Source organism: Streptomyces sp. NPDC048290, assembly GCF_040652095.1.
Taxonomy (GTDB): domain Bacteria; phylum Actinomycetota; class Actinomycetes; order Streptomycetales; family Streptomycetaceae; genus Streptomyces.
Window position 1 is genome coordinate 19596 of the sequence record NZ_JBEZLM010000006.1, and the last position, 109992, is coordinate 129587.

General features: G+C 72.2%; 110 protein-coding genes, 1 tRNA gene and 4 pseudogenes (1 of these 115 cut by a window edge). 61 read left to right on the forward strand and 54 right to left on the reverse strand.

The window, feature by feature from the left end; genetic code table 11:
- Positions 1-344 precede the first annotated feature (344 nt).
- Positions 345-1343 (reverse strand): inorganic phosphate transporter, encoded by a 999-nt coding sequence (locus tag AB0D49_RS11515; protein WP_362754667.1) that lies wholly within the window; start codon positions 1341-1343, stop codon positions 345-347.
- 8 nt (positions 1344-1351) lie between these two features.
- The gene (locus AB0D49_RS11520) at positions 1352-1972 is read right to left on the reverse strand and encodes a DUF47 family protein (RefSeq protein WP_030183796.1); all 621 of its coding nucleotides are present in this window, start codon (positions 1970-1972) and stop codon (positions 1352-1354) included.
- A 242-nt stretch (positions 1973-2214) separates the two neighbouring features.
- On the opposite strand from AB0D49_RS11520, the gene AB0D49_RS11525 reads away from it, so the two are divergent.
- Positions 2215-2583, forward strand: a complete 369-nt coding sequence (locus AB0D49_RS11525) for a metal-sensitive transcriptional regulator (protein WP_362754671.1) — start codon at positions 2215-2217, stop codon at positions 2581-2583.
- Positions 2584-2676: 93 nt separating this feature from the next.
- On the opposite strand, the gene AB0D49_RS11530 is transcribed toward AB0D49_RS11525, so the two are convergent.
- Together AB0D49_RS11530 and AB0D49_RS11535 are read right to left on the reverse strand one after the other, a co-directional pair.
- Positions 2677-2856 carry a hypothetical protein gene (locus tag AB0D49_RS11530; RefSeq protein WP_362754674.1) on the reverse strand — a complete coding sequence of 60 codons (180 nt, stop codon included), beginning with the start codon at positions 2854-2856 and terminating at the stop codon, positions 2677-2679.
- Positions 2857-3118: 262 nt separating this feature from the next.
- A complete protein-coding gene (locus tag AB0D49_RS11535; RefSeq protein ID WP_362754677.1) occupies positions 3119-3997 on the reverse strand; it encodes a hypothetical protein in 879 nt (292 codons plus the stop codon).
- A 204-nt stretch (positions 3998-4201) separates the two neighbouring features.
- Between AB0D49_RS11535 and AB0D49_RS11540 the strand changes: the two genes are divergently transcribed.
- Positions 4202-4375, forward strand: coding sequence for a hypothetical protein (locus AB0D49_RS11540; RefSeq protein ID WP_362755832.1), 174 nt, complete (start codon positions 4202-4204; stop codon positions 4373-4375).
- Positions 4376-4449: 74 nt separating this feature from the next.
- Here the strand turns inward: AB0D49_RS11540 and AB0D49_RS11545 are convergent, their stop codons facing one another.
- Genes AB0D49_RS11545 through AB0D49_RS11555 form a run of 3 tightly spaced genes read right to left on the reverse strand, consistent with a single transcriptional unit; the run spans position 4450 to position 8332 of the window.
- Entirely contained in the window at positions 4450-4863 is a 414-nt protein-coding gene (locus AB0D49_RS11545) for an NUDIX hydrolase (RefSeq protein WP_362754680.1), read from the reverse strand.
- A gap of 36 nt (positions 4864-4899) precedes the next feature.
- Entirely contained in the window at positions 4900-6120 is a 1221-nt protein-coding gene (locus tag AB0D49_RS11550; RefSeq protein WP_362754683.1) for a CHAD domain-containing protein, read from the reverse strand.
- Positions 6101-8332 (reverse strand): RNA degradosome polyphosphate kinase, encoded by a 2232-nt coding sequence (locus AB0D49_RS11555; protein ID WP_362754686.1) that lies wholly within the window; start codon positions 8330-8332, stop codon positions 6101-6103. The genes AB0D49_RS11550 and AB0D49_RS11555 overlap by 20 nt, the downstream gene beginning before the upstream one ends.
- A 652-nt stretch (positions 8333-8984) precedes the next feature.
- On the opposite strand from AB0D49_RS11555, the gene AB0D49_RS11560 reads away from it, so the two are divergent.
- The 4 genes from AB0D49_RS11560 to AB0D49_RS11575 all read left to right on the forward strand — a co-directional run bounded on the left by AB0D49_RS11560 (position 8985) and on the right by AB0D49_RS11575 (position 12799).
- Positions 8985-10190, forward strand: coding sequence for a trypsin-like peptidase domain-containing protein (locus tag AB0D49_RS11560; protein ID WP_362754689.1), 1206 nt, complete (start codon positions 8985-8987; stop codon positions 10188-10190).
- A gap of 55 nt (positions 10191-10245) precedes the next feature.
- Entirely contained in the window at positions 10246-10479 is a 234-nt protein-coding gene (locus AB0D49_RS11565; protein WP_362754692.1) for a hypothetical protein, read from the forward strand.
- 137 nt (positions 10480-10616) lie between these two features.
- The gene (locus AB0D49_RS11570; protein ID WP_362754695.1) at positions 10617-11348 is read left to right on the forward strand and encodes a response regulator transcription factor; all 732 of its coding nucleotides are present in this window, start codon (positions 10617-10619) and stop codon (positions 11346-11348) included.
- Positions 11345-12799 (forward strand): HAMP domain-containing sensor histidine kinase, encoded by a 1455-nt coding sequence (locus AB0D49_RS11575; protein WP_362754697.1) that lies wholly within the window; start codon positions 11345-11347, stop codon positions 12797-12799. The genes AB0D49_RS11570 and AB0D49_RS11575 overlap by 4 nt, the downstream gene beginning before the upstream one ends.
- Before the next feature lie 77 nt (positions 12800-12876).
- On the opposite strand, the gene AB0D49_RS11580 is transcribed toward AB0D49_RS11575, so the two are convergent.
- Positions 12877-14697: a bifunctional metallophosphatase/5'-nucleotidase gene (locus tag AB0D49_RS11580; protein ID WP_362754700.1), complete on the reverse strand. Its 1821-nt coding sequence runs from the start codon at positions 14695-14697 to the stop codon at positions 12877-12879.
- A 181-nt stretch (positions 14698-14878) separates the two neighbouring features.
- On the opposite strand from AB0D49_RS11580, the gene mshD reads away from it, so the two are divergent.
- The gene (mshD, locus tag AB0D49_RS11585; protein ID WP_362754703.1) at positions 14879-15814 is read left to right on the forward strand and encodes a mycothiol synthase; all 936 of its coding nucleotides are present in this window, start codon (positions 14879-14881) and stop codon (positions 15812-15814) included.
- Between the two features lie 40 nt (positions 15815-15854).
- On the opposite strand, the gene AB0D49_RS11590 is transcribed toward mshD, so the two are convergent.
- From AB0D49_RS11590 to AB0D49_RS11600, 3 genes are all read right to left on the reverse strand, one after another.
- On the reverse strand, positions 15855-16514 hold the full coding sequence (locus AB0D49_RS11590; RefSeq protein ID WP_362754706.1) for a hypothetical protein: 660 nt from the start codon (positions 16512-16514) through the stop codon (positions 15855-15857).
- A 49-nt stretch (positions 16515-16563) separates the two neighbouring features.
- Positions 16564-17586 (reverse strand): LacI family DNA-binding transcriptional regulator, encoded by a 1023-nt coding sequence (locus tag AB0D49_RS11595; protein WP_362754709.1) that lies wholly within the window; start codon positions 17584-17586, stop codon positions 16564-16566.
- Positions 17587-17735: 149 nt separating this feature from the next.
- Positions 17736-18566 (reverse strand): response regulator transcription factor, encoded by an 831-nt coding sequence (locus tag AB0D49_RS11600; protein ID WP_362754712.1) that lies wholly within the window; start codon positions 18564-18566, stop codon positions 17736-17738.
- A gap of 228 nt (positions 18567-18794) precedes the next feature.
- On the opposite strand from AB0D49_RS11600, the gene AB0D49_RS11605 reads away from it, so the two are divergent.
- The 9 genes from AB0D49_RS11605 to AB0D49_RS11645 all read left to right on the forward strand — a co-directional run bounded on the left by AB0D49_RS11605 (position 18795) and on the right by AB0D49_RS11645 (position 24435).
- Positions 18795-19646 (forward strand): alpha/beta fold hydrolase, encoded by an 852-nt coding sequence (locus AB0D49_RS11605; protein WP_362754715.1) that lies wholly within the window; start codon positions 18795-18797, stop codon positions 19644-19646.
- Between the two features lie 43 nt (positions 19647-19689).
- Positions 19690-19944 (forward strand): MoaD/ThiS family protein, encoded by a 255-nt coding sequence (locus AB0D49_RS11610; RefSeq protein WP_362754718.1) that lies wholly within the window; start codon positions 19690-19692, stop codon positions 19942-19944.
- Between the two features lie 3 nt (positions 19945-19947).
- A complete protein-coding gene (locus tag AB0D49_RS11615; RefSeq protein ID WP_362754721.1) occupies positions 19948-21150 on the forward strand; it encodes a hypothetical protein in 1203 nt (400 codons plus the stop codon).
- 142 nt (positions 21151-21292) lie between these two features.
- Complete coding sequence (locus tag AB0D49_RS11620; RefSeq protein ID WP_362754724.1) at positions 21293-22024, forward strand: DUF2993 domain-containing protein; 732 nt, start codon at positions 21293-21295, stop codon at positions 22022-22024.
- Between the two features lie 253 nt (positions 22025-22277).
- The gene (locus AB0D49_RS11625) at positions 22278-22358 is read left to right on the forward strand and encodes an Ms5788A family Cys-rich leader peptide (RefSeq protein WP_350751515.1); all 81 of its coding nucleotides are present in this window, start codon (positions 22278-22280) and stop codon (positions 22356-22358) included.
- A gap of 148 nt (positions 22359-22506) precedes the next feature.
- A complete protein-coding gene (locus AB0D49_RS11630; protein ID WP_362754727.1) occupies positions 22507-23352 on the forward strand; it encodes a sulfurtransferase in 846 nt (281 codons plus the stop codon).
- 39 nt (positions 23353-23391) lie between these two features.
- Positions 23392-23679: a DUF1416 domain-containing protein gene (locus tag AB0D49_RS11635; RefSeq protein WP_007382995.1), complete on the forward strand. Its 288-nt coding sequence runs from the start codon at positions 23392-23394 to the stop codon at positions 23677-23679.
- Positions 23680-23769: 90 nt separating this feature from the next.
- The gene (locus tag AB0D49_RS11640; protein ID WP_362754731.1) at positions 23770-24030 is read left to right on the forward strand and encodes a DUF3099 domain-containing protein; all 261 of its coding nucleotides are present in this window, start codon (positions 23770-23772) and stop codon (positions 24028-24030) included.
- 9 nt (positions 24031-24039) lie between these two features.
- Entirely contained in the window at positions 24040-24435 is a 396-nt protein-coding gene (locus tag AB0D49_RS11645) for a VOC family protein (protein ID WP_362754733.1), read from the forward strand.
- Here the strand turns inward: AB0D49_RS11645 and AB0D49_RS11650 are convergent.
- Positions 24429-24791 carry a DsrE family protein gene (locus AB0D49_RS11650; protein ID WP_362754736.1) on the reverse strand — a complete coding sequence of 121 codons (363 nt, stop codon included), beginning with the start codon at positions 24789-24791 and terminating at the stop codon, positions 24429-24431. The two genes, AB0D49_RS11645 and AB0D49_RS11650, sit on opposite strands and share 7 nt — an antisense overlap.
- Positions 24792-24960: 169 nt before the next feature.
- On the opposite strand from AB0D49_RS11650, the gene AB0D49_RS11655 reads away from it, so the two are divergent.
- The 6 genes from AB0D49_RS11655 to AB0D49_RS11680 all read left to right on the forward strand — a co-directional run bounded on the left by AB0D49_RS11655 (position 24961) and on the right by AB0D49_RS11680 (position 29649).
- Positions 24961-25680, forward strand: a complete 720-nt coding sequence (locus AB0D49_RS11655; RefSeq protein WP_362754739.1) for a hypothetical protein — start codon at positions 24961-24963, stop codon at positions 25678-25680.
- Entirely contained in the window at positions 25677-26465 is a 789-nt protein-coding gene (locus tag AB0D49_RS11660; protein ID WP_362754742.1) for a hypothetical protein, read from the forward strand. The genes AB0D49_RS11655 and AB0D49_RS11660 overlap by 4 nt, the downstream gene beginning before the upstream one ends.
- The gene (locus AB0D49_RS11665) at positions 26462-27322 is read left to right on the forward strand and encodes a hypothetical protein (protein WP_362754745.1); all 861 of its coding nucleotides are present in this window, start codon (positions 26462-26464) and stop codon (positions 27320-27322) included. Before AB0D49_RS11660 ends, AB0D49_RS11665 begins: the two co-directional genes overlap by 4 nt.
- A gap of 265 nt (positions 27323-27587) precedes the next feature.
- Positions 27588-28163, forward strand: a complete 576-nt coding sequence (locus AB0D49_RS11670) for an FABP family protein (RefSeq protein WP_362754748.1) — start codon at positions 27588-27590, stop codon at positions 28161-28163.
- Between the two features lie 54 nt (positions 28164-28217).
- Positions 28218-28667, forward strand: coding sequence for a transcriptional repressor (locus tag AB0D49_RS11675; RefSeq protein ID WP_362754751.1), 450 nt, complete (start codon positions 28218-28220; stop codon positions 28665-28667).
- A gap of 10 nt (positions 28668-28677) precedes the next feature.
- Entirely contained in the window at positions 28678-29649 is a 972-nt protein-coding gene (locus tag AB0D49_RS11680; protein WP_362754754.1) for a folate-binding protein, read from the forward strand.
- A gap of 138 nt (positions 29650-29787) precedes the next feature.
- On the opposite strand, the gene dtd is transcribed toward AB0D49_RS11680, so the two are convergent.
- Positions 29788-30213, reverse strand: a complete 426-nt coding sequence (gene dtd / locus AB0D49_RS11685) for a D-aminoacyl-tRNA deacylase (RefSeq protein ID WP_362754757.1) — start codon at positions 30211-30213, stop codon at positions 29788-29790.
- A gap of 137 nt (positions 30214-30350) precedes the next feature.
- Here dtd and AB0D49_RS11690 point away from each other — a divergent pair, with 137 nt between their 5' ends.
- The 3 genes from AB0D49_RS11690 to AB0D49_RS11700 all read left to right on the forward strand — a co-directional run bounded on the left by AB0D49_RS11690 (position 30351) and on the right by AB0D49_RS11700 (position 33652).
- On the forward strand, positions 30351-30971 hold the full coding sequence (locus tag AB0D49_RS11690) for an aerial mycelium formation protein (protein ID WP_362754760.1): 621 nt from the start codon (positions 30351-30353) through the stop codon (positions 30969-30971).
- A gap of 66 nt (positions 30972-31037) precedes the next feature.
- A complete protein-coding gene (locus AB0D49_RS11695; RefSeq protein WP_362754763.1) occupies positions 31038-32297 on the forward strand; it encodes a GNAT family N-acetyltransferase in 1260 nt (419 codons plus the stop codon).
- A 416-nt stretch (positions 32298-32713) separates the two neighbouring features.
- Positions 32714-33652 (forward strand): winged helix-turn-helix domain-containing protein, encoded by a 939-nt coding sequence (locus AB0D49_RS11700; RefSeq protein WP_362754766.1) that lies wholly within the window; start codon positions 32714-32716, stop codon positions 33650-33652.
- Between the two features lie 78 nt (positions 33653-33730).
- Here AB0D49_RS11700 and AB0D49_RS11705 read toward each other — a convergent pair whose 3' ends face one another.
- Complete coding sequence (locus AB0D49_RS11705) at positions 33731-33919, reverse strand: hypothetical protein (protein ID WP_362754769.1); 189 nt, start codon at positions 33917-33919, stop codon at positions 33731-33733.
- Positions 33920-34148: 229 nt separating this feature from the next.
- On the opposite strand from AB0D49_RS11705, the gene AB0D49_RS11710 reads away from it, so the two are divergent.
- Genes AB0D49_RS11710 through AB0D49_RS11720 form a run of 3 tightly spaced genes read left to right on the forward strand, consistent with a single transcriptional unit; the run spans position 34149 to position 36732 of the window.
- Positions 34149-35021 (forward strand): GntR family transcriptional regulator, encoded by an 873-nt coding sequence (locus tag AB0D49_RS11710; RefSeq protein ID WP_362754772.1) that lies wholly within the window; start codon positions 34149-34151, stop codon positions 35019-35021.
- 35 nt (positions 35022-35056) lie between these two features.
- Positions 35057-35971 (forward strand): winged helix-turn-helix domain-containing protein, encoded by a 915-nt coding sequence (locus AB0D49_RS11715; protein WP_362754775.1) that lies wholly within the window; start codon positions 35057-35059, stop codon positions 35969-35971.
- A 20-nt stretch (positions 35972-35991) separates the two neighbouring features.
- Entirely contained in the window at positions 35992-36732 is a 741-nt protein-coding gene (locus AB0D49_RS11720; protein WP_362754778.1) for an HAD hydrolase-like protein, read from the forward strand.
- Positions 36733-36748: 16 nt separating this feature from the next.
- Here the strand turns inward: AB0D49_RS11720 and AB0D49_RS11725 are convergent, their stop codons facing one another.
- Positions 36749-37480, reverse strand: a complete 732-nt coding sequence (locus tag AB0D49_RS11725; protein ID WP_362754781.1) for an HAD family hydrolase — start codon at positions 37478-37480, stop codon at positions 36749-36751.
- 391 nt (positions 37481-37871) lie between these two features.
- On the opposite strand from AB0D49_RS11725, the gene AB0D49_RS11730 reads away from it, so the two are divergent.
- Complete coding sequence (locus AB0D49_RS11730; protein WP_362754784.1) at positions 37872-38909, forward strand: phosphotransferase; 1038 nt, start codon at positions 37872-37874, stop codon at positions 38907-38909.
- A gap of 82 nt (positions 38910-38991) precedes the next feature.
- Here the strand turns inward: AB0D49_RS11730 and AB0D49_RS11735 are convergent, their stop codons facing one another.
- On the reverse strand, positions 38992-39846 hold the full coding sequence (locus tag AB0D49_RS11735) for a nitroreductase/quinone reductase family protein (RefSeq protein ID WP_362754788.1): 855 nt from the start codon (positions 39844-39846) through the stop codon (positions 38992-38994).
- 186 nt (positions 39847-40032) lie between these two features.
- On the opposite strand from AB0D49_RS11735, the gene AB0D49_RS11740 reads away from it, so the two are divergent.
- Positions 40033-40569 (forward strand): HAD domain-containing protein, encoded by a 537-nt coding sequence (locus AB0D49_RS11740; RefSeq protein ID WP_362754791.1) that lies wholly within the window; start codon positions 40033-40035, stop codon positions 40567-40569.
- Between the two features lie 87 nt (positions 40570-40656).
- Here the strand turns inward: AB0D49_RS11740 and AB0D49_RS11745 are convergent, their stop codons facing one another.
- Complete coding sequence (locus tag AB0D49_RS11745; RefSeq protein ID WP_362754794.1) at positions 40657-41589, reverse strand: NAD(P)-binding domain-containing protein; 933 nt, start codon at positions 41587-41589, stop codon at positions 40657-40659.
- Between the two features lie 56 nt (positions 41590-41645).
- Between AB0D49_RS11745 and AB0D49_RS11750 the strand changes: the two genes are divergently transcribed.
- On the forward strand, positions 41646-41984 hold the full coding sequence (locus tag AB0D49_RS11750) for a helix-turn-helix domain-containing protein (RefSeq protein ID WP_362754797.1): 339 nt from the start codon (positions 41646-41648) through the stop codon (positions 41982-41984).
- Positions 41985-42099: 115 nt separating this feature from the next.
- On the opposite strand, the gene AB0D49_RS11755 is transcribed toward AB0D49_RS11750, so the two are convergent.
- The 5 genes and pseudogenes from AB0D49_RS11755 to AB0D49_RS11775 form a co-directional block, all read right to left on the reverse strand.
- Complete coding sequence (locus tag AB0D49_RS11755; RefSeq protein ID WP_362754800.1) at positions 42100-42699, reverse strand: DinB family protein; 600 nt, start codon at positions 42697-42699, stop codon at positions 42100-42102.
- A 22-nt stretch (positions 42700-42721) separates the two neighbouring features.
- On the reverse strand, positions 42722-44035 hold the full coding sequence (locus AB0D49_RS11760) for an FAD-dependent oxidoreductase (protein ID WP_362754803.1): 1314 nt from the start codon (positions 44033-44035) through the stop codon (positions 42722-42724).
- A 169-nt stretch (positions 44036-44204) separates the two neighbouring features.
- Positions 44205-44675: pseudogene (locus tag AB0D49_RS11765) on the reverse strand (FAD-dependent monooxygenase); the annotation flags it as partial.
- A gap of 62 nt (positions 44676-44737) precedes the next feature.
- Positions 44738-44971, reverse strand: a pseudogene (locus AB0D49_RS11770) (hypothetical protein); the annotation flags it as partial.
- Positions 44886-45830, reverse strand: a complete 945-nt coding sequence (locus AB0D49_RS11775; protein ID WP_362754806.1) for a phosphotransferase — start codon at positions 45828-45830, stop codon at positions 44886-44888. The pseudogene AB0D49_RS11770 and the gene AB0D49_RS11775, both read right to left, overlap by 86 nt.
- Before the next feature lie 125 nt (positions 45831-45955).
- Here AB0D49_RS11775 and AB0D49_RS11780 point away from each other — a divergent pair, with 125 nt between their 5' ends.
- From AB0D49_RS11780 to AB0D49_RS11790, 3 genes are all read left to right on the forward strand, one after another.
- Positions 45956-46447, forward strand: a complete 492-nt coding sequence (locus tag AB0D49_RS11780; RefSeq protein WP_362754809.1) for a helix-turn-helix transcriptional regulator — start codon at positions 45956-45958, stop codon at positions 46445-46447.
- A 98-nt stretch (positions 46448-46545) separates the two neighbouring features.
- Entirely contained in the window at positions 46546-47253 is a 708-nt protein-coding gene (locus tag AB0D49_RS11785; RefSeq protein ID WP_362754812.1) for a hypothetical protein, read from the forward strand.
- A 128-nt stretch (positions 47254-47381) separates the two neighbouring features.
- The gene (locus AB0D49_RS11790) at positions 47382-47714 is read left to right on the forward strand and encodes a DUF2516 family protein (RefSeq protein ID WP_362755773.1); all 333 of its coding nucleotides are present in this window, start codon (positions 47382-47384) and stop codon (positions 47712-47714) included.
- Between the two features lie 161 nt (positions 47715-47875).
- On the opposite strand, the gene AB0D49_RS11795 is transcribed toward AB0D49_RS11790, so the two are convergent.
- The 3 genes from AB0D49_RS11795 to AB0D49_RS11805 all read right to left on the reverse strand — a co-directional run bounded on the left by AB0D49_RS11795 (position 47876) and on the right by AB0D49_RS11805 (position 52049).
- Positions 47876-49432: a fused response regulator/phosphatase gene (locus AB0D49_RS11795; RefSeq protein ID WP_362754815.1), complete on the reverse strand. Its 1557-nt coding sequence runs from the start codon at positions 49430-49432 to the stop codon at positions 47876-47878.
- A gap of 447 nt (positions 49433-49879) precedes the next feature.
- Positions 49880-50998: an NlpC/P60 family protein gene (locus AB0D49_RS11800; protein ID WP_362755776.1), complete on the reverse strand. Its 1119-nt coding sequence runs from the start codon at positions 50996-50998 to the stop codon at positions 49880-49882.
- 253 nt (positions 50999-51251) lie between these two features.
- Complete coding sequence (locus tag AB0D49_RS11805) at positions 51252-52049, reverse strand: class I SAM-dependent methyltransferase (protein WP_362754818.1); 798 nt, start codon at positions 52047-52049, stop codon at positions 51252-51254.
- A 286-nt stretch (positions 52050-52335) separates the two neighbouring features.
- Here AB0D49_RS11805 and mshA point away from each other — a divergent pair, with 286 nt between their 5' ends.
- The 3 genes from mshA (at position 52336) to AB0D49_RS11820 (ending at position 56111) form a co-directional block, all read left to right on the forward strand.
- Positions 52336-53685, forward strand: a complete 1350-nt coding sequence (gene mshA / locus AB0D49_RS11810; protein ID WP_362754821.1) for a D-inositol-3-phosphate glycosyltransferase — start codon at positions 52336-52338, stop codon at positions 53683-53685.
- Between the two features lie 36 nt (positions 53686-53721).
- The gene (locus AB0D49_RS11815; protein WP_362754823.1) at positions 53722-54225 is read left to right on the forward strand and encodes a YbjN domain-containing protein; all 504 of its coding nucleotides are present in this window, start codon (positions 53722-53724) and stop codon (positions 54223-54225) included.
- A gap of 143 nt (positions 54226-54368) precedes the next feature.
- Entirely contained in the window at positions 54369-56111 is a 1743-nt protein-coding gene (locus AB0D49_RS11820) for a glycosyl hydrolase family 28-related protein (protein WP_362754826.1), read from the forward strand.
- On the opposite strand, the gene AB0D49_RS11825 is transcribed toward AB0D49_RS11820, so the two are convergent.
- On the reverse strand, positions 56108-56917 hold the full coding sequence (locus AB0D49_RS11825) for an AraC family transcriptional regulator (protein WP_362754829.1): 810 nt from the start codon (positions 56915-56917) through the stop codon (positions 56108-56110). The genes AB0D49_RS11820 and AB0D49_RS11825 overlap by 4 nt on opposite strands.
- Before the next feature lie 50 nt (positions 56918-56967).
- Between AB0D49_RS11825 and AB0D49_RS11830 the strand changes: the two genes are divergently transcribed.
- Entirely contained in the window at positions 56968-57414 is a 447-nt protein-coding gene (locus AB0D49_RS11830; RefSeq protein WP_362754832.1) for a DUF2000 domain-containing protein, read from the forward strand.
- Between the two features lie 43 nt (positions 57415-57457).
- On the opposite strand, the gene AB0D49_RS11835 is transcribed toward AB0D49_RS11830, so the two are convergent.
- Positions 57458-58798, reverse strand: a complete 1341-nt coding sequence (locus tag AB0D49_RS11835) for an MFS transporter (RefSeq protein WP_362754834.1) — start codon at positions 58796-58798, stop codon at positions 57458-57460.
- A 231-nt stretch (positions 58799-59029) separates the two neighbouring features.
- Here AB0D49_RS11835 and AB0D49_RS11840 point away from each other — a divergent pair, with 231 nt between their 5' ends.
- Positions 59030-59791 (forward strand): phosphoglyceromutase, encoded by a 762-nt coding sequence (locus AB0D49_RS11840; protein WP_362754837.1) that lies wholly within the window; start codon positions 59030-59032, stop codon positions 59789-59791.
- 60 nt (positions 59792-59851) lie between these two features.
- Here the strand turns inward: AB0D49_RS11840 and AB0D49_RS11845 are convergent, their stop codons facing one another.
- The 3 genes from AB0D49_RS11845 to phoU all read right to left on the reverse strand — a co-directional run bounded on the left by AB0D49_RS11845 (position 59852) and on the right by phoU (position 61273).
- Positions 59852-60100, reverse strand: a complete 249-nt coding sequence (locus tag AB0D49_RS11845; RefSeq protein ID WP_362754840.1) for an SCO4226 family nickel-binding protein — start codon at positions 60098-60100, stop codon at positions 59852-59854.
- Positions 60101-60237: 137 nt separating this feature from the next.
- The gene (locus tag AB0D49_RS11850) at positions 60238-60393 is read right to left on the reverse strand and encodes a hypothetical protein (RefSeq protein WP_362754843.1); all 156 of its coding nucleotides are present in this window, start codon (positions 60391-60393) and stop codon (positions 60238-60240) included.
- A 190-nt stretch (positions 60394-60583) separates the two neighbouring features.
- Positions 60584-61273: a phosphate signaling complex protein PhoU gene (gene phoU, locus AB0D49_RS11855; protein WP_355734123.1), complete on the reverse strand. Its 690-nt coding sequence runs from the start codon at positions 61271-61273 to the stop codon at positions 60584-60586.
- Positions 61274-61556: 283 nt separating this feature from the next.
- Here phoU and AB0D49_RS11860 point away from each other — a divergent pair, with 283 nt between their 5' ends.
- Positions 61557-62855: an ATP-binding protein gene (locus tag AB0D49_RS11860; RefSeq protein WP_362754847.1), complete on the forward strand. Its 1299-nt coding sequence runs from the start codon at positions 61557-61559 to the stop codon at positions 62853-62855.
- The gene (locus AB0D49_RS11865) at positions 62852-63532 is read left to right on the forward strand and encodes a response regulator transcription factor (protein ID WP_362754850.1); all 681 of its coding nucleotides are present in this window, start codon (positions 62852-62854) and stop codon (positions 63530-63532) included. The genes AB0D49_RS11860 and AB0D49_RS11865 overlap by 4 nt, the downstream gene beginning before the upstream one ends.
- Before the next feature lie 85 nt (positions 63533-63617).
- Here AB0D49_RS11865 and AB0D49_RS11870 read toward each other — a convergent pair whose 3' ends face one another.
- Complete coding sequence (locus AB0D49_RS11870; RefSeq protein ID WP_362754853.1) at positions 63618-64328, reverse strand: DUF461 domain-containing protein; 711 nt, start codon at positions 64326-64328, stop codon at positions 63618-63620.
- 759 nt (positions 64329-65087) lie between these two features.
- Here AB0D49_RS11870 and AB0D49_RS11875 point away from each other — a divergent pair.
- The 6 genes from AB0D49_RS11875 to AB0D49_RS11900 all read left to right on the forward strand — a co-directional run bounded on the left by AB0D49_RS11875 (position 65088) and on the right by AB0D49_RS11900 (position 71569).
- On the forward strand, positions 65088-65570 hold the full coding sequence (locus AB0D49_RS11875; RefSeq protein WP_003953493.1) for a CarD family transcriptional regulator: 483 nt from the start codon (positions 65088-65090) through the stop codon (positions 65568-65570).
- Between the two features lie 353 nt (positions 65571-65923).
- A complete protein-coding gene (ispD, locus tag AB0D49_RS11880) occupies positions 65924-66676 on the forward strand; it encodes a 2-C-methyl-D-erythritol 4-phosphate cytidylyltransferase (RefSeq protein ID WP_362754856.1) in 753 nt (250 codons plus the stop codon).
- Entirely contained in the window at positions 66666-67169 is a 504-nt protein-coding gene (gene ispF / locus AB0D49_RS11885) for a 2-C-methyl-D-erythritol 2,4-cyclodiphosphate synthase (protein WP_362754859.1), read from the forward strand. The genes ispD and ispF overlap by 11 nt, the downstream gene beginning before the upstream one ends.
- 64 nt (positions 67170-67233) lie before the next feature.
- Positions 67234-68634, forward strand: coding sequence for a cysteine--tRNA ligase (gene cysS, locus AB0D49_RS11890; protein ID WP_362754862.1), 1401 nt, complete (start codon positions 67234-67236; stop codon positions 68632-68634).
- A gap of 86 nt (positions 68635-68720) precedes the next feature.
- Positions 68721-69662, forward strand: a complete 942-nt coding sequence (gene rlmB / locus AB0D49_RS11895; protein WP_362754865.1) for a 23S rRNA (guanosine(2251)-2'-O)-methyltransferase RlmB — start codon at positions 68721-68723, stop codon at positions 69660-69662.
- A gap of 164 nt (positions 69663-69826) precedes the next feature.
- Entirely contained in the window at positions 69827-71569 is a 1743-nt protein-coding gene (locus AB0D49_RS11900; protein ID WP_362754868.1) for a DoxX family membrane protein, read from the forward strand.
- A 252-nt stretch (positions 71570-71821) separates the two neighbouring features.
- Here AB0D49_RS11900 and AB0D49_RS11905 read toward each other — a convergent pair whose 3' ends face one another.
- The 3 genes from AB0D49_RS11905 to ugpC form a co-directional block, all read right to left on the reverse strand.
- Positions 71822-72559, reverse strand: coding sequence for a nucleotidyltransferase family protein (locus tag AB0D49_RS11905; protein WP_362754871.1), 738 nt, complete (start codon positions 72557-72559; stop codon positions 71822-71824).
- Positions 72560-72690: 131 nt separating this feature from the next.
- Positions 72691-73146 (reverse strand): hypothetical protein, encoded by a 456-nt coding sequence (locus AB0D49_RS11910; RefSeq protein WP_362755780.1) that lies wholly within the window; start codon positions 73144-73146, stop codon positions 72691-72693.
- A gap of 278 nt (positions 73147-73424) precedes the next feature.
- Positions 73425-74513 (reverse strand): sn-glycerol-3-phosphate ABC transporter ATP-binding protein UgpC, encoded by a 1089-nt coding sequence (gene ugpC / locus AB0D49_RS11915; RefSeq protein WP_362754874.1) that lies wholly within the window; start codon positions 74511-74513, stop codon positions 73425-73427.
- A gap of 223 nt (positions 74514-74736) precedes the next feature.
- Between ugpC and AB0D49_RS11920 the strand changes: the two genes are divergently transcribed.
- Positions 74737-74810 (forward strand) — tRNA-Thr (locus AB0D49_RS11920).
- Between the two features lie 105 nt (positions 74811-74915).
- Here AB0D49_RS11920 and AB0D49_RS11925 read toward each other — a convergent pair.
- The 5 genes from AB0D49_RS11925 to AB0D49_RS11945 all read right to left on the reverse strand — a co-directional run bounded on the left by AB0D49_RS11925 (position 74916) and on the right by AB0D49_RS11945 (position 79643).
- Complete coding sequence (locus tag AB0D49_RS11925; RefSeq protein WP_362754877.1) at positions 74916-75500, reverse strand: hypothetical protein; 585 nt, start codon at positions 75498-75500, stop codon at positions 74916-74918.
- Entirely contained in the window at positions 75497-75871 is a 375-nt protein-coding gene (locus tag AB0D49_RS11930) for a PadR family transcriptional regulator (RefSeq protein ID WP_362754880.1), read from the reverse strand. Before AB0D49_RS11930 ends, AB0D49_RS11925 begins: the two co-directional genes overlap by 4 nt.
- A 47-nt stretch (positions 75872-75918) precedes the next feature.
- Entirely contained in the window at positions 75919-77451 is a 1533-nt protein-coding gene (locus AB0D49_RS11935; RefSeq protein WP_362754883.1) for a carboxylesterase family protein, read from the reverse strand.
- A 35-nt stretch (positions 77452-77486) separates the two neighbouring features.
- Positions 77487-78224, reverse strand: coding sequence for a response regulator transcription factor (locus AB0D49_RS11940; protein WP_362754886.1), 738 nt, complete (start codon positions 78222-78224; stop codon positions 77487-77489).
- Positions 78225-78389: 165 nt separating this feature from the next.
- On the reverse strand, positions 78390-79643 hold the full coding sequence (locus AB0D49_RS11945) for a sensor histidine kinase (RefSeq protein ID WP_362754889.1): 1254 nt from the start codon (positions 79641-79643) through the stop codon (positions 78390-78392).
- Positions 79644-80010: 367 nt separating this feature from the next.
- Between AB0D49_RS11945 and AB0D49_RS11950 the strand changes: the two genes are divergently transcribed.
- Both AB0D49_RS11950 and AB0D49_RS11955 read left to right on the forward strand, forming a co-directional pair.
- Entirely contained in the window at positions 80011-81099 is a 1089-nt protein-coding gene (locus AB0D49_RS11950) for an ABC transporter permease (protein WP_362754892.1), read from the forward strand.
- Positions 81096-81770, forward strand: a complete 675-nt coding sequence (locus AB0D49_RS11955) for an ABC transporter ATP-binding protein (protein WP_362754895.1) — start codon at positions 81096-81098, stop codon at positions 81768-81770. The genes AB0D49_RS11950 and AB0D49_RS11955 overlap by 4 nt, the downstream gene beginning before the upstream one ends.
- Positions 81771-81782: 12 nt before the next feature.
- Here AB0D49_RS11955 and AB0D49_RS11960 read toward each other — a convergent pair whose 3' ends face one another.
- Positions 81783-82730: an aminoglycoside phosphotransferase family protein gene (locus AB0D49_RS11960; protein ID WP_362755783.1), complete on the reverse strand. Its 948-nt coding sequence runs from the start codon at positions 82728-82730 to the stop codon at positions 81783-81785.
- Between the two features lie 129 nt (positions 82731-82859).
- On the opposite strand from AB0D49_RS11960, the gene AB0D49_RS11965 reads away from it, so the two are divergent.
- On the forward strand, positions 82860-84269 hold the full coding sequence (locus tag AB0D49_RS11965) for an FAD-dependent oxidoreductase (protein ID WP_362754898.1): 1410 nt from the start codon (positions 82860-82862) through the stop codon (positions 84267-84269).
- A gap of 27 nt (positions 84270-84296) precedes the next feature.
- Here AB0D49_RS11965 and AB0D49_RS11970 read toward each other — a convergent pair whose 3' ends face one another.
- The 4 genes from AB0D49_RS11970 to AB0D49_RS11985 form a co-directional block, all read right to left on the reverse strand.
- Complete coding sequence (locus AB0D49_RS11970) at positions 84297-84503, reverse strand: hypothetical protein (RefSeq protein ID WP_362754901.1); 207 nt, start codon at positions 84501-84503, stop codon at positions 84297-84299.
- Positions 84500-84916 (reverse strand): hypothetical protein, encoded by a 417-nt coding sequence (locus tag AB0D49_RS11975; RefSeq protein ID WP_362754903.1) that lies wholly within the window; start codon positions 84914-84916, stop codon positions 84500-84502. Before AB0D49_RS11975 ends, AB0D49_RS11970 begins: the two co-directional genes overlap by 4 nt.
- A 41-nt stretch (positions 84917-84957) precedes the next feature.
- Positions 84958-85209 (reverse strand): hypothetical protein, encoded by a 252-nt coding sequence (locus AB0D49_RS11980; protein WP_362754906.1) that lies wholly within the window; start codon positions 85207-85209, stop codon positions 84958-84960.
- A gap of 308 nt (positions 85210-85517) precedes the next feature.
- Positions 85518-86723, reverse strand: coding sequence for a helix-turn-helix transcriptional regulator (locus tag AB0D49_RS11985; RefSeq protein WP_362754909.1), 1206 nt, complete (start codon positions 86721-86723; stop codon positions 85518-85520).
- Between the two features lie 257 nt (positions 86724-86980).
- On the opposite strand from AB0D49_RS11985, the pseudogene AB0D49_RS11990 reads away from it, so the two are divergent.
- Both AB0D49_RS11990 and AB0D49_RS11995 read left to right on the forward strand, forming a co-directional pair.
- Positions 86981-87199: pseudogene (locus AB0D49_RS11990) on the forward strand (FAD-dependent oxidoreductase); the annotation flags it as partial.
- A 110-nt stretch (positions 87200-87309) separates the two neighbouring features.
- Complete coding sequence (locus AB0D49_RS11995; RefSeq protein WP_362754912.1) at positions 87310-90597, forward strand: Tat pathway signal protein; 3288 nt, start codon at positions 87310-87312, stop codon at positions 90595-90597.
- A 122-nt stretch (positions 90598-90719) separates the two neighbouring features.
- Here AB0D49_RS11995 and AB0D49_RS12000 read toward each other — a convergent pair whose 3' ends face one another.
- From AB0D49_RS12000 to AB0D49_RS12010, 3 genes and pseudogenes are all read right to left on the reverse strand, one after another.
- On the reverse strand, positions 90720-92216 hold the full coding sequence (locus AB0D49_RS12000) for an MFS transporter (protein ID WP_362754915.1): 1497 nt from the start codon (positions 92214-92216) through the stop codon (positions 90720-90722).
- Between the two features lie 155 nt (positions 92217-92371).
- Positions 92372-93352, reverse strand: coding sequence for a zinc-binding dehydrogenase (locus tag AB0D49_RS12005; RefSeq protein WP_362754918.1), 981 nt, complete (start codon positions 93350-93352; stop codon positions 92372-92374).
- Between the two features lie 207 nt (positions 93353-93559).
- Positions 93560-94693 (reverse strand): annotated as a pseudogene (locus AB0D49_RS12010) (FAD-dependent oxidoreductase); the annotation flags it as partial.
- 186 nt (positions 94694-94879) lie between these two features.
- Here AB0D49_RS12010 and AB0D49_RS12015 point away from each other — a divergent pair.
- Positions 94880-95632 carry a pentapeptide repeat-containing protein gene (locus AB0D49_RS12015; protein ID WP_362754921.1) on the forward strand — a complete coding sequence of 251 codons (753 nt, stop codon included), beginning with the start codon at positions 94880-94882 and terminating at the stop codon, positions 95630-95632.
- 111 nt (positions 95633-95743) lie between these two features.
- On the opposite strand, the gene AB0D49_RS12020 is transcribed toward AB0D49_RS12015, so the two are convergent.
- Entirely contained in the window at positions 95744-96244 is a 501-nt protein-coding gene (locus AB0D49_RS12020) for a hypothetical protein (protein WP_362754924.1), read from the reverse strand.
- A 65-nt stretch (positions 96245-96309) separates the two neighbouring features.
- Between AB0D49_RS12020 and AB0D49_RS12025 the strand changes: the two genes are divergently transcribed.
- Positions 96310-97686 carry a M1 family metallopeptidase gene (locus AB0D49_RS12025; RefSeq protein WP_362755786.1) on the forward strand — a complete coding sequence of 459 codons (1377 nt, stop codon included), beginning with the start codon at positions 96310-96312 and terminating at the stop codon, positions 97684-97686.
- A 251-nt stretch (positions 97687-97937) separates the two neighbouring features.
- Here the strand turns inward: AB0D49_RS12025 and AB0D49_RS12030 are convergent, their stop codons facing one another.
- On the reverse strand, positions 97938-98513 hold the full coding sequence (locus AB0D49_RS12030) for a TerD family protein (RefSeq protein WP_362754927.1): 576 nt from the start codon (positions 98511-98513) through the stop codon (positions 97938-97940).
- Positions 98514-98741: 228 nt separating this feature from the next.
- On the opposite strand from AB0D49_RS12030, the gene arfB reads away from it, so the two are divergent.
- Positions 98742-99179 carry an alternative ribosome rescue aminoacyl-tRNA hydrolase ArfB gene (gene arfB / locus AB0D49_RS12035; RefSeq protein WP_362754930.1) on the forward strand — a complete coding sequence of 146 codons (438 nt, stop codon included), beginning with the start codon at positions 98742-98744 and terminating at the stop codon, positions 99177-99179.
- A 289-nt stretch (positions 99180-99468) separates the two neighbouring features.
- Here the strand turns inward: arfB and AB0D49_RS12040 are convergent, their stop codons facing one another.
- On the reverse strand, positions 99469-99987 hold the full coding sequence (locus tag AB0D49_RS12040; RefSeq protein WP_362755788.1) for a flavin reductase family protein: 519 nt from the start codon (positions 99985-99987) through the stop codon (positions 99469-99471).
- A 514-nt stretch (positions 99988-100501) separates the two neighbouring features.
- Between AB0D49_RS12040 and cdgB the strand changes: the two genes are divergently transcribed.
- Both cdgB and AB0D49_RS12050 read left to right on the forward strand, forming a co-directional pair.
- Positions 100502-102178 (forward strand): diguanylate cyclase CdgB, encoded by a 1677-nt coding sequence (gene cdgB, locus AB0D49_RS12045; protein WP_362754933.1) that lies wholly within the window; start codon positions 100502-100504, stop codon positions 102176-102178.
- Positions 102179-102307: 129 nt separating this feature from the next.
- Positions 102308-103255, forward strand: a complete 948-nt coding sequence (locus tag AB0D49_RS12050; RefSeq protein ID WP_362754936.1) for a carbohydrate-binding protein — start codon at positions 102308-102310, stop codon at positions 103253-103255.
- A gap of 4 nt (positions 103256-103259) precedes the next feature.
- On the opposite strand, the gene AB0D49_RS12055 is transcribed toward AB0D49_RS12050, so the two are convergent.
- The 3 genes from AB0D49_RS12055 to AB0D49_RS12065 all read right to left on the reverse strand — a co-directional run bounded on the left by AB0D49_RS12055 (position 103260) and on the right by AB0D49_RS12065 (position 106548).
- A complete protein-coding gene (locus AB0D49_RS12055; RefSeq protein WP_362754939.1) occupies positions 103260-104189 on the reverse strand; it encodes a 1-phosphofructokinase family hexose kinase in 930 nt (309 codons plus the stop codon).
- Positions 104190-104308: 119 nt separating this feature from the next.
- Positions 104309-105532 carry an N-acetylglucosamine-6-phosphate deacetylase gene (gene nagA, locus AB0D49_RS12060; RefSeq protein ID WP_362754942.1) on the reverse strand — a complete coding sequence of 408 codons (1224 nt, stop codon included), beginning with the start codon at positions 105530-105532 and terminating at the stop codon, positions 104309-104311.
- Positions 105532-106548, reverse strand: a complete 1017-nt coding sequence (locus AB0D49_RS12065) for an ROK family protein (RefSeq protein WP_362754946.1) — start codon at positions 106546-106548, stop codon at positions 105532-105534. The genes nagA and AB0D49_RS12065 overlap by 1 nt, the downstream gene beginning before the upstream one ends.
- A gap of 133 nt (positions 106549-106681) precedes the next feature.
- Here AB0D49_RS12065 and AB0D49_RS12070 point away from each other — a divergent pair, with 133 nt between their 5' ends.
- The 3 genes from AB0D49_RS12070 to otsB all read left to right on the forward strand — a co-directional run bounded on the left by AB0D49_RS12070 (position 106682) and on the right by otsB (position 109197).
- Positions 106682-107923, forward strand: coding sequence for an extracellular solute-binding protein (locus tag AB0D49_RS12070; protein WP_362755791.1), 1242 nt, complete (start codon positions 106682-106684; stop codon positions 107921-107923).
- A gap of 167 nt (positions 107924-108090) precedes the next feature.
- Positions 108091-108318, forward strand: coding sequence for a DUF3263 domain-containing protein (locus AB0D49_RS12075; protein WP_362754949.1), 228 nt, complete (start codon positions 108091-108093; stop codon positions 108316-108318).
- An 18-nt stretch (positions 108319-108336) separates the two neighbouring features.
- Positions 108337-109197, forward strand: coding sequence for a trehalose-phosphatase (otsB, locus tag AB0D49_RS12080; protein WP_362754952.1), 861 nt, complete (start codon positions 108337-108339; stop codon positions 109195-109197).
- Positions 109198-109569: 372 nt separating this feature from the next.
- On the opposite strand, the gene AB0D49_RS12085 is transcribed toward otsB, so the two are convergent.
- A protein-coding gene (locus AB0D49_RS12085; RefSeq protein WP_362754955.1) for a trehalose-6-phosphate synthase crosses the window boundary here: on the reverse strand, positions 109570-109992 show its 3' portion. The gene runs 975 nt beyond the window's last position; 423 of the gene's 1398 nt are visible here — the last part of the coding sequence; its start codon lies off the right edge, out of view; the stop codon is at positions 109570-109572.

The following is a 109992-nucleotide window of genomic DNA, read 5'->3' on the forward strand; positions in this document are numbered from 1 at the left end:
CTAGCCACGGATTAGCTGCACGTAACATCGCGCCGTCACCACATCCCCCCTAGGGGCGCGGGGAACTGCGCGACTAGCCACGGATTAGCTGCACGTAACATCGCGCCGTCACCACATCCCCCCTAGGGGCGCGGGGAACTGCGCGACTAGCCACGGATTAGCTGCACGCAACATCGCGCCGGTACCACGTATCCCCCCCCAGGGGCGCGGGGAACTGCGCGACTGGCCATGGATTTGCTGTACGCAACATCGTGCCCTCGCCACATTCCCCCTCAGGGGCGCGGGGAACTGCGCGAGAAACCACAACGAACCCGCACCGGAATCGCGGATGGGTCAGGGGCCTGCTACAAGAACGCCAGTCGTACGATTCCGAACGCCGCCGCCGCGACCAACGCCGCCGCAGGCATCGTGATGAACCAGCCGAGGACGATGTTCTTGGCCACCCCCCACCGCACCGCGTTCACCCGCTTCGTCGCCCCCACCCCCATGATCGCCGAGGTGATGACATGCGTCGTGGAGATCGGCGCCTTGAACAGGAACGCCGTGGTGAACATGATCGCCGCCCCCGTGGTCTCCGCGGCGAAACCTTGCGGCGGATCCAGCTCGATGATCTTCCGACCCAGCGTCCGCATGATCCGCCAGCCACCCGCGTACGTCCCCAGCGACAGCATCACCGCGCAGACGATCTTCACCCAGATCGGGATCGGGTCCCCGTAGTCCTCCACGTCCGCGATGACCAGCGCCATCACCACGATGCCCATGGTCTTCTGCGCGTCCTGGAGGCCGTGTCCGAGGGCCATCGCCGCCGCCGAGACGGTCTGCGCTATCCGGAAACCCCGCTTCGCCTTGTGCGGATTCGTACGGCGGAAGATCCACATGATCGCGGTCATCACCAGATACCCCGCGATCAGCCCCACCACCGGCGACACGAACATCGGGATGATGATCTTGTCGACCACCCCGTTCCAGTACACCTGCGTCCCGCCCGCGAGCGCCGCTCCCACCAGACCGCCGAACAGGGCGTGGGAGGAGGAGGACGGCAGTCCGAAGTACCAGGTGATCAGGTTCCAGGTGATCGCGCCCAGCAGGGCCGCGAAGAGGATGCCCATGCCCGTGGAGCCCTCGGGCGTCTCGATCAGCCCCTCGGAGACGGTCTTGGCGATACCGGAGCCGAGGAACGCGCCCGCCAGATTCATCACCGCCGCCATCAGCAGCGCGGCCTTGGGGGTCAGCGCCCGGGTGGAGACGGATGTGGCGATGGCGTTCGCCGAGTCGTGGAAGCCGTTGGTATAGGTGAAGAACAGCGCGACCAGAATGGTCACGACCAGGGCAAAGGTGTCCATGGCCGGGCTCAGGACTCCTTGACGGCGATGGTCTCCACCGTGTTCGCCACATGCTCGAAGGCGTCGGCGGCCTCTTCCAGCACATCCACGATCTGCTTCAGCTTCAGCACCTCGATGGCGTCGTACTTGCCGTTGAAGAGGTGGGCGAGCAGTTTGCGGTGGATCTGGTCGGCCTGGTTCTCCAGCCGGTTGACCTCGATCCAGTACTCGGTGAGGTTCTCCATCGTGCGCAGATGCGGCATCGCCTCGGCGGTGAGTTCGGCGGCCCGCGCCAGCACCTCGATCTGCTGCTCGACGCCCTTCGGCAGCTCCTCGATGTTGTAGAGGACGACCAGGTCGACGGCCTCCTCCATGAAGTCCATGATGTCGTCGAGGGACGACGCGAGAGAGTAGATGTCCTCGCGGTCGAAGGGCGTGATGAAGGAGGAGTTCAGCTGGTGGAAGATCGCGTGTGTGGCATCGTCACCGGCGTGTTCCGCTGCCCTCATGCGCTCCGCGATCTCGGCTCGGGCGGACGCGTCGGCCCCGAGCAGTTCCATCAGGAGTTTCGAGCCCGTGACGATGTTGTCCGCGGACGCGGCGAACATGTCGTAGAAGCTCGTCTCCCTGGGGGTCAGACGAAAGCGCACGTGGGGTCCTCTAGGGGCATCGGTTTCGGTCAGAGTGATGCTAGGCGCATCATCCGGCCACGGCTAATGGGCCGTCCCCCAGTGTCGCCCATAAAGCAGACTTGTCTTCACGGGGGCGGTACGGGAAGTTGGCCCGGCCTTGCCATGCGATCTTCCGTACGGCATTGGCCAAGGGCCCTATACCCAGGAGAATTCGGTACCATATACCCACTAGGGGTATGTGTCTGGAGCGGGAGGACGCGATGACGACCACAGAGGCCGGCGCGGGAGCGCCCTCCGTACCTGTCACGGGGGACGTGGAGGACGTGGTCACGGACCACGACCGCGGGGTGCACGGCTACCACAAGCAGAAGGACGAGCACCTCAAGCGGCTGCGCCGGATCGAGGGCCAGATCCGCGGGCTGCAACGCATGGTCGACGAGGATGTGTACTGCATCGACATACTGACCCAGGTCTCCGCCTCCACCAAGGCGTTGCAGTCCTTCGCGCTCCAGTTGCTGGAGGAGCATCTGCGCCACTGTGTCGCCGACGCCGCGGTCAAGGGCGGCGACGAGATCGACGCGAAGGTCGAGGAGGCGACGAAGGCGATCGGACGGCTGCTGCGGACCTGACCTCACGCCCTCCGCTGGCTGAAAACAAGCGGTAGCGCAAGCGCCAGCAGGGGGCACCAGGGGGCACCCGGGACACCGGGCGGACCGGTCGGCTCAGTCCCGCCGCTCCGCCCGCTCCTCCGCCACCCGCAGCACCTCGTCGATGCAGTCCAGGCTGAGCCGCTCCTCGTCGGCCGTCGAGGCCGCGATGATCAGCTCGCCGCACAGCTCGATCTCGGCGAGCGCAACGTGGTCCTGAACTGCCGTACCGCCGACCGGAGCCACGTGCGTCACCTCGTCTCTGCCGTCACCGACTTCCTAGAGTAGGGACAGGTCTACACAACGCGCATGGCACGGAAGGGCTAGTTCTTGCGCCCCCGTGCGCCTCTTACGCCCGGGGTGCGCGTGTGCGTACCCCCCCGTGTGCCCCACCGCTCACACCCCCGCGCATACCGGCGCGCAGGCCCGCGCCCACCCGCCCCACCAGCTCACTTCCCCAGTACTGTTCCCGCCCGTTCCCGCCTGCTCCCGCCCGTTCCCGCCCGTTCCCGCCCGCTCACTCCCCGGCGATCCGCCCCGCGTAGATGTCCTCCCGGTCCGGCAGCCGTACGTCCACGCGCGCGCCGAAGTCGTACAGCACCGTCGTCGAGGTCACCGCCACGGTGCCCGTCTCCCGGCCGCCGTCGTAGCTGAACCGGTGCCGGACCGTGCGGATGCGGCCCGCGTCGTCCAGGAACACCTCGAACGGCACCTCGGCGGTGGCGAACCCTTTCGCCGCCGCGTCCAGCGCGCCCCGGCCGCCCTCGGACGCGGTCCGCGCGGCCAGCGCCAGATCGGCGGTGCCCCGGTAGTGCCGTACCGCCGTGCCGTCGATCTCGCTCCGGCCGACGAAGCGGGCGCTGCGGGTGCCGCGCAGCACCTCGGCGGCGGCGAACGGGTCGGTGGCGCCGCCGGTGACCAGATTGCCGTCGGGCAGGCTCGCGGTCTCCACCCGGACCCATTTGTCGGCGGGCACCCCGGCGCCCCGGTTCTTCATGAAGAGCGCGCCCGGCGCGAGGAGTTCGGTGATCGGGCGGCGCTCGTCGTGGCCCGCGGGGTCCTGCGGCAGCCGGACCAGCAGTTCGCCCAGGCCGCGGGTGAAGTCGTAGCCGCCCTCGCCGCGGATGGTGACCCGGGTGCCGCCGGTGGCCATCTCCATCGCCGTACGGGCCTTGGAGCTGCCCGCGTCGATCAGGGCGTCGGCCGCCGCGCGCAGCGCCGGGACGGGGTCGGCGGCGGGGTCGGCGGCGGGGCGGGCGTCCTGGGCGGGGGCGTCGGGCGGACGGGACGCGGAGCAGCAGGTGGCGGCCAGCCCTGTCGCGGTGAGACAGACACCGGCCAGGATGCCCGCGACGACCGCCCCGCCCTTCCCGCCGTGCCGCTGCCGCCGCTCCATCCCGCTACCCCCAGCCGTCCGCCGGACCCGGTTCCTGTCGTCCCGGTCGATCGATCCGGTTAACGACCGGTAGCTAGGGGCCGTCACGCCCGGCGCCGCGGGGTGGGCGCGTGCGCCGGGGCGCGCCGGGGCATACCACCGTCTCCCCACTGCCTTGACGCCCGCCCTGCGCGTCCTTGACCCCGGGTCGGTACGGTGGGCGGCGTGACCTCTCAGGACCGGTCCATAGCCCCCCAGGACGATCCGGAACACCGCATCAGCATGGTCGAGCAGGGCCCGTTCTGTGTGGCCCGGTGCAGCTGTGGCTGGCGCAGTCCGGCCCGGCGGGCGCGCAGCCTGGCCCGGAGCGACGCGGCCACCCACCAGGGCGGCGGGTAGAGGGACGGGGGCCGGTCGGTGGGCAACGGGCAGCGGACCGGGAGCCGGTCCCTCAGGCGTCCCCCGGGCGTACCTCAGGCCCGTTCCAGGGTCCGTACGAGGGCGTCCACCAGGTCGGCGTCGCGGGGCTGGGTCAGCCGGGTGCGGGCCTCGTCGGGGGTGAGCCACAGGATGCGGTCGACCTCCCGGTTGGGCACGAAACCGCCGGTGAGCGCCTCGGCGGCCCAGTAGCGGACCTCCTTGGGGCGGTCCCCCACCTGATAGCGCAGGGTGGTCAGCTCGGTGCCGGGCACCGCGCGGTACCCGGTCTCCTCCACCACCTCCCGCAGAGCACCGGTCAGGGCGTCCTCGTGCCGCTTGAGCTTGCCTTTCGGATGGGACCAATCATCGTATTTCGGACGGTGGACGAGGCAGATCCGCAGGGTGTCGTCCGACGGCGAGACGCGCCACAGGACGCAGCCCGCCGCGAGGACCAGGGTGTCGTGCATCGTCGTCACTCTCCCGTCGCGCTCCCGATGACCGGTTCAGGGTGTTACTACCGTTTCCTTCTGCCACGTCTGCTGGAAGGCGAACCGTGCCGCCTCGACTTCATGACGCTGATCGGCGTGCAGCACCCCGAGGGCGTACGCCGTGGCCGGGGCGATGCGCGGGGTGCGCGCCGCCTGGGCGGCGGCTGCGGCGGCCTCGGAGGCGTCGCGGTGCCGGTCGAGCGCCTGCCCGGCATCCAGCAGCCGCACGTCCACCGGGGTGTCCGCCGGGTCGCACAGCACCTCCAGGGCGTAGCGGTGCAGCCGCAGCAGCAGCCGTACCTGGTGCCAGGGGGCGTCCTGGGGATGCGGGGAGGGGTCGGGGGAGAGGCCGTGGACGAGCGCCTCGGCGTTGTAGGGGTGGCCCGCGGTGCGCAGCGGCAGGGCGGCTACGGCGTCGGTGAGCCGCTCCTGGGCGGCCCCGGCGAGCGGGTGCAGGTCCGTGGTGACGGCGGTCGGGGTGAGCGGCACCTCGCTGGCCAGCACGGCGACCTTGTCGGCGACCGCGTGGAAGCGGCTGCTGCCGAGCGCCTGGAGGGCGGTGGAGTGGGCCCGGGTCCGGGCCAGGGTGAGCTGGCGGTCGAGCAGGGCGCCGGACTTGGCGGCGCCGACGGTGAGGTTGCCGCGGTCGGCGGGGGCCGGGGACACCGGGGCGGTGCCGGGCGCCTCCGCCCCGGCGGGCCTCGTCCGCGCCCGGCCCGGCTCGCGCGGCGGCGCCCCCGGCGTGCCCGCCGAGCCCGCGGTGGCGCGCCCGCCCGCGGCCAGGGCGGGCGTCCGGCTGGAGCCGCCCGCGCCGCCGCCCGCCGGGTCTCCCGCCCCCGCCGCCACCGGATGCGGCTGGCTGGGGACCGGGACGGAGCCGGAGAGCCGGTGCAGGGCGTTCAGGAGCCGGGTCAGCCGGGAGGCGTAGGCGTGTTCCAGGGCGAGGGTGCCGGAGAGCCAGGCCAGTTCGGGGCGCATACCCTCCGACCAGTCGGGGTCGAGGAGCGGGCGGAAGGTGTGCAGGCTGCCGCTGATGCGGCGGGCCGAGCGGCGCAGGGCGCGCGCCGCGTCGACGGACTCCTCCGTGCCGCCGGTGTGCGCCCCGCCGCCGGTCTCCCGGTGCTGCCGCAGGGCACGGAGGAACTCCATGGCCTGGGCGCGCAGATAGCCCGCGAGGGCCTCCCCGGTCACCGCCCCGGCCATCGGGTCCGTCGGATCAAGGTGTTGCTGTGCCACGCCGGCGCCTCCGGGCGTCTATGAGCATCTCCTGGATGTTCCGCAGGGGCCCGCCGTCGGCGTCGGTCGCGTGCCGGGTCCACTCGCCGTCCGGGCCCAGGTGCCAGGAGGAGGTGGTGTCGGACATGCCCGTCTCCAGCAGCCGGTTGAGCGCGGCGCGGTGGGCCGGGTCGACGACCCGCACGAGGGCCTCGATGCGGCGGTCGAGGTTGCGGTGCATCATGTCGGCGCTGCCCAGCCACACCTCGGGTTCGCCGCCGTTGCCGAAGGCGAAGACCCGGGAGTGTTCCAGGAAGCGGCCGAGGATCGAGCGGACCCTGATGTTCTCCGACAGGCCCGTGACGCCGGGGCGCAGCGCGCAGATGCCGCGCACCCAGACATCGATGGGGACGCCTGCCTGGGACGCCCGGTACAGGGCGTCGATCAGGGCCTCGTCGACGATCGAGTTGACCTTGATCCGGACGTACGCGGGACGTCCGGCACGGTGGTGCTGGACCTCCTTGTTGACGCGCGAGATCAGGCCGTCCCGCAGGGAGCGGGGGGCGACCAGCAGCCGCCGGTAGGTCTCCCGGCGGGAGTAGCCGGAGAGCCGGTTGAACAGGTCGGACAGATCGGCGCCGACCTGGGGGTCCGCCGTGAGCAGCCCGAGGTCCTCGTAGAGCCGGGCGGTCTTGGGGTGGTAGTTGCCGGTGCCGACATGGCAGTAGCGGCGCAGGGTCTCGCCCTCCTGGCGGACCACCAGGGAGAGCTTGCAGTGCGTCTTGAGGCCGACCAGGCCGTAGACGACATGGCAGCCCGCCTCCTCCAGCTTGCGCGCCCACTCGATGTTGGCGTGCTCGTCGAAGCGGGCCTTGATCTCCACCAGGACCAGCACCTGCTTGCCCGCCTCGGCGGCCTCTATCAACGCGTCCACGATCGGGGAGTCGCCGGAGGTGCGGTACAGGGTCTGCTTGATGGCGAGGACGTCCGGGTCGGTGGCCGCCTGCTCCAGGAACGCCTGCACGGACGTGGAGAAGCTGTCGTACGGGTGGTGCAGCAGGACGTCCCGCTGGCGCAGCGCGGCGAAGATGTCGGGCGCGGAGGCGGACTCCACCTCGGCCAGATCGCGGTGGGTGCCCGCGATGAACTTGCGGTACTTCAGCTCCGGCCGGTCGAGACCGGCGATACGGAACAGGCCGGTCAGGTCGAGCGGGCCGGGCAGCGGATAGACCTCGGCCTCGCCGATCTTCAGTTCGCGCACCAGCAGGTCGAGCACCTCGCGGTCGATGGACTCCTCGACCTCCAGCCGCACCGGCGGCCCGAAGCGGCGCCGCATCAGCTCCTTCTCCAGGGCCTGGAGCAGGTTCTCGGCGTCGTCCTCCTCCACCTCCAGGTCCTCGTTGCGGGTGATCCGGAAGGCGTGGTGCTCCAGCACCTCCATGCCGGGGAACAGCTCCTCCAGATGGGCCGCTATGACGTCCTCGATGGGGACGTACCGGCCGGGGCTGCACTCCAGGAAGCGGGAGAGCAGCGGGGGGACCTTCACCCGGGCGAAGTGCTTGTGGCCGCTGACCGGGTTGCGCACCACGACGGCCAGGTTCAGCGAGAGGCCGGAGATGTACGGGAAGGGGTGCGCGGGGTCCACGGCCAGGGGGGTGAGGACCGGGAAGATCTGGTGCCGGAACAGGGTGAAGAGGCGGGCCTGCTCCTTCTCCGCCAGCTCGTTCCAGCGGACCAGGTGGATGCCCTCCTCGGCGAGGGCCGGGGCGACGTCCTCGTGGAAGCAGGCGGCGTGCCGGGCCATCAGCTCACGGGAGCGGGCCCAGATCATCTCCAGCACCTGGGTGGGCTGGAGGCCGGAGGCCGAGCGGGTGGCGACGCCGGTGGCGATCCGGCGCTTCAGTCCGGCCACCCGGACCATGAAGAACTCGTCCAGGTTGCTGGCGAAGATCGCCAGGAAGTTGGCGCGCTCCAGCAGGGGTGTGTTCGGGTCCTCGGCGAGTTCGAGGACCCGCTCGTTGAAGGCGAGCCAGCTGCGCTCCCGGTCGAGGAAACGGCCCTGGGGCAGCTGATCGCCCTCGGTGGACTCCTCGTAGGCGTCGAGGTCGGCATCGATGTCGGGCTCCAGGTCGGAGACCGTGGCCGCGACGGTCGCCGGGCGGTGCGCCGCGATGGAACCCACGGAGGGCTGCGGGTGCTGGATCTCTGCCTTGGGGGTGGTTTGCTGGCTCATGGCCCCATTCTTCCGCGCCCCGGCGCCACCCGGCGCGTCGGAGCGCGCGGGCGGGAGCGCGGCGACGGTCCCGCGGGGGGTGAGCCCCTCGGGGGACGGCGACTGCTCGGGCACGGCGGGGTTCATTGGCTGAGCGTCGCAAGACCGTCTGAATCAATGGTTACGGCGACATGACGTGCGGGATAGCGGGGAGCGGATCACAGGGAACCGGTGCAGCGTGGCCGGTATCTTTCCGGGCGACGGAGAACATACGTCCCGCCCGCCCCAGCGGCTCATGGCGGACGGGGGTCCATGGGACCCGGCCCCGCTCGTCGACCGGCGTCCACTGGACCGGGCTCCCTGTGCTGGACCGGCCTCCATGGGACCCGCCCCGCTCGCCGACCGGCGTCCACTGGACCCCGTCCCCCGTGCCGGACCGGCCTCCATGGGACCCGCCCCGCTCGCCGACCGGCGCCCACCGGACCCGGCTCCCCGTGCCGGACCAGCCTCCATGGGACCCGCCCCCCCCCGCGCCGGACCGGCGTCCATGAGCCCTTTCTGAGAGCCGCCCCCGGACCCCGAGAAGCGGCTTTATTTCGGGCGAACGAGCTTCTGCCGGGCTTCTCAGCGAGCACTCAGGCGGCTCTCATGGGCGGCGGACAAGCTCATGGACATGACCGAGAGCTTCCGCCGCAGCGGCGAGTACGACGACAGCGAGTACCCGAACCCTCACCAGGGCGCCGAGCAGCACGCTTCTTCGCCCGGGGACCCGTACGCGGCCCCGGACCCCCACCAGGCTCCCCCGGCTCCCGCGCAAGCCTCGTCCTCCTCCGTCAACCCCGAGTGGCCCCCGCCGCCCGCCCACCAGCCGGGGGCGGGGTGGCCCGGAGCCGGGCAGCCCGGGTCCGACGCCGGGCACGGCACCGTCACCGGCACCGGCACCGACGCCGGGTACGGCACCGGCACCGGCGCCACCGCCCTCCTCGCCGAGCCCGTCTCCCGCCCCGCCCGGCGCGGGCGCGCCCGGGGTCCGGTGGCGCTGATCGCGGCCGTGGCGATCGTCGCGGCGGCCATCGGCGGCGGCACCGCCTACGGCATCCAGGAGCTGACCGGTGGCAACGACACCGTGGCGACCAGCTCCACCAGCACCAACGTGGTCCCCTCCAGCCAGCAGGGCACGGTCGCCGGGGTCGCCGCCGCGGTCAGCCCGAGCATCGTCGAGATCAACGCCACCACCAGCGCCGGTACGTCCACCGGCTCGGGCGTGATCATCACCGCCGACGGCGAGATCATCACCAACAACCATGTGGTCGCCGGTGCCTCCCAGGTCCAGGTCACCACCGACGACGGCAAGGAGTACACCGCCCAGGTCGTCGGCACCGACCCGGCCAAGGACCTCGCCCTGATCAAGCTGAACGACGCGTCCGGCCTCAAGCCCGCCACTCTCGGCGACTCCGGTGGTGTCCAGGTCGGCGACGAGGTCGTCGCGATCGGCTCGCCCGAGGGCCTGACCGGCACGGTGACCAGCGGTATCGTCTCCGCGCTCGACCGCGATGTGACCGTCTCCACCGGCGAGGGACAGCAGCAGACACCGGGCGGCGGCTGGCCGTTCGAGTACGGCGGCCAGCAGTTCAACGGCGACACCGGCTCGTCCACGACGACGTACAAGGCGCTCCAGACCGATGCCTCGCTCAACCCGGGCAACTCCGGCGGCGCGCTGATCGACATGAACGGCAACATCATCGGCATCAACTCGGCGATGTACTCGGCCGCCGGTTCGTCCGCCTCCGCGGGCAGCGTGGGCCTGGGCTTCGCCATCCCGATCAACACCGTGAAGGCCGACCTGCCGACCCTGCGGGCGGGCGGCGACGGCAGCTGACCCCGGCAGCCGCACGGGCACACCGGCAAGGAGCCACCAGCACAAGGAGCACACCATGCACCACCCGAACCCGACCTACGACATCCGGCCCTACGCGACGAACGGCATCCGGCGCGTCGAGCACACCGCCCTCACCGGCGGCCACGACCCCGCCGGAGTCGTCCTCGCCCTGGAGGTGGCCGGCCGGCTGCACGGGCCGGTCACCCGGGCCCCGGAACTCTCCCCGCCGGGTACCCGGCCCGGCCCGCACCGCACCCCGGCCCGCCGGCGCCGCGCGCTGCGGGACTGACCCGGCACCGGCCGCCGTACGGCCCGCCCGGCGCCGGGCCCCGTACCCGGACTTTCCGGCCCGACCGGCTGACGTGCGAGGCTGAATGCTGAGAACGTCGGACCGGCCCCCTTCCCCCCGCACCCGAGGACACGAGCATGAGCCCCGCCGATGGCGACCGCGACCCCCAGCGCATCCTGATCGTCGACGACGAGCCCGCGGTGCGCGAAGCGCTCCAGCGCAGCCTCGCCTTCGAGGGCTACGACACCCAGGTCGCGGTGGACGGCGCGGACGCCCTGGAGAAGGCCGCCGCCTACCGGCCCGACCTCGTCGTCCTGGACATCCAGATGCCCCGCATGGACGGCCTGACCGCCGCCCGCCGTATCCGGGGCGCCGGTGACACCATCCCGATCCTGATGCTGACCGCCCGCGACACCGTCGGCGACCGGGTCACCGGCCTGGACGCGGGCGCGGACGACTACCTGGTCAAGCCGTTCGAGCTGGACGAGCTGTTCGCCCGTATCCGCGCGCTGCTGCGCCGCAGCTCCTACGCTGCGGCGGCGGGCGGGGTGCCGGAGGACGAGGCGCTGACCTTCGGCGATCTGCGGATGGACCTGGCGACCCGGGAGGTGACCCGGGGCGGACGGCAGGTCGAGCTGACCCGGACCGAGTTCACCCTGCTGGAGATGTTCATGGCACATCCGCGCCAGGTGCTCACCCGTGAGCAGATCCTGAAGGCGGTCTGGGGCTTCGACTTCGAGCCGTCGTCCAACTCCCTCGATGTGTACGTCATGTATCTGCGCCGCAAGACCGAGGCGGGCGGCGAGCCGCGCCTGGTGCACACCGTGCGGGGCGTGGGATACGTGCTGCGGCAGGGCGGGGCCGAGTGAAGAGGTTCGGACGCAGGCTGAGGTCCCTGCCGATCCGCTCCCGGCTGGCGCTGCTGGTGGCGGCGGCGGTGGCGTTCGCGGTGGCGGCGGTGTCGGTGGTCTGCTGGTTCGTGGTGCAGCAGAAGCTGTACGACCAGGTGGACAGCCAGATCGACGCGGTCAAGTTCAACGTCTCCTCGAACGAGCTGTCCGCCGTGCTGGACGCCTGTCCGCAGGACGTGCCGGAGATCCGCGGGGACCTGCGGCCCAACACCTACTACATGCAGATCGTCCGGGCCGACGGCACGGCCTGCTCGTTCCCCTCCTCGGCGGGCGTGCTCAGGGTGACGGGCACGGACCGGACGATCGCGGAGAACCCGGCGTCCGCCGAGCCGACCTTCCACAACGCCAAGGACACCGACGGCAACGACGTCCGGGTGCGGACCACGTCGATCATCAACACGACCACCCGCCAGGTCGTCCCGGGCGTGGCCCTGGAGGTCGGGATCTCCCTGACGGAGACCCGCAACACGCTGAACGACCTCGCCCTGATCCTGCTGGCCGCCTCCGGCGTCGGCGTGCTCGGCGCGGGCGCCGCCGGTCTCGCCGTGGCCCGTGCCGGACTGCGCCCCGTGGACAAGCTGACCGAGGCCGTCGAGCACGTGGCCCGCACCGAGGACCTCACCGTCCGTATCCCGGTGGACGGGGAGTCCGACGACGAGGTCGCCCGGCTCTCCCGCTCCTTCAACTCCATGACCACGGCCCTCGCCAGCTCCCGCGACCTCCAGCAGCAGCTGATCGCGGACGCCGGGCACGAACTGCGCACCCCGCTCACCTCGCTGCGCACCAACATCGAACTCCTCACCCGCAGCGAGGAGACCGGCCGTCCGCTCCCCGAGGCCGACCGCAAGGCGCTGCTCGCCTCCGTCAAGGCCCAGATGACGGAGCTGGCCGCGCTGATCGGCGACCTCCAGGAGCTGTCCCGCTCGGAGGGCCAGCGCGGGGAGCGCGTGCAGGTGGTCTCCTTCGAGGACACCGTGGAGTCGGCGCTGCGCCGGGCCCGGCTGCGCGGCCCGGAACTCACCATCACGGCCGATCTGCACCCCTGGTACGTACGGGCGGAACCGGCCGCGCTGGAGCGGGCGATCGTCAACATCCTGGACAACGCGGTGAAGTTCAGCCCCGAGGGCGGCACGGTCGAGGTGATGCTGGGCAGCGGTGTGCTCACCGTCCGGGACCACGGCCCCGGCATCCCCGCCGAGGAGATCCCGCACGTCTTCGACCGCTTCTGGCGCTCCCCGAGCGCCCGCGCCCTGCCCGGCTCGGGCCTGGGCCTGTCCATCGTGGCCCGTACGGTCCACGAGGCGGGCGGTGAGATCACCCTGGCCCCCGCGGAGGGCGGCGGCACGGTCGCGACCGTACGGCTGCCGGGGGCGCCGACGCCACCACCGGGGGCGCCGGACCCGGCGTAGACGCGAGAGGGGCGGGACCCCGCAGGGAGGTCCCGCCCCTTCATCTGCCCCGGAAATTGACCGGAGCCCCCGGAGAGTTACCGGATGATCGTGATCCGGTCGGCCGCGGGCGGGGCCATCGGGTTGCCCGGCGAGGTGTTCGCCGTCAGGTACTGCTCCAGCGCGGTCAGATCGTCCGCGCCGACCAGGTCGTTCGTGCCGAGGGCCAGCGTCGGGAAGCCGTCGCCGCCGCCCGCGAGGAAGCTGTTGGACGCGACGCGGTAGCTGGCCGCCGGGTCGATCGCCGTGCCGTTCAGCTTGATGGAGTCCGTGACGACCCGGTCGGCGCCGGTCTTCGTCAGGTCCAGGGTGTACGTCAGGCCCGCCGACGGCTGGAGGATCTTCGGGGAGGCCGTGTTCGCGCCGCTGACCTGCTCCTTGAGGACCTGGATCAACTGGGCGCCGGTCAGGTTCTGGAGGTTGACGGTGTTGGCGAACGGCTGCACCGTGAAGCCCTCCGCGTACGTCACCACCCCGTCGCCCTCGCCCGCCTTGGCCGCGTACGTCAGGGGCGCCCGGATACCGCCGGGGTTCATCAGGGCGACGTCGGTCTCCGGGTCCAGGGCCTTGCCGTGGGCGAGTTGCGCGTCGGCGATGAGGTCGCCGAGCGGGGACTCGGTGCCGGTGTTGTTGATGTCGGCGGAGATGTGGCCGATGGCGCGGTTGCCGATCGGGGCGGCCAGCGCGTTCCACTTGCCGATCAGGGCCGTCATGTCCGGCGCCTTCGGGACGTCCCGGGTCACCACGTGGTTCGCGGAGGCGACCGACGTCCGGGCGATGTCCCCGGTCCAGCGGTCGTAGGTCAGCGTGGTGTCGGTGTAGAGCCGGCCGAAGGAGGAGGCCGAGGTGACCATCCGGGGGTTGCCCGCCGGGTCGTCGATGGTGCAGACGTAGGCCGCGTGGGTGTGGCCGGTGACCACCGCGTCGACCTGCGGGGTGATGTTCTTGGCGATGTCCACGATCGGCCCGGAGGCACCGTCGCCCGCACCCGGCGAGTCACAGTCGTAGTTGTACGCGGAGGAGGCCGGGAAGCCGCCCTCGTGGATCAGCGCGACGATGGACTTCACGCCCTGGCGCTGGAGTTCACGGGCGTACTTGTTGATCGTCTCGACCTCGTCCTTGAAGACCAGGCCCTTGACGCCCTCGGCGGAGACGATGTCGGGGGTGGCCTCCAGCGTGACGCCGATGAAGCCGACCTTGACGCCGTTCTTCTTCCACACCCAGTAGGGCTTGAGGATCGGCTTGTTCTTCTTCTCGTCGAGGACGTTCGCCGCCAGGTAGGGGAAGTCGGCACCCTTGAACCGCTTGTCGGTGTAGCAGCCCGCGGTGGGGTGGCAGCCGCCGTTCTGGAGCCGGCCCAGTTCCTTGGCGCCCTCGTCGAACTCGTGGTTGCCGACCGAGCTGACGTCGAGGTCCAGCTTGTTCAGCGCCTCGATGGTGGGCTCGTCGTGGAACAGACCCGAGATCAGCGGGGAGGCGCCGACCATGTCGCCGCCCGCCGCGGTGATCGAGTACTTCTGTCCCTCGCGCGCCTCGCGCAGATGCGTGGCGAGGTACTCGACGCCGCCCGCGTCGATCGTCTTCGTGGTGCCGTCGGGCTGGACCTCGGTGACCCGGCCGGAGGACCCGGCGGGCGGCTCCAGGTTGCCGTGCAGATCGTTGAAGGACAGCAGCTGGACGTCCTGGTAGCGGCCCGGCTTGTGCCGGTCGTCGCCGCCCCGGTGGTCCTCGCCCGCGCTCGCGGTGCCGGGCAGCGCCGCCGCGGCGAGCGCGCCCGCCGTGGTCAGTCCCGCGACGGCGGCGAGGAGCCGGGTTCTGCGGCGTCGGCCGCGGCGGTCGGCCTGGATGGTGAGTGGCATGCGCCCCCCTGTGGGTGCTGGGTGTGCTGGGTGTGTCGGTGGTGCCCTGGGTGTGCCCCGTCCGGGCCGCAGCCTAGGGTCAACGCGCGTAGCGCGACAGGGGTAGGGGGTTACGTCTTGGTTTCCCGCACCCCAACGGCACACCGCCGCAACGCCCCAAGGGCCCCGTACCCTCGTAGGCATGACCAGCGACGACAGCGCACGCCAGGGCCAGGGCCAGGCCCGGACCATCGAGACCCACGCCGTGCTCGCCCCGGAGCGGGCCGAGGCCGTCCTCGACCTGCTGGCCGAGGCCGCGCGCCACGACGGCCAGCAGGCGGTGTCGGAACAGGGCCGCCTCCAGCTGCGCGGCGGGCGGCGCACGGGCGTCTCCCACCTCCTGCTCACCGTCGGGGACGGCGAACTCGTCGGCTATGCCCAGCTGGAGGACACCGACCCGGTGGAGGCACCGGCCGCGGAACTGGTCGTCCACCCCGCCCATCGCGGCCGGGGTCACGGCCGGGCGCTCGGCTCGGCGCTGCTCGCCACGTCCGGCAAGCGGCTGCGGGTCTGGGCGCACGGCGGTCACGCGGCGGCCCGGCATCTCGCCCAGGTCCTCGGGCTGACCCTGTTCCGCGAACTGCGCCAGATGCGCCGCCCCCTGACGGGCCTCGACCTCCCCGACCCGGTCCTGCCGCCCGGCGTGAGCGTGCGCACCTTCGTCCCCGGCCAGGACGAGTCGGCCTGGCTGGCCGTCAACGCCGCCGCGTTCGCCCACCATCCGGAACAGGGCTCACTGACCGAGCGCGACCTGGCCGACCGCGAGGCCGAGCCGTGGTTCGACCCGGCGGGCTTCTTCCTCGCCGAACGCGCGGGCACGGTCGTCGGCTTCCACTGGACGAAGGTCCACGCGGAGGAACAGCTCGGCGAGGTCTATGTGGTGGGCGTCGCCCCCGACGCCCAGGGCGGTGGCCTCGGCCGCTCCCTCACCACGATCGGCCTCCGCCACCTCGCGGCCCAGAGCATCCCGACGGCGATGCTCTACGTGGACGCGGACAACAAGGCAGCGGTCACGGTCTACGAACGCCTGGGCTTCACGACCTACGAAACGGACCTGATGTACCGCACGGAGACCTGACCCCGGAGGCGAGATCCCGGAGACACGGGGGGGAGCCCCGTCAGGCCCGATCCGCGCCGGGGCTGACGAAGACCGCGAGACACCGGAACTCCCCCCACGCCCCGCCCAGCCGGGAGTACGGCCGCCAGCCCAGGGCGTAGGTCCCGCGCAGCACCTGGGTGCCAGGTGGGTAGGTGCCGCCGGCCCAGAGCAAGGTGCCGCTCAGCTGCCGCCCTTCATGGAGCCGGAAGTCCTCGTCCCGGGTGGGTGACTTGCTCTTCCGGGGAAGCCACAGCGACTCCTCGTTGGTGATGAGCAGCGCGAGCCCGTTCTGATCGGCGTCCTCGCAGAAGCGCTCCAGTCTGGCTATGTCCCGCACGAAGAACCGGCGCGCGAGGTCGAAGGCGCCGTGCTTGCGCAAGGCGTACTCCTCGGGCGGTTCCCCCGCCGGGCCCGACCACGACCGCGTGACGTACTTGAACTCGACGGCCGTCCGGGCGCCGTCCGGGCCCAGGCACAGCAGGTCGAGGTACTCCGACTTCTTGTCCGTCCGGACCGGCACCTCCAGACGGCACCGGACGCCGGGCGCGGCCTCGGCCAGCGCGAGGGCGAAGCTGTGCTGGAGGTCGGCCTCGGAGTGGAACACGGGCCGTTGGGCCGACAGAAGGTCCAGGACCCTGTCCAGCGGGACGCTGCCCGCGATCGTCGTAGGCGTGGCCATCGCGTCATTGAAGCCGACGACCGCCCGTCACGTCCGTCGGTCCGGGGAATTACGCACAGCCGCAGGACCGTCGCTCCACCAACCGTGACGGGAACACCTTCACCCGTTCCCGTCGGGAGCCCGCCACCCGCAGGCCGTCGTCCAGGACCAGGTCGACCGCCGCGCGGGCCATCCCGGAGCGGTCCGAGGCGACCGTCGTCAGGGGCGGGTCCGCGAGGGCCGCCTCCTTGATGTCGTCGAAGCCCGCCACACCCAGCTCGCCGGGGACGTCGATACGGAGTTCGCGGGCCGCGCGCAGCAGACCGATCGCCTGGTCGTCGGTGGAGCAGAAGACGGCCGGGGGACGGTCGGGTCCGGAGAGGATGTCGAGGCCGATGCGGTAGGCGTCGTACCGGTTGTAGGGGGCCTCGAAGAGCCGGCCCTCGGTCGGCAGACCGGCGTCCGACATGGCCTGGCGCCAGCCCTCGACATGGTCGGAGACCGGGTCGCCGACCGCCGGGGTGTCCGCGGTGCCACCGACACAGGCCACATAGTCGTAACCGTGCTCCAGCAGATGGGCGACGGCGGCGCGGGCGCCGGTCACATCGTCCAGGACCACCGCCACGTCGTCGATCGCCTCGGGGCGTTCATGGAGCAGGACGACCCGGGCGTCCCACGCGTCGATCTCGGCGGCGGCGAGGTCGTTGAGGGCGTGGCTGACCAGGATCAGTCCGGAGACCCGCATCCCGAGGAAGGCGCGGAGGTAGTGCACCTCGCGTTCGCCCACGTAGTCGGAGTTCCCGACCAGCACCATCTTGCCGCGCTCGGAGGCCGCCTGCTCCACCGCGTGCGCCATCTCCGCGAAGAACGGCTGGCGCGCGTCCGGCACGATCAGACCTATGAGATCGGTACGCCGGGACGCCATGGCCTGGGCCACCCGGTCCGGGCGGTAGCCCAGCTCCTTGATGGCGGCGAGCACGCGTTCGCGCGTGGCCGGGGCGACCGGCCGGGGTCCGTTGTTGATGACGTAGCTGACGACGGCCGTGGACGTTCCCGCCAGCCGCGCCACATCATCTCTTGTCACCTTGGCCACGCGCGGAGTCTACGCGGATGGACCCGCCGTGGGCAGGGCGTGAGCCGGACGGAGTGCGGGCCGGACGTCCGGCTTCCGGACGCGCCCGACCGTTCGCGGGCGGAACGCCGTCGGGCGGCGCCCGCCCGTTCCGTCCCTCACGCCTCCGCCTACGCCTCCGCCGGGACCTCCGCGGCCGTCACCGAGGACCGCGCCCCGGCCGCCGCCTTGCCGGTCCGGTCGGCCCGGTCTGTCCGGTCGGCACCGTCCGCTTCCGCCGGCTTCGGCCTGGCCGCCTTCGCCTTCGCCTCGTCGGCCGCCCGCTCCACCTTCTCCGGGGTGACGAAGCGGTAGCCGACATTGCGGACCGTCCCGATCAGCGACTCGTGCTCGACGCCGAGCTTGGCCCGCAGCCGCCGTACATGGACATCCACCGTCCGGGTGCCGCCGAAGTAGTCGTAGCCCCAGACCTCCTGGAGGAGCTGGGCGCGGGTGAAGACCCGGCCCGGGTGCTGGGCCAGGTACTTGAGCAGCTCGAACTCCTTGAAGGTCAGGTCCAGGACCCGGCCCTTGAGCTTGGCGCTGTAGGTCGCCTCGTCCACCGAGAGATCGCCGTTGCGGATCTCCATCGGGGAGTCGTCGCCGACCAGCTGCTGGCGGCCGGTGGCCAGCCGCAGCCGGGCCTCGACCTCGGCCGGACCGGCGGTGTCCAGCAGGACGTCGTCGATGCCCCAGTCCGCGGTCACGGCGGCGAGCCCGCCCTCGGTGACCACCAGGATCAGCGGACAGCCGGGGCCGGTGGAGCGCAGGAGCTGGCAGAGGCTGCGGACCTGCGGCAGGTCACGGCGGCCGTCGATCAGGATCACGTCGGCACCGGGGGTGTCGACCAGGGCGGGGCCCTCGGCGGGGGCCACCCGCACGTTGTGCAGCAGCAGGCCGAGCGCGGGGAGCACCTCCGTCGACGGCTGGAGGGCGTTGGTCAGGAGCAGCAGAGAACTCATATGTCTGGTTCCTCCTCGGTCCCTGCGAGGACGTGTGCGGTGCGTCACTGCGAGGCGTCACGGTGATGCGTGGCTGCGCTGCGATCCCGTCGGCCCGTACACGGCCACGGTCACCCGGTTTCCGGTATCTCGCATCCGGGATGTCCCGCTTCGTATACAACGCGTTCGAAAGCACAAAAGGACCCGGGGGCTTCGCTGCCCGAGTCCTCTGCCCAGCAGAATACCCGCATGAGCAACGGTCCGGCAGGTCATGTGGTTCGATCCACCACCGTTCGTCCGCAGTGTGAGACGCCCCGGACGGCCAGCTCAGCGCCGCTGAGGACGTTCTTGCAGACGGCGGACGGTGTCCGCGTCGACGCCGTATACGAGAGGGGTCACGTTGTATACGACACTTTGACGCCACCCGCCGGTCGGATCGCGTTCGTCGTCGCGCATGGCTTCACCGGGGACGCGGACCGGCCCCATGTCCGCCGGATCGCCGCCGCGCTGGCCCGGTACGGCGCCGTCGTCACCTTCTCCTTCCGCGGCCACGGCGCCTCCGGCGGGCGCTCCACCGTGGGCGACCGCGAGGTCCTCGACCTGGCGGCGGCGGTCGACTGGGCGCGGGAGCGGGGGCACGAGCGGGTGGTCACCGTCGGCTTCTCCATGGGCGGCTCCGTCGTCCTGCGCCATGCCGCGCTGCACACCGGCGCCACCGAGGCGGTCGTCGCGGTCAGCGCCCCCGCCCGCTGGTACTACCGGGGCACCGCCCCCATGCGCCGCGTCCACTGGCTGATCACCCGCCCCGAGGGACGCCTCCTGGGCCGGTTCGGGATGCGCACCCGGATCCAGAACGGCGGCTGGGACCCCGTACCGCTCTCGCCGGTCGAGGCCGTGCCGCGGATCGCGCCGACGCCGCTGCTCATCGTGCACGGCGACCGGGACGGCTACTTCCCCCTCGACCACCCCCACATGCTCGCCACCGCCGCCGGTGACCACGCGGAACTCTGGCTGGAACCCGGCATGGGCCACGCCGAGCACGCGGCCACCGGCGAACTCCTCGCCCGCATCGGGCGCTGGGCGGTCGGCCGGGCCAGCTAGCCTTGGCCTGTTCACCGCCGAACCGATCCGACCGGAGTCCGACATGGCACAGGTGACGGTGCGCTACTGGGCCGCCGCGAAAGCCGCCGCCGGGGTCGCCGAGGAGCCGTACGACGCGGCCGACCTCGCCGGTGTGCTCACCGCCGTGCGCGAGCGCCACCCCGGGGAACTGGAGCGGGTGCTGCTGCGCTCCTCCTTCCTCGTCGACGGCGACCCCGTCGGCACCCGCGCGCATGAGACGGTACGGCTGGCCGAGGGCGGCACGGTCGAGGTGCTCCCGCCGTTCGCAGGAGGATGACGGATGAGCTACCCGCCGTACGACGACGGCCAGGGCCGACACCATCAGCCCCAGCCCCAGCAGCCGCCGCAGTACCAGCAGCAGGGCTACGACCCCTACTGGCAGCAGCAGCACCAGCAGCAGCAACCCCAGCCGGGCTACGGGCAGCCGCAGCCGTACGCGGACCAGCAGCAGTACGCCGGTCAGCGGTACGCCGACCCGCAGTACGCCGACCCCCAGTACACCCAGCAGTGGCAGGGGCAGACCTGGGAGACGCAGACGCATCCGCCGGTGAACGCCGCCGAGCAGACCGCGTACCTGCCGCCGCAGGACCACCAGGCGCCCCCGGCGGCGGCAGCGGCGGCACCGGTGCCCCCCGCCGCCCAACCCGTACAGCCCGCCCAGCCCGTGCAGCCGGACCCCGCCGGGTCCACCGCCTACGGCCCCGCCACCCTCGCCGGTAACTCCCGGGTCACCGACGCCCAGCGGGCCCGGCTCGAAGGCCGGTCGCCGGTCATCGAACCCGGCGGACAGCCCGCCGCGCTCACCGCGCTGCTCGGCGCGCTCCTCGCCGGCGCGGCGGCCGTCGGGCCGTACGCCCTGATCGTGCCGCTCGTCGCGCTCCAGGCGGTGACCGCGGCCGGATGGTTCCGGCTGAACGGGATGTGGCCCGCCCGGCAGGGCATCGCGCTGGCGTTCGCCGGGGCGCTCACCGCGGACGCGGTGCTGCTCGGCGTGGGCCGCGACCAGGGCGCCGCGGCCATCCTCGGCACCCTCGGGGTGTGGGTCCTGCTCACCCTCGTCCTCCAACTGCGCTCGCACGCCGACCCGGACGAGCGGATGTACGGGCTGATGGCGACCGTGGTGTCGGCCGCGCTGGCGATCGTCGCGACCGGGTATCTGGCCGCCGAGCCGGTCGCGGTGAGCGTCGGGGCCGCCGCCGTGGCCGTGGCGCTGCTGGCCCGTGCGATGCCGCTGCCGACGCCCGCGTCGGTCGTCGTGGCGCTGCTGGCCGCCGCGGGGGCCGGGGTCGCGGTGGGCGGGCTGACGGACCTCGGGGCGAAGGGGGCGCTGCTCGGCGCCGGGGCCGCCGGGTGCGCGCTGATCGGGCACCGGGTGGCGAGCTACGACTATCCGTCGCGGTTCGTGCACTTCACGGCCGGGGTGGCGCTGCCGCTGGCCGCCGCGGCACCGGTGGTGTGGGTGCTGGGCCGGGCGGTCGTCTGACCCGGGTCCCCGCACCTCCCGCCCCGGGCACGGCCCTGTGACAGGTGTGCGGACGTGTCACAGGTGATCGACAAACCCCGGGTCCGCCCACCGGCCGGGGTTACGGTGACTGGCGTCCGTGAAGTCCGCCGAGGTGGGGAACATGCGAGCGCTGCGAATACTTCTGATCGCCGTGGTGATCCTGGGCGGCCTGTTCGTCGGGGCCGACCGGCTCGCGGTGTACTTCGCCGAGGACGAGGCGGCCGGGCGGGTGCAGAGCACCGAGGGGCTCACGCGGAAGCCGGACGTGTCGATCAAGGGCTTCCCGTTCCTGACCCAGCTGGCCGGGGGCGAGCTGGACGACGTCGAACTGGGCATCGCCACCTACCAGGTCCCCACCGGCGGCGGTGAGCAGATCCGGATCGACGATCTGACGGCGAACATGAAGGGCGTCGAGTTCTCCGGCGACTTCAGCTCCGCCACCGCGGCCACCGCCACCGGCAGCGCGACCATCGCGTACGCCGAACTGCTCAAGGCGGCCAGGTCCGAGCCGACCGAGATCGCCCCCGGGATCACCGCCCGGGTGACTGGGCTGTCCGACGGCGGCGACGGGAAGATCAAGGTGGCGGTGGAGGTCGAGGCGCCGGTCATCGGCACCCGGGACCTGTCCGTGCTGAGCACGGTCCGGGTCGACGGGGACAACGTCGAGGTGCGCACCGACTCGCTGCCGGAGCTGGCCGGGGTGGATCTCGCCGAGAGCGCGATCCGGCAGATCACCGACTTCCAGCAGGTCATCGACAGTCTCCCGGGCGGTGTCCGACTGGACCGGGTGCAGGCCGCCGCGGACGGTGTGGAGATCTCGGTGAAGGGTTCGGACGTCCGGCTGGCCGGGTAGGCAGGGCGGGGGACGGACCGGCTGGCGGGGCGCCCGCCCTTGGGTCACCGATGCGGGTCCCGGCCCGCGCGTCCGCTGGGTGAGACGGCGATGTCCGGCCCGTAGATGCGACCCGCCCCCGCCCGCCCCACGGGCGCCAGGAGGCCGTGCGGCAGCGACCCGAAGGCGATCAATTCCCACATCGCGGACGATCGTGTCTCAATATCCGACACACCGGTGACATGCCCGCCCGTCCGTCCTTACGATCGACCGCATGAAGCGACAGGCGGATCTCACCAAGCGGCGGGCAGTGGACCTGTGCCGCGTTGCCGCCATGCTCTGTCGCCCCTTCTGATCAGGCGGTACCCCCGCGCCCCCCGGCCGGCCCCGCCTTCCCGCACCGCCCTGCTCAGGGCATCCGTGCGCCGCCCCAGCGCGACCGCACGCATCGCACCGCGCACGTTCCGTACGCCCCGCCGCAACTGCCCCGGAGGAGAAAGAGCATGAGCCGCAGCGACGTCCTGGTCGACGCCGACTGGCTTCAGGAGCACGTCGACGACCCGTCCATCGTCATCGTGGAGGTCGACGAGGACACCTCCGCGTACGACAAGAACCACATCAAGAACGCGGTCCGGATCGACTGGACCAAGGACCTGCAGGACCCGGTCCGCCGTGACTTCATCGACCAGGCCGGCTTCGAGGCGCTGCTGTCGCAGAAGGGCATCGCCAACGACCAGACGGTGATCCTTTACGGCGGCAACAACAACTGGTTCGCCTCCTACGCCTACTGGTACTTCAAGCTGTACGGCCACGACAGCGTCAAGCTGCTCGACGGCGGACGCAAGAAGTGGGAGCTGGACGCCCGTGAGCTGGTCGACGGCACCGACGTGCCCGCCCGCCCGGCGACCGAGTACCAGGCCAAGGCCCAGGACACCTCGATCCGCGCCTTCCGGGACGACGTGGTCGCCGCGATCGGCGCGCAGAACCTGGTCGACGTCCGCTCGCCCGACGAGTTCTCCGGCAAGCTGCTCGCCCCGGCCCATCTGCCGCAGGAGCAGTCCCAGCGCCCCGGCCACGTGCCGAGCGCCCGCAACATCCCGTGGTCGAAGAACGCCAACGACGACGGCACCTTCAAGTCGGACGACGAGCTGAAGGAGCTGTACGCCGACGAGCAGGTCGACCTCGCCAAGGACACCATCGCGTACTGCCGCATCGGCGAGCGCTCGGCCCTGACCTGGTTCGTGCTGCACGAGCTGCTCGGTGTCGAGAACGTCAAGAACTACGACGGTTCCTGGACCGAGTACGGCTCCCTGGTCGGCGTGCCGATCGAGCTGGGCGCCAACAAGTAAGTCCCCCGCAACCCCGACCGACCCCTCTGGAGAGACAGCATGTGTGGAGCGAAGGCCGGCGGCCCCGACGCCTCGACGATCAAGCCCGGTGAGACCACCATCCAGGGCCAGGTGACCCGGGACGGCGAGCCCGTCGTGGGCTATGTCCGGCTCCTGGACTCGACCGGTGAGTTCACCGCCGAGGTCCCCACGTCCGCGACCGGCCAGTTCCGGTTCTACGCGGCCGAGGGCACCTGGACCGTCCGCGCGCTGGTGCCCGGCGGCACCGCCGACCGCACGGTCGTCGCCCAGCAGGGCGGTCTCGCCGAGGTCGCGATCGCGGTCTGACCGCCCCGGCGGTGTGCGACGAGGGCCGTGTCCCACGGGTTGGACTCCCGGGACACGGCCCTTCGGCGTTCCCGGGCCTAAGCTATTCATATGTACGCGCGTAGGCGCCATGTCTACTTCGCCATGATGGGCACGTGTATCACCCTGTTCGTCCTGGCCTGGGCCGTCGTACGGATCTGGTCGATCCCGGCGGCGGTGGGGATGTGTGTGGTCGCCATGGTGATCCCGCCGCTCGCCGCGATCGTCGCGAACCGGCGGGGCCCCGAGGACCGCTGGTGGGACGCCCCCTCCGGGGACCCCAAGTCCGACGAGTGGTGGGACGAGCTGGACGGCAAGAAGCCGCGCCGGTAGGAAGGGCGGATGCCACCCACCCGACTCTCCACGGCCGTCCTGGACTGCGCGGACGCCCATGAGCTGGCCGCCTTCTACCGCGCACTGCTCGGCTACGGCGTCCGGGCCGAGGAGCCCGACTGGGTCCTCACCGGCCCACCCGAGGGCACCCCGGGCCTGTCCCTCGCCTTCCAGACCGAGCCGGAGTACATCCCGCCGGTCTGGCCGTCCCGCGCCCCCGGCGCCCAGCAGATGATGCTCCACCTCGACATCCAGGTCGACGACCTGCCCGGCGAGACGGCGCGAGCGGTCGGCCTGGGCGCCCGCCTCGCGGACCACCAGCCCCAGGACGACGTACGGGTCCTGTTCGACCCGGCGGGCCACCCGTTCTGCCTGTGGACCGAGTCGGAGGCGCAGGCTCAGTAGACGAGGGCCTGGGTGTCGTCCGTCATCGCCTCCTGGACGAAGAGCTGCGCCCCGGCGATCCGTACGCCCTCGATCACGTCCTGCTCGGTGATCCCGCGTCGGGCCGCGCACTGGGTGCAGAGCGTGAGGCGCCCCGCCGCGAGGATCGAGTCGATCAGGTCGGGCAGTGGCGCGGCGTGCGGCAGCTCGAACTCCGCGGCCCGTCCCGGCAGCGCGAACCACGCCGACTCCCCGGTCAGCCACACCGACACATCGACCCCGCTGGCCACGGCCACCGCGGCGACGGTGAACGCCTGCGAACACCGCTCGGGGGCATCGGCCCCGGCGGTCACCTTGATCACGAGCTTCTTCGCCATGCCGCATCGTAAACATCCCGGCACGGCTGACGCCGAATCGTGATCAACTTCGGTGCAACTCAGCGTGGTTGCCACGAGTCACCCTCTGGAAACACGGATCGCCGTCCGCGCTTCGAGTCGCGTGGAAGGACCGGCGAAGGGACCGGTGGAGGGACTGGTGGAAGGACTGATGGACGTCTCGGAAAGACGCCGGGGCCGTAGCGCCCCGCTGATCGCCGTGGCCGCCGTACTGGGCGTGGTCGCGGGTACCTGCGCCGGTTACGCCGTCCAGGCCGGGCGCGAGCCCACGCCGCTGCCGTCGCTGTCGCAGCCCTCGCTGGGGCGGGCCGAGGGCGAGGTGCCGGTGCTGTCGGCGGCCCTGGACCCCGAGGTGCGCACCGAAGGGGATCTGCGCGAACTGCTGGTGGAGAAGCCGAAGGGGGCGAAGGACGCCCCGTGGCTGATGGGCGTCGACGGCTGGGAGGACATCGCCGCCTACGCCAATGACTTCACCGAACCTGGGACCAAGTTCGGCTATCTGGTCGCGGCCGAGTTCCGCAGGTCGGCCACCGTCGGCTGGGAGCAGGACGCCACCTTCGTCCGGGTACGGCTGGTGCAGTTCCACAACGAGGGCGCGCTCGAATCGGCCAACTCGTTCAGCACCCACCTCCGCTGGGCGGACGCCGGCGCGGACGCCCGTACCGTCCGCCGGAGCATCCCCGGCACCGGCGAGGGCACGGTCTACCTCCCCCGGGAGCCGGTCGTGAGGCCGGGTGGGGTGCGGATGTACTGGGCCCAGGCGCACGCCTGGCGGGGCGACATCGCCATGGAGATCTGGGTGGACGCCGAGCGGCCGATCCCCGAGAAGCTGATGGTGGAGCTGGCCGGGCGACAGATGGAGCGGCTGTGAGCGGGACGGGACGGGGACGGCGGATCGCCGCCGTGACAGGAGCGGTCCTGGTCGCCGGGGCGGTGCTCGCAGGGGTCGGCGCGACCGTGCTGACCGTGCGGGACGCCGACCGGGACGCGGGCGCGCCGCGCTGGCGGTTCCCGGAGGCCACCGAGGAGCGGGCCGGCGAGCCGGAGCCGGACGGACTCGCCGGGATGCTGGTGCCGTACGGGGCGGACGGCGGCTGGTACCGGGGGCCGGACATCGCGCACTACGGCCATGACGCCGAGCTGAGCGGCGCCCAGGCCATGGCGCTGCGCAAGGAGTCCCTGCGCTCGCTGCCCCGCGCACTCCGCGAGGACCTGGAGGCGGCGATCGACCGGCAGGGCAGCGAGGGCATCGCCCTGCGCAGCTACGCCAGCTCCCATCCGGGGTTCTACGCCGTGGATGAGGACGCCTTCACGGCGACCGTCGTCCTGGAGCGCCGGGCGGACCGGGCGGCGGTCCAGCGGGCCTCGCGCGAGCAGCGCGACCTGTTCGAGGCGCTGTCGGCGGAGGCGGGGCCGAAGATCAAGGGGCACCCGGACGCCGGGTGCTTCGTCCTGCCCGAAGGCGAGGACGGCGAGGCCGGCGAGGGCGGTGCGGCGCAGGCCGCGGGGATCATCGGGGTCTACTGCTCGGCTGCGGTCGGTGACGTGCTGGTGACGGTCGTCGCCCACGGCGCCGAAGACTTCTACCAGGACACGCTGGCCGGTTTCGTCCGCGTCCAGCTGGACCGGATCACCGACCCGGGGAAGGCGATATGAGCAGCGAGACGGAGAGCCGCACCGAGGACGGGGCCGACCGGTCCGACGGCGCGGCGGGGGCGGCCGTCCTCCCGTCCGGGAGCGGGGAGCGGCGGGAGCGGCGGGTGTGGCGGGCCGTGCTGCGCTGGACCGCCGCCGTGACCGTGTTCGCCGCCGCCGGGACGGCCACCGCGTACCAGATCACCGGCATGACCCGGACCGACGTACCGGGGCTGGCTACCGCGTCCGACGGGCGGTGGGCCTATCCGGAGCTGACCCGGCCGCCGCTGCCGTCCGGGAGCCCCGGACCGTTCGCCGAGGACAACCCGGCCGGGGCCCAGCACGCCGATCTGCGGGCCCTGGTGCTGCCCGCGCCGGCCGGGGCGGTGGAGGACAAGGCGCTGCGCGGCGACGACGGCTGGCTGCCGACCGAGGATTACCTCGCCGTGTATGCGGGCGAGGCCGACCGGGAGGCGCTCGGGCAGACCCTGACCGACACCGGGCTGCGGCACATCGCCGCCCGTGGCTGGACCACGCCGGACGGCACCCGCACCCGGATCTATCTGCTCCGCTTCGGCACGGCCGAGGTCGTGGACGTGGAGATCGCGACCGACGCCGTGGCCTTCGTGACGCCCGCGTACCAGCCGGTCGGGGCGCACGAGTCGGAGTACGACGAGTCGTTCCCGGAGCGGGCCCGGGTGCCGGACATCGAGCGCGTCGCCTACGCCGAGCCGGCGCCGTACGGCGCCGAGCAGGTGCGGCAGGCGTATCTGGCCGCCGGGAACGTGTACGCGGTGATCGTGCAGTCCCGTGCGGGCGGGGTGGCGGACGTGCCCTTCCACCAGACGGTCGTCCTGCAGAGCCAGCTGCTCGGCTGAGCGCCACCCCGCCGGGTCCCGGCGGGCCCACCTCGCAAGGAGGGCCCGGGGTCGGCCGCGTAAGCTGGGGTTCGGCCCCGTGCACGCCGTATCCGCTCACCAAGGAGCAATTCCGTGATCCTCTTCTTCGAAATTCTGCTGGCCCTGGTCTGCGTCGGCGTTCTCGCGTTCACCGGGCTGGCCGTGAAGAAGCTGTATCAGGGCCAGCGCTGACCCGTCCGCCCGGCCGCCCCCCCTCGTCCAGTCTCCCGAGGAACCACCGCTCATGATCGAGATCCCGTCCGACCTCCACAAGGACCTCGTCCCGCTCGCCTTTCTGCTCGGCAACTGGGCGGGCGCGGGCGTGCACGACTTCCCCGGCTCCGAGAAGTGCAACTTCGGGCAGGAGGTCGCCTTCACCCACGACGGCCGGGACTTCCTGGAGTACCAGTCGCACACCTGGGTGCTGGACAACGACGGCAACAAGGTGCGCCCGCTGGAGAGCGAGCACGGCTTCTGGCGGATCGAGGACACCCGCAAGGTCGAGGTCACGATGACCCGCGACGACGGTGTCATCGAGATCTGGTACGGCGAGCTGGCCCACCAGAAGCCGCAGATCGACCTGGTCACGGACGCGGTGGCGCGCACGGCGGCGTCCCGCCCCTACACCGGCGGCAAGCGGCTGTACGGCTACGTCAAGAGCGATCTGATGTGGGTCGGCGAGAAGCAGACGCCCGAGGTGGAGCTGCGGCCGTACATGTCCGCGCATCTGAAGAAGGTCGTCACGCCCGAGGACGTGGAGCGCTGGGCGAAGGCGCTGCCGGACGACATGCCGGACGACGGGATCGCCTTCTTCAAGTAGACGGACTTCCCGGAGCGCCGGGTGATTCCCTCCGGGCGTTCTAGACTTTCCGGTGTGGTGAGCACCGACTGGAAGAACGATCTGCGGCAGCGCGGCTACCGGCTGACCCCGCAGCGGCAACTCGTGCTCGAAGCCGTGGACACCCTGGAGCACGCGACCCCCGACGACATCCTGGGCGAGGTCCGCAGGACCGCCTCGGGGGTCAATATCTCCACGGTGTACCGCACGCTGGAGCTGCTGGAGGAACTCGGCCTGGTCAGCCATGCCCATCTGGGGCACGGGGCGCCGACGTACCATCTGGCCGACCGGCACCACCATCTGCATCTGGTGTGCCGGGACTGCACCGAGGTGATCGAGGCGGACGTGGAGGTGGCCGCCGACTTCACCGCGAAGCTGCGGGAGCAGTTCGGCTTCGACACCGATATGAAGCACTTCGCGATCTTCGGGCGCTGCCGGGACTGCGCCCGCAAGGCGTCCGCCGGGGGACCGGCCGCCAAGTCGTAGGCTTGGGGCCATGAAGAGCCCTTTGCTGACCCTTCCCGGCGCGGTTCCCGCCGAGGGTGTGGACGAAGGAGTCGCCGCGCACTACGGCGACCTCTTCCGTGAGCAGCGCGCCCTGGCCGACGGCACCGGATTCGTGGACCTCTCGCACCGGGGGGTCGTCGCCGTGTCCGGTGAGGACCGGCTGAGCTGGCTGCATCTGCTGCTCACCCAACATGTCAGCGACCTCCCTCCGGGACAGGCGACCGAGGCGCTGGTGCTGTCCGCGAACGGACATATCGAACACGCGCTGTATCTGGTCGACGACGGTACGACGACCTGGGCCCATGTCGAGCCGGGCACACAGGGGGCGCTGATCGCCTACCTGGAGTCGATGAAGTTCTTCTACCGGGTCGAGGTCGAGGACCGCACCGAGAGCCACGCGGTGGTGTATCTGCCCGCCGGGTCGATCGCCGGGATCGCCGACGACGTGGTCGTACGGGAGACCGCGTACGGGCGGGATCTGTTCCTGCCCAGGGAGCGGCTGGAGGAGTTCGCCGCGGCGGCCGGTCCGGCGGCGGGGCTGCTGGCGTACGAGGCGCTGCGGGTCGAGCAGCACCGGCCGCGGGTCGGGTTCGAGACCGACCACCGGACCATTCCGCACGAGCTGGGGTGGATCGGGGGCGCGGTGCATCTCCAGAAGGGGTGCTACCGGGGGCAGGAGACGGTGGCGCGGGTGCAGAACCTGGGGAAGCCGCCGCGGAGGCTGGTGTTTCTGCATCTCGACGGGAGTGAGGTGCATCTGCCCGCGCCGGGGACGGAGCTGCGGGTGGCGGAGGCGCCGGGGGAGCCGGAGGGGCGGAAGATCGGGTTCATCACTACGTCTGTGCGCCATCATGAGCTGGGGCCGGTGGCGTTGGCGCTGGTGAAGCGGAGTGTGGCTTTGGATGCGGTGCTTTTGGCGGGGTCCACTGCTGCGGCGCAGGAGGTTGTTGTCGCGCCTTAGGGGGTGGGGGGTTCGGTTGTGGGGCGGGTGCGGGTGGGTGGGGGCTGGTCGCGCAGTTCCTCCCCCAGAGGGGGTACCCCCAGCGCCCCTAACAGCCTGCGGTCCTCCCGGCGTCATGCCGGAAAGCTCCGGTGTGCTTCACAGCTCCAGCAGGACCGTGAACGGGCCGTCGTTGGTGAGGGTTACTCGCATCTGGGCGCCGAAGCGGCCCGTTTCCACCGTTGCTCCCAAGGTGCGGAGTTGGGTGACGACCTCCTCGACCAAGGGTTCGGCGACCGGGCCCGGGGCCGCCGCGTTCCAGGTGGGGCGGCGGCCCTTGCGGGCGTCGCCGTACAGGGTGAACTGGCTGATCACCAGCAGGGGGGCCGCCGCGTCGCTGCATGAGCGTTCGTCGGTCAGGATGCGCAGTGTCCAGAGTTTGCGGGCCAGTTGCGCCGCCTTCTCCCTGGTGTCCTCGTGGGTCACGCCGACCAGGACGCACAGGCCCTCGCCCCGGATCTCGCCCACCGTCGCGCCGTCCACGACGACGCTCGCCCCGTCCACCCGCTGCACCACCGCTCGCATACGACCATCATGCCGGGTCCGGATCACGCTTCTGGCAACCCCCCATCTGGGGCCGATCGGGGGCACTCGGTCACATAGCGGCCACTTGGGGTGGCACGATGCTTGCCACACGCCGGTCGAGGGGACGGTTGAGGCACATGAGCACACCGAGCACAGGGCAGCCGCCCGGCCCAGTCTCGCTGACACGCGCGGCGCAGCCGCCCGCACAGCGCACCGACAGCGCCGCGCCGCCCCCGGCGGTACCGGCGCTGCCGGTCACGGCCGAGCCCGAGCTGACCGCGCTGAGCCTGCCCGAGCTGCGCACCCTGCGCCGGGACGCGCAGCGGGACGAGGCCGACCTGAGTTATGTGCGGCGGCTGCTCCAGGGCCGGATCGACATCCTCCGGGCGGAGCTGGCCCGGCGCGGCGGCGCCTCCCCGGTGGCGCCCGGCGAGGCGCCGCTGCTGGAGCGGCTGCCGGAGATCCTCACCGACGCGCCCGCCCGGCAGCGTCAGTCCGCCCGCCATGTCACGCTGGGCACCCCGCAGGGCGAGGAGTACCGGCGGCTGGCCGCCGAGATGCTGGCCGAGGTCGAACTGTCCGCGCTGGACGCCCGTACCGATCCGGAGCTGACCGCGGCCATGGGCCGGCTGGTCCGCTATGAGCAGCAGGTCTCGCGGCGCCGCCAGAGCCTCCAGCGGACCACCGACGAGTGCAGCGCGGAGATCGCCCGCCGCTACCGCGACGGAGAGGCCCAGGTCGACGATCTGCTGGTGTAGAGGGCGGGGTCGGGCGTCGCGGTAAATGGCTGTGACGGGCGTGCGGGTGACCTTTACCGTGGGGCCATGAGCCCCAGCGACGACATCGCCGTACGCCCGATCGCCCCCGACGAGGTCGCGGAGTGGGCCCGCGCTCTGCGGACCGGGTTCCTGCGCAGCCCCGAGGTGACCGAGGCGGAGGCCGCGGACCGGGCGTCGTACGTGGATCTGGACCGTACGCTCGGCGCCTTCGACGCGGGGCGCTGTGTGGCGACCTTCCGGACCTTCTCGCAGCAGCTCACCGCGGTCGGTGGACGCGCGGTCGCCGCCGACGCCATCTCCAATGTCACCGTCACCGCCACCCACCGCCGCCGCGGTCTGCTGACCCGGATGATGCGCCAGGACCTGGCGGCGGCCCGGGAGCGCGGTGACGTGGTCGCCACGCTGATCGCCGCCGAGTACCCGATCTACGGGCGGTACGGCTTCGGTCCGGCCGCCGGGCTCGCCCAGTGGACCATCGACGTGCCGCGGGCCGGGCTCGACCGGCGGCGCCCGGCGCCGGACGACGGGGGACGGATCGACCTGGTCGAGGGCGAGGACATCCGCAAGCTCGGCCCCGAACTGCACGAGCGGCTGCGCCGGACACTGCCCGGTGTGATCGACCGCGACGAACGCTGGTGGAACGTTTCGACGGGGGTCGTACGACCGGACCCGGCCGCCTGGAGCGAGCCCTTCTACGCCGTCTACCGCTCGCCGGACGGCGAGGTGGAGGGCTATGCGTCCTACGCGGTGGACGACATGTGGGGGGACCGCAAGCAGCCGCAGAACACGGCCACCGTGCGCGACCTGATCGCCGTCACCCCGGCCGCCGAGCGCGCCCTGTGGCGCTATGTCTGCTCCATCGACTGGATCACCTACGTCAAGACCGGCCGCCGCGGGCCGGACGACCTGCTCCCCGACCTGCTGCCCGACCCGCGTGCCGCGCTGCTCACCAGCCACTCGGACTGGTTGTGGGTGCGGCTCCTGGACGTCGTGAAGGCGCTGGAGGCGCGGACCTACGGCGCCGAGGGCGCGCTGGTGCTGGAGGTCGGCGACGCGTCCGGGCTGGGCGGCGCGGGGCGGTACCGGCTGGAGGCGTCCGAGGAGGGCGCGTCCTGTGCGCCGACCACCGAGAGCGCCGATCTCACGCTGGACCTCGCCACACTGAGCGCGCTGTGGCTCGGCGATGTGTCCGCGGTACGGCTGGCCGCGCTCGGGCGGGTCGGGGAAGAACGAGCGGGCGCCGCCCGGAAGGCCGACGCCCTGCTGCGTACGTCCAGGCGGCCTTGGTGCCCGGACATTTTCTGAGCGGCTCCTCTCTGCCGGTGACGGGGGATCACGCATCCGTGGCGTGGTGGTGCTGTTCGGTTGTGGCTGTGCCGGTGTGTTCAGTTGTGGCTGTGCCGGTGTATGCGGTTGTGGCGGTGCTCGGGACCGTATGCGGTTGTGGCGGTGCGCATCCGTAGCTGGTGGTGCTTGCCGTGCTCTTCAGTTGTGGCTGTGCCGTGTGGTGCAGGGCTTCTGTGTGCGGACCGGCCGGACTCCCGGCTCCCCTCCGGATGGGAACCCGGTCGGTAGGACTGACACCCCCGATGGCCAACACTCCTAGAGTATGACCATGTTGTGGAAGTTGGCGACCAACTTCACTGTAGTTATCTCCTCTTGGATCGGCTCATAACCACCTCTTCTTGAACTGTCTGAAGATGGCGGGAAGTTGTAGTGTTTTGGTCGTGGACCCGGAACACGGCTCCGTCAATGGGGGAAATCGGCCACTGCCGTCCCCGCCGTCCCCACGGCCCCAGGGGCCCCACCTGACACCGCGCGAGGTCGCCGAGGCGCTGCGCGCCCGGATCAGGTCCGGGGAGCTGCGGCCGGGCCAGCGCATGCCCACCCAGGCGCGGCTCGCCGCGGAGTTCGGGGTCGAGCGCGGGGCCGTCCGCCAGGCGCTGCGGCTGCTTCAGGCGGAGCGGCTGCTGATCAATGTATCCAAGGGCAGTCCCGCGACCGTGGCACCGGTCCCGGGGCGGATGCCGACCGGTCCGTTCGAGGCGCCGCAGCCCACCACGGTGGCGCTGGCGCCGAGGATCGCGGAGGCGTTCGCGGCACCGCATGTGGAGATCGACGCGCTGTGTCTGACCTCGATCTCGCTGACCCTGGCCATCGGTGAGCCGTTGCGCCGTATTCACGCGGGGGAGCTGAAACCGGCCAAGGTCGATGTGCGGGTGCTGCTGCCCTCGCGCGATATCGACCTGGCGTTTCCGCGTCCGGTGGACGACCTGGGCGGGCGTGATCCCGTGCATCGGGGCTGGCTGGCGCAGCGCAACGCGCAGGGGCAGGTGCTGAAGCACAATCTGCTGGCGCTGCGGGCGACCCATGGCATCGAGGTCCGGGTCACCTACCGGGCGCTGCCCTTCACCCCGCCGGTGAAGCTGTATCTGCTCAACGGGCGGGAGGCGCTGTTCGCGTACTACACGCTGACCCGGCGGGAGGAGGAGGTCGGGCAGGAGCAGCTGGAGATGTACGACGCGGAGGGCACGCGGTCGATGCTGTTCGCCTTCGACCAGGCGGGGGATGTGCGGGACACGCGGTTCGTGGAGCAGTCGCGGGTGTGGTTCGACGCGCTGTGGGAGACGATCAGTTCGGACCTGCTGCTGACCGATTGACCGGTCGGTTGCCTGACCGGTCGGCTGCTTCACCGGTCGGTCGCCTGACCGGTCGGTTGCTCGACCGGTCAAGCGGTGTCACATGGCCGGGCCGGTGACCAGCAGGGCCAGCAGGACGGCGCCGACCGAGGCGAGGGTCGGGTTCTTGGCCTTGAGGCCGATGCTCAGGAGCAGCAGTCCGACGATGCCCGTGGTGCCGTACTTCCACTGGACCAGTTGCTCGAACCCGATGACGAAGACGGCGGAGAGGAGGGCGAGGACAGGCATGGCTGATCTCCCTTCGGACAGCCGGGACGGCGGGTCGGGCGGGGCGGCGGGGCCGGCGGGGACCGCGCGGAGCGGTGGGGCGCCGGAGAGGGTGGCGGCGACGGAGGAGGCGAGTATTCCGCCAACTCCGTTAAGTTGGTTACCAACTCTGTAGTAGTTGTCCCCACTTGGCGGCTGGGTATAAACAACTTCCCGTCAACTCCCACCATCCCAATTGAAGTTGTAGCGTTTGGTCGTGACCCAGGAGAACGTGGCAGTGAACGGCAGCAGACGGCGTACCGCCCAGGAGATCGCCGACGTCCTGCGCGCGCGCATCCAGAGCGGCGAGCTGAAGGCCGGCGACCGGCTGCCCACACAGGCCGAACTCGCCGAGGAGTTCGGCGTGGAGCGGGGCACGGTCCGACAGGCGCTGCGCGTTCTCCAGCAGGACGGTCTGCTCAGCAATGTCAGCAAGGGCAGCCCGCCGCGGATCGCCCGCCAGGCGCCCCCCGGCGAGGACCCCCGGCCGACGGCGGTCGGTCTGGCGCCCCGGCTGATGGCGGCGTTCGCCGCGCCCCGGGTCCGGATCGACGCGGTGTGCCTGACCACCGAGACCCTGATCCTGGCCCTCGGCGAGCCCCTGCGCCGTATCCACGCGGGCGAACTGAGCCCGCAGTCCATCGACGTACGGCTGCTGCTGCCGTCCCGGCATATCGATCTGGCGTTCCCGACGCCGGTCAGCGGGGACGACGAGTCCGTGCACCGGCGGTGGCTCGCCCAGCGCAACTCCCAGGGCCATGTCCTGCGGCACAACCTCCGCGCGCTGCGCGGCTCGCACGGCATCGATGTGACGGTCCGCTTCCGGGCGCTGCCCTTCACCCCGCCGCTGAAGCTGTTCGTGCTCAACGAGGCCGAGGCGCTGCTCTCGTACTACACGATCACCCGGCGCGAGGCGGCCACCGACAGCGGGACGCTGGAGCTGTACGACACGGTCGGCCCGGACGCGGTCCTCTTCTCCTTCCTGGCGCGGACGGGGCAGCGGGACGCGGCCTTCGTCTCCGAGTCCCAGAAATGGTTCGACGCGCTCTGGGAAACCATCACCACAGATCTGACCCTCGGCTGACCCCGGGCCCCCCAGGAGTACGCAGGAGTACGGCAGTGAACGGCAGCAACGACCACGGACCCCACCCCCACCCCCATCCTGACGACCAGACCGACGCCGGTGCCGCCGTCGACGCCGAGGATGTGCGCATGACCCCCCAGGAGATCGCCGACGCGCTGCGCGAGCGCATCCAGAGCGGCGAACTGAAGGCGGGACAGCGCCTGCCCACCCAGGCGGACCTGGTGGAGGAGTTCGGCGTGGAGCGCGGCACGGTCCGCCAGGCGCTGCGGGCCCTCCAGGACGACGGTCTGCTCAGCCATGTCAGCAAGGGCAGTCCGCCCCGGATCGCCGAGACCCACGCCGGTCCGGGACGCTCCCGCGCCGCCCGGGTGGTCCTCATCTCCTATCTGGCGGAAGCCTTCCGCGCCCCGCATGTGCGGATCGACGCCGTGTGCTTCACCGCGGAGACCCTGCTGTGGGCGATCGGCGAGATGTGCACGGCGGTGGGGCGGGGGGAGGCGCGCCCGGAGTCGGTACGGGTGCGGTGTCTGCTGCCGGGCGGCGAGGTGCGGCTGCCGTATCCACGGCCGTCGGACGGTGACGCCGGACGCTGGGACGCCATGGAGGACCGGATGAAACAGCAGATCAAGGACCAGCAGAACGTCATGCAGTTCTATCTGACCTCGGTCATGGGCGAGTACGGCGTCGACGCCCAGGTCGCCTTCAGGACGCTGCCGTTCGTGCCCTCCGTCAAGCAGTATGTGCTCAACGGTTCCCTCGTGCTCCAGGGCAACTACCAGGTGGTCAGCGGGGTGTACGAGGACCTGCCGGACGTGGGGCCGTTCGAGGCGGTGGACGTCAAGGGGTTCGACTCGCCGCTGTTCGAGTTCCGGCACGACCGTGGCGGCCAGGACGCGGCGATGGTCGAGGACACCCAGAATTGCTTCGATGCCCTCTGGGAATCGAGCTGAGCGAGGCGGACACTCTGCGGGTGACTGCTGAGACGGAGAAGTCGGACCGGGTGCGGCGCGAGGCCGAGACGCTGGGCGCGCTGATCGCCGACATCCGGTATGTCCTGTTCGATTTCGATGGACCGGTGTGCCGGTTGTTCGCCGGGTATCCGGCCTCGGACATCGCGGCCGACCAGGTGACATGGCTGACGGCGCAGGGGCTGCTCAGCCTGCTCACCGCGGAGGAACTGCGCAGCCCGGACCCGAACGACGTACTGGCCAGTCTGGCCGCCCGGCATCCGGACACCGATCTGATCCTCGCCCTGGAGGAGCACCTCACCCTGCGCGAGCTGGAGGCGGCGCGCAGCGCCTGGCCCACTCCGTTCGCGGACCCCCTGATCCGTACCTGGGTGGCGACCGGCGCCCGGCTGGCCGTCGTGACCAACAACTCGGCCCGCACGGTGGAGCGGTATCTCACCGGCCGTGGCCTGCTGTCCTGTTTCGCCCCGCACCTCTACGGCCGTACCTCGCGGCTGCATCTGCTCAAGCCGCACCCGGACACGCTCCACCGGGCGCTGCGCGCGCTGGGGGCGTCGGGCGGGAGCACCCTGATGATCGGGGACAGCTCCACCGACTATCTCGCCGCCCGCAGCGCCGGGGTGCGCTTCCTCGGGTACGCGAGCAGCGAGCGGGCGCTGCTGCGGCTGCGGAACGCCGGGGTCCAGGAGGACCACATCCTCCGCTCCCTGGAACCGCTGCTGACCGCGGTACGGGGACGCTAGGGCCGGTCCCGGCGGCTCAGCGCAGGGAACGGGCTGCGGTGATCAGCGCGAGGTGGGAGTCCGTCACCGCGTCCGCGCCCCGGTCGCGCATGGCCGCGGCCCGCCGGGGACTCCGGGTGAGCCCGAGGAAGGGCGTCCCGGCTGCCTGGGCGGCGGTCAGATCGGTGAGCTGGTCACCGATCAGCAGACAGCGCCGGGGCGGGAGACCGAGCCGGTCCGACGCCCGGACGAGCACCTCCGGGTCCGGCTTCATATGGCGGAGTTCCGCGGGGTCGCGTCCGTGGACCGCCTCGAACATCCCCGCCAGCCCATGGGCCTCGAGGAACCCGGCGATGGGGTCCTCGGCGTTGTTGCTGACGATCACCAGCCGTTTCCCGGCGGCGGTGAGCGCCTCCAGCAGCTCGGCGATCCCCGGGGCGGGGCGGGCCTTCAGTGCCGCGCGGTACTCCTGCCGCGTCACGATGGCCTCCGCCTCGACCAGCGCCGCCGGGTCGCGCGGCACCGGGCCGGGCCGGTCGTACATGTCCCGGACGCGCTGGAGGATCTGATGGGAGTCCTCGCAGCCCCGCACATCCGGGTCCAGCGGGCCCCACAGCGCCCCGACCGCCGCTCTGATCCTCGCCGCGGTGTCCCCGGTGGAGGCGCCGCCGAAGAGGTCGGTCACCGGGCCGTCGAAGTCGAAGAGCACCGCAGTCACGCGATCGAGCAGCCCCCGCAGGGCGTTCTGATCACTCGGCGCGTCGCTCATGCCCCTCCTCCCGGCCGCCCGGTGCCAGTGTGAACCACGCTGAACGGCCCGGCCAGCACCGCACGTGGTGACAAGGGGGAGGCGCGCGGCCGTCGAGGTCGTACACGCGCGCGTCTCTTCGCCGTCCCGAAGGACCGTACGGCACGGGACGCGTGAGGCGGGAGCGGCGTGGTGCGGCGGGCGAGTACTGTGCTGCCACTTCTGCACCCTCCGGAAGGTCATGGGCGAGAGAAACAGGCAGAGACTGGCAATGTCATCGTCACCGTCGTCGACACCGTCACCGTCGTCGTCATCGTCACCGTCGTCGTCACCGTCACCGTCGTCACCGTCACCGTCGTCATCGGCGGCGTCGGCCGCGCCGGCTTCCGCCGCCTGGCTGGCCGCGGTCGGGATGAGCGCCGATCCGCACTCGGTCGTCGGGCCGCTCACGGGATACCACCACGAGACCTATGTCCTGCCGCTGCCCGAGGGCCAGGGCGGGCTCGGCGGCGGGCGGTGGAAGTGCCGTGAGCCGCGCGCCGGGCTGATGTGGTTCGACCGCCGGTGCTTCGGCTCCGAGGAGGAACTGCTCAAGGGGCTCGCCGGGCGGATCGACCGGATTCCCGACATCCTCGACGTGGGGGAGTTCGGTCTCCAGCGCTTTGTCGAAGGGGTGACGCTGGGCGCGCTGTACCCGTTCGACCAGGCCGTTCCGGACACGGTGGCCCAGCAGATCCTGGACCTCTTCGAGCAGTTGGCGGCGGTGGCGCCCGCGACGGTGACCGTGCCCCGGCGCTGCACCGCGCAGGACCGGCCGGACGACGGTGACAGCGCGGCCTTCCTGGACCGGCTCATCACCTTCGCCGAGAAGCAGGTGTACGCCGCCAATCTGCCGGTCTTCGAACATCTCTTCGCCGATCTCGGGCTGCACGAGGGCGCGTTCGGCGCGCTGCGCAAGCACGTGTCCGGTCTGAAGGAACGACCCTTCTGTCTGCTCCACGCCGATCTGCACCGCGAGAACTTCATCGTCGCCGACCAGGAACGCCTCTGGACGATCGACTGGGAACTGGCGATGCTCGGCGACCCGCTCTACGACCTGGCCACGCATCTGTATCTGATGCGCTACCCGCGCTGGCAGGAGGAGTGGATCACGAAGGGCTGGCAGGAGGCCGTCGAGCGGGTCCGCCCCGGCAGCTCCCACGGCCTGGCGGACGACCTCCCCCTGCTGATCGACTTCAAGCGGGCGCAGTCCGTCTTCACCGATGTGATCCGGGCCGCCCTGTCCCTGGACAACCGGGCCGACCCGCGCGGGCTGCGCCGCATCCAGGCCGGCTGGCGGCTGTACAAGATCTTGCTGGCCGCCGCTGAGCCGCTGGACCTGGACGCGGTGCCGAGCCCCTGGCGGATCGTCGGCGCGCTCACGAAGTGGCGGTCCGCGCGGCCGATGTGAGCGGGGGACGCCCGGACGTGGTGCACGGGAGACCGTTGCCCTTGTGCGGCAGCGGTCCCCCGTGGTCAAGTCGGGCAGCCCGTCAGCCGAGCAGCGGGAGCAACTGGTCCTCCTCGTACGTCAGATGCGCCTCCAGTTCCGCCGTCAGGCGTTCGACCTCCGCGCGGATCTCCTCAGGTGTCCCCGTGCCCCCGTCGCCGCCCTTGAGGACGGTGCTCAGGCGTTCCACCAGCTCCGCGATCCGGTCGTGCTCGGCGCGCAGACGGGCCAGTGCCGGGGCCGCCTCGGGGTGGCGGTCGGCGAGGAAGGGGAAGAGGGCGAGGTCCTCGCCGGTGTGGTGGTGGTGCAGTCCCTGGCAGAAGGTGAGGCAGTTGACGCGGAGCTGGGCCCCGAGCGCCGTACCGCCGGTACCCGACTCGGCAGCCAGTTCCCGGCGGATCAGGGCGAGTTCACGGCGGATGGCGTCGTGCACCACCTTGATGGCCTCGCCGGGGGAGGCCGCGTTGATCCGGGGCGGCCCGTCCGGCGGGACCTCCTGGAGGGCGACCACCGGGATCTGCCGGTCCGTCGTGCGCTGGTACTCCGCCCAGCCGTCGTCGCTCTCCACGGCCCGCGCCCAGGCCCGCGCCCGCTCCTCGCCGGTCAGGACGGTGGCGTCGGCCTCATAGGTGAAGGCACCGGACTCCACGGTCACCCGTGGATGCGCGAGCAGATTGTGGAACCAGGCCGGATTGCGGGGTGCGCCACCCGCGCTGGCGATCACCAGGATCCGGCCGTCACCGTCGGCGAGATAGCCGACGGGCGTGGTGTGCGGGGCGCCGCTGCGCGCCCCCGTGGTGGTGAGCAGGATCAGTCGGGCGTGCTCGAAAGGGCCGCCGACCCGGCCGTTGTGGGCGCGGAACTCCTCGATGACCCGCGCCTGGAAATCGGTGGACATGCTGGGTGTGCTCTCCTTCTTCTTCTCTCTTCGGACATGGAGGCGAAGAGAGAAGACGGCGGACCCCTGGCCCGCGCCCGCCTCACTCAGAGGCCGGGCACCCAACTCGCTCACGGCACAAGGCCGACCCGGCAGTCATACGAATGACGCTAGCGGTTCCCGCGCGCGTACGGCAACGTGGTTTCCGTGCGCCCACTGCTGTTCCTCGACGTCGACGGCACGCTGCTGCCGTTCGGGTCGCCGGGGCCGTATCCCGAGTACGAGTCCGGTGGCACGGACCCCGCCGCCCATCCGCTGCTCACCCGGATCGACCCCGCCCTCGGCCCCCGGCTGCGCGCCCTGGACTGCGCGCTGGTGTGGGCGACGACCTGGCTGGAGGACGCCAACGAGGTCGTCGCCCCCTGGCTCGGGCTGCCCCCGCTGCCACTGCTGGACCTGCCGGATCTGCCGGATCTGCCGGATCTGCCGGATCTGCCGGAGGACGAGGAGGACCGGGCCGAGGCGCCCGGTTCCGGCGCGGGCGTGCACTGGAAGACCCGGCCGCTGGTCGCCCACGCGGCCGGGCGCGCCTTCATCTGGCTGGACGACGAGATCACCGCCGCGGACCACGCCTGGGTCGGCGCCCACCATCCCGGCCCGGCGCTGCTGCACCGGGTGGATCACCGGCGCGCGCTGACCGACGCGGACTTCGCGGCCGTACGGGGCTGGCTCGGGGGCGGCTGAGCGGGGTCGTGTTCTGCGGGGGGTGACTCGGCGGGCCCGCGTTCTGCGGGAGTGGCTCAGCGGGGCCCGTGTTCTGCGGGAGGTGGCTCAGCGGTGGCTGAGCAGGTCCGTGATCCGCAGGAACCCGTCCTTGCCATGGCCCAGGGCGATCGCCCGGCGGGCCAGTCCCTCCGTCAGGCGCGGACCGCTCGCGTCGATGCCGTGCGCCTCGGCGGTGTGGACGATATGGGTGAGGGTGGAGGCGGCGGAGGTGAGCGGGTTCAGCTCGCCCGAGTAGGAGCCGTCGTCGACGTCCGCCGCCATCCGCTCGAACAGCGGCGGCAGGATCGCGCCGATCCCCTGGGCGAACGGGGCCAGCTCACGGGCGCTGATGCCCTCCGCGCGGGCCACGGCCAGGGCGTGCGCGAAGCCGGACATGGCCGTCCAGAAGAGGTCGAGCAGCGCGATGTCGTATCCGGCGGCCCTGCCGATGTCCGTACCGAGGTGGGTGTGGGTGCCGCCGAGGGTGTCGAGGGCGGGGCGGTGGGTGGCGTAGAGGTCCGCCGGGCCGCTGTAGAGGAAGACGGCGTCGGGGGTGCCGATGGTGGGGGTCGGGGTCATGATCGCGCCGTCGAGATAGCGGATGCCGTGCGCGTCCGCCCAGCCGCCCAGATCGCGGGCGCGGTCGGGGGTGTCGGCGGTGAGATTGACGACCGTACGGCCCTTGAGGGCGGTGGCGACCTCGGGGCGGCGCAGGACGGCGTCCACGGCGTCGTAGTTCAGTACGCATACGACGATCAGGTCGGCGGCGGTCACGGCCTCCTCGGCGGAGGTGGCGGAGTGGGCGCCACGGGCGACGAGACCGGCGTCCTTGCCCGGGGAGCGGTTCCAGACGGTCGTACGGAGTCCGGCGGTGAGGAAGGCGGCGGCGAGGGCATGACCCATGGGGCCGAGGCCGAGCACGGTGACGTGGGGCGGGGAGGCAGACTGGTCGGCGGACCCGACGGGGGAGGGGGTTGCGGACGGCGGGGCTGCGGACATGGGGTGGCTCCTGAAGTAGGGCAAAAGGTGTGAGAGATGAGGAACGGGGTCTTTGAATGACACGCGGCCGTGCCCGTGATCCGAACGTCTGTGGTGTGACCGCCGCGATCGCCGTGATCGACGGCAAGTGGAAGACATCGCTGCTCTGGCTGCTGGAGTCGGGCCCGCACCGGCCCGGTGAGCTGCGGCGGCGGCTGCCCGGACTCAGCGAGAAGGTGCTGAACCAGGCGTTGCGCGAGATGGCGGAGGACGGTCTTGTGCACCGGGAGGTGTTCGACGTCCTGCCGCTGAAGACGGTCTACTCGCTGACCGATTTCGGCCGGGAACTGGCCGAGGCGCTCACTCCTCTCTCCGATTGGGGCCACCGCCGTCTGGAGCGGGTGACGGCGTCCTGACGGGGCGTGTCGATCACGCCCTCAGCGTCTCCCGGGCGGCGGTGGCTGCCAAGTACGCACAAAAAGGTGGGTGTGGGCCCCTCCCGGCCCACGCCCCTGGGCGGGGTGCCCGGCCTCACGCCTCCCGGTGGTCCGCCGCCAGCCGGGCCGTCCGCTCCAGACGGTCCCGGTACTCCGCCCACCAGGTCTCGTCGCCCTCGGCCATGCTGCCGTTGGACTCGGTCATGCCGACCCGGCCGTCCAGGAGTTCCCGCAGGATGTCGGCCTGACCGGCGTGCCGGTCGGTGTCGGCGATCACCCGGACCACGGCGTGGTGCAGGGTGAGCCGGGCCTTGTCGGCGGGCCACCACGGGACCGTGCCGACGGTGTCCAGCGGCAGCGCGTCGAGCGTGGCGTCGGCGTGCGCCCAGGCCCGCCGGTACAGCCCCGTGATGTCCGCACGGGACTGGTCGGCGGTGGCCCACATGTCACCGTTGGTGCTGCCCGCGTCCAGCAGCCAGGGCAGCTCCTCGCCGTGCGGTCGGCCGAAGGTGTCGCAGAGATAGCCGAGTTCCACGCCGGACAGATGCTTCACCAGGCCCAGCAGATTGGTGCCGGTCGGGGTGAGGGGCCGCCGGACGTCGTACTCGCTGAGCCCGTCGAGCTTCCAGAGCACGGCCTCGCGGGCGGACTGGAGATAGCGGTGGAGGTCGTCGCGGGGTGTGGTGGTCGTCATGGGGCCATCCTTGCCCCCGAGGTCACCGCGGCGTAAGGGGCGTCGGGGACGCCTCCTCCTGTCCGGGGGCGGCTGCGGGGTCGGCTCCGGTGGCGGCTGTGGCGGCTGTGGCTCCGGCCCGGCGCAGGCGCTCGGCACGCCTCCCATCCTTGGCCCACAGATCGCGGGCGCCGGGCTTACGGGCCTCGTAGGCGAGCTGCTTGACGGTGGAGCGGCAGACGAACTCCTTGATCCGGGCGGCGAACCGGCCGCGCACATGGAGCCGCAGCGCCCGGTCGTCGCGGCGGGCGAGCTGGATGATCCCGGCCCGGCGGCCCAGGCTGACGCACTGCCCGGCGAATCCGGCGGCGACCGGTGCCGGGGTCCGCCCGGCGATCCGGCTGAGCACGGTCTCGGCGGCCTGCGGACCGAGCTGGACGGCCGCCTGACAGCTCATCCGGTACGGCGCTCCGGAGGGCGCGGCCGAGTCCCCGGCGGCGATGATCCGCTCGTCGTCCACGCTGGTCAGCGTCTCGTCGGTGAGCAGCCGGCCGATCGCGTCGGTGCTCAGTCCGCTGCGCCGGGCCAGCTCCGGGACGCCGAGGCCGGCGGTCCAGAGGGTGAGGCGGGAGGGCAGGACGCGGCCGTCGGCGAGGCGGACGGTGTCGGCGGTCACGGCGGTGACCCTGCTGCCGGGCCCTTCGAGGATCTGGACGCCCAACGCGGCCAGCTGCCGGGCGGTGGAGCGGCGGCCCCGGGGGTGGAGATACGGACCGAGCGGGCCGCCGCAGACCAGGGTGACCCTACGGCCGCTCTCGGCGAGTTCGGCGGCGGTCTCCAGTCCGGTGGGGCCCGCGCCGACGACGGTCACCGGGGCGGAGACGGGGGTCGCGTCGAGGAGCGGGCGCAGCCGCCGGGCGTCCTCCAGGGCGGCGACGGGATGGGCGAACTCGGCGACGCCGGGGACGCCGAGGTCGGTGGCGGTGCTGCCGACGGCGTAGACGAGATAGTCGTAGGGCAGGGTGTGCGGGCCGTCGTCGGGGCCGGGGTGCGCCGCGTCCCCGCCGGTGAGGGTGAGGGCGCGGGCGGCCGGGTCGATCCGGGACACCGTGCCGACGACCAGCCGGACCCGGGCGGCGAGGACGTCACGGAAGGGGACGACGGCGTCGCCGGTCCCGCTGATCAGCTGGTGCAGCCGGATGCGCTCGACGAACTCGGGGCGCGGGTTGACCAGGGTCACGGCGAGGCCGTCGTTCCCGGTCAGCCGGTTGGCGGCCATCACTCCCGCGTAGCCGCCGCCGATGACGACGACCTGGATGGGCTGGGTGGGGCGGATGGGGCGGGCGGGCTGAGTCACGGTGCCTCCTGGGTCCGGTGGGTCCGGTCTCGGTGTCATAGCGAGGACTGGGCGGGCCGTACCGGATGTGACAACGAGGACATATCTGTGACTCGGATCACTTTGCCCAGGTCACCGCGCGGGGGTCGGCCACCGTCCCAGCCGCGCGGCGGCGGCCGGCTCGCTGTCGTCAGACCCGGTCCACATGTCCGTCGCGCCGGATCAGCGCGGCCCGCACATCGGACCAGGCGTCCCGGCCGCCGGTGTCCTCGACGCGCTCCACCCGCACCCGGTCCTGGGCGTGCCCGGCGAGGGCGCCGGGCCGATCCGTGCGGTTGAGGAGCGGACAGGCGTCGGGCCGCAGCCGCCCGAGGAGGGTCTCGCCGCCGCCGAGACGGAGGTCGGCGGGTGGCCAGCCGTGGAGGACGGCGGCCGGCTTCCAGCCGAGGTTGTGGGCGTCCTGGATGCCGACGTTCATCCCGACCCCGCCGGTCGGGACGCGCTGATGGGCGGCGTCCCCCGCGAGCAGCACCCGCCCGCTCCGGTACGAGGTGGCCAGGCGGGTGGCGTTGCCGAACCGGGAGAGCCAGGACGGGTCACGCATCCCGAAGTCGTCCCCGGCGATGGCGAGGGTCTTGGCCCGCAGCTCGTCCATGGTGAGATCGCCTGCACACCCCGGGAGGCGAGGATCTCGCTGGTGCGGGGGTGGATGGTGAGCGCCTTGGAGTGCCCGTCGATCCCGGTGCGCTGCTCCAGGACGGTGACGGCGACCCCGTTCGACCGCGGCTCCGTGGCGAGCCACAGCCCGACGGGGCCGCCTCCGGCGACGACGACCCGCTGCCCGACTGTGGCCCCTTCTGCGGTCGCCCCTTCAGGTCCGCGCCCGAAGCAGTCGGCGGAGGGAGGCGTGGCCGGGCGGCCCCCAGGTGGGCTTGCCGCCGGGGCGGCCGTGGTCACCGGCGTCCCCGATGTCGATGCAGCTGAGGGCGCGCAGGACGGCCCACCCGCGGGCGCGGCGCAGGGTCGCGGCGTCGGGGGCGGGCCGGTAGGAGGCGTGGAAGACGTCGACGGCGTCGTCCGGCAGCAGCAGCCAGGCGGCGGCGAGGTCGACGGCCGGGTCCCCGGCGAAGAGGTCGCCGAAGTCGATGACCCCGCGGAACGTGCCGTCCTCGGTGAGGATGTTGGCGGGGTGCAGATCGCCGTGCAACCAGACCCGCGGCCCCTCCCAGGGCGGCGCGGCGGCGGCGTCCGCCCAGATCGCGTGGACGCCGTCCGGGTCGGGCACCAGCCCCCGCTCGGCGGCCGAGGCGAGCTGACGGGTGAAGGACTCGGCGGTGCCGGCGAGCGCCCCGCCACGACCCCGGCCGTCGGGCGCCTCGTCGGGGGCGGGGTGGTGCAGGGCGGTCAGGAAGGCGGCCAGCGCCGTGGCGGATTCCGCGCCCCGGGTGGCCGGGGCACGGTCGGCGGGCTCGCCGGGCACCCAGGTGGTGACGATCCACGTCCGTGGGAACCGCTCCGACGGCTCACCGATCCGCTGCGGCACCGGCACCTCCAGCGGGAGGCGCGGGGCGAGCCGGGGCAGCCAGGTGTACTCCTTGACCAGCAGCGCGTCCGCCTGCTCCGTCGCCCAGGGCAGCCGGACGGCGAGATCGTCACCGAGCCGCCACACCTGGTTGTCCCAGCCGCGCGCCCCGAGCGCGAGGGACCGGTCGGCGAGATCGGGATGCTGGTGCCGCAGCAGCTCCCGGATCAGGTCTTCGGTGATGTCGGTTATGTGGGTGATGTGGGTGGGGGTGCTTGTGGTGGGAGGGGTCATGGGGGGCAACCGTAGTTGGGGGCGGTGGTCGAGGTGAGGAGGCACAGGAAGGGCGTGCCCCGACCGGGTGCACTTTTGCAAGCGCCTGCTTGCAATAGTTAGCAAGGTTGAGGCACAGTGAAGTCATGGCATCGCTCAACGTCGGGAATCTCGGTGAGTATCTGCGCGAGCAGCGGCGCACGGCGCAGCTGTCGTTGCGGCAGCTCGCCGAGGCCGCCGGAGTGTCGAATCCGTATCTGAGCCAGATCGAACGCGGGCTGCGCAAGCCGAGCGCGGAGGTGTTGCAGCAGGTCGCCAAGGCGCTGCGGATCTCCGCCGAGACGCTGTACGTGCGGGCCGGGATTCTGGACGCCGAGCGCGACCCGGCGGAGGTCGAGACGCGCGCCGCGATCCTCGCCGACCCCACGCTCGACGAGCGGCAGAAGCAGGTGCTGCTCCAGGTGTACGAGTCGTTCCGCAAGGAGAACGGGTTCGGGGCGTCGAGCGCCGACCCGGGCAAGGACCGCCCCGGCGACGGCAGCGACAACGACAGTGACAACGGCGGCGACAGTGACAGCCGTGGCGGCGGTGAAGGAACCGCCGCCCGTGATGCCGGCCCGCAGCGGAGTACCGGATGAACCGGACCAGGGAAACACCGGGACCCGCCGCGGACCACCACCGAACCTCAGCCGAATCCGTATCCGTACCCGAATCCGTATCTGGGAGGACCCTCACCATGGCCATCAGCGACGACCTGCGCAAGACCTTCAGCGACCCGACCCCCCTCTACTTCGCCGCCGGCACCGCCGACCTGGCCTACCAGCAGGCCAAGAAGGTGCCCGCGCTGGTCGAGCAGCTCCGCGCGGAGGCCCCGGCCCGTTTCGAGGCCGTGCGCAACACGGACACCAAGGCCGTCCAGGAGAAGGCCGGCGCCCGCGCCAAGGAGGCCGGTGCCCGGGTCAAGGAGACCCAGGAGAACGTCCAGAGCAAGGTCAACGAGTTCATCAACAGCCTCGACGGCGACCTCAAGAAGCTGGGCAGCACGCTCGACGCCGACCTGAAGAAGCTCGGCGAGAGCGCCCAGGACCTCGCCCTGCGCGGGGTCGGTGTCGCCGCCGAGTACGCCGTCAAGGCGCGCGAGACCTATGAGCGGGTCGCCGAGCACGGCGAGCAGACGGTGAAGACCTGGCGCGGCGAGACCGCCGAGGGGGTCGAGGAGATCGCCGTCGCCGTCGAGCCGGAGCCGAAGCCGAAGGACGAGCCCGTCGTGAAGCCCGTCGCCGAGCCCGTCAAGCCCGCCGCCGAGCCCGTCAAGCCCGCCGCCGAGCCCGTCAAGCCCGCCGCCGAGGCCAAGGCCGCCGCTCCCGCGAAGAAGGCTCCGGCCAAGAAGGCCCCGGCGGCGCGCCGGACGACCGCGAAGAAGACCACGCCGCCCACCAAGTGAGAGGCGAGGTTCCGGCGGGGGCCGGGCACTTACCGGGTGCCCGGCCCGTTGTCCGGGTAGGCGAGAGACCGATGGGGGTACGGTGACGTGGTAGAGACGATCCGATTCAGGTGGTGGACGTAGTGCTGATGGAAGGCTTCACCGGTTTCCTGTGGCTGCTGAATCTGGGATTGACCGTGTTCAGCGCCTTCGCCCTGGTCGACGCCGCCATCCGCCGTGAGGACGCCTACCGCGCGGCGGACAAGAAGACCAAGCCGTTCTGGCTGATCATCCTCGGGCTCGCCCTCCTGGCGAACCTGATCTTCGGCATCCTGTCCTTCCTGCCGATCATCGGCCTGATCGCGACGATCGTGTACATGGTGGATGTCCGCCCCGCCCTGCGCGCCCTCCCGGGCGGCGGTCGCCCGAGCCGTGGCTCCAGCAGCGACGGCCCTTACGGCCCGTACAACGGCGGCCGGTAGCGGTCGGCGGTCGGCAAGCGGGCGGCGAGCAGAGCCGGCCGGGGTATCGGGGCCAGGTAGCCGTTGCCCGTGAGCCCGGCCGAGACTCTGAGCCCGTGAGCCCAGCCGAGACTCTGAGTCCGTGACCCCGGTCGAGACCCCGAGCCCACCCGACACCCACCTCACCGCTCCAGCAGCACCACGGCCACGTCATCGGTCAGCTCGCCCCCATTGAGCTGCCGCACCTCCTGCACGGCCGCCCGCAGCAGCGGCTCCCCGCGCAGCCCCCGCGCCAGCTGCCGCCGGACCATCTCGACCATGCCGTCCTGGCCCAGCCGCTCCCCGCCCGTGCCGACCCGGCCCTCGATCAGCCCGTCCGTGTAGAGCATCAGGCTCCACTCCGGCCCCAGCTCCACCTGCATCCGCGGCCATCGCGCCCCGGACAGCAGTCCGAGCGCGGGGCCGTTGTTGTCGTACGGCAGCAGCGCGGCCGGGTGGCCCGCGCGGGCGATCAGCGGGGCCGGGTGGCCCGCCAGACACAGCCCGGCGCGGCGGCCGTCCGGTGCGATGTCCACCGTGCAGAGCGTCGCGAAGATCTCGTCGTCGCCCCGCTCGTGCTCCAGCACCTGCTGCAAGGTGCCGAGCAGTTCGTCGCCGCACAGCCCGGCGAAGGTCAGCGCCCGCCAGGCGATCCGCAGCTCCACGCCGAGCGCCGCCTCGTCGGGCCCGTGTCCGGAGACATCGCCGATCATGGCGTGGACCGTGCCGTCCGGGGTGCGGACGATGTCGTAGAAGTCGCCGCCCAGCAGGGCGCGGGAGCGGCCGGGGCGGTAGCGCGCGGCGAACCGCAGCGAGGAGCCCTCCAGCAGTGGGGTCGGCAGCAGCCCGCGCTCCAGCCGGGCGTTCTCCTGCGCCCGCAGCCGGCCCTCGGCGAGCCGCCGCTCGGCGGTGTCGGAACGTTTCCGCTCGACGGCGTACCGGATCGCCCGGCTCAGCAGCCGTCCGTCCAGCTCATCGCGGAAGAGATAGTCCTGCGCGCCCACCCGTACGGCCTCGGCGCCGCGCTCGGCGTCGCCGGACGCGGTGAGCGCGAGCACCGCGTGCCGGGGCGCCAGTCTCAGGACGTGCCGCAGTACGGCCAGTTCGTCGCCGTCGCCGTCCGGGGACGTGGAGCCGCCGGGGGTGGAGAGCGCCAGGTCCAGCAGGATGCAGTGCACATCGTGGGTGAGCAGCCGCCCCGCCTCGGTGAGATTGCGGGCCGTACGGACCCGGATCGGCTGTCCCGCGGAGTCGAGCAGTTCCGGGACGATCGCCGAACCGGCCGGGTCGTCCTCGATCAGCAGCAGCGTGAGGGCGCCGCCGGTGCCGGGGTCCTTGCCGGTGGTACCGCCTCCGTCGGCCGGTCCCGCGCCCGCACGGCCGCCGCCGCCCGTGGGCGCCCCGGCGGCATGGCCCACGACGTCCGCCCCGGCGTCGGCCGCCGTCTCCCCGGCGGAGCCGTCGCGCACGGACCCGGGCGGCGACCCGGCTACGGCGGCATCGGCCACGGAGCCGGACTCGGCCCCCGAGCCGACCTCGGCCACGGAGCCGGACTCGGGCGCGGGCTCCGGCGGTACGGGCGCGGACATCGACGGCGGCGTGGACGGGGACCCGGACACGGAGGCGGGCGTGGACGCGGGGTGCGTCCGATCGTTCTCCAGGGCCGGGATCGCTCTCTGCCGCGGTACGGGTACGGGCATTGTCCTGGGTTCCTTCCCTCCCCCCGAGGGCACGGCGGCCGAGGGTGCTCGGTCCACCGACGGGGACCATAGCGGGTGGTGGCGCCCAAGTGGAATGGTGTGAGGTACGTCGCTCGGCAGGGGGCCGCTGTCATATGCCGCGATCTGTACCGCAGTTGGGCAGGGCGCCCGCCGGGGGGATGACGAAGGTCACGTCCCCGGGGAGTTTGGCCCGGACCAAGTCGCGCGCCGGGTCACAGACGCGGGGTACGGCACTCCCACCACGGGGACCTGGCTAGGCCCTGCAACGCCCCCGCCCCCGCCCCGCCGCCGCGGACCCAGCTCGGCTCTGCCACGCCGCCGCCCCCGCCTCAGCCCCGCTCCGCAGCTCCGCCACGCGCCCGCCATGACCCCGCCCCACCGGGCCGCGCCCCACCCGTCCCTCCCCCAACACCCCCGCGCCCAGACTCACGCCCCCGGTCGCACAACCCCCAATATCGGCATGGAACCGGCACCGGCCAGCGTCACCGTCCGCCCCGGCCGGGGGGAGTGGACCATCGTCCCGTCGCCCACGTACATCGCCACATGGCTGGCGTCGGAGTTGTAGATGATCAGGTCGCCGGGGCGCATGTCGGCGGGGTCGACCTTGGTCAGCTGCCGCCACTGCTCCTGCGAGGTGCGCGGGATGGGCGTACCGGCGGCGGCCCACGCCTGGGAGGTCAGCCCGGAGCAGTCGAAGGTGGCCGGGCCCTCGGCGCCCCATTCGTACGGCTTGCCCAGCTGGGCCGTGGCGTAGGCGACGGCCTTCTTGCCCTCGGCGGTCGCGGTGCCGGACAGCCCGTCGAGTATCCCGGTGTCGACCCAGGCGGACTGGGCGCGGGCGGCGGCCCGCCGCTCCAGCGCGGCCAGCCGCTCCTTCTCCTCCTCCGCGAGCTGGGACTCCAGCTCCCTGGCCGCGGAGATCCGCTTCTCGACCTGCTTCTTGGCCCTGTCCTTGGCCTTGCGGTTGGCTTCCAGCCGGTCCCAGCCCGCGGCGGCGTCCTTCGCGTAAAGCTCCAGGTCGTCCTGGGTCTGCTGGAGGTCGGCGATGGTCTTGTCGGTGGCCCGCTCGCCCTGGAGGATGCGCCCGGCGCCGTCCAGGAACTGGCGCGGGTCGTTGCTCAGCATCAGCTGTGCCTCGGGCGGGAGCCCGCCCATGCGGTACTGGGCGCGGGCCGCGGCGCCCGCCCGCTCCTTCAGCTCCGCCAGCTTCTCCTGGCCCGCGACGATCCGCTTGGCCAGCCCCACGATCTCGGTGGACTGCTGCTCGGCCAGCTCCTCCGCCGCGTTGTACGCGTCGGTGGCCACGGCCGCGTCGTGATACAGCTCGTCGAGCTGCTTGCGTACGGTCTCCAGCTCCGCGTTGGTCGCCGGGGCCGCGTCCGCGACCGGGTCCGGCACGGTGACCGAGGCGGGCGGACCGCTGGGGCCCGGGTCGGGGGCGGGGGCGGCCAGCGCGCCGCCCGGTATCGCGAGCACGCCCACCGCGCAGATCGCGCAGACCACGGTGATCGCCGCCGAGATCCGGCCACGCTTGCCCGGTGCCATACCCATGCCCCCAAACTGATTGACCGTCAGTTACCTGCCGCGCCCGGGGATCGTGCCACGTCATGGTGGAAAACGACAGAGGCGGTGACTTCCTCCCCCTATTCCACCCGTCGTACGACGATCTCCCCGACTCTGTGACGAACGACTCAGCTAGATCGTTCCGCGCGGTGGGCCCCGCCGGGAGAACGAGGGGGAAATCCATCGGGTCGAGCACCCCAACGCCCCGCCACCCCCTACCTACCGCCCCGTCCCCCTACCTACCCCCCGGCGCCACCGCCCCCCACCGAACCGTCACCTCCCCCTGCCGCCACCGCCCCGGCCCGTCCACCACCGGCCAGGTGCCCGTCAGTTCGCGGACCGCCCGCATCCACCGCTGGCGCGCGCCATAGGAGGCGTACGGCGCGGCGGCGGCCCAGGCGCGGTCGAAGTCACGCAGGAAGGCGTGCACCGGTTCGCCGGGCACATTCCGGTGGATCAGTGCCTTGGGGAGGCGTTCCGCGAGGTCGGAGGGGCGGTCCAGGGAGCCGAGCCGGGTCGCGAAGGTGACCGTCCGCGGTCCCTCGGGGCCGAGCGCCACCCACACATGGCGGCGCCCGATCTCGTCGCACGTCCCCTCCACCAGGAGCCCGTCCGGGGCGAGCCGGGCGCACAGCCGCTCCCAGACGGCGGCGACCTCGGGCTCGTCGTACTGCCGCAGTACGTTCGCCGCGCGGATGAGCAGGGGGCGCCGGGGGAGCGGCACCTCGAAGCCGCCGTGCCGGAAGGTCAGCCCCTCGCAGGTGTACGCCTGGGCCGCCGCGACCCGCGCCGGATCGATCTCGACGCCGGTGACGCGCACGCGCGGGGCGACCGCGCGGAGCCGGTGGAGCAGTTCCACCGCCGTCCAGGGCGCCGCGCCGTAGCCCAGGTCGACGGCCATCGGCTCGTCCGCGCGGCGCAGTGCCGCCCCATGGGTCGCCGCGATCCAGCGGTCCATACGGCGCAGCCGGTTGGGATGGGTCGTACCGCGCGTCACCGTGCCCACGGGGCGGGAAGGCGTACGGGCGGTCATGGCTACGAGGGTAGACGGGGCCGGGCGCGGCCTGACGTACGGCGAGACGCGGCCTGACGTACAGCGAGGCGTGGTCCGACGAACGACGAGGCGCGACCTGACGCACAGCGAGACGGGGTCCGGCATACGGCGAAGGCTCGAACGGTTGAGCGACAACCGGTAATGCTTAGGCAAAGAAATCCCCGCCCCCGTCACCAGGGAAATGGAGCGCTCTCGTCCGGCGTTGCACCCCCTCGGAGGGCGCGGGCCGCCCTCTGAGGCATGCCCGCGACAGGGAGGACCGCACGTGAGCCACTACGTCAGCAGGCTCGGTCGGCGCTCCCCGGCGGCGGCTGCCCGGCTGGGCGCCATGCGCCTCGGCCACCGCCGACCGCGCCGCGTCGCGATGCTCTCCGTGCACACCTCCCCGCTCCACCAGCCCGGCACCGGCGACGCGGGCGGCATGAACGTCTACATCGTGGAGCTGGCCCAGCGGCTCGCCGCGATCGACATCGAGGTCGAGATCTTCACCCGGGCCACCTCCGCCGCCCTCAGGCCCACCGTCGAACTCGCCCCCGGCGTCCTCGTCCGCCATATCGACGCCGGACCGTACGAGGGGCTGGCGAAGGAGGACCTGCCCGCCCAGCTCTGTGCCTTCACCCACGGAGTGATGCAGGCGTGGGCCGGACACCGCCCCGGCCACTACGACCTGGTGCACTCCCACTACTGGCTCTCCGGCCATGTCGGCTGGCTCGCCGCCCAGCGCTGGGGCGTGCCCCTGGTGCACGCCATGCACACCATGGCCAAGGTCAAGAACGCCAGCCTCGCCGACGGCGACACCCCCGAGCCCGCCGCCCGGGTCATCGGCGAGACCCAGATCGTCGCCGCCGCCGACCGGCTGATCGCCAACACGGCGGAGGAGGCCGAGGAACTCGTCCGGCACTACGGCGCCGACCCCGCCAAGGTCGCCGTCGTCCACCCCGGCGTCAACCTCGCCCGCTTCCACCCCGGCGCCGGTCGCGCCGCCGCCCGCGCCCGGCTCGGCCTGCCGCAGGACGCGCTGATCCCGCTCTTCGCCGGCCGTATCCAGCCCCTGAAGGCACCGGACGTCCTGCTCCGCGCGGTCGCCGTGCTGCTCGGCGAACGCCCCGAACTGCGCTCCCGGATCGTCGTCCCGGTCGTCGGCGGGCCCAGTGGCAGCGGCCTCGCCCGGCCGGAGGGGCTGCACAAGCTCGCCGCCCGGCTCGGTATCGCCGATGTCGTACGGTTCCGGCCGCCCGTCGGACAGGAGCGGCTCGCCGACTGGTTCCGGGCCGCTTCCGTGCTGGTGATGCCGTCCTACAGCGAGTCCTTTGGGCTGGTCGCCATAGAGGCGCAGGCCGCCGGGACGCCCGTACTGGCCGCCGCGGTCGGCGGGCTGCCGGTGGCCGTGCGCGACGGCGAGACCGGGTTCCTGGTCCAGGGGCACGACCCGGCCGCGTACGCCCGGCTGCTCGGCCGGTTCGCGGACCATCCCGGGCTCGCCGACCGGATGGGCGCCGCCGCCGCCCGGCACGCCCGCTCCTTCGGCTGGGACGCGGCAGCCGCCGCCACCGCCGAGGTCTACACCGCCGCGCTGCACGCCCACCGCCGCCGCGCCCGCGGCCACCACGGCTGACGGCACCGCCCGAGGGCCCTGCCGTACGCTCGCCCCATGGCGGAAGCACAGCGGCACGCGGCCCAGGTCATCGAGGGCGTCCTCAAGGACGACGACATCGAGTGGGAGAGCCCCGAGCCCGGCCATTACGTGGTCAAGCTCCCCGGCACCCGCAAGCTGTCCACGACCGTCTCCCTGATCGCCGGCCGCCACTCCCTCTCCCTGAACGCGTTCGTCGTCCGCCACCCGGACGAGAACGAGCCCGCCGTCCACCGCTGGCTGCTGGAGCGCAACCTCAAGCTGTACGGGGTGAGTTACGCGGTGGACCCGCTCGGCGACATCTATGTCACCGGCAGGCTGCCGCTCGCCGCGGTCACCCCGGACGGCGTCGACCGGCTGCTCGGCCAGATCCTGGAGGCCGCCGACGGCGCCTTCAACACCCTGCTGGAACTGGGTTTCGCCACCGCGATCCGCAAGGAGTACGCCTGGCGCACCGAGCGCGGTGAGTCGACCCGCAACCTGGACGCGTTCATGCATCTGATCCAGCGCCCCTCGGACTGACCCCACCGCACCCCCTGTACTGCCCCACTCCGCCGTGACATGCTCACCGTCAACGCACACCTGAACCACGTTCACATCCTTGAAAAGCGCTCCCTGAGCGGGCGGCGACGGTCGGACGGCCGTCAGACGAAGGGCGGACGGGCATGGGCAGCACCGCGGACGACGGCACGGCACACGACGGCACGGGACTCGACAGCACGGGAAACGTCCCGACCCCACCCCCCGGCATCACCAGACGCACCCTCCTCGGCACCGCGATCACCATCGCCGCCACCACCGCGACGACCACCGCCGCGACAGCTGACCCCCACCCCCACCCCCACTCCCAGGTCCCCACCCTCTGGCGGGAGTTCACCCGCACCCCCTACACCCACCCGCAGATCCCCTACATCGCGCGGGCGGGCTACCGCGCGGGCGCGACCCGCTTCCCCCGCCGCCCGATCGTCGCCGACGTCCGTGACTTCGGCGCGGTCGCCGACGGCACCACCGACTCCGCCCCCGCCATCAACCGCGCCCTCGAAGCCGCCGGAGCGGCAGGCGGCGGCACGGTCACCCTCCCGCCCGGCACCTTCCGCATCGACGACATCATCCGCGTCGGCCACGACAACGTGGTCCTGCGCGGCGCGGGCAGCGGCCGTACCACCCTGTACGCCACCAGGAACCTCACCGAACTGATCGGTGTCTACGGCTCCCGCTACGGCGGCGACAAGTCCTCCTGGTCCTGGGCCGGCGGCCTGATCTGGCTGGCCCCCACCGCCCGCTGGGAGTCGCTCACCGCCGCGATCCGCGCCCGCGCCTGGCCGTTCGAGGGCTGGACCGGCAACAAGCGCGACGAGTGGCAGACCCTCACCCCCGTCGACCCCGCGCCCCAGGGCGCCCGCACGATCACCGTCGCCGACCCCCGCCGACTGCGCCCCGGCGATCTCGTCCTCCTCCATCTCTCGGACGACCCCGCCCACTCCCTCCTGAAGCACATGTGCGGCGACGGCCCCGGCACCGACACCTACAACTGGCCCGCGATGACCAAGCTGACCTCGTACGTCCCCTACGAGTGGCCCGTAAGGATCACCCGGGTGCGGGGCCGCCGGATCACCCTCGAACGGCCCCTCCCCCTCGACACCCGCCCCGAGTGGCAGCCCCGGCTCACCACCCATGTCCCGGCGCTCACCGGCTCCGGCGTCGAGGGCCTGACCCTGGAGGCCGTCGAGACCCCGCAGCAGCCGCACCTCCTCGACAAGGGCTACAACGGGGTCACCCTGCAATGCGCGTACGACTGCTGGGTGGACGATGTCACCGTGCGCCATGTCGACAACGGCTTCGGGCTGGTCGCCGCCTCCGCCTGCACCCTGCGCCGCACCCGGGTGTCCGGCCGGGGCAGCCACCACCCCTACTTCTGCCGTGAGGGCGCGCACGACAACCTCATCGAGGACTTCACCGTCGAGCAGCGCACCACCCCGGCGCCCCCCGGCACCCAACTGCACGGCATCAACGTCGAGGGACTGTCCTCGTACAACGTCTGGTCGCGGGGCGTGATGGAGATGGGCACCTTCGACAGCCACCGCGGGCTGCCGTTCGCCAACGTCCGTACCGACATCACGGTCCACAACAACGGCCGGCACGGCGGCGACGCCATCGCGGGCCCCCTCTTCGGCGCCCGCTTCACCCACTGGAACATCCGGGTCACCAACGGCCGCGCGGGACTGATGAAGATCGACGGCCTCGCCCCCTGGAGCGCCACCGTCGGCATCAACGAGGTCCGCGAGTTCGACCAGATCGACGTCCCCGACTTCCAGGGCGACCTGCACTCCCGCCTGGAGCTGTACGGCACGACGGACACCGTCCGCCCGAGAAACCTGTACGACGCCCAGCGCGCCGCCGACTGCTAGCGCGGACCCGCCGCCCGGTACCGCCCCGGCGTCACCCCGACCAGCCGCCGGAAGTGCCGGGTCAGGTGGGCCTGGTCGTAGAAGCCGGTCCCGGTCGCCGCCTCCGCCGGGCGGGCCCCCGCCAGCAGCAGCGCGCGGGCCCGCTCGACCCGGCGCGCGGTCAGGTACTGGTGCGGGGCGATGTCGTAGGCGGAGCTGAAGGCCCGTACGAGATGGGCGGGGTGGGCGTCCAGCAGGGCGCCCGCCTGGTCCAGGGTCAGGCCGTCGACCACCCGGGCGTCGAGCAGTTCGCGCAGCCGCCGGGCGAGGGCGGGGTCGGGGCGCGGGGCGGTGTCCGGGAGCCGGGGCCGCAGCAGGGCGCCGAGCCGTTCGGCGACGAAGGTGAGCCGGCTCTCGGCCTCCAGCTCGTCGCCGGGCCGGGCGAGCGCGGAGTGCAGCTGGCCGACGCGTCGCCGCAGCAGCGGATCGCGCAGGTCGGGGCCGTCGACGGCGGCGCCGATCAGCTCGTCGGGCAGCCGGGAGGAGTCCAGGTACAGCACGCGTTTGCTGAAGCCGTGCGGGGTGGCCGGGGAGCCGTTGTGCGGGATGTGCGGCGGCAGCAGGGAGACGGTGTCGTGCGGGGTGCCGTGCCGGTGCCGGTCGAGGTCGTAGCGGACGGCCCCGTCGTCCACGATCAGCAGCGTCCACGCCTCATGGACGTGCATGGGATAGGCGTACGCGGTGAAGTGGGCGTGGAAGACCTCCACGACGCCCGGGATCGGCGGGCGCCAGGCGGAGACGGTGGAGTCCTGCCGCGAGGGGGCCATGCAAAGAACGTACAAGACCCGGCGGCGGACGGGCGGCGAGCCTGCTGTCCATGAGTACTGCCGATGATCTGCATGATCTGCCCCCCGTCCGCTTCGACACCAAGATCGCGGTGCTGCTCCGGGACGACTTGGAGACCTGGCAGCGGCTGAACGTGACCGCGTTCCTGGTCAGCGGCCTGGGCACGGAGCTGCCCGAGGTGATGGGCGAGCCGTACGCGGACGCCGACCAGGTGGCGTATCTGCGGATGTTCCGTCAGCCGGTGCTGGTGTTCGAGGGCACCAAGGAGACGCTGAGGGCGGCCCACACCCGGGCCCTGTCCCGCGCGCTGCCGCGCTCCCTGTTCACCGCGGACCTCTTCACCACCGGCAACGACCGGGACAACCGGGCGGCGGTCCGCGCGGTCGGCACGGCGGACCTGGACCTGGTGGGGCTCGCGGTGTACGGGCCGAGGAACGCGGTCGACAAGGTGGTGAAGGGGGCGCGGATGCATCCGTGACGGGATGTGTCCGTGGGTCGTCCGTGACGCGGGGGGCCGCCTCTCAGGGGGCGCTGGCGGTGGGCGGCACCGGTGCGGGTGCCGATACGGGTGCCGGGATGTCCTCCGACCCCGCCCGCCGGCTCTCGTCCCCGTCCGTGCCCGCGTCCGGGTCCACCTCCACCTCCACCTCCGCTTCCATGTCCGTCGGCAGCCCACGCATGAGGGTCGCGTACCCGGCCGCGGCCCCCATCCCCAGCACCGCGCACAGCCCCCACAGCCAGTTCGCCCCGTAGCGGTCGATGACGAAGCCGGACATCAGCGGCGCGATCAGCCCGGCGACCGACCAGGACATGGTGTACATCCCCTGGTAGCGGCCCCGCCCATGGACGGGGGAGAGCCGTACGACCAGCCCGGTCTGGGTCGGCGCGTTGACGATCTCGGCGAGCGTCCACACCACCACGGTGACCATGAACATCCCGACCGACCCGGCGAACGCGGTGAGCCCGAAGCCGTACCCGGCGAGCAGCGAGGAGACGACCAGCAGCCGCCGCGGGTCGCGGTGTTCGATGAACCGGGTGACGGGGATCTGGAGGGCGACGATCAGCACCCCGTTCACCGCCATGGCCAGACCGAAGTCGGCGGGCGTGAACCCGGCGTCGCCCATGGCGATCGGCAGCCCCACACTGGCCTGCTGGAAGATCAGCGCGATGACGAAGCACAGCCCGACGACGCCCATGAACCGCCCGTCGCGCAGGACGGTCCCCAGCCCGACGGCCTCCTGCGCGGCGGCCCCCTTGGCGGTGCGCTCGGGCCGCGACTCGGGCAGTTTGATGAAGACCAGGACCGCGCAGACGGCGGTCATCCCGGCCTCCAGCAGGAACCCGGCGAGATAGCTGACCTCGGCGATGAACCCGGCGGCCATCGCGGAGATCGCGAACCCGAGGTTGATCGCCCAGTAGTTGAGGGAGAAGGCCCGCACCCGGTCCTCGGGGCGCACGATGTCGGCCATCATCGCCTGCACCGCGGGCCGCGACGCGTTGGAGGCGGCGCCGACCAGACAGGCCACGGCGGCGATGGCGACGGGGTGCTCCATGAAGCCGAGCAGCGCCACCGAGACGGCGGTGGAGCCCTGCGCGATCACCAGGGTGGGCCGCCGTCCGAGCCGGTCGGTCATCACCCCGCCCCCGAGGGAGGACACGACCCCGCCGAGGCCGTAGAGCGCGGCGACCAGACCGGCGTACGAGGCGGAGTAGCCCCGCTCCAGGGTCAGATAGAGCGCCATGAAGGTGGCGACGAAGCCACCGAGCCGGTTGACCAGGGTGCTGGTCCACAGCCACCAGAACTCACGGGGGAGACCGGAGACGGTCTCGGTGAGGGCACGTCTGACGCGGGCGACGGACAAGAGAATCCCCCCGAGGACACTGATGGCCGAAGCCGTCGATGAGACTGGATGAGAGTGACTGAGACTGAATAATGTAAGAGTCACTACCCTGCGGGGGACCTTACGGTCGCGACCTCCCGAAATCGAGTGGATTAACAATTCCAGTCAACTGTCGGCGAGCGCCTCCGCATGTCTGTCCGCCCTACGGGCGGCCCGCGCGGGCGGGGGAACCCGTCGATTACGCTCGACCCCATGGCCGACGCACCGTACAAGCTGATCCTGCTCCGCCACGGCGAGAGCGAGTGGAACGCGAAGAACCTGTTCACCGGCTGGGTGGACGTGAACCTCACCGAGAAGGGCGAGAAGGAGGCGGTCCGCGGCGGCGAGCTGCTCAGGGACGCCGACCTGCTCCCCGACGTGGTCCACACGTCCCTCCAGAAGCGGGCGATCCGCACGGCGCAACTGGCCCTCGAAGCCGCCGACCGCCTCTGGCTCCCGGTCCACCGCAGCTGGCGCCTGAACGAGCGTCACTACGGCGCCCTCCAGGGCAAGGACAAGGCGCAGACCCTCGCCGAGTTCGGCGAGGAGCAGTTCATGCTCTGGCGCCGGTCCTACGACACCCCGCCCCCGCCGCTGCCCGTCGACGCCGAGTACTCCCAGTACGCCGACCCGCGCTACGCGACCCTCCCCCCGGAGCTGCGCCCGCGGACGGAGTGCCTGAAGGACGTCGTCGTCCGTATGCTCCCCTACTGGTTCGACGCCATCGTCCCGGACCTGCTGTCCGGCAACACGGTCCTGGTGGCCGCCCACGGCAACAGCCTGCGCGCCCTGGTCAAGCACCTGGACGGCATCTCGGACGCCGACATCGCGGGCCTGAACATCCCCACCGGCATCCCCCTCGCCTACCACCTGGACCGCGACTTCAAGCCCCTGAACCCGGGCGGCACGTACCTCGACCCGGAGGCGGCGACCGCGGCGATCGAGGCGGTCAAGAACCAGGGCAAGAAGAAGTAACCGGGGCGTCCCCGGCGATGGCGGGAGCGTCACCGCGGCGTCCCCGGCGATGAGCGGGCGCTACACCGACAGCCGTACCTCGTGGATCTCGTCCGCCCGGTGCCCCGCGCGTTCATGGACGCGCTGGACCGCGTCGGCGGACGGGGCCTCGGACAGGCAGTAGACCGTGCCGGAGTCCGGGTCCGCCCAGGCGCGCTGGAAGTGGACGCCTTCCTCGCGCTCGACGGCCAGGTCGGCTTGGTGGGCCTGGTGCAGCTGATCGGCCGTGATGCCGGTCATCCCATGGTGGACGTCCATGTACTGGGCCATGATCCGTATCTCCCCTCATGGCATCCGGGTGTCTTCCCTCTCCCATCCTCCGCCTCCCGCCCCGCCCCGGCGACCGCGTACGGCGAAGGGCCCCGGTACCGGAGTACGGGGCCCTTCGAGGTGCGGCGGAGACGGTGTCACCCGCACTGACAGGGGTTGCCCTGCTGGCAGCCGCAGCCGCAGCCCGAACCGCAGCCGCAGGCCGCGATCAGGGGGAGGCTGAGGGGCGGGGCGGGCTGTTCGGTGGGGCGTTCCTGGGTGGGGTCGGGCGCGGTGCTCGGGGTCTCGGCCATGGGTCCCTCCTCTGGACACGTACCTGTGCCCATTGGACGCCCGCTCCCGAGGTCGCATCAACGGCGCATCGGGGCTCACGCGCGCCCCCGGCGCGAAGGGAGATGCCGGGTGCCTATGCGCCCGCTACGGGCCGGGAGGACCGGGAGCCCCGCGCCTCGGCGGACGCGTGGACGCCGCCCCCTGGGGGGGCTACGCCCCCTCCACCCCAGGTACCGCCTGCGCGTCCGGCTGGAGCTCGTCGGCGTGCTCGCCGGTGACCAGGAAGACCACGCGCTTGGCGACGGCCACCGCGTGGTCGGCGAAGCGCTCGTAGTAGCGGCCGAGCAGGGTGACGTCCACCGCCGTCTCGATGCCGTGCTTCCAGCGGTCGTCCATCAGGTGCTGGAAGAGGGTGCGGTGCAGCAGGTCCATCGCGTCGTCGTCGGTCTCCATCTGCATGGCGAGATCGACGTCCTTGGTGATGATCACCTCCGCCGCCTTGGCCATCAGCCGCTGGGCGAGCTGGCCCATCTCCAGGATCGTGGAGTGCAGGTCGTGCGGGATGGCCCGCTCCGGGAACCGCAGCCGGGTGAGCTTGGCCACATGCTGGGCCAGATCGCCGGAGCGCTCCAGGTCGGCGGACATCCGCAGGGACGTGACCACGATCCGCAGATCCGTGGCGACCGGCTGCTGGCGGGCCAGCAGGTCTATCGCGCGGGCCTCCAGATCGTGCTGGAGTTCGTCGATCTTCTTGTCGTTCTCGATGACGCTCTCGGCCAGCTTCAGATCGGCGTCGAGGATCGCCGTCGTGGCGCGTCCGATCGCCGACCCGACCAGCCGGGCCATCTCGACCAGACTGTCACTGATCGAGTCGAGTTCCTCGTGGTACGCGTCCCGCATCTTCGGTTCCCTCTCGTACGTCGTTCCGGGGGGTGCTCGGGGTCAGGGTTCCGACCTTGCCCCATGACGACACGCTCCGTCGTCCAGGGGGTGTCCTGGGCCGTGCCCGTGTGGCGCATCAGACACCGCGGACCCCACGCTGTCACCCTCAACCGCGCACGCGTCGGAATCCGCCACCCCAAATGAACCGATACTGGCTCCAAGGTGAACTCTGGGCGACGAGTGTTCGAGGTGGACCGCCGATGGCTGTGGGCATGTCGTACCCCATGCCTAACCTGGGAGCATGGACGTGAACGCGGCGGTTGCCGCAGCGGCAGCGATCGCCGGTGTGCTCACCGGCGTCATCGCCATGCTGGCGTTCCGCTGGAGCGAGCGCGACCTGAAACGCCCGACCCGCACGTCCCTGCACACCGACCCGGTCCTCCCGCCCGGCGTGGACACGGTGCTGTCGGTCCTCCGCTCCTCCGCCGTCGTCCTCGACGAGGGCGACGCCGTGGTCAAGGCCAGCTCCGCCGCCTACGCCCTGGGACTGGTGCGCGGCGGCAAGCTCGCCGTCGAACCCATGCTCCAGATGGCCCGGGACACCCGCCGCGACGGAGAGATACGCCAGGTCGAACTCGACCTGCCTCGTCGTGGCACCGGCCGCGGCGAGGCCCTCGCCGTCTCCGCCCGGGTCGCCCCGCTCGGCTCCCGGCTGGTCCTGCTGCTGGTCGAGGACCTCACCGAGGCCCGCCGCATAGAGGCGGTCCGGCGCGACTTCGTCGCCAATGTCAGCCATGAGCTGAAGACCCCGGTCGGCGCCCTCTCCCTGCTCTCCGAGGCCGTGATGGACGCCTCCGACGACCCGGAGGCCGTGCAGCGGTTCGCCGGGCGTATGCAGATCGAGGCGACCCGGCTGACCAATCTGGTGCAGGAGCTGATCGACCTCTCCCGGGTGCAGAACGACGACCCGCTGGAGGACGCCGAGCCGGTCCGGGTGGACGAACTGGTCGCCGAGGCCGTCGACCGCTGCCGCCACGCGGCCGGTACGAAGCAGATCACCATGGCCGCCGGCGGCACCGCCGAGCTGCATGTCTGGGGCAACCGCGGCCAGCTCGCCGCCGCCCTCGGCAACCTGGTGGAGAACGCCGTCAACTACTCGCCCGCCCGTACCCGCGTCGGCATCGCCGCCCGCCGGGTGGGCGCCTCGGGCGGCGACGCCATCGAGATCGCCGTCACCGACCAGGGCATCGGCATCTCCGACAAGGACAAGGAGCGCATCTTCGAGCGCTTCTACCGCGTGGACCCGGCCCGCTCCCGTGCCACGGGCGGCACCGGTCTGGGCCTCGCGATCGTCAAGCACGTGGCCGCCTCGCACGGCGGGGAGGTCACGGTGTGGAGCTCCGAGGGACAGGGCTCCACGTTCACCCTGCGGCTGCCGGAGGCGGGAGCCGCCCGCGACCGGGCCCAGCATCAGCGCCCCGCTCTCGACGACGAGGCCGGGCAGCCCGCAGGAACGTCCCACGCCCGATCCCACTCACCCCTGTCATCCCCCGACTCAACCGCGTACCAGACGCTTTCCGCCCCGGAGGTCCTTCCGTGACCCGAGTGCTCGTCGTCGAGGACGAGGAGTCCTTCTCCGACGCCCTGTCGTACATGCTCCGCAAGGAGGGCTTCGAGGTCGCCGTCGCGACCACCGGGCCCGACGGACTCGACGAGTTCGAGCGCAACGGCGCCGATCTCGTCCTCCTCGACCTGATGCTGCCCGGCCTGCCGGGCACGGAGGTCTGCCGCCAGCTGCGCGGCCGGTCCAATGTCCCCGTCATCATGGTGACGGCCAAGGACAGCGAGATCGACAAGGTCGTCGGGCTGGAAATAGGAGCCGACGACTATGTCACCAAGCCGTTCTCCTCGCGCGAGCTGGTGGCCCGTATCCGGGCCGTCCTGCGCCGCCGCGGGGAGCCCGAGGAGGTGGCGCCCGCCGCCCTGGAGGCCGGCCCGGTCCGGATGGACGTGGACCGCCATGTGGTCACCGTCGCCGGTTCCAAGGTCGACCTGCCGCTCAAGGAGTTCGACCTCCTGGAGATGCTGCTGCGCAACGCGGGCCGGGTGCTGACCCGGATGCAGCTCATCGACCGCGTCTGGGGCGCCGACTACGTCGGTGACACCAAGACCCTTGATGTGCACGTCAAGCGGCTGCGCGCCAAGATCGAGCCGGACCCGGGCGCCCCGCGCTACCTGGTCACGGTCCGCGGTCTCGGCTACAAGTTCGAGCCGTAGACCGCACCGGCGCGACGCACGGAAAAGGGCGGGCCCTCCACCAAGGAGGCCCGCCCTTCCCGTATGCCCTGTGCCCGTACGACGCTCAGTGGCCCGCCGGGGTCTCCTCCGAGGCGGACGCGGAGGCCGCGTCGGTCGGCGTGTCGGAGGCGCCGGACTCGGCCGAGGACGCTTCCTCGCCGGGCGCGTCCGATGCCTCGCCGCCCGCTTCCTCGTCACCCTCCTCGCCCGCCGCGCCACTCGGCGAGGAGGACGGCGAGCCGGACGGGGAGGTGGACGCCGACGGGACCGAGCTGGGACCCCAGCCGGCGAAGAAGCTCTCGGAGGGCACCACGAACGCCTGGAGCCCGACCTGCCCGGTGCTGCTGAAAGTGAAGGTGACCTGCTGCGCGTCCCCGTCGGTCAGCCCCGCGCCGTCGGCGATCACCGCGGAGGCGTTGCCCTCGCCGCCGATGATCACCGAGCCGCCCGCCGGGACGGTCAGCGGACCGCTGCCGCTCGCGGGGGAGATCTTGGCGTCGCCGTGTCCCTCGACATTGATGGAGTCGAGGGTCTGGGCCGAGCGACCGTCGTTGAACAGGGTCGCCGAGACCACGGCCGGACCGGAGGCACCGGACTCGGGCTGGGTGATCACGACGGCGTTCTGGATCTTGATGTCGCCGACGCTGGTGGCCGCGTTGTCCGGCCTGATCTGCAGGGTCTGCGAATTGTTTCCGGCGCCGCAGGCGGCGAGCGTGGCGATCGAGAACGCGAGGGCGGAAGCGGCGAGGGCGCCGCGTCGAAGGCTGCTGCTCACGGCGGCGGCAACTCCTTGAACGCAGGGGCGGCATTCCTGGTGACTGCCGCCCTAAGGATCTGTCAGCGGCCTTAGGTTACCGAGCCGTTCCCGCCGGGCCGCACCCGACCCTCCCCCCGGCCTGTCCGGGTCGCTCGCGAAGCCGTACCCGGCGCCCTTCCCGCGCCCCTTTCGGAACGCGTCCCGCCACCCGTGAGCCCCGTCCGTAACGCGCCCGTCGCCCGCAACTCGTCCGCCATTCACATAAGCCCTCCGGTAAGCCCTGAGGACATACCGGCGCGCATATCCGGGCGCCCCGCGCGGCAATTTCCCGGGGAAGGGAAACCGGTCCCGAAACGGGCCCGGAAACGGCCCCCGAAACCGCCCCGGAAACCCGTCATGGGGGCCCAGGTCGCCGACCGGCCGCCGGACCCGCCGGAAATTGATCACCGTGTGTCTTGACCGGGCCCTGTGATCAATTCCGGAATCGTCTCGTACACGACCTGCCGTACCGAACGGAGTAGCGGAAGTCGAGCACTTGAAGGCGGACATATGCGGACGTTCAGCCGCTTCGCGGGGCCGCTGGATGTGTGTAACGTGCGCGTTTCTCTTGTCCCGGAGAACCCCTCCGACCTGCGAATACCCCGTTCCGGGGGCCCGCCGCAGCACGTTCCGGTCGCTGTTGTCAAGCCCCGAGATATGCCCTGACCTGCGAAAACGCCATTCAGAACCCGCCGTTTCCGTGTTACCCTGGATAGCCACGGAAGGGGTACCTGTCACATGACGTTCAAGGTTGGCGACACCGTGGTCTATCCCCATCACGGGGCCGCGCTGATCGAGGCCATCGAAACTCGCCAGATCAAAGGCGTGGACAAGACCTACTTGGTGCTGAAGGTCGCCCAGGGTGACCTGACGGTACGTGTGCCAGCGGACAATGCGGAGTTCGTCGGCGTGCGTGATGTGGTCGGTCAGGACGGGCTGGACCGGGTCTTCGAGGTGCTGCGCGCACCGTATGCCGAGGAGCCCACGAACTGGTCCCGTCGCTACAAGGCAAACCTGGAGAAGCTCGCCTCCGGCGATGTCATCAAGGTCGCGGAAGTCGTGCGTGACCTGTGGCGTCGTGAGCGTGAGCGTGGACTGTCCGCCGGTGAGAAGCGGATGCTCGCCAAGGCCCGCCAGATCCTGGTGAGCGAGCTGGCTCTCGCGGAGAACACCAACGAGGACAAGGCCGAGGCGCTGCTCGACGAGGTCCTCGCCTCCTGACACCCGGGCACCGAGCCCGACGGGTCAGCCCACACACCGAAATGCCGCGGTGCCCGATGACGTCTTCACCGTCGCCGGGCGCTGCGGCATGTTCGTACCCGGACGCGTCCGGACCGAGAGCCACCTGCCGGGCGATCACCGGGGCCCTCCCGCACCAACCCGCGGAACACCCACGATCACCGCTGTCACCGGCATACACGCCGTACGCCGGGGGATTTCTCCCCCGGTACTGTGCGTGCCGGGCTCGGGCAGCCGCCTCGACCAGGGTCACGGAAGGGTCCGGTCAGGGGCGTGTGCCCGGCACGATGTGGCCATACCCAAGTAGGCCGAGCACACAAACCTGACAGGAACCGATGTCTGACGTTTCGCGCCCTTCGCCCTCCGGAGTCCGTACCGCCGCGGTCATCCCGGCCGCCGGCCGGGGAGTACGGCTCGGTCCCGGCGCGCCCAAGGCGCTGCGCGCGCTGGGCGGCACCCCGATGCTCATCCACGCCGTCCGGGCGATGGCCGCCTCCAACCATGTCTCCCTGGTGATCGTCGTCGCCCCGCCCGAGGGGTCCGCCGAGGTCAAGTCGCTGCTCGACGCGCACGCGCTGCCCGACCGCACCGACTTCCTGGTCGTCCCCGGCGGCGCGACCCGCCAGGAGTCCGTGAAGCTCGGCCTGGACGCCCTGCCCCCCGGCTACGGCGTCGTCCTGGTCCATGACGCGGCCCGCCCCCTGGTCCCGGTGGACACCGTCGACGGCGTGATCGAGGCCGTGCGCGGCGGCGCCCCCGCCGTCGTCCCGGCGCTGCCGCTCGCCGACACCGTCAAGGAGGTCGTGCCCGGCACGGTCCCCGGCGAGCCCGAACCGGTGGTCGCCACGCCCGAGCGGGCCCGGCTGCGCGCGGTGCAGACCCCGCAGGGCTTCGACCGGGACACCCTGGTCCGCGCCCATGACACGGTCACCGGCGAGGTCACCGACGACGCCAGCATGATCGAACAGCTCGGCCTGGGCGTGGTGGTCGTCCCCGGCCACGAGGAGGCGTTCAAGGTGACCCGCCCCCTGGACCTGGTGCTCGCCGAGGCGGTCCTGGCCCGTAGGAGGCTCAACGATGGCTTCTGAGCCCGCCGCCGCGCCCCCGCTGCCCCAGGTCGGCATCGGCACCGACATCCACGCCTTCGAGGACGGCCGGGAGCTGTGGTGCGCCGGGCTGAAGTGGGAGGGCGAGGGCCCCGGCCTCGCCGGGCACTCCGACGCCGATGTCGTCGCGCACGCCGCCTGCAACGCCCTGTTCTCCGCCGCCGCCCTCGGCGACCTGGGCCAGCACTTCGGCACCGGCCGCCCCGAGTGGTCCGGCGCCTCCGGCGTGACGCTGCTGACCGAGGCGGCCCGGATCGTCCGGGCCGCGGGCTTCACCATCGGCAACATCGCCGTCCAGGTGGTGGGCCCCCGTCCGAAGATCGGCAAGCGCCGCGACGAGGCCCAGAAGATCCTCTCCGCGGCGGTCGGCGCCCCCGTCTCCGTCTCCGGCGCCACCACCGACGGCCTCGGCTTCCCCGGCCGCGGGGAGGGCCTGATGGCCGTCGCCACCGCCCTCGTCGTCCGCGCCCCCTGACCGCCCCACCCGCCGTTCCCCCGTACGGCGCCACCCATCACCCCCCGCCCACTACCCTGGACCCGTGACTATTCGCCTGTACGACACCAGCGCCCGGCAGATCCGTGACTTCACCCCGCTCACGCCGGGCCATGTCTCGATCTACCTCTGTGGTGCCACCGTGCAGGCGGCCCCGCACATCGGCCATATCCGCTCGGGCCTGAACTTCGACATCCTGCGCCGCTGGTTCGCCTACCGCGGCTATCAGGTGACGTTCATCCGCAATGTCACCGACATCGACGACAAGATCATCCGGAAGTCCGCCGAGCAGGGCCGCCCCTGGTGGTCCATCGGCTACGCGAACGAGCGCGCCTTCAACAGCGGCTACGAGGCGCTCGGCTGCCTCCCGCCCACCTACGAGCCCCGCGCCACCGGCCACATCACCGAGATGATCGAGATGATGCGCGGTCTGATCGAGCGCGGCCACGCCTACGAGGCCGACGGCAACATCTACTTCGACGTCCGCTCCCTGCCCGGCTACCTCTCGCTGTCCCGGCAGGACCTGGACGGGCTGCGCCAGCCCGCCGAGGACGGCGAGACCGGCAAGCGCGACCCGCGCGACTTCGCCATGTGGAAGGCGGCCAAGCCCGGCGAGCCCAGCTGGGAGACCCCGTGGGGTCGCGGCCGTCCCGGCTGGCACCTGGAGTGCTCGGCGATGGCCCACAAGTACCTGGGCTCCGCCTTCGACATCCACGGCGGCGGCATCGACCTGATCTTCCCGCACCACGAGAACGAGATCGCCCAGGCCCGCGCCTACGGCGACGACTTCGCCGCCTACTGGGTGCACAACGCCTGGGTCACCATGAGCGGCGAGAAGATGTCCAAGTCGCTCGGCAACTCGGTGCTGGTCAGCGAGATGGTCAAGGCATGGCGCCCGATCGTCCTGCGCTACTACCTGGGCACCCCGCACTACCGCTCCACCATCGAGTACAGCGAGGAGGCCCTGCGCGAGGCGGAGTCCGCGTTCGCGCGGATCGAGGGCTTCGTGCAGCGCGTGGTGGAGCTGTCCGGCGGCCCCGTCGAGCCCGCCACCGAGGTGCCGCCCGCCTTCGCCGAAGCCATGGACGACGACCTCGGGGTGCCGCAGGCGCTCGCCGTCGTCCACAACACCGTCCGCCAGGGCAACAGCGCGCTGGCCGCCGACGACAAGGAGAGCGCGGTCGCCCGGCTCTCCGAGGTCCGCGCCATGCTCGGCGTGCTCGGCCTGGACCCGCTGGACCCCCAGTGGGCCGGGGAGACCGACCGGGGCGAGGATCTGCACGGCGTGGTCGACAGCCTCGTCCGGCTGGTGCTCGACCAGCGGGAGGCGGCGCGCGGACGCAAGGACTGGGCGACCGCCGACGCCATCCGCGACCGGCTGAACCAGTCCGGGCTGGCCATCGAGGACGGCCCGCAAGGCCCGCGCTGGACCCTCGGCCCGCGCTGACCACCATCCCCCCAGGTGCCGTCCGCCCCCGTGGACGGCACACTGCACAGACGTACGCAGTACTCACTTTCCTAGGCAGGTAGATCATGGCCGCTAACAACCGCCGCATGTCCGGCAAGAAGGGCGCGCAGGTCGGCAGTGGCGGCCAGCGACGCCGGGGTCTGGAAGGCAAGGGCCCCACCCCGCCCGCAGAGATGCGCAAGGGCCACGCCAAGCAGCGCGCGGCGCAGTCCAAGGCCCGCCGTGCGACCGGCCGCGCCCCGCAGCGCCGGGGCGGCGGTCGCGGCACCTCCGAGCTGGTCGTCGGCCGCAACTCGGTCGTCGAGGCGCTGCGCGAGGGCGTCCCCGCGACGATGCTGTACGTCCAGCAGTTCATCGACAACGACGAGCGGGTGCGCGAGGCGCTCCAGCTCGCCGGTGAGCGCGGCGGCATCCACCTGATGGAGGCCCCCCGCCCCGAGCTGGACCGCATGACCAACGGACTCAACCACCAGGGCCTGGTCCTCCAGGTGCCGCCCTACGAGTACGCGCACCCCGAGGACCTCGCCGCCGAGGCCGCCGACGCGGGCGAGGACCCGCTGATCGTCGCCCTCGACGGGGTCACCGACCCGCGCAACCTCGGCGCGGTCGTCCGGTCCGTCTCCGCGTTCGGCGGCCATGGCGTCGTCGTGCCCGAGCGGCGGGCGGCCGGGATGACGGCCGGGGCGTGGAAGACCTCGGCGGGCGCGGCGGCCCGTACGCCGGTCGCCCGCGCGACCAATCTGACCCGGGCGCTGGAGGCGTACAAGAAGGCCGGGATCGTGGTCGTCGGGCTGGCCGCCGACGGTGAGGTCGAGCTGGGGGACCTGGAGGCGCTGGGCGGGCCGGTGGCGATCGTCGTCGGCAGCGAGGGCAAGGGCCTGTCCCGGCTGGTCGGCGAGACCTGCGACTACCGGGTACGGATCCCGATGCCGGGCGGCACCGAATCACTGAACGCCGGGGTCGCGGCGGGGATCGTGCTGTACGAGGCGGCGCGGCGCCGGAGTTGAGCGGTGCGCGGCGCCTGAGTCGAGCGGGCGGATGCCGGTGGGCGGGAACGGGCGTGCGTCCCGCCACCCGTACGGGTCCATTCCGGCGTCCGTCACAGGCTTGACGGGGTCCGGACAGATCCGGCAGGTCAAAGCAGTGTCCTCAACGCACGTCACTCGGTTAGATGAGTGTGGACACCAGAACACCCCGCACACCCACGGGGGACCGCTCGTCGGGGTTCAGCTCCGGATTCGGCTCCGGGCTCGACGACGCTCCCGCGCTGAGCATGGTGAAGGTGCCGAGCGATCCGGCGCAGGTCATCGTCAATCACGCCAGCTTCCGCGTGCAGTTGGGCGCCTCCTCACGGCGCCCCCAGCCGCCGCGCGGCACGCGGCCCGCAGGCGATGCCACGGCCCGCGTCCCCGCCGCCGGCGCCGCGGGCAGAGCCGCCGCTCCCGGCGCCGCCGCCCGGCGCCGCCCCGTCGTCTGGAGCGGCCGTTCGGCCCCCGACGACACCGGCGCCCACCGTCTGCTCCAGGCCGTACGCACCGCGGGCGTCCGCCACCCCGACGAGCCCCTCACCGACACCGGCTCGACCCAGGTCATCCCGCGTGTGCAGGCACCCGCCGGATACACCGGGTACGAGCCCTACGACGAGGACGAACTGATCCAGACCGTCGAGACCCCCGTGGTCGGCGCCCAGCGCACCCACGGCGGCGACGGCACCCGGCTGCTGCCCCATATGCGCACCGTCGGCAGCGTCGACGACGAACCCCCTTACGACGAACCCCCCTACGACGAACCCGCCTACGCGGACCGGGACTTCGGGGACGACGACACCACCGGCCCGGAGACCACCGCCGAGACCCGTCTGCGACGGCAGGGCGACGACCCCGCCCGGCACGCCTACTACCCCGGCCGCCGGATGAACCTCGGTGTCGTCCTCCTCCCGCTGCGCATCTTCCTCGGCTTCATCTCCATCTACGCCGGGATGGGCAAGCTCTGCGACCCCGTCTACTTCGACGGCGGCGAACGCGGCTCCATGGTGAAGTGGCTCAACACCCTGCACCCCTGGCAGGTCGCCGAACCGCTGCGCCAGTTCGCCCTGGAGCACCCGGTCGGCGCCGGTCTGGTGATCGCCTTCCTCCAGGTCATCGTGGGCGTGCTCACGGTGCTGGGCTGCTGGCAGCGGGTGGCGGCGGTGGGCGGTGCGCTGCTCTCCGCGGCGCTGCTGGTCACCGTCAGCTGGAAGAGCGTCCCGGTCTACGACACCCCCGACATCATCTATCTGGCCGCCTGGTCGCCGCTGATCATCGCGGGCGCCCCCGTCTACTCCGTGGACGGCCGCCTCGCGGGCAGCGCCTGGCGCCGCCTCGGCCCCCGGGCCGACCTGTGGGACCTGCGCCGCTACGTACTGCGCCGCGGCGCCCTGATCACCGCCATCGTCGTCGGTCTGACCCTGCTCGTCGGCTCGCTGCTCGGCGGTGCCGTGCGGGACGCCGACCGGGTGGTCGTACCGGGTCCGGGCGAGGCCCCGCGCAATGAACTGCCGGGTACGCCGCTGCCGGGCGAGTCCGGTGAGCAGCAGGCCAGCGGCTCCCCGTCGACGTCCTCCTCGGCCCCGACGCAGGGCGCCACCTCGGCGGCGCCCACGGCGGGGGCGGCCACGACGCCGGGCGCCACGCAGGACACCGGCGCGGTGAACGGGGGCGCGCCCAGCCAGACGCAGGGCGCGGGCGGCGGCGAGGCACCGGCCCAGGAGCCGACGCCGCAGCAGCAGGCGCCCAGCACCTCCACCGGCCCCGCGTCCGGCGGCCCGGCGGGCGCCCCGCCCGAGAGCACGTCCGGCGCCCCCGGCGGCGCCCCCGCCGAGGGCTCCTCCTCCTCGTCCGGCCAGCCCGGACTGGTGGGCGGCCTGTTGGGGTAGAGGGGCCGGTGGGCGACCTCCTGGACCCGCCCTCCGGCTGACCAACACGGCGACACGATGGACGACGGCTCTATCGGCCCCGCGACCCTTGATGGGGGGACGCGGGGCCGATTTTTGTGTGTCGGCGCTTCCGCTGTCCGCGGCTGCCTTTTCACGCGGGGGAGGCGGCGCCTTAGGGGGCGCTGGGAACTGCGCGATCAACCACGATGATGGGAAAGCCCGCGACGCACAGTACTCGGCACCCCGATCCCGTCAACGCCCAAGCGCGGCAAGCTCCTTCGCGGCCTCGCTCAAATCCTTCGCCGTATCGATGGCCCGCCAATACGCCCCCTGCGGAATGGGAAATCCCGCGAGCCGCCGTTCCCGCGCGAGATAGGGAAACGTGGTCCGCTCGTGGTCCCCCCGCTCCGGCAGCATCCCGGCGAACTCCGGCGCGAAAACATAAACCCCGGCATTGATCTCGTACTGCGTGGGCGGTGCTTCGATGAAGTCGGTGATGTGCCCGAAGCCGTCGGTCTGCACGGCCCCCCAGGGAATGCGCGGGCGGGCGAGCGCGAGGGTGGCGACGGCGTCGCGCTCGGCGTGGAAGCCGGCCATGTCGCGCAGCGAGAAGCGGGTCCAGATATCGCCGTTGGTGGCGTACCAGGGCTGGTCGGGGTGGGGCAGCCGGGCCGCCGCGAACTTGAGGCCGCCGCCCCGGCCGAGCGGCTCGGTCTCGACGGCGGTGGTGACCCGGACGGGCAGTTCTGTGCTGTCCAGCCAGCGCTGGAGGACGTCGGCGAGGTGGCCGCAGCTGATGACCACGTCGGTGACGCCCTCTTCGGCGAGCCAGGTGAGCTGGTGGCCGATGATCGGCGTCCCCGTCCCGGGGATCTCGACCATCGGCTTGGGCCGGTCGTCGGTGTAGGGGCGCAGCCGGGACCCCTGGCCGCCGGCCAGCACGACGGCCTGTACGGGGCGGGAGGGGGTGGCGGGGCTGGGATCGGTCATGCCCGCACTGTACGGGGCGCTCCCGCGCGGTACGGGGCGCCTGTGGGGTACGTGGGACGGCGTCACAGCGGAGGGCGCTGTGACGCCGTATGTGTGGGTGTGCGCTGTGAACGGGCCGGGCCCGGGTGGGGTCAGCCGTGGGCGGCGATGACGCCGGTGGCGTACGCGGTGTCGCAGACGGGGCGGGCGAAGGACTGGGCGCGGGTGGGGCCGTAGATCTGGACCGCGGCGCGGCCCAGGGCGCGGGCGATGGACGCGCAGTGCTTGGCGAGCGAGGGACGGCCGTCGACGGCCTCCTGGAGATGGGTCAGGGCGATGCCCGGGTCCTTCTCCTGGACCTCCGCGAGCAGCTTGTCCCGGAGCACCTCGTGCGGTGCGCGCGGGGCGGCCGGCTTGGCGTCGGAGACAGAGGCGTCGGCGGCGGTGAGCACCGGGCCGCCGGCGGGGCTGCCCGACCAGCTGACACGGGTGACCGCGAGGGTCCCGGAGAGCACCAGGACGACGGGCAGGACAAAGGCGAGGGAGCGGCCGATCCGGCGGGCGGGTCCCCGGCCGCGGCGCGTCGCTTCGTAGGTGGAGTGCTTCACGGAGTGCTTCACGCGAGTGAGGGTAGCGCCCGGTGATGATTTGGCGACATTTAGTCACCAATTTGGGGGATGAATTGGTGCCTCTTTCTGGGTACGGGGTTGACGTACGATGATCGAAATGTCTCGTATGCCGGGGTATTTGTCGGTCGTGTGAGCGAACGGAAAAGACCCCGCAGGGGGTTTGCGGGGTCTTTTCCGTCAATGTGTGGTGCGGGGCCCGCCGGTGTGGTGCCGGGTGGCCCGGTTTGACCTGCTGCGTTGTGCGGGTGGCGGCCCGGTCAGTCGGAGAGGCGGGCGCCGGTGGAGGTGGAGAAGACGTGGCTCTCGCCGGCGCGCGGGACGACGTTGAGCTGGCTGCCCTTCTCCGGGACGTCACGGCCGTTGACGCGGACCACCAGGTCCTTGGAGGTGTCGCCGAGCTTGGCGGTGCCGTAGACGTAGGCGTCGGCGCCGAGTTCCTCGACGACGTTGACCGTGACGGCGAGGCCCTGGTCGGACTCGCCACTGGCCACGTCGAAGTGCTCGGGGCGGACGCCGACGGTGACCGTCTTGTCGGTGGTGGCGGAGAGCGCGTCACGGTCGACCGGGACCACGCTGTTGCCGAACTTGACGCCGCCGTCGGCGATCGGGACCTCGACCAGGTTCATGGCGGGCGAGCCGATGAATCCGGCGACGAAGAGGTTGGCGGGGCGGTCGTACATGTTGCGCGGGGAGTCGACCTGCTGGAGCAGACCGTCCTTGAGGACGGCGACCCGGTCGCCCATCGTCATGGCCTCGACCTGGTCGTGGGTGACGTAGACGGTGGTGATGCCCAGGCGGCGCTGGAGCGAGGCGATCTGCGTACGGGTGGAGACGCGGAGCTTGGCGTCCAGGTTGGACAGCGGCTCGTCCATGAGGAAGACCTGCGGCTCACGGACGATGGCCCGGCCCATGGCGACACGCTGGCGCTGACCGCCGGAGAGCGCCTTCGGCTTGCGGTCCAGGTACTCGGTGAGGTCGAGGATCTTCGCGGCCTCCTCGACCTTCTGCCGGATCTCCGCCTTGTTGACGCCGGCGATCTTCAGGGCGAAGCCCATGTTGTCGGCGACGGTCATGTGCGGGTACAGCGCGTAGTTCTGGAACACCATGGCGATGTCCCGGTCCTTCGGCGGCAGGTGGGTGACATCGCGGTCACCGATGCGGATGGCGCCGGCGTTGACGTCCTCGAGCCCCGCGAGCATGCGGAGCGAGGTGGACTTGCCGCAACCGGACGGGCCGACCAGGACAAGGAACTCGCCGTCCTCGATCGCGATCTCCAGCGCGTCGACGGCGGGCTTTGTGGAGCCCGGGTAGATCCGGGTCGCCTTGTCGAACGTGACAGTGGCCATGGCTGTGAAGCCCCCTTCTACCGGCAGGAACGTGCCGGACGATCCGTTGTGGAAGGTGGAACGCGGCCCGTCGCGTGGCGCGCATGGGCCGGATGTGGACGGTACCTCCCGTTCACCTGTTCTGTCAGTAGTCCTGGGGCTGTGAACTTCGCGGAAATTTTCGACGGGGGCGGGGTCTGAGGTGGGTACACTGCGGGGGCGCGGGCGTTACACGCCCGCGTGCGCCTCCTTAGCTCAGCTGGTCAGAGCGCCGCTCTTGTAAAGCGAAGGTCGTCGGTTCGAATCCGACAGGGGGCTCCGCTCTTGCCCTTGCCGACCAGCGGGTCTGGTCGGTGGGCGCTCCTTTCGGCCTCGGGCTTCTCGTCCGGGGCCGTTGGCGTGTGGGGCCCCGCGACCAGGCGCTCACGCCCGTCGGACCCTCCACAGCCACGTCGTCGGGATGAACAGCAGCGCGGCTATCACCAGGTTGGTGACGAGGGCCCCGGTCTCGGACACGGGGGTCTCGACGAAACGGTTCAGGGCGGCGATGAGCGCCATCGGTATCACCGCCGCGAGCATCACGCCGGTGATCTTCTGGACGGCGGTCCAATGGACCGAGGTGCACAGGAGCACCGCGCCGGTGATCCGTAGCAGGCCGCCGACGAGGGAGCCCTCGTCGTTCGGGAAGATCACGGCCATGGGGAGGGCCAGGAGCAGCAGGAGGATCGGGATCGACGGGTGTACCTTGCCGCGGCGCCTCGGGGGCGGGGTCGGGGTGGGGGGCTGCTGGGTGCCCGCCTCCGTCAGGGCCGTCGACGCGATCGTGCGCGGGTCGCCCAGGTCCGCGAGGATCTCCGTGAGGGGGGTGTCGGGGCGTTCGGCGCGGGTCACCTCGATGTGTTCGGCGAGGTCGGCCAGGAGTTCCTGGCGGCGGTCGGCGGGGAGTACGGAGGTCTCCCGCTCCACGGCGGAGAGGTAGTCGCGTACGGGGTCGGCGGTGGTCTTCATACGGGGTCTCCGGTGGGGTGGTACGGGGCGGCCAGGAAGGCGTCCACGGCGTCGCGGAAGCCGGGCCAGACGCGGGTGAACTCGTCGAGTGCCGCTCGGCCGCTGTCGGTCAGCGCGTAGTAGCGACGAGGTGGTCCGGAGGCGGATTCCTGCCAGGTGGTGGTGACCAGGTCGTCGCGGCGCAGCCGGGAGAGCAGCGGGTAGACCGTGCCCTGGCTGGTGGCGAGGGCGCCGGACTCCTCCAGTGCCTGGAGGAGTTCCACGCCGTAGCGGGGGCGGTCCCGCATCAGGGCGAGTACGCAGTACTCCAGGACCCCTTTGCGTAGCTGGGTCGCCGCGCGGGCCTGCTTGGCCGCATCACCTGGTTCCATGCGATGCAAGATACCTGGTCGGGCAAGTGGTGGAGACAGGGGGGTGTCTAGATGTGTTTCGAAGGTGGGTTCGCCCGGAGGGGGAGGGTGTCGAAGGTGTGGTCTGCCCACAGTCGGCGGGACGGCTCCTCCGGGTACGGCGTCGTCCTGCCCGGGGTGTCCAGGACGCGGGTCCGGCGGGTCCCGGTGTCGTACGGCGGCCAGCCCGGCGTGCCCTCCTCGGCGAACGCCGTCCACGCCGAGCGGAACTGTGCGGAGACCTCCTCCGCCTCCGGGGTCGGGGTCAGTCCGAACAGGTCGGCGATGCCCTCGTACATGCCGAAGGTGAGGGGGACGTCCAGGCCGTGGCAGGCGCCCAGGGTGCCGTCGTCGGCCGGGGCGGGCCAGGTCAACTCGTAGACGTACGACCGGCCGCCGCCCCTCGTGTGGGCCTCCGCCAAGTGGAGCGAGGGCATACGGAACGTCCAGTCGGACTGGACCAGCACGTACAGCTCGTCCTCGGTGGCGTCGGGGTAGGCGGCGCGGTAGGCGGAGTTCGGGGAGGGGCCTGGGCCGAACCGGTCCAGTGTCGTGCGCGCCGATGCCGCCGCGATCGGGCTCCGTCCCTTCTGTTCCGTCCTCAGGGCGTGGAACAGGCGGAACTCGTCCCGGGTGTGGCCGGTGAGCAGGGGGACGTCCCTGGCCGCGCCTGCTGCCAGAGCCCGCCACGGCGCCTGGGGCAGGACCTCGCCGTCCACCACCGGGGAGAACGGGGTCAGTGTGTGCGCCACCACGCCCCAGCGGTCGTGGTGGTCCGTCATCGACGGGAGCAGCGCGGCGCTGGTCATGGCCAGTTCGTGCGGGTCCACTGCGGCCAGCGCGGCGGCCGTGGGGGGCAGGTCGAGCGGTGCCACCAGGGCGGACGCGATGTCACTGGCCAGCTCGGGGGAGAAGAACGTACCCGGCACGCTCTGTGCGACCGCCCGCTGGAAGAGGCCCTTCGCGTCCGGCATCACCAGCAGCGCCGCCACCGAACCGGCGCCCGCCGACTCGCCGAAGACCGTGACCCGCTCCGGGTCGCCGCCGAACCCGGCGATGTTCTCCCGCACCCAGCGCAGCGCGGCGACCTGGTCCAGCAGGCCCCGGTTGGCGGGGGCGTCGGGCAACTGGCCGAAACCCTCCATCCCGACCCGGTAGTTGAGGGTCACGATCACCTGGTTCCGCTGCCGGGCCAGCCGTCGGCCGTCGTAACCGGCGGAGAAACCGGCCGCGTAGGCGCCGCCGTAGATCCACACCATCACCGGCCGCCGCGCCGCCGGGTCGGGCGCCGGGGTCCACACGTTCACCGTCAGCCAGTCGTACGAGGCCGGCGGCGGCAGTGGGAACGGGGGGCCCAGGGGGGTCTGCGGGGGCGGTGGGCCGAACGCGGTGGCGTCCCGGACGCCGTCCCACGGGACGGGGGGCAAGGGGGCCGTGAAGCGGGCCTCGCCGACCGGGGGGCGGGCGAACGGCACGCCCCGGAACACGGCGAGGTCGTCCTCGTTCCGGCCGCGCACCGCGCCGGACGCTGTGCGGACGATGGGGGAGGGGGCGCTGGTCACTGCGGGCTCCTTCGTGTGTGGGGCACGGGAGGGCGTCAGCGGCGGATCAGGCCCAGGGTTGTCGCCGTGGCCACGGCCGCCGTACGGGAGTCCACGTCCAGTTTGGTGTACACGCGGGCCAGATGGGACTTGACGGTGCCCTCGGTGAGGTGGAGCCGGTCGGCCACGGCCTGGTTGGACAGGCCCTCGGCGACCAGGGTGAGGACGTCCGTCTCCCGGGGGGTGAGGGCGGTGGCGGGGGTGCGGAGGCGGATCAGGAGGCGTTCGGCGACCGCCGGGGCCAGCGCGGTGCGGCCCGCGGCGGCGGTCCGGACGGCGGCGGCCAGCTCCTCGGGCGGGGCGTCCTTGAGGAGATAGCCGGTGGCGCCCGCCTCGATCGCGGGCAGGGTGTCGGCGTCGGAGTCGTAGGTGGTGACGATCAGGACGCGGGGGGCGCCGGGGCGGGCGGTGATGGCGGCGGTGGCCTCCGCGCCGCCCATTGCCGTGCCGGTTGCCGTGCCCATCGCCGTGCCGGTCGTCGTGCGTGTGCCGCCGCCTCCGCCGAACCTGAGGTCCATCAGGACCACGTCGATGTCCCCGGCCGCCGCCCGCTCGACGGCCTCCTCGGCGGTGGCGGCCTCGGCGACGATCGTGAGGCCCGGCTCGGTCTCCAGTACCGCGCGCAGTCCGGCCCGCACCACAGGGTGGTCGTCGGCGAGGAGCAGCCGGATGGACGGTGGTGGGGTGGAGGGCGGCGAGGTGGTGCCGGGGGGTGGGTTTCCTTGCGGGTTCATGGGGCGTCTCCGGGCGGGGTCATGAGCGGGCCGTCTCCTGGAGCGGTCGCGTAGGAGCCGTCTTCGGGAGTGGGCGCATGTGAGCCGTCTCCCCGAGCGGTCGTGTAGGGGCTGCCTTCCGGAGCGGGCACATACGCGCCGCGCCGCGCCGCGCCCCGATCACGATCACGCCCACCCCTCCGCCCCGTTGCCGGCGCCAGCGCCCGCGCTCGCCTCCGGCACAGGAAGGACCGCCCTCAGTGCCGTGCCCTGGCCGGGGGCCGACTCTATGGTCAGCGTGCCGCCCAGGGACTCCGCGCGGGCGCGCATCGCCGAGGTGCCGAAGCCGCCGTCCGGTGAGGCGGGCGGACGGGCGGCGGGGTCGAAACCGGTGCCGTCGTCGGTGACGGTCAGGGTGACGAGGGCGGCGGTGTAGCCGAGGGTCAGGTCCGCGGTGGTGGCCCGCGCGTGCCGGACCGTGTTGGCGAGGGCGGACTGCGCGATCCGCAGCAGGGCCACCTCATGGGCGGTCGGCAGGGGCACGGGGTCGCCCGTGACGCGGGCCCGTGCGCTGAGCGGATGCCGGGCGGCGGTGGTCGCGCACAGTCGCTCCAGGGAGCCCGCGAGGGTGCTGTTCTCCAGGGCGGGCGGGGTGAGCGCGGCGACGAAACGGCGGGCCTCGGCGAGATTGTCCATCGCCGTCTGCCGGGCCTGGCCGACATGGCGGGCGGCGGTGTCCGGCCGGTCCGGCAGCGCCCGCTCGGCGGCCCGCAGCAGCAACTGGACGCTGGTCAGCCCCTGGGCGAGGGTGTCGTGGATCTCCCGGGCGAGGCGTTCGCGCTCGGCCAGCACACCGGCCATGTGCTGGGCGGCGGCGAGATCGGCGCGGGTGGCGGTCAGCTCCTCGATCAGCCGGCGGCGCCGCTCGCTCTCCTGGTACAGCGCCTGGTACCCCCACACCACCGCGACCGCGACGGCCGCGCCCAGCGCGGGCCCGATGACCATCGCCGCGGCGAACGAGTCCTGGTGGGCGGCGAACCCGGCGACGGCCGCGCCCGCCGTCGCCGACACCGCGGCGAGTCCGGCCCGGCGGGAGAGCAGATGGAGCTGGAGGAAGTAGAGCGGGAAGGCCACCCAGACGGCGTCGGCGGACAGCGCCAGCAGCACCAGCCAGACCGCGCCCACACCCGCCAGCCACAGCGCCGCCGCCCGGCGGGACCGGCCGACCGGGGGCAGCAGCGGGCCGACCGCGTAGGCCAGCCCGCACAGCGCGGCCACCGCGACGACCGCCCCGGCGTGCGACTGCCCGTCGGCCACCGCCCGTACGGCGGTCAGCGCGAGCAGCCCGACGACCAGCAGGTGCAGACACCAGGTCAGGGCCCGGGTGACGGGCGGTACGGCGGCGGCTGGGCCGGAGACGGCGGCGGGGGCGAGGTTCACGGTGCTTCCTGGGTCGCGGGCCTTCCAGGGTAAGGAAGCCGCGGGCGCCCCGGCCTCTGTCGAAAGGTGCAAACCGCGGGGGGTCTTTCGGCCCGCCGGTTCCCCTCCCCCGCCAGAAGCGCGGCCGGGGCGGGGGCGGGGAGGGTGAGCAGGGCCATGGGGGAGCACCAGCGCGGTAGGAGCCTCAGGGCCCTGGCGCCGCACCCGCACACAGCGCATCCGTACACAGCGCATCCGTACACAACGCACCCGTACACAGCGCACCCGCACACAGCGCACCCGCGCCCAACCCATCCGTGCACCACGCACCCGCACGAAAACCGCACCCGTACACACCCCCCCCAACAGCAGAAAGGCAGGCCCGGTCGTGTTCGTCGCCTGGAGGGACCTCCGGTTCGCCAAAGGGCGCTTCGCCCTGATGGGGACCGTCGTCGTACTGATCACCCTGCTGGTCGGGCTGCTGTCCGGGCTGACCGCCGGGCTGGCGCGGCAGAACATCTCCGCGATCACCTCGCTGCCCGCCGACCGGATCGCCTTCGCCGCGCCCGCCGCCGGACAGGACCTGTCGTACGCCGACTCCACCGTCACCGAGCGGCAGTGGCGGACGTGGGCGGACGCGCCCGGGGTCACGTCGGCCGAACCGCTCGGTCTGGCCACCACCCGGGCCACCGCGGGCGACCGGGGCGCCGGAGTGTCCGTGCTCGGTGTGCGGCCCGGCTCGCCGCTCGCCCCCGACGCCGGGGCGCCGACCGGGCGTACGGCCGTGCTGTCCGTCCCGGCGGCCGACGAGCTGGGCGTCGGACCCGGGGACAGCCTCACCCTGGCCGGGCAGCGGCTGACCGTCGCCGCCGTCCGGGGGGACGCCTACTTCAGCCATACGCCGGTCGTCTGGACCGACCTCGCCGTCTGGCGGCGGATCGCCCCGGCCACCGGGGACGGGGAACGGCCGTACGCCACCGTCGTCGCCCTGGACACCGCGTCCGGCGTCGACCCCGCCGCCGTCGACCGGGCCGCCGGGACCCGGACGGTCGGCAAGGACGACTCGCTGTCCGCGATCGGCTCGTACACCTCCGAGAACGGCTCCCTGCAACTGATGCGGGGGTTCCTGTTCGCGATCTCCGCGCTGGTCATCGGGGCGTTCTTCACCGTGTGGACCATTCAGCGCGGTGGTGACATCGCCGTGCTCAAGGCGCTCGGCGCGGGCACGCCCCGGCTGCTGGGGGACGCCCTCGGACAGGCGGTCGTCCTGCTGGTCGGCGGCACCCTGCTCGGCACCGGCACGGCCGCCGCGCTCGGCGCGGTCGTCGCCCGCTCCGCCGTCCCCTTCGTCCTCGACCCCGCCACCCTGCTCGGCCCGGCGGCGGTGACGGTCGCCCTCGGTGCGCTCGGTGCCGCCCTGTCCGTGCGCCGGATCACCTCCGTCGATCCGCTGACCGCCCTCGGAAGTGCCCGATGAGCCTGAACCTGACCGGCGTCACCCTCACCTACCCCGACGGCGACTCCCGGCTGACCGCGCTGGACCGGGTCGGCCTGGACGTGCCCGGCGGTACCCTCACCGCCGTCGTGGGTCCCTCCGGGTCCGGCAAGTCCAGCCTGCTGGCCGTCGCCGCCACGCTGATCACCCCGGACGCCGGGACGGTCACCGTCGACGGCGTGGCGACCGCCGGGATGAGCCGGGGCGAGCTGACCGCGCTGCGCCGCCACCGGATCGGCACGGTCTTCCAGCAGCCCCATCTGCTGCCGTCCCTCACCGCCGCCGAACAGCTCCAGGTGATGGCCCATCTCGACGGGCGTTCCGCGCGGAAGGCGGCGCCCCGGGCCCGGGACCTGCTCGACGCCGTGGGACTCGGCGGGCTGGCGCACCGGCGGCCCCACCAGCTCTCCGGCGGTCAGCGCCAGCGGGTCAACATCGCCCGCGCGCTGATGAACGACCCCAAGGTGCTGCTGGTCGACGAGCCGACCAGTGCCCTCGACCACGAGCGGGGGGCCGCCGTCCTGGAACTGATCGCCCGGCTCACCCGGGAGCGGGGCACGGCGACCGTCCTGGTCACCCACGACCGCACCCACCTCGGGGTCGCCGACCGTGTGACGGAGGTTCTGGACGGGCGCCTCGGGGCGTTGCGCTGAGCCCCCGGGAGTTCACCGCCACGCCCGCACCCTCCGCCCGATCTCGATCACTTCCTCCTCCATCTCATCCCCGTCCTCGACCGCCCAGAGGGCGTTCTGGAGCACCCGGGCGAGCGTCCACGCGCGCGCTCGGTTCCGGTCCAGGCCCAGGACGTCCGTCAGCGCGTCGAAGCGCCAGGGCAGGTCCGCCGGGTCGAAGCGGTTGGCGAGCGCGGGGTAGAGGTCGAACCCGGGGTCCCCGGCCAGCGGCTTGGGGTCGATCGCCAGTGAGGGGGAGCGCTCCGCGCGGAGCACGTTCTCGTAGTGCAGGTCCCAGTGCAGCAGCCGGTCGCCGGGTTCCGGCAGCACCTCCCGTACGGCCGCCGCGCAGTCGGCCAGCAGACGGCGGGTGTCCGGGTCCGGGACCCGGGTCAGGGCCCAGGGGGTCCGGTCGGTCAGGTCGCCCGCGATGTCGGCGAGGCGGCGCAACCCCGCCGGAGCCGGGACGGCCGTCAGACGGGCCAGCAGCCGGGCGACGACCAGGACCGCCGTGTGCGGGTCGGGGTGGTGGACCGGGGTGAGGCGCTCCAGGAGCAGCGCGCCGGTCGCCGGGTCGTGCTCCAGGAGCCGGACCGCGCCATCGCCGTCCCACGCGCGCAGGGCGAGTGGCTCGCCCTCGGTCTCGGCGTCCCGGAACGGCAGCTTGAGGACGGCGGCGCTCCCGCCGTCGTCGCCGGGTACGGCGTCACTCCCGCTGCCGTCGCCGTCGCCGGGTACGGCGGTGGTCCCGCTGCCGTCGCCGCGCCTCACCGGCAGCACCAGCGCGGTCATCCCGCTCATCGGTGGACCGTCCGTCCGCAGGTCCCAGCGGTCCAGGAGATCGGCCGCCAGGCCGGGCAGCGCGGCCAGGAAGGCCCGTCCGGCGGCGCCGTTGGAGCGTGTCTGGGCGGTGGCGAGCGGCTCAGGGATCTCGATCCCCATCGGGACTCTCACCCACGGGACTCTACGGACGTACCCGCGCCGGATCACCGCGTTTTCCGTCGTACGGCACCACGGAACCACGGAATCCGAAGAAGACAGGGGCAGCGCACACGGGTTACCGTCCGGGCCATGAGCAGCAGTGTCGGCAGCCGTGCCGTGAACGGCGGTGTCTCCTTCTGGTTCGCGCAGGACGGCTTCCCGCCGCCCCGGGAACCCCTGTCCGGCGACACGGACGTGGACGTGGCCATCGTCGGCGGCGGGTACACCGGGCTGTGGACCGCCTACTACCTGAAGCGGGCCGCGCCCTACCTCCGGATCACCGTGCTGGAACAGAAGTTCTGCGGCTACGGGGCCTCCGGCCGCAACGGCGGCTGGCTCTACAACGGCATCGCGGGCCGCGACCGGTACGCGCGGCTGCACGGCAAGGACGCCGCCGTACGGCTCCAGCGGGCCATGAACGACACGGTGGACGAGGTGATCCGGGCCGCCGCGGCGGAGGGCATCGACGCCGACATCCACCAGGGCGGTGTCCTGGAGGTGGCGTGCACCCCGGCGCAGCTCGCCCGGCTCAAGGCGCACCACGAGCACGAACTCTCCTACGGCGAGCGGGACCGGGAGCTGTACGGCGCCCGGGAGACCGCCGAACGGGTCCGGGTGATCGACGCGGTGGGCTCGTCCTGGACCCCGCACGGCGCCCGAATCCACCCGGTGAAACTGGTGACCGGTCTCGCGGCGGCCGTCGAGGCGCTCGGGGTGACGATCCACGAGGGGACGCCGGTCACCGAGATCCGCCCGCAGCACGCGGTCACGCCGTACGGCACGGTACGCGCGCCCTATGTGCTGCGTTGCACCGAGGGCTTCACCGCCTCCCTCAAGGGCCAGCGGCGCACCTGGCTGCCCATGAACTCCTCGATGATCGCCACCGAGCCGCTCACCGAGGAGCAGTGGGCGGCGGTGGGCTGGAACGGCCTGGAGACGGTCGGCGACATGGCCCACGCCTACATGTACGCCCAGCGCACGGCGGACGGCCGGATCGCGCTCGGCGGGCGCGGAGTGCCGTACCGCTTCGGCTCGCGCACCGACAACGACGGCCGTACCCAGGCGGCGACCGTGGTGGCGCTGCGCGAGATCCTCGTCCGGATGTTCCCGGCGCTCGCCCGGGTCCGGGTCGCGCACGCCTGGTCGGGGGTGCTGGGCGTGCCGCGCGACTGGTGCGCGACGGCCACCCTGGACCGCTCCACGGGGCTCGGCTGGGCGGGCGGTTACGTCGGCTCGGGCGTCGCCACCGCCAACCTCGCCGCCCGCACCCTGCGCGATCTGGTCCAGCGCGACTCCGGGCAGGGCGGACGCACCGAACTCACGGACCTGCCCTGGGTCGACCACCAGGTCCGCAAGTGGGAGCCGGAGCCGCTGCGCTGGCTGGGCGTGCAGGGCATGTACGCCACGTACCGCGCGGCGGACCGCCGGGAGACCACGGCCCCGGCGGCCCGCTCGTCCCGACTGGCCCGGGTGGCGGACCGGGTGGCGGGACGGGACTGAACCCGCGCCCCGGGCCTCACGGGGCCGCTACCAGGCCCCGCGCGGGCCGTCCCCGGTCCGGCAGCGCGGGCAGCGGCACGGCGGCCAGCGTCGGGTGCCGATCCCGGGGGGCACCTCGCCGGGCCGGTACACGATCACCGGGGTGCGGTCGACGCGTTCGCCGTCCGGGCGGACCCGGTAGGTCTCGATGGTCAGGTGCGAGGCGCCTGGGGCGGGGGGCGTACCGGCGTTCACCGCGCCTCCACCTCCCCGGCGTCGCCGTCCCCGGACGGCTGCCGGGGAATGTGCCGGTCGATCAGCTTCCGCAACCGCCCCGCCTCGCGCTGGAACTCCGGATCGCTGCGGATGGCTTCTGCTACGGGGTCGGTGTATTCGAAGGTGTGGCAGCCCGGATGGCCGTCGAACAGGGTGCACACCGTGTCTTGGCCGCTGTTGCAGTCGGGTACGGTCCGGAACGTGTCGGGCGGGCAGCCGTCCGCCCACTGGGCCCACACCTCGCCGTCGCTGGGATCGTCCAGTTCCCACACCAGGTCGTGATGACGGCCTCCGGAGTGCTCCTGGAGACAGCAGCGCAGTGAGCGGGCAACGGTGTCCGGGGCGGTGTCCTTGACCGACACGAACATGATGGCGATGAGGTCGACGGGCATCACGGTTTCCGTGCCGCACATCCGGGGCCGAGGGCACTTCTTCAGCGATACCACCGCGGACCCCCACCCCTCGTCTGCGGGGTGGACGCGTCCGCGCACACAGCGCGTACCGAGTCCTCGGCGGCCCGCCGCAGCGTGAACGCGAGCGCGCGCCGACGCCACCGTTCCCGCTCGCTGTCCTGCCAGTCACGGACCCGTTCCCGCTCCCGGGCGCGGTCGTCCTCACCGGCCGGGTAGTAGGGCCGCACCAGGACCGCCGTACCGGCGTCGAACTCGCTCTCGGCAGCGGCCACATACGGGCCGGACCAACGCCGTAGCCGCCCCGTCCGGCGGCGTAGGGACCCCGTAGGGCGACCGGGGCGCGGGGGCCTGGGGAGCCGGACGGGCACCCGCCCGCCGCTTCCCCTCCCCGGGCAGTAAGACACCCAGCGCCCAGCCCACGAACGGGCGGATAAACTTCAGCATGTTGACCTGCTCTCTCAGGTTGGCCACGCCCCCGGACGTATCCGCGTCGCGGGGGTCTTCTGTGCTCACCTCAGAGTGCCGATGCGAAAGGGCCGCAGTGTTCCCCGATCAGGAACACTGCGGCCCTTGACAGGCCCTACATGCCAACCCACGCGGCAAGGGAGGCCAGTCCCTGTGGTGCGCGCCGTTGCCGACGCACCAGGACAGCGATGGTTTCCCGCATCAGCGGATGATATCGAGCCTGCTGTGGAGCAACCTCCCGCGCGATGTTCAGTGCTTTCTCCGCCGATTCCGGCTTCCCCATCTGCGAGTAAGCCCGAGCCATTTCGATGTGGTATCGACCGATGCGCATTCTGGGATGATCGGAAGGGAAATGAAGTTTCCGGGCCGACTTCATCGCCGCTCCGAAATTCCCCAGTTCAACCGCCGTGGCGACGTCGAAGTGAGTGACGTTCGTCCCTCCGAACGACGTCCAGTAGACCCGAGGGACATCCCGACCGATCTGCTGTGCTGCTCTACGCGCTAGTTCTAGTTGACCGCTGACTGCGTCACCGTTCTTCGCTTGCGCTGCTGCGATGGCGCCAGCCAGATGAAGGGTTCCGGACAGTGCCAACGCCTCAACCGAATCAGGTTTGCCGTACTGATCAATCAGTCGGTGACCCCGCTCCAGCACCTTCAACGCCAACTGATTGTTCCCGCGCCGAAGCAACATGCTGCTTCGCTTGCCCAGACGGAGGGCGAGCAGCAAGGGGTCCTGTGCTTGCTCCGCCATCCACCCCATGCGCTCCAGCGCGATCGTCGCGAGTTGTTGGTAGCCGAGTCGATAGGCGAACTCGTAAGCAACCCAGTATGCCCAACTAAGCGATGAAGCAGCCTCACGGCGCTCGCGACCATCAGGCAAGAGGCTCACGGCAGTTGTCAGCTCACCTATGAGACCAGGGAGCTTGGAACCCACACCCTGATACTCGGTCGCGCAAGCGCTGGCACACAACTTCCTTACGTCATCCGCTATCACGGCGACAGGTCTTGGGCTGACTTCCAAATCTGGCCCAAGGTCGTACAGGTCGAGTGCGTCGGACAGCGGCGTAATCATGCGGTCCAGCTTGTCCTGCTGCATTTCTGACACGTAGGGCTGACCATTGAGAACCGCGACATCGACCTCAAGTACTCGGGCCACCGCAGCAACGATTGCCGGTGTCGCAGGGGTTAGTCCGGCTTCTATCTTGGCGATTGTCCCTCGGGATACGAAGGCGCGTTGGGCTAGTCCCGTCTGCGTGAGTTGGCGCAACTTCCGGTAGTCGGCAATGCGTGCGCCAATGTGGTCGTCCGTGTGCTGGGGCATACTGACTCCGTTCTCACCTGGTCACTCAGAACGGTACCCCCGACGTATCAAGGGCGTACGGGGAACGGCGATTGGCTCCCGTTCCGGCGGGGCCGATCGCTCACGGGTCAGCCTCTCGCCCCCGCGCGGAAAAGGAACTTCCGAGAGTGGAGAACGCTCCGCGCTCCATCTCGGCCCCCTGCTGCGGTCGGGGGCCCGTCCGCCCGTTGGCCGGTGCGGCGTCAGGACACCGACTCCGGGACCGGGCTGCTGGTCCTCTCCAGCGCGACTCCGGGCAGGGCGGACGCACCGAACTCACCGATCTGCCCTGGGTCGACCACCAGGTCCGCAAGTGGGAGCCGGAGCCGCTGCGCTGGCTGGGCGTGCAGGGCATGTACGCCACGTACCGGGCGGCGGACCGCCGGGAGACCACGTCCCCGGCGGCCCGCTCGTCCCGGCTGGACCGGGTGGCGGACCGGGTGGCGGGACGGGACTAGGACGGGGCCTTTCCGCTCGCCGCCCTTCTTGGCGTCCGGATACCTGTGTGAACACTGTCGGATACATGTGTCACTATCCCCTCAACTTTCACCGATCCTGGGGGGATTGCGTGCCCGAAGATTCCCGTCCGTCTGCGAGACAGCCAAGACGCCTGAGCCGACTGAGACCCACCGGACGTACGACCGACCGGCGGCTGTTCACCACCTCCGCCGGTCTCGCCGCCGTCGTCTCCCTGCTCGCCTCGCTGCTCACCCTCACCGGTGCCGCCCCGGCGACCGCCGCCCCGGCCGCCGACTGCGCGCCGCTCGCCCTCGCCCCCTTCGGCGACCCGGGGGACGCCGTGGGGAAGGCGGACATCCCGGCCGACGGGAGCGCCTGCTTCACGGTGACCGTCCCAGCGGCCGGTCTGTACAAGGCGTCGCTGTACAACGCGCCCGACGCGTACATCGAGCTGACGGCGGCCGACGGCACCCCGGTGGACTGCCACGACGAGCAGACCCGGGAGAACGGCTGGTGCGAGGTCCCGGCCGCCGGTGACCACACCCTCAAGGTCGTCAACGACCGCGGGAATCCGACGTCCGCCCGGCTGACCCTGGTCCCCCTCGGCGCGGCCACGGAGGGCTGTTTCAGCCCCGTCGGCACCCGCTGGGACACCCCCACGGCCAGCCGGTTCGCGCGCAGCGCCCTGCAACTCGACTGCCAGCCCTTCACCGGCGTCCCGGGCGAGAACGTCCTGCTCACCCGGAACACCAAGGTCTACGGCGGGGTGAACGCCTGGATCACCGACACCACCGGCGCCCGGATCTGCCCGCCCTTCGCGCCCGACGGCCAGCATGAGGACAGCTGCGTACTGCCCGGCGAGGGCCCCTACCGGGTCATCTCGCAGGTGCCGACGCCGGGGCGGGGCTTCCCCGCCGAGTACGCGGTCAAGGCCCGCTCGCTCACCGACCCGCAGGGCTGCCGGACCGCCGCCGTCCGCCCCTTCGGCCCGCTGACCGGCCTGGACTTCCGGGTGCACCCCTGTTTCACCTTCACCGTCGACCAGCCGCGTGCCCTGCTGGTCCACCAGGTCGACAAGAATGCCTCCACGCCTGTCATGGTGCTCGGCCCGGACGGCGAGCGCGTCTGCTGGGCGACCGACCCCTGCCGACTCCCCGCCGAGGGCCGCTATCTGGCCGTCCTCGACGAGGCGTACCTCTTCCGCGACACCGCCGAAGACCTGCTCCTGTACGACCGCTCCTCCGCCGCCGGATGCGTGCCGACCCGCACTGGGCTGTACCGGGGCGAGCTGAAGTCGGCCGGGCAGTACGACTGTCTGGCGCTGGACGTGCCCCGGGGGGCCCGGATCGCGGCGCTCACCCCGCTCGCCGTGACCGGCGTCGATGTCGAGGTGGAGGCGGTGGACGCCACCGGCACGGCCCAGTGCTCGGCGTCCCAGCTCGCCCTCGGCGACTGCGAGCTGACCGGCACGGCCCCCTACCGGGTGCTGGTGCACACCGAGGACAGCGCCGAACACGCGCTCGGTGCCTACTCCCTCGCCCTGTACCGCACCGACGGGCCGAGCGGCTGCCCGGTGCTGCCCGCCGGGAGCTTCGCGGACGGCGGCGCCAAGGCCGCCTTCACCACCGGCGAGGACGCCTTCGCGCACTGCTTCACCCTCCCCGCCGATCCGCGTCCGCGCACCGAGGCGCTCCAGCTGATCGCCACCTCGGGCGGAGCCGCGGCCCGACTCTCGGTCCTGGACGGGTCCGGCGAGAGCGTCTGCGACCTGTACGCCGCCCATGGCTGGACGGCCTGTTCGCTCGCCGCGGGCCAGGTCCACACGGTCCTGGTCACCGGCCGTGAGCAGACCGCTTCCTACACCCTGACCCGGCGGGACGTCACCGCGACCGCCTCCTCGGCGGGCTGTGCCACCAGCGCGGCGGCGAAGGTCGGCGGACCCTCCCTGGCGGGCACGTCCGGCGGGCCCGGCACCCTGCGCTGCCACCGGATCACCACCGGCGCCGCCACCGACGTGCTGCACCTGAACGCCCGGGACGCCCAGGGCACCGCCAACCTCGTGGTGTTCGACGCGGACGGCGAGGCCGACTGCTCCTGGCGCAACCGCTCCTGCTCGGTGACCGGTTCCACCAGCTACCAGGTGCTGGTGCAGACCCCGGCCACCCTCCCGGCCGCCCCCGCCTACCGGCTGGACGCCCTGCGGATCGGGACCGCCAGCGGACCGGCGCCCGAATGCGTACGGGTGCCATCCGTGGCCTACGGCTACGGCCCGATCACCGGCACGCTCGACGAGAGCCGTACGGCGGTCTGCGCGGTGCTGCCGACCGCCGGGTTCGACCGTTTCGACCTGGACGTCACCGACACCACCGGTGCCACCGCCACGGCGGTCCCGGCGCTCTACAACACCGCCTGGAACAACGGCTGCCAGGAGTACATCCCGACCGGCTGGCAGTGCGCGGCGGGCGGCAACTCGTCGCTGGCCAGCCCCAGCGTGTTCCTGCTGGGGCTGCCCGAGAAATCCTCCCGCACCTCCTACCAGGTACGGCTGGCCTGCCGCTCGGCGGTGTGCGGACCGGACGACACGGATGTCACCGGGATCAGCCCCGCCACCGCCGTCTCCGGCACCAAGGCCAAGGTGACGATCACCGGTACCGCGCTGGGCCCGGCCACCGAGCTGCGGATCTACCGCGACGGCCGCACCATCCGGTCGGTCCCCGACTCGGTCGCCCCCGACCACCGGTCGGTCACGGTCACCCTCGACCTGACCGGCGTCGCGCCCGGCTACTGGAACGCCTCGGTGTACACGGGTTGCTGCCAGCACCAGGTCAACGGCTTCACGGTCACCGAGCCGCAGCTCACCAGCACCGCAGCGCCCAAGGTGACCGGCACGGCCAAGACCGGCGCCAAGGTCACCGCCGCGCCGGGCACCTGGTCGGCGGCGCCGACCTCGTACACGTACCAGTGGAAGGCCGACGGGCGGGCGATCGGCGGGGCGATCGGGAAGACGTACACCGTGCCCGCCTCGCTCGTCGGCAAGAAGCTGACGGTGACCGTGACCGCGCACCGGTCGGGCTGGCGCCCCGGTGCGGCGACCTCCCCGGCGGTGACCGTGGCCAAGGGGGACGCGCCGAAGGCCACCAAGGTCCCGGTGATCACCGGGACCGCGAAGGTGGGGCGGACGCTGAAGGCGGGCAAGGGGACATGGAGTCCGGCGCCGACCTCGTACACGTATCAGTGGTACGCGAACGGGCGGGCGATCGGCGGGGCGACCAAGGCGTCGCTGGTGCTGAAGTCGGCACAGAAGGGCAAGAAGATCACCGTCAAGGTGGTCGCCAAGCGGACCGGTCACAAGGACGGGTCGGCGGTGAGCAAGGCGACGAAGGCGGTGGTGAAGTGACCGGCGTCGGTTGACGTCCGTCGGCTGGAGGGGGCGGTTCCGCTGGGCGCGGGGCCGCCCTCTCCGTTGCGCTGGGCGAGCGGCTGCGGGGCCGCCCTTCGCGCTGCCCGGGGCGGGCGGCGTCAGGAAACCGACTCCGGGACCGGGCTGCTCGTCCTCGACTCGTGATTCGGGGCCTTCGCCGTGACCATCAGGCCCGCCACCAGGGCCGCCAGGACCATGACCCCCGCCGCCCACCAGATGGCCGTCGTGTAGCCGTGGACCGTGCCCTCGGCGACGACCCGGGCGCGGCCGGCCGGGCTGGTCAGGTGGGCCGCGATGTACGCCGTCGTACTGGTGGTGGCGATCGTGTTGAGCAGCGCCGTGCCGATGGAACCGCCCACCTGCTGGGCCGTGTTGACGGTCGCCGAGGTGACCCCGGAGTCCTTCGGGGCGACCCCCGCCGTGGCGGTGGCGAACACCGGCATGAACGTCAGGCCCATCCCGAGGCCCATCAGGGCCAGCGCCGGGAGGATCTCGCTGGCGTAGTCGGAGCGGACCGTGATCCGGGTCAGCAGCAGCATCCCGCCCGCCGCCAGCAACATGCCCGGCACCATCAGGGCGCGCGGCGCCACATGCTGGAGCAGCCGGGCCGAGATCTGGGTCGAGCCGATGATGATGGCGACCGTCAGCGGCAGGAAGCCCAGGCCGGTCATGACGGGGGAGTAGCCCAGGATGACCTGGAGGTAGTAGGTCAGGAAGAGGAACAGCCCGAACAGCCCGATGGTCGCCAGGGTCATGGTCAGGAAGCAGCCCGCCCGGTTGCGGTCCTTGATGATGTGCAGCGGCAGCAGCGGCCTGGGCGCCCTGGTCTGCCACCACACGAACGCCACCAGCAGCGCCACACCGCCCGCGAACAGGGCGAGCACCAGCGGGTCGGTCCAGCCGCGCGGCTCGGCCTCGCTGAAGCCGTACACGATGGCGACCAGGCCGCCGCAGCCCAGGATCGCGCCGGGGATGTCCAGCCGGGCGCCGGGCTGGCCGGGCTGCTCGTGCAGCAGCGACAGCGCCCCGAACACCGCGATGATCGCGATGGGGACGTTGACGTACAGACACCAGCGCCAGTTCAGGTACTCGGTGAGCAGTCCGCCGACGATGAAGCCGATCGCCGAGCCGCTGCCCGCGATCGCCCCGTAGATGCCGAACGCCTTGCCGCGCTCGCGTGGATCGGTGAACGTCGTGGCCAGCAGGCTCAGCGCGGAGGGCGCGAGGAGCGCGGCGAAGACGCCCTGGAGGGCACGGGCGCCGAAGAGCATCCCGGAGCTGACCGCGGCCCCGCCGAGCGCGGACGCCCCGGCGAAGCCGATCAGCCCGATGACGAAGGTGCGCCTGCGGCCGACCAGGTCGGCGACCCGGCCGCCGAGCAGCAGCAGCCCGCCGAAGGCGAGCGTGTACGCGGTGATGACCCACTGCCGGTTGCCGTTGGACATCCCCAGGTCGGCCTGGGCCGAGGGGAGCGCGATGCTGACGATGGTGGCGTCCAGCACCACCATCAGCTGGGCGAGACCGATGATCACCAGGCCCCACCAGCGGCGGGAGTCGGACTGTGTGGCGGGCTCACCTGCTCGGGTGCCACTCATCCGCTCAGTCGACCATGGATGGGTACCCCCCGCATCCGGGGCGGGGGCCGGACCGGGGCCCTTTGCCAATGCTTTGTCGCGGTCCCGGGCCCGTCCTGCTAAGCCGCCGCCTTGTGACGGTCACGGCTCAGTAGGACCTTGCCGCCTTGTGACGGTCACGGCTCCAGTACGACCTTGCCGATCGTGCCCCGGGTCTCCAGCGCGCGGTGGGCCGCCGCCGCCTCGGCCAGCGGGAAGCGCTGCACGGCGGGGACCAGCCGGCCCGCGGCGGCCTCCGCGAGGGCCCGCAGCTCCAGCGTGCGGACCGGGTTGGGGCCACCGGCCTTCTGCATCATCACCGGCCCGAGCACTTCCTCGGAGACGCCCTCGACGAGATACGGCTCCCCGTCGTGCAGCCCCTCGCCGGACCAGCCGAAGACCAGGTGCTGTCCGCCGGGGGCGAGCAGGGTGAGCGCGGTACGGGCCGCGTCGCCGCCGACGCCGTCGAAGATATGGGTCACCTGACGGCCGTCGAGCCAGGTCCGCAGCTCGTCGGCCCAGGCGGGGTCGCGGTAGTCCACGGCGAGATCGGCGCCGTTGGCCGCGACCCGCGCGGTCTTCCCGGGTCCCCCGGCCAGCCCGATCACGGTGGCGCCCACGTTCTTGGCGTACTGCACCACCAGCGTGCCGATGCCTCCGGCGGCGGCCGGGACCAGCACCACCGAGTCCGGGCCCAGCTCGGCGAACTGGAGGATGCCCATGGCCGTACGGCCCGTGCCGATCATCGCGACGGCCGCGGCGGGGTCGAGCCGTTCGGGGATCTCGTGGACCCGCTCGACATCCGTGACGGCGAGTTCCGCGTAGCCGCCGGGGGCGAAGCCGAGGTGGGCGACGACCCGCTTGCCGAGCCATTCGCCGGGGACTCCCGCGCCGACCGCGTCGACGGTCCCGGCGACCTCCCGGCCGGGCACGGTCGGCAGCACGGGCGGCTCGGGCAGCGGGCCCTGCATACCCTCGCGCAGGGCGGTGTCCAGCAGATGCACTCCGGCGGCGGCTACGGCGATCCGGACCTGGCCGGGGCCGGGGGTCGGGTCGGGGAGCTGCTCGTAGGTGAGGTTCTCGGCCGGGCCGAAGGTGTGGAGACGGATGGCGTGCATGAAGGGCTCCCCCGAGGGTCGTGATGGTTGTGAGGGTCGTGGTGGTCCCGGTGGGACGGGATTGGTCCCGGTGGGTCGGGATCTTGTGGTGCTGATCCCTACTGTTCAACCTGAAGTTTGGTTGAGGTCAAGGGAAGGGTCGGTGTGGTGACCGTCACTGATAGGTGCGCTGCCGGTGCCGGTGCCGGTGTTGCCCCGGTCGCCGGGTCGGCCCAGCGCCAGCGACACCGCCGTCAGCGCGCTGGTGAACGACACCTCCGACAGCACCCCGGGCGCGGCCACCTCGTCGCCCGCCAGATACACCCCGCCGCCCCGGTCGATCGCGGGCCGGTCCCGCCAACTGGTGCCGGGCAGGTCCACCGCGCCGGTACGGCCCTGGGCGAGGGACTCGCAGCGCCAGGTCACCCGCTCCCGCCAGCCGTCGTACGCCAGGTCGAGCAGTTCCTCGGCGCGGGCGATCCCGTCGGCGCGGGACTCGTCCGGGGCGATCGGGATCTGCCCCTGGATGAGCTGCTCGCCCGCAGGGGCGAGGGTCCGGTCCTGCGCGGTGAACCGTTCCAGCCAGCCCGGCGCGTCCAGGTCGGACAGGACGAAGGGGTCGCCGCGCCGGGTGCGCAGGGCGAGGTCGATGAGGACCGTCCGGCCGCCGGTCCAGGTCAGCGAGGCGTCCCCGAGCAGACGCCGGGCGGCGGCGAGCGAGGTCGCGACGACGACCGGGGTGTCGGTGGGGAGCGTGTCGACCCGGGAGTGGGTCTCCATCCGGACGCCGAGGTTCCAGGCCCGTGCCGCCATCCGGTCGATCACCGTGGCCCAGCCGCCGCGCGGATAGTGCGCCTCCGGGGGCAGCCGGGCCGCTCGGTGCAGCCGCTCCTGCACGAACGCGGCGGACAGCGAGCCGGGGTCGTGGTGGAAGAGGGCGACGGCCGCGTAGTGCGCGGCGGCACGGGCGCCCTCCGGGCCGACCCGCTCGGCGGCCCAGGTGTGGAAGTCGGTGTCGACGGGGGCGCGCCGGGCGTCGAGGCGGGCCAGCTTGAGCAGGGCGAGGGGCGGGGTGCGGCGCAGCCGTCCCTGGTGGCGCAGCCGGAACCGGGCCGCCTCCAGCGCCGGGATCGGGGCGAGGGGGCCGGTCAGGTCGCGCTGACGCAGCCAGGTCCAGTGCGGGCCGCCGCTGTAGAGGGCGTGCGGGCCGTCGTTCGTCCGGTAGGCGCCCTCGGCGGTCCGGGCCCGGCCGCCGAGGGTGTGGTGCGCCTCATGGACGGTGACCTCTGCGCCCGCCTCGGCGGCGGCGATCGCGGCGGTGAGTCCGGCGAAGCCGCCGCCTATGACGGTGATGCGGTGCATGGATGCTCTCCTCGGTGGTCGGGGCTACGGGGCTAGGGGGCTGTCGGGCCTTTCTGGCTCTGTGGGGGGCTGTTGGTATGACCCCTGGGGCGGGCCGGAATGTGACATCGGGTTCGGTCGGTGACCGTTCGGCGGGGGTTTTTGCAGGTCAGGGGGATTGTCAGTGGTGGGGTGCAGGATGGGCGGATGGCGAGGCGAGCGGTGGGACGGGCAACGGGACCAGCGGCGGGACGGGCGGCGGGTGGCTCCCGGGCGGCGGGGACGGACGGCGACGGCCCGAAGGAGGTCCGGCTGAGACCGGCGCGGCGGCCGGAGCTGCGCCTGCCCGCGCTGGAGCCGTTCGGGGGCGCTGACCTGGAGCCGGACGGGGACTACGACGGGGTGGAGTTCCGCGACGGCGACTTCGGCGGGTCGGACGGCGGCGGGGCCCGTTTCATGGACTGCGCGCTGCGCGGCTGCGCGCTGGACGAGGCCCGGCTGACCCGCGCCCGCTTCCTGGACTCGCTGATCGAGGCACCGCGCGGAGTGGGCACCAACCTGGCGGAGGCGACCCTGCGGGACGTGGAGGTGCGGGAGGCACGGCTGGGCGGCGTGCAGCTGCACGGGGCGGTGCTGGAGCGGGTGCTGATCCGGGGCGGGAAGATCGACTACGTCAATCTCCGCTCGGCGCGGCTGAAGGACGTGGTGTTCGAGGGCTGTGTGCTGGTCGAGCCGGACTTCGGCGGGGCACGGCTGGAGCGGGTGGAGTTCGTGGACTGCACGCTGAAGGGCGCGGACTTCAGCACCGCGACGCTCACGGACGTGGATCTGCGGGGCGCGGCCGTGCTGGACATCGCGCGCGGGGTGGACCGGCTGGCGGGCGCGGTGATCTCCCCGGGCCAGCTACTGGAACTGGCGCCGGTGCTGGCGGCGGAGCTGGGGATCAGGGTGGTGGCGTAGCCACGGGCCGGGGATCAGGGGCGGTGGCCGTAGCCACGGGCAGGAAACCCGCCGCTACGAAACCCTCGGGAACCACGAAACCCTCGGGAACCACGAAACCCTCAGGAACTACTACGAAACCCTCGGAAAGCGGGCCTGGAGCGTCCAGATCGCCGGGTTCTCCCCGAGGTCGTCGTGCAGATCGATCAGATCGGCGAGCAGATCGTGCAGAAAGTCCCGGGCCTCGCGGCGCAGTTCGGTGTGGGAGAAGCTGAGCGGGTGCTCGTCGGCCGGCATCCAGTCGGCGTCGATGTCCACCCAGCCGAAGCGGCGCTCGAAGAACAACCGGTCCGTGGACTCGGTGAAGTCCAGCTCGGCGTGCTGGGGACGGGCGGCGCGGGAGCCCGCCGGGTCGCGGTCGATCCGCTCGACGATGTCGCACAGGGCCCACGCGAAGTCGAGCACCGGCACCCATCCCCAGGCTGTGGACAGCTCCCGGTCCGTCTCGGTGTCGGCGAGATAGACATCGCCGCAGAACAGATCGTGCCGCAGTGCGTGCACCTCGGCGCGGCGGTAGTCCGTCTGCGGCGGGTCCGGGAAGCGGGTGGAGAGCGCGTAGCCGATGTCGAGCACGGAGGTGATGGTGTCACGGCCGCCATAGGATCACGGACGTGCCCCGATTCACGGCTGTTGTCCTCATACTCGGCCTCGCCCTGACCGCCGCCTGCACCACCGCCGACGGCGCTCCGGGCGCGGTGGGCGGCGCGGGCGTCGGCGACCCGTACTTCCCGCAGGCGGGCAACGGCGGCTATGACGTGACGCACTACGCCCTGGATCTCGCCTACACCCCCGAAGAGCGCCGCCTCACGGGCCGGGCCCTGCTCACCGCGACGGCGCTGGAGGACCTCGCCGCCTTCAACCTGGACCTGCACGGCATGACGGTCGAGTCGGTGGAGGTGGACGGGGCGCGGGCGGGCTGGGACCGCGCGGGCCAGGAGCTGACGGTGCGCCCACCGGACGGTCTGACGAAGGGCGGGACGTTCCGGGTGGCGGTGGCCTACGCGGGCGAGCCGCGCACCATCACCGACCCCGACGGCTCGAAGGAGGGCTGGCTGCCGACCGGCGACGGGGCGCTGGCGCTGGGCCAGCCGGTCGGCTCGATGGCGTGGTACCCCGGGAACCACCACCCCTCGGACAAGGCGGCCTACGACATCGCGGTCACCGTCCCGAAGGGCCTGACGGCGGTCTCCAACGGTGAGCTGACCGCCCGGCGCGCCACGGCCGCCGGGACCACCTTCACCTGGCGGACCACCGAGCAGATGGCCTCCTATCTGGCGACGGTGGCGATCGGCCGCTTCGACGTGACCCGTACCTCGACCCGGGACGGTCTGCCGGTGTACACGGCGGTCGACCCGGCGGAGACCGCCGCGAGCCGTGCGGTGCTGTCCCGCCTCCCCGAGGTGCTGGCCTGGTCGCAGGACCGTTTCGGCCCGTACCCCTTCTCCTCCACCGGGGCGATCGTCGACCGCGCGGGCGCCCTCGGCTACGCCCTGGAGACCCAGAGCCGCCCGACCTTCCCCGGCGCCCCCACCACCCGGCTCCTCGTCCATGAGCTGGCCCACCAGTGGTACGGCGACTCGGTCACCCCGAAGACCTGGCGGGACATGTGGCTCAACGAGGGCTTCGCCACCTACGCGGAGTGGCTGTGGGAGGAGGACGAGGGCGGTCTGACAGCCCAGCAGACCTTCGACGCCCTGTACGACGGCACGTACTACCCCGACCCCGCCGACAACCGCGCCGTCTGGTCCTTCCCGCCGGGCGACCCGCCCGACGCCGCCCATATCTCCGGCCGCCCGGTCTACGACCGTGCCGCGATGGTCCTCCACAAGCTCCGCCAGACGCTCGGCGACACGGCGTTCGACGCCCTGCTCCGGGACTGGCCCGCCAGCCACCGCGAGTCCACGGCGAGCACGGAGGACTTCAAGGCGTACGTGGCGTCGAAGGCCCCCGGCACGGACTTCACACCCCTCTGGGAGGACTGGCTGATGGGCCCAGCCAGACCGGCACGCCCCTGATCTGCCGGTCACTCCACGTCACGGCCGCTCCACGTCACGTCACGTCACGCCCCACCACACCCGGCCCCGCACACAGCGAGACCCCCCAACGAACCGTTGGGGGGTCTCCGCTGCGGATCACGCCGGACGGCCGCCGTCGGACACCTCACCGCCCGGACGGCTCACCGCCGGACCGCCACCGCGCGGACGCGCGCCGTGGGACCGGCGACCGGCTGACGCCGTAGGACCGGCTGACGCCGGACCCGCGACCGTCAGATGTTCACCCCGAAGTCCTGGGCGATGCCCGCGAGGCCCGAGGCGTAGCCCTGGCCCACCGCGCGGAACTTCCACTCCGCGCCGTTGCGGTACAGCTCGCCGAAGATCATCGCCGTCTCCGTCGCCGCGTCCTCCGACAGGTCGTAGCGGGCGATCTCCGTGCCGCCGGCCTGGTTGAGGATGCGGATGTACGCGTTGCGGACCTGGCCGAAGTTCTGCGAGCGGTTCTCGCCGTCGTAGATGGAGACGGGGAAGACGACCTTGTCGATGTCGGCCGGGAGGCCGGCCAGGTTGACGTTGATCTGCTCGTCGTCGCCCTCGCCCTCACCCGTGCGGTTGTCGCCCGTGTGGACGATCGTGTTGTCCGGGGTCTGCTTGTTGTTGAAGAAGACGAAGTGGGCGTCCGAGTAGACCTTGCCCTGCGGGTTGACCGCGATCGCGGACGCGTCGAGGTCGAAGTCGGTGCCGGTGGTGGTACGGACGTCCCAGCCGAGGCCCACGGTGACGGCCGTCAGGCCCGGTGCCTCCTTGGTCAGCGAGACGTTGCCACCCTTGGACAGGCTTACAGCCATGGTCGGGAGTTCCTTCCCTCGATACGTGCGCTATGCCTTCTGCGGCTTCGTACAGCACGAAGCTACAGCTACCCCTATGAACGCCGAGAGGGGTGTCACAGGTTCCCCCGCCACGCAGGCGCCTTTACTTTCTTTACCTTGGGTTTCACCTTGGGTTTCACCTTGGGCTTTCACCTTCGGCCTTCACCTTCGATATTCGGATGACGCGGACACGCCCGGCCCGCGACCATGGAGGGCATGTCCGGTCCCCATGTCGTCCGCGGCTCCGTCTCGCTTCCCGAGGCCGAGCTGATGTGGCGTTTCTCCAAGTCCTCCGGGCCGGGCGGTCAGCATGTCAACACCACCGACTCGCAGGTCGAGCTGCGTTTCGACCTCGCCGCCACCGAGGCCCTGCCCCCCGTCTGGAAGGCCCGCGCCCTGGAGCGGCTCGCCTCCCGGCTGACCGACGGTGTGCTCAGCGTCCGCGCCTCCGAGCACCGCTCGCAGTGGCGCAACCGCGAGGCCGCCGCCGTCCGGCTGGCCGCGCTGCTCGCCGAGGCCACCGCGCCCCCGCCCAGGCCCCGCCGCCCCACCCGCATCCCCCGCGGCATCAACGAACGCCGCCTCCAGCAGAAGAAACAGCGCTCCCAGACCAAGCGCGGCAGAAGCGGCCGGGACTGGGGCTAGCCCCGGGAGCCGCCCGCCCCACCACGGAACCGGCCGCTGTCACATTCCACCGTCCCCGGACGGCGGGCTCGTCCGCGTGCTCCGTTTCACCTTCGCCGGGGACCGGACCGCCGTCGTCGAGGTCGTCACGGCGCGCGAGCGCCTGGACCGGCTGACGGTGGAGATCCCGCACTGACCGGCCATGACTGGCCATGAGCGGCCCGGCGCGGCCCTGAGCGCCCGGCGCCTTCGCGGAAGCGACCGGTGGAAGCGGCGTGCGGAAGCGGTCGTTCCGACCACCCCCCGCCACTCACCCCAACTGCCGGTAACGCCCCCGGAAGTACGCCAGCGGGCTGCCCTCGGCGCTCGGCACGTGTGCCGTCAGGACCCGGCCGATCACCAGTGTGTGGTCCCCGGCCGGGACGCGCTGCTCGGTACGGCACTCCAGGGTCGCCAGTGCCCCGCCCACCAGCGGGGCGTCGGTGCGCGGGCCGCGCGTGTAGGGGATGTCCTCGAAGAGCAGCCGGTCGCTGATGCGGCCCTTCATGGCGAACCGCCCGGCGATGTGGCGCTGGCTCTCGGTGAGCACGGACACCGCCCACAGCGGCTGCTCGGCGAGCAGGTCGTCCATCCGGGAGCCCTCGCGCAGGCTCACCAGGACCAGCGGCGGGTCCAGGGACACGGACATGAAGGCGGTCGCGGTCATGCCCACGTCCTCGCCGCCCGGCGCCTGCGGATCGTCCGGGTCCAGCGGCGGCTCCTGCGCGGTCACCAGGACCACTCCGGCGGCGAGTCGGGACAGGGCGGCACGGAACTCGTCGTTGCTCACCCCCTCAGGATGCCCGGCGGCACCGGCCGGGTACGGGGCGGTCCGGCTGGCGGGGAGGACGAGCGAGGCGGCGCGGGCGGAGTTCTGCACGCCCCGCACGCTAGTCTCCGCCCTGCGGGCCGCGCATCGGACCTCCGTCCGAGGCCGGACCGGGAAGAGGTCCTAGGACCCGCCTCCGTGGCACCCTGGACGATCCGGGACACCGGCGCACAAGTTACAAAGTTTGCGTTCAGTAAAAGCACAGGGAAACGAGGGAAACCTGACGCAATTGTTCAGGTTTCGCTGTGACTTGAGTCACAAGGCAGACTAATTGTTGACCCTGTGTACCGAGTGAGCAGCGCGCTGTGATTCAGTGGCGGGGAAGCTGACGGAGTACACGGGGTACACCGGAGGCTGACGGAATACACCGAGTGCGCCGGGTACAGCGGAGCGGGAGTACCCGGGGTACGCCGGGGACAACCCTTGATTCGCTGGTTTCGTCTGATTCGCTGCGAGGTCTCGGGGGGAGGCAAGCATGGAGACCGAGTCGGAGCCCTACGTCCGTCTTGCATCCCTGCGGCAACTGCACCAGGCCATGGCCGACATGAACACGGCCCGCAGTCTGGCCGACACCTTGCAGACCGTCTCGGACGGAGTCGTCAGCGCCCTCGGGTACGAGCTGGCGTGTGTGAACCTGGTCCGCCCCGACGGCGACCTGGTCGTCGCCGCCTTCTCCGGGAACGCCGCCGCCGAGGCCCTGATCACCGGCCGGGTCGGCTCCCGCGCCTCCTGGGAACGCCGCCTGGGCATGGGCGAGACCTGGGGCGACCTGATCTTCATACCGCACACCGAGGGCTGGGTCCTCGACGACGACGACGTCCCGCAGTGGTACACCGAGGGCCCCGCCCCCCGCTTCGAGGACGAGTGGCACCCCTCCGACCGCCTCTTCGCCCCCATGTACGCGCCGGGCGCCCAGGGCGGCCCCGCCTCCGGCGAACTGATCGGCGTGCTCTCCGTGGACCGGCCGCGCAACGGCCGCCGCCCCGGCGCCTGGGGCCGCGAGGCGCTCCAGATGTACGCCTTCCAGGCGGCCATCGCCATCAGCAACGCCCGTCTACGCGCGAATATGCAGCGGGCACTGGTCAGGCTGGAGCGCGAGCAGCAGGCGCTGCGCGCCAGCGAGGAGAGCTTCCGGCAGGCGTTCGAGTACGCCCCGTCCGGCATGGCCATCGCCGAGATGGGCGGTGACCAGCACGGGCGCATCCTGCGCAGCAACGACGCCCTGTGCCGCCTCCTCGGCCGCCCCGCCTCCTCCATGCGCCGCTACGCCTTCTCCGACCTGGTCCACCCCGAGGACATCGGCACCCTGCTGCGCACCTCCGCCGAGGGCGGTCGAGCGGAACTGCGCCTGATCCGCCGGGACGGCACCTATGTCTGGGTCTCGCTGCGCAACTCCGTGGTGGCGGACGCCGCCGACGGCCCCCGGTTCCTGCTCACCCATGTCGAGGACATAGAGGAACGCAAGCGGCGCGAACTCCAGCTCGCCCACCGCGCCTCCCACGACTCCCTGACCGGTCTGCCGAACTCCGCCGAACTGCGCTCCCGGCTCTCCGCCCGGCTCTGCGCCCGCCCCCAGGCCGCCCACCCCGGCGCCGTCGACGCCATGGACGCCGCCTACGGCCACCCCGCCTTCGACGCCAACGGCCATGGCTTCGACTACCGCCCGGACGCCCCCGGCGACACCCCCGACAGCTTCGACGGCTACGACCACCATGTGCACACCGCAACCCCCGAGAGCGAGCACGACGACGGCACCAAGGGCCTCGCGGTGCTCTTCTGCGACCTCGACGGCTTCAAGTCCATCAACGACCGGTTCGGCCACAACGCGGGCGACGCGGTCCTCATCGAGGTCGCCCGCCGCCTCTCGCGCGGGGTGCGCGACGGGGACACGGTGGCCCGGCTCGGCGGCGACGAGTTCGTGATCCTCGCCGACGGCCTCGGCCGGGCCGACGCACAGGATCTCGCCGTACGGCTGCGCAACGAGATCATCCAGCCCATCCGCGCCGAGGGCCGCGCCGTACGGGTCGGCGCGAGCTTCGGTATCGGCTGGGCGCACTGTGGGATGACCGCCGACGAAGTACTGAAGTCGGCCGACGAGCGGATGTACGTCGAGAAACGATCTCGTCCCAAACAGCACAGACGCGCGGGATGATCCCCAGGTCAGTGGTGTGATGCCGGATGAGTCACCCGTTCGGGCCATACGAACGGGGTAGGCTCGCCATTCTTGACCTGTGAACCGCTGTCTTTCGTTCCTTCCGCATCTGTTGAGGAGTACCAAGGGATGACGCCCGGCAACAACGGCGCGAGCACGCCCGAGGACGACGACCCGTTCGGCTACCTCTACGCCGACGGGCAGGCCAACGGCGCCCAGCCCCCCTCCGGCGGCTACGGCTACCCGAACGCGGTCAACAGAGTGCGTACGGTCGGCGAGCGCCAGTACGGCCAGCAGAGCCCGGCCGGACCGCCGTCATACGGCCAGGTCCCGCAGCAGCAGGGCGGCGGGTACGGGCAGCAGCCCAGCGCGCACTACGCGGCCCCCGAGACCTTCCCCGGCGCCGGTGCGCCGACCGCGCCGCAGCAGCCCGCGCGGGGCGGCGGCCGGGGCCGCGGACCCAACACCAAGGGCCTGCTGATCGGCGCGGTCGCGGTGGTCGCCGCGGTCGTCATCGGCATCGGCGTGGCCATGATGGGCGGGGACGAGGAGCAGCCGGGCGGGGACACCGCCGCCGACAGCACCCCCAGCCAGCAGGCGGAGTCCGGCGGGCCGAGCCCGTCCGCCGAGTCCAGCGTCTCCCCCGGCGCGGAGCTTCCGGTGGTCGACGTCCAGGGCCTCCAGCTCGCGGGCTCGGCCGCCAAGGCGTCCGACGTGGCGGGCGCCCAGGCCGACGGCGGGACGTACGTCGGGGGGCTGAACCAGGTCGGCTCCTCGGTCACCTGGACCGTGAACGGCATCCCGGAGGACGGCACCTACACCGTCTTCGCCCGCTACAGCGCGGTCGGCGACGACCAGGAGATGACGCTCACCATCAACGGCAAGCCGTTCGGCAGCAAGCTGAACCTGTCCAACTTCACCGGCGCCGACGACCCCGCCAAGGGCTGGACCGACACCTACGCCTGGCCCACCCTCAGCAAGGGCACCAACACCATCTCCGTCTCCTGCAACGACGGCGACAAGTGCGATGTCCTGCTCGACCAGTTCTGGCTGAAGAAGGGCCAGGTCACGAGCTGACCCGTCAGGCCGCGCTGGTCCCGCCGGTCACCGTGACCCGGGCCCGCAGCTCGTCGTAGGTCCGGCGGTCGAACTCGCCCGCCACCGGGGCCCGTACGGTCGCCGCCGCCAGGGCCGTCGCCCGCACCAGCCGGTCGTGCCACGGCAGCCGCTCCACCAGACCGGACAGCAGACCCGCCACCACGGAGTCGCCCGCGCCGGTCGGATTGCCGGACAGCCGGGCCGGTGCGGTGGCCCGCCAGCGGCCCTCCGGAGTGACCGCCAGCAGCCCGTCCGGGCCCAGCGAGGCGACCACCGCGCGGGCGCCCCGCCGCCGGGCGTCCAGGGTGGCGCGCAGCGGCTCGTGGGAGCCGGTCAGCTCCGCCAGTTCGTCGGCGTTCGGCTTCACCAGGTCGGGACGGGCGGCGACGCCCCGGCGCAGCGGCTCCCCGCCGGTGTCCAGCAGCACGGGCACCCCCGCCGCACGGGCCGCGCGGATCAAGGTGGCGTACGCGCCCACCGGGACGCCCGGGGGCAGGCTGCCGCACAGGGCCACCACCGACGCCGCCGCGACCAGATCCCCGTACGCCTCCTGGAAGGCGGACCACTCGCGGGCGGTGACGGGCGGGCCCGGTTCGTTGAGCTGGGTGGTGTCGCCGGTGGTCTCGTCGACCACGGCGATGGTGCGGCGGGTGGCGGCGGACACCGGGACCAGGGCGTCGGTGACGCCCGGGACGGCCAGCAGCGCGTCCTGCACCTGGCGGCCGGTCGCGCCGCCCGCGAAGCCGGTGACCGTCGTCCGATGGCCCAGCGCGGCCAGCACCCGGGCCACGTTCACGCCCTTGCCGCCGGGCCGTTCGACCACCTCCGACACCCGGTGCGAGCCGTGCGGGCGCAGGGCGCGGACCCGGTAGGTGAGATCGAGCGCGGTGTTCAGGGTGACCGTGAGTATCACCAGGCCCGACCTCCCCGGATGCATGTGCGTGCCGTATGTGCCGCTGACTCGATCATGCCAAAGAGACGGCGACCGGCCCAGACCCACGACCGGCCACCGTTCCGGTGGATCAGCCGGGGTTACCCGGCCTCAGGGGCATCGGGAGCCTCAGGGGCCACGATCCACGTCCCGCGCCGCATCACGCCCCGGATCTCGAAGTCCGCGTCCAGCAGGACCAGGTCGGCGTACTTGCCCGGCTCCAGCGAGCCGATGGAGTCGGACATGCCCAGCAGCCGGGCCGGGTTGACGGACAGGGCCTGGACGGCGGCCTCCACCGGGAGCCGGTCCACGGTGACCGCCCGCTGGAAGGCCCGGTCCAGGGTGAGCGTGGACCCGGCGATCGAGCCGCCCTCCACCAGCCGCGCCACGCCCTCGCTGACCTCGACCTCCAGGGGGCCCAGCATGTAGCGGCCGTCGCCGAAACCGGCCGCGTCCATCGCGTCGGTGATGAAGGCGACCCGTCCGGCGCCCGCGTGATGGAACGCCAGTTCCAGTGCGGCCGGGTGCAGATGGGTGCCGTCGTTGATCAGCTCGACCGTGACCCGGGGGTCCTCCAGCAGCGCCGCGATGGGGCCGGGGGAGCGGTGGCCGAGGGCGGGCATGGCGTTGAAGAGGTGGGTGGCGACGGTGGCGCCCGCGTCGATCGCCTCGACGGTCTGCTCATAGCTGGCGTCGGTGTGCCCGATCGCCGCGATCACCCCGTGCTCGGCCAGCAGCCGTACGGAGTCCAGGCCGCCCGGCAGCTCGGTGGCCAGGGTGACCATCTTGGCGTGGCCGCGTGCCGCGTCGACCAGCTTGCGCACATCCGCCGGGTCCGGGTCGCGCAGCAGCTCCTCGGAGTGGGCGCCCTTGCGGCACGGGGAGATGAACGGGCCCTCGAAGTGGATCCCGGCGATCTCGCCCTGCTCGGCCAGCTCCGAGAGCAGGCCCGCGCGGTGGGCGAGGAAGTCCAGCTCGCCGGTGACGGTGGAGGCGACCAGGGTGGTGGTGCCGTGCAGCCGGTGGGTGTGGATGCCCTTGAGGATGTCGTCGACCGTGCCGGAGGTGAAGGAGGCGCCGCCGCCGCCGTGGTTGTGCAGATCGACGAAGCCGGGCACCAGCCAGTGGCCGCCGACATCCACCCGGGGGGCGTGCTCGGGGGCGCGGGCGGCGATGCGCTCGCCCTCGACGGTCACCTCACCGCCGTCCACCACGCCCGTCGGCAGGACTACCCGCGCGCCGGTGAGGACCTGGACGTCGTACGGCGGCTGCGGGCCGGTGGGGGTTGTTCGCGCAGTTCCCCGCGCCCCTGGGGCGGTTGCCATCAGGCCGATTCCTCCTTGGAGTCAGACATGGAGCCGGATGTGAAGCCGGAGGTGAAGCCGGATGTGAAGCCGGAGGTGCCGAGGAGATCCCAGGCCAGCAGGCCGGCGCCCAGGCAGCCGGCCGTGTCGCCGAGGGCCGCCGGGACGATCGACGGCAGTTTCTGGAAGGTGACCCGCCGCCGGACGGCGTCCCGCAGCGGTGTGAACAACGTTTCCCCCGCCTCGGCCAGCCCGCCACCGACGATCAGGGTGCGCGGGTCCAGCAGGGTGAGGGCGGTGACCAGACCGTCGGCGAGCGCGTCGACGGCCTCCTGCCAGACGGCCAGCGCGCGCGGGTCGCCCGCCTCGACGGCGCGGGCGCAGTCGGCGGCGTCGGCCTTCGGGTCGCCGCTGGCCCCGGCCCATGCCTCGCTGACGGCGGACGCGGAGGCGTACCGCTCCAGACAGCCGCGCTGCCCGCACGGACAGAGCGTCCCGCCGGGCCGTACGACGATATGGCCGATCTCGCCCGCGAAGCCATGGGCGCCCGCCTCGACCCGGCCGTCGATGCCGATGGCGCCCGCTATGCCGGTGCCCAGCGGGATGAACAGAAAGCGGTCGGCGCCCTGTCCGGCGCCGATCCGGCCCTCGGCGAGTCCGCCGGTGCGCACATCGTGGCCGAGGGCGACGGGCACGCCGAGCCGGTCCGTGAGCAGCTTGCGCAGCGGTACGTCACGCCAGCCCAGGTTGGCCGCGTAGGCGGCGATCCCCTCGGCCTCGTCGATGATCCCGGGCACGGCGACCCCGGCGGCGACGGCGGGCTCGGCGAACCGTTCCTCCCCGTGTGTCCGCAGTTCGGCGGCGAAGTCGAGAATGGTCTCGACCACCGCGTCCGGTCCGCGCTCGCGGCCGGTCGCCCGGCGCGTGGTGTGCAGGAGCGTGCCGTCCGCCCCGACCAGGGCCGCTTTCATCCCGGTGCCGCCCACATCCAGGGCGATGACGTGTCTCACGTGGGACAGTGTGACCCGTTGACCCATAAGAGGTCTAGTCCATTCACGTGGTGTAGACCTTGATTCGTCAACGGGAACGACCAAAAACGGAACCAGCGACAAAGGACAGGGTGGGACCACGACAGTGCGGCAGCGCAGCAGCACAGCAATGATCGCGATGATGTCCGTGGCGGGTCTGACGGTGGCACTGGGCGGGTGCGGGGTCGGCGACTCCGACGACGTGACCCTGACACTGGTCGCCGCCGACTACGGCGACAGCTCCGCCAACGGCTCCGAGGAGTACTGGACGGACCTGGTCGCCCGCTTCGAGGCCGACCATCCCGGGATCACCGTCGACGTCCGGGTCCATGCCTGGACCGACGTCGACCGCGAGGTCAAGGCCATGGTCGACGCCGGGGACCCGCCGGACCTCGCCCAGATAGGCGCCTACGCCGACTACGCCGACCAGGACCTGCTCTACCAGGCGGGCGATGTGCTCTCCATACCCGTCCAGGCGGACTTCGCCGACCAGTTCGCCCTCGCCGGGCAGGTGCACGGGGTGCAGTACGGCATGCCGTTCGCCGCGTCCACGCGGCTGCTCTTCTACAACAAGGCCCACTTCGAGGACGCCGGTCTCACCCCGCCCACCACCTGGGACGAACTCGCGTCCGCGGCCGGTGAGCTGAAGGACGCCGGGGTGAAGTACCCGTACGCGCTGCCGCTCGGCTCCGAGGAAGCGCAGGCCGAGACCATGCAGTGGCTGCTCAGCGGCGGCGCCGGCTATGTCGACCCGAACGGCTCCTACGCCATCGACGCCCCCGAGAACGTCGAGACGTTCACCTGGCTGCGCGACGAACTCGTCGGCAAGGAGCTCACCGGGCCGGTCGCCCCCGGCGAGCTGAACCGCGCGGACGCCTTCGAGGCGTTCGCGAACGGCGAGGTCGGGATGCTCAACGGACATCCCTCGCTGATGAAGATGGCCACCGCCAAGGACGTCGAGTTCGGCATGGTCCCGGTGCCGGGCGTCGAGGGCGCCGACCAGGCCACCATGGGCGTCGCCGACTGGATGATGGCCTTCAAGGAGAACGGCCACCGCGACCAGATCGCCGAGTTCCTCGACTTCGTCTACAGCGAGCGCAACGTCCTCGACTTCTCCCGCCGCTACGACCTGCTCCCGGTGACCGACTCGGCGTCCGAGATCATGGCGGGCGCGAAGGAGGACGCCGACCTCAGGCCGTTCCTCGACGAACTCCCCCTCTCCGAGCTGTACCCCGTCAGCCGCACCTCCTGGGCGACGGTGAGCGCCGGGGTGAAGGCGGAGATCGGCAAGGCGGTGGCCCAGGACGGCGACCCGTCGGCGGTGCTCGCCGCGCTCCAGTCCACGGCGATGTCGGCGGAGAGCCGCGGCGGGTCGAGCGGCTAGGGCCTGCCGTCCGGATCATGCCGGCCGGGGTTGTCGGCTTGCCCCAGCGGGGTCTGGTGCGTGCGGCTGCACGGCCGAGGAGGGAGCCGACGGGGCGGATGTGCGTGCCAGGGCCCGCGAGGCGCCGGGCCCAGGCGTTGTCAGTGGCGGCGGCTACGGTGGAGCGCATGGAACCACTGGGCAGCCGGGAGCGGAGCGTCCTCGCTCTGGAGCGGCGCGGCTTCGCGGGGCCGGGCGCGAAGGAGCGGGCGATCCGTGAGGAACTCGGCCTCGCCCCCGTCCGCTACTACCAGCTGCTCAACGCCCTGCTGGACGACCCGCGGGCACTGGCGCACGACCCGGTGACGGTCAACCGGCTCAGACGTGTCCGGCAGTCCCGGCGTGCCGGGCGATGACGTGGATAGGCTCGGCACATGGGCAGCCACGAGCGTGACGCGAACGGTTTTCCGACGCCGGTGACCGAAGCCGGGCGGGAGGGGGTGCGGGCGCTGCTGGCGGCGCCGGGGTCGGCGGTGATCGGCCTCGACTTCGACGGGACGCTCGCACCGATCGTGCCGGACCCGGAGCGGGCGCGGGCGCACCCCGGCGCGCTGGCCGCGCTGGTGGCCCTCGCGCCCAAGGTCGCCTCCATCGCCGTGATCACCGGCCGCCCGGCGGAGGTCGCGGTCCGCTACGGGGGCTTCGCCGGAGTGCCCGGTCTTGAGCACCTGGTGGTGCTGGGCGCGTACGGGGCGGAGCGGTGGGACGCGGCGACGGGGGAGCTGACCGCGCCGGAGCCGCCGGCGGGGGTCGCGGCGGTACGGGCGGAGCTGCCGGGGCTGGTGGGCGCCGGCGGTGACGGTGGCGCCGGCGGAGTGTGGATCGAGGACAAGGGCAGGGCGCTGGCGGTGCACACGCGCCGGGCGCCGGACCCGCAGGGGGCGCTGGATGGGCTGCGGGTTCCGTTGCGGGATCTCGCCGACCGGCACGGTCTGGTGATCGAGCCGGGCCGCTACGTCCTGGAGCTGCGCCCGCCCGGCATGGACAAGGGCATGGCGTTGACGACCCACGTCCGGGAGACCGGCGCCGGGTCCGTCCTGTACGCGGGGGACGACCTGGGTGACCTTCCGGCGTACGCGGCGGTGGGGGCGCTGCGGGGGGAGGGGGTGCCGGGTGTGCTGGTGTGCAGCGGCAGCGACGAAGTCCCTGCGCTGCGCACCCAGGCGGACGTGGTGGTCCCCGGCCCCGAGGGAGTGATCCACCTCTTGACGACCCTGGCGACGACACTCCGTTAGCACGACCAGGTGCGGCCCGGTGGTCGCCTCTCGCGCAGTTCCCCGCGCCCCTAGATGGTGGGTCCGGTCGTGATCATGTGCGGGCCGGTGGTCGCTCTTCGCGCAGTTCCTCCCCCAGAGGGGGTACCCCCAGCGCCCCTGGGGGTGGGGCTGCGCTTGTCGAGTGGCGTCAGGGCGCACCCCCTAGGGGCGCGGGGAACTGCGCGACCAGCCACACCCCACCCGCACCCGCCCACCGCACCTTTCAGGGGCGCGGGGAACTGCGCGAAAAGCGACCACCCACCCGCACCCGGCGACGAGACAGGGCGCTCCCCCCTCCCCTCCCTCAAGCCCGCACCCGGCGACGAGACAGGGCGCTCCCCCTCCCCTCCCTCAAGCCCGCAGCGCGTCGAGCTGGTCCAAGAACCAGCGGGCCGGCGGCAACGCCGTCCCGGCGGCAGCCAACCGCTTGGTCCGCTCCCCCCGCTCCCCCACCGACATCTCCAACCCCACCCGCAACGCCTCAGCCGTCGCGGACACGTCATACGGGTTCACCCCCACCGCGTCCTCCCCCAACTCCTCCCACGCCCCCGCCTCCCGCGACAGCACCAGCGCACACCCCCCGTCGGAGACCACCGGCACCTCCTTCGCGACCAGGTTCATCCCGTCCCGGATGGGATTGACCAGCGCCACATCCGCCAGCCGGTACGCCGCCAGCGACCGCGCGAAGTCGTCCTCCAGATGCAGCAGCACGGGAGTCCAGCCCTCCGTCCCGTACTCCGCGTTGATCTCCGCCGCCAGTCGCCGTACCTCCGC

Bases quoted from the DNA above. Each gene is read 5' to 3' on its own strand.
- AB0D49_RS11515 (WP_362754667.1), bottom strand. From the start codon at position 1,343: ATGGACACCTTTGCCCTGGTCGTGACCATTCTGGTCGCGCTGTTCTTC.
- AB0D49_RS11525 (WP_362754671.1), top strand. From the start codon at position 2,215: ATGACGACCACAGAGGCCGGCGCGGGAGCGCCCTCCGTACCTGTCACG.
- AB0D49_RS11535 (WP_362754677.1), bottom strand. From the start codon at position 3,997: ATGGAGCGGCGGCAGCGGCACGGCGGGAAGGGCGGGGCGGTCGTCGCG.
- AB0D49_RS11545 (WP_362754680.1), bottom strand. From the start codon at position 4,863: ATGCACGACACCCTGGTCCTCGCGGCGGGCTGCGTCCTGTGGCGCGTC.
- AB0D49_RS11555 (WP_362754686.1), bottom strand. From the start codon at position 8,332: ATGAGCCAGCAAACCACCCCCAAGGCAGAGATCCAGCACCCGCAGCCC.
- AB0D49_RS11560 (WP_362754689.1), top strand. From the start codon at position 8,985: ATGACCGAGAGCTTCCGCCGCAGCGGCGAGTACGACGACAGCGAGTAC.
- AB0D49_RS11565 (WP_362754692.1), top strand. From the start codon at position 10,246: ATGCACCACCCGAACCCGACCTACGACATCCGGCCCTACGCGACGAAC.
- AB0D49_RS11570 (WP_362754695.1), top strand. From the start codon at position 10,617: ATGAGCCCCGCCGATGGCGACCGCGACCCCCAGCGCATCCTGATCGTC.
- AB0D49_RS11580 (WP_362754700.1), bottom strand. From the start codon at position 14,697: ATGCCACTCACCATCCAGGCCGACCGCCGCGGCCGACGCCGCAGAACC.
- mshD (WP_362754703.1), top strand. From the start codon at position 14,879: ATGACCAGCGACGACAGCGCACGCCAGGGCCAGGGCCAGGCCCGGACC.
- AB0D49_RS11590 (WP_362754706.1), bottom strand. From the start codon at position 16,514: ATGGCCACGCCTACGACGATCGCGGGCAGCGTCCCGCTGGACAGGGTC.
- AB0D49_RS11600 (WP_362754712.1), bottom strand. From the start codon at position 18,566: ATGAGTTCTCTGCTGCTCCTGACCAACGCCCTCCAGCCGTCGACGGAG.
- AB0D49_RS11605 (WP_362754715.1), top strand. From the start codon at position 18,795: ATGAGCAACGGTCCGGCAGGTCATGTGGTTCGATCCACCACCGTTCGT.
- AB0D49_RS11610 (WP_362754718.1), top strand. From the start codon at position 19,690: ATGGCACAGGTGACGGTGCGCTACTGGGCCGCCGCGAAAGCCGCCGCC.
- AB0D49_RS11615 (WP_362754721.1), top strand. From the start codon at position 19,948: ATGAGCTACCCGCCGTACGACGACGGCCAGGGCCGACACCATCAGCCC.
- AB0D49_RS11620 (WP_362754724.1), top strand. From the start codon at position 21,293: ATGCGAGCGCTGCGAATACTTCTGATCGCCGTGGTGATCCTGGGCGGC.
- AB0D49_RS11625 (WP_350751515.1), top strand. From the start codon at position 22,278: ATGAAGCGACAGGCGGATCTCACCAAGCGGCGGGCAGTGGACCTGTGC.
- AB0D49_RS11630 (WP_362754727.1), top strand. From the start codon at position 22,507: ATGAGCCGCAGCGACGTCCTGGTCGACGCCGACTGGCTTCAGGAGCAC.
- AB0D49_RS11635 (WP_007382995.1), top strand. From the start codon at position 23,392: ATGTGTGGAGCGAAGGCCGGCGGCCCCGACGCCTCGACGATCAAGCCC.
- AB0D49_RS11640 (WP_362754731.1), top strand. From the start codon at position 23,770: ATGTACGCGCGTAGGCGCCATGTCTACTTCGCCATGATGGGCACGTGT.
- AB0D49_RS11645 (WP_362754733.1), top strand. From the start codon at position 24,040: ATGCCACCCACCCGACTCTCCACGGCCGTCCTGGACTGCGCGGACGCC.
- AB0D49_RS11650 (WP_362754736.1), bottom strand. From the start codon at position 24,791: ATGGCGAAGAAGCTCGTGATCAAGGTGACCGCCGGGGCCGATGCCCCC.
- AB0D49_RS11655 (WP_362754739.1), top strand. From the start codon at position 24,961: ATGGACGTCTCGGAAAGACGCCGGGGCCGTAGCGCCCCGCTGATCGCC.
- AB0D49_RS11665 (WP_362754745.1), top strand. From the start codon at position 26,462: ATGAGCAGCGAGACGGAGAGCCGCACCGAGGACGGGGCCGACCGGTCC.
- AB0D49_RS11670 (WP_362754748.1), top strand. From the start codon at position 27,588: ATGATCGAGATCCCGTCCGACCTCCACAAGGACCTCGTCCCGCTCGCC.
- AB0D49_RS11680 (WP_362754754.1), top strand. From the start codon at position 28,678: ATGAAGAGCCCTTTGCTGACCCTTCCCGGCGCGGTTCCCGCCGAGGGT.
- dtd (WP_362754757.1), bottom strand. From the start codon at position 30,213: ATGCGAGCGGTGGTGCAGCGGGTGGACGGGGCGAGCGTCGTCGTGGAC.
- AB0D49_RS11690 (WP_362754760.1), top strand. From the start codon at position 30,351: ATGAGCACACCGAGCACAGGGCAGCCGCCCGGCCCAGTCTCGCTGACA.
- AB0D49_RS11695 (WP_362754763.1), top strand. From the start codon at position 31,038: ATGAGCCCCAGCGACGACATCGCCGTACGCCCGATCGCCCCCGACGAG.
- AB0D49_RS11705 (WP_362754769.1), bottom strand. From the start codon at position 33,919: ATGCCTGTCCTCGCCCTCCTCTCCGCCGTCTTCGTCATCGGGTTCGAG.
- AB0D49_RS11725 (WP_362754781.1), bottom strand. From the start codon at position 37,480: ATGAGCGACGCGCCGAGTGATCAGAACGCCCTGCGGGGGCTGCTCGAT.
- AB0D49_RS11730 (WP_362754784.1), top strand. From the start codon at position 37,872: ATGAGCGCCGATCCGCACTCGGTCGTCGGGCCGCTCACGGGATACCAC.
- AB0D49_RS11735 (WP_362754788.1), bottom strand. From the start codon at position 39,846: ATGTCCACCGATTTCCAGGCGCGGGTCATCGAGGAGTTCCGCGCCCAC.
- AB0D49_RS11745 (WP_362754794.1), bottom strand. From the start codon at position 41,589: ATGTCCGCAGCCCCGCCGTCCGCAACCCCCTCCCCCGTCGGGTCCGCC.
- AB0D49_RS11750 (WP_362754797.1), top strand. From the start codon at position 41,646: ATGACACGCGGCCGTGCCCGTGATCCGAACGTCTGTGGTGTGACCGCC.
- AB0D49_RS11755 (WP_362754800.1), bottom strand. From the start codon at position 42,699: ATGACGACCACCACACCCCGCGACGACCTCCACCGCTATCTCCAGTCC.
- AB0D49_RS11775 (WP_362754806.1), bottom strand. From the start codon at position 45,830: ATGACCCCTCCCACCACAAGCACCCCCACCCACATCACCCACATAACC.
- AB0D49_RS11780 (WP_362754809.1), top strand. From the start codon at position 45,956: ATGGCATCGCTCAACGTCGGGAATCTCGGTGAGTATCTGCGCGAGCAG.
- AB0D49_RS11785 (WP_362754812.1), top strand. From the start codon at position 46,546: ATGGCCATCAGCGACGACCTGCGCAAGACCTTCAGCGACCCGACCCCC.
- AB0D49_RS11790 (WP_362755773.1), top strand. From the start codon at position 47,382: ATGGAAGGCTTCACCGGTTTCCTGTGGCTGCTGAATCTGGGATTGACC.
- AB0D49_RS11795 (WP_362754815.1), bottom strand. From the start codon at position 49,432: ATGCCCGTACCCGTACCGCGGCAGAGAGCGATCCCGGCCCTGGAGAAC.
- AB0D49_RS11800 (WP_362755776.1), bottom strand. From the start codon at position 50,998: ATGGCACCGGGCAAGCGTGGCCGGATCTCGGCGGCGATCACCGTGGTC.
- AB0D49_RS11805 (WP_362754818.1), bottom strand. From the start codon at position 52,049: ATGACCGCCCGTACGCCTTCCCGCCCCGTGGGCACGGTGACGCGCGGT.
- AB0D49_RS11815 (WP_362754823.1), top strand. From the start codon at position 53,722: ATGGCGGAAGCACAGCGGCACGCGGCCCAGGTCATCGAGGGCGTCCTC.
- AB0D49_RS11820 (WP_362754826.1), top strand. From the start codon at position 54,369: ATGGGCAGCACCGCGGACGACGGCACGGCACACGACGGCACGGGACTC.
- AB0D49_RS11825 (WP_362754829.1), bottom strand. From the start codon at position 56,917: ATGGCCCCCTCGCGGCAGGACTCCACCGTCTCCGCCTGGCGCCCGCCG.
- AB0D49_RS11830 (WP_362754832.1), top strand. From the start codon at position 56,968: ATGAGTACTGCCGATGATCTGCATGATCTGCCCCCCGTCCGCTTCGAC.
- AB0D49_RS11840 (WP_362754837.1), top strand. From the start codon at position 59,030: ATGGCCGACGCACCGTACAAGCTGATCCTGCTCCGCCACGGCGAGAGC.
- AB0D49_RS11845 (WP_362754840.1), bottom strand. From the start codon at position 60,100: ATGGCCCAGTACATGGACGTCCACCATGGGATGACCGGCATCACGGCC.
- AB0D49_RS11850 (WP_362754843.1), bottom strand. From the start codon at position 60,393: ATGGCCGAGACCCCGAGCACCGCGCCCGACCCCACCCAGGAACGCCCC.
- phoU (WP_355734123.1), bottom strand. From the start codon at position 61,273: ATGCGGGACGCGTACCACGAGGAACTCGACTCGATCAGTGACAGTCTG.
- AB0D49_RS11860 (WP_362754847.1), top strand. From the start codon at position 61,557: ATGGACGTGAACGCGGCGGTTGCCGCAGCGGCAGCGATCGCCGGTGTG.
- AB0D49_RS11875 (WP_003953493.1), top strand. From the start codon at position 65,088: ATGACGTTCAAGGTTGGCGACACCGTGGTCTATCCCCATCACGGGGCC.
- ispD (WP_362754856.1), top strand. From the start codon at position 65,924: ATGTCTGACGTTTCGCGCCCTTCGCCCTCCGGAGTCCGTACCGCCGCG.
- ispF (WP_362754859.1), top strand. From the start codon at position 66,666: ATGGCTTCTGAGCCCGCCGCCGCGCCCCCGCTGCCCCAGGTCGGCATC.
- rlmB (WP_362754865.1), top strand. From the start codon at position 68,721: ATGGCCGCTAACAACCGCCGCATGTCCGGCAAGAAGGGCGCGCAGGTC.
- AB0D49_RS11900 (WP_362754868.1), top strand. From the start codon at position 69,827: ATGAGTGTGGACACCAGAACACCCCGCACACCCACGGGGGACCGCTCG.
- AB0D49_RS11905 (WP_362754871.1), bottom strand. From the start codon at position 72,559: ATGACCGATCCCAGCCCCGCCACCCCCTCCCGCCCCGTACAGGCCGTC.
- ugpC (WP_362754874.1), bottom strand. From the start codon at position 74,513: ATGGCCACTGTCACGTTCGACAAGGCGACCCGGATCTACCCGGGCTCC.
- AB0D49_RS11925 (WP_362754877.1), bottom strand. From the start codon at position 75,500: ATGAAGACCACCGCCGACCCCGTACGCGACTACCTCTCCGCCGTGGAG.
- AB0D49_RS11930 (WP_362754880.1), bottom strand. From the start codon at position 75,871: ATGGAACCAGGTGATGCGGCCAAGCAGGCCCGCGCGGCGACCCAGCTA.
- AB0D49_RS11940 (WP_362754886.1), bottom strand. From the start codon at position 78,224: ATGAACCCGCAAGGAAACCCACCCCCCGGCACCACCTCGCCGCCCTCC.
- AB0D49_RS11955 (WP_362754895.1), top strand. From the start codon at position 81,096: ATGAGCCTGAACCTGACCGGCGTCACCCTCACCTACCCCGACGGCGAC.
- AB0D49_RS11960 (WP_362755783.1), bottom strand. From the start codon at position 82,730: ATGGGGATCGAGATCCCTGAGCCGCTCGCCACCGCCCAGACACGCTCC.
- AB0D49_RS11965 (WP_362754898.1), top strand. From the start codon at position 82,860: ATGAGCAGCAGTGTCGGCAGCCGTGCCGTGAACGGCGGTGTCTCCTTC.
- AB0D49_RS11975 (WP_362754903.1), bottom strand. From the start codon at position 84,916: ATGCCCGTCGACCTCATCGCCATCATGTTCGTGTCGGTCAAGGACACC.
- AB0D49_RS11985 (WP_362754909.1), bottom strand. From the start codon at position 86,723: ATGCCCCAGCACACGGACGACCACATTGGCGCACGCATTGCCGACTAC.
- AB0D49_RS12000 (WP_362754915.1), bottom strand. From the start codon at position 92,216: ATGAGTGGCACCCGAGCAGGTGAGCCCGCCACACAGTCCGACTCCCGC.
- AB0D49_RS12005 (WP_362754918.1), bottom strand. From the start codon at position 93,352: ATGCACGCCATCCGTCTCCACACCTTCGGCCCGGCCGAGAACCTCACC.
- AB0D49_RS12015 (WP_362754921.1), top strand. From the start codon at position 94,880: ATGGCGAGGCGAGCGGTGGGACGGGCAACGGGACCAGCGGCGGGACGG.
- AB0D49_RS12030 (WP_362754927.1), bottom strand. From the start codon at position 98,513: ATGGCTGTAAGCCTGTCCAAGGGTGGCAACGTCTCGCTGACCAAGGAG.
- arfB (WP_362754930.1), top strand. From the start codon at position 98,742: ATGGAGGGCATGTCCGGTCCCCATGTCGTCCGCGGCTCCGTCTCGCTT.
- cdgB (WP_362754933.1), top strand. From the start codon at position 100,502: ATGGAGACCGAGTCGGAGCCCTACGTCCGTCTTGCATCCCTGCGGCAA.
- AB0D49_RS12050 (WP_362754936.1), top strand. From the start codon at position 102,308: ATGACGCCCGGCAACAACGGCGCGAGCACGCCCGAGGACGACGACCCG.
- nagA (WP_362754942.1), bottom strand. From the start codon at position 105,532: ATGGCAACCGCCCCAGGGGCGCGGGGAACTGCGCGAACAACCCCCACC.
- AB0D49_RS12065 (WP_362754946.1), bottom strand. From the start codon at position 106,548: ATGGGTCAACGGGTCACACTGTCCCACGTGAGACACGTCATCGCCCTG.
- AB0D49_RS12070 (WP_362755791.1), top strand. From the start codon at position 106,682: ATGTCCGTGGCGGGTCTGACGGTGGCACTGGGCGGGTGCGGGGTCGGC.
- AB0D49_RS12075 (WP_362754949.1), top strand. From the start codon at position 108,091: ATGGAACCACTGGGCAGCCGGGAGCGGAGCGTCCTCGCTCTGGAGCGG.
- otsB (WP_362754952.1), top strand. From the start codon at position 108,337: ATGGGCAGCCACGAGCGTGACGCGAACGGTTTTCCGACGCCGGTGACC.